This is a genomic window from Lysobacter sp. 05T417 (assembly GCF_056396405.1).
This window is the reverse complement of record NZ_JBFTLK010000001.1, coordinates 57,672-171,817: the sequence shown is the minus strand read 5'-3', so window position 1 is coordinate 171,817 and position 114,146 is coordinate 57,672. Positions and strand designations below refer to the sequence as shown.

The following is a 114,146-nucleotide window of genomic DNA, read 5'->3' as shown; positions in this document are numbered from 1 at the left end:
GGCAATCAGCGCACCGGCCTGGATGAAGCGGTTCTGGCTGCCGCTGAGCAGTTCGTAGCCGATGCGCGGATGGCGGCGCATCACCGCGGTCTCGTCTTCGGTCAGCGGGCCGGACTTCATCAGCACCGCATCGGGGATGGCGATCTTGCCGATGTCATGCAACGGCGCGGCCATTTCGATGACACGCACCTCGTCCTCGAACATGCCCAGCTGCTCGGCGATCAGGCCGGCGACATGCGACATGCGCTCAAGGAAGGCGCTGGTGCCGGCGTCGCGGTATTCGATCGCACGCGCCAGCCGCGACAGGGTCTCGCGTTCGCGCTCCTCGACCTCGTGCATGCTCGACAGCAGGCGCTGTTCCAGCGACAGCGCACGCTGCTTCACGTTCTCCGACTGCTGGCGCAATTGCAGCAGGTTGCGGCAACGTGCGCGCAGTTCGCGCGGACGGACCGGCTTGACCAGGAAGTCGATCACGCCCGCTTCCAGCGCAGCCTGGCGCACCGGCTCGTCGCCGACCACGGTTACCAGGATGATCGGGATGTCGCGATGCATCGGCAGGCGGCGGAACCGCCGCGCGAACTCGAGACCATCAAGGCCCGGCATGCGGTAGTCGAGCAGCAGCAGGTCGGGCTGGTTGCTCTCGCACCAGCCCAGCGCCGCTTCCGGGTCGCCGAAGTCCGAGACCCTCAGTTCAGAGGAAATGTCCTCAATGATGTGGCGCAGCATCGTGCGCGCGGAGGTTTGATCATCAACGATGACGACGTTCACACCGGACATCCATTAGAGCCGCCACCCCCTGTGGTGGCCTCGGTACCGAGGATACCCCGCGGCGCGATTGTCCGCAGGGTCCGCGGAGCGGACCCGGTAAGCCGGCGTTGTCGGTTCAGGCTCAGCCGCCGGTCTCGGGGCGCATGTACGGGAACAGCAGGACGTCGCGGATCGAGGTCGAGCCGGTCATCAGCATCACCAGCCGGTCGATGCCGATGCCCAGGCCGCCGGTGGGCGGCAGGCCGACCTCCAGTGCCCGGATGTAGTCGGCGTCAAAGTGCATGGCCTCGTCGTCGCCACCCTCCTTGGCCTCGACCTGGGCGCGGAAGCGCTCGGCCTGGTCCTCGGGGTCGTTGAGTTCGGAGAAGCCATTGGCCAGCTCCTTGCCGTTGATGAACAGCTCGAAGCGGTCGGTCAGCTCCGGGTCGCGGTCGCTCGCGCGGGCCAGCGGGCTGACCTCGACCGGGTGGTCGATGATGAAGGTCGGCTGCACCAGGGTGTGTTCGACGGTCTTCTCGAAGATGTCCAGCAGCAGCTTGCCCCAGCCGTTGCCCGGCTTGGCCGCGATGCCCAGGCGGGCGCAATGCGCACGCATCTTCGCCAGGTCGCGCAGGTCCTCGCGCTGGATCTCGGGATTGTGCTCAAGGACGGCGTCGGTCATCGACCAGCGGCGGAAGGCCGGGCCGACGTCGATGGCGTTGCCTTCCCAGTTGAGCGCGGTGGTGCCCAGCACGCTCTGGGCGACATCCCGGATCACGCCTTCGGTCAGGTCCATGATCTCGGTGTAGGTGGCATAGGCCTCGTACAGCTCGAGCATCGTGAACTCGGGGTTGTGCCGGGTCGACACGCCCTCGTTGCGGAAGTTGCGGTTGATCTCGTAGACGCGCTCCAGGCCGCCGACAACCAGGCGCTTGAGGTACAGCTCCGGCGCCACGCGCAGGTAGAGCTCCAGGTCGAGCGCGTTGTGGTGGGTCACGAAGGGCTTTGCCGCGGCGCCGCCGGGGATGTAATGCATCATCGGCGTCTCGACCTCCAGGAAGCGTCGGGCGTCGAGCCAGGCGCGCATGGCGCGGATGATCCTGGAGCGCTTGACGAAGACGTCGCGCGCCTCCGGCGTCACGATCAGGTCGACGTAGCGCTGGCGGTAGCGCTGCTCGACGTCGGCCATACCGTGGAACTTGTCCGGCAGCGGCCGCAGGGCCTTGGTCAGCAGGCGCAGGCTCTCGGCTTTGAGCGACAGCTCGCCGGTGCGGGTCCGGGTGAGTTCGCCTTCGGCCGACACGATGTCGCCCAGGTCCAGGTCCTTGAACACATCGAAGGCGTCGCCGAGCAGGTCCTTCTTCAGCCACAGCTGCAGGCGCCCCGACTCGTCCTGGATCTGGGCGAAGCCGGCCTTGCCCATGTCGCGCTTGAGCAGCACGCGGCCGGCAACGGCGACGCGGTGGTGCTTGCCCTCCAGCGCCTCGGCCGTCCACTGCTCTGCGTCGGCGTAGGCGTCCTGCAGGTCGCCCACGAAGTCGGCGCGACGGAAGTCGTTCGGGAACGCCACCCCCTGCCCGCGCAACGCCGTGAGTTTGGCGCGACGCTCGGCGATGAGCCGGTTCTCGTCCGGCACGATGCCGTCGGTGTGCGTCTGGGGGGCTGGGGTCTGGTCGGTCATGGTTTGGCGTTGATTGGGAACTGAGGGGTCAACCGTCATTCCCGCGTAGGCGGGAACCCAGTGTCTTTGTTCTCATGGGTGAAAGCAAAGTCGCTGGGTTCCCGCCTTCGCGGGAATGACGGCCAGCGATCCCGCGGTACGCGGGACGGATGGATCAAACTGCGTCGAGGCGTTTGGACCCCACTTCCAGGCCCGATTTCAGGCTCGCCTCGACGAACTCATCGAGATCGCCATCGAGGACCTTCTGCGTGTCGCTGCGCTCGATGCCGGTGCGAAGATCCTTGATGCGGCTCTGGTCGAGCACGTAGTTGCGGATCTGGCTGCCCCAGCCGATGTCGGACTTGGTCGCCTCGACCGCATCGCGCTCGGCGTTGCGCTTCTGGATTTCCAGCTCGTAGAGCTTGGCGGCCAGCATCTTCATCGCGTTGTCGCGGTTCTGGTGCTGGCTGCGGCCGGTCTGGCAGGCCACGACTATTCCGCTCGGGATGTGCGTGATGCGCACCGCCGACTCGGTCTTGTTGACGTGCTGGCCACCGGCGCCGGAGGAGCGGTAGACGTCGGTACGCAGGTCGGCCGGATTGATCTCGATGTCGATGTTGTCATCGACTTCGGGCGACACGAACACCGAGGTGAAGCTGGTGTGGCGGCGGTTGTCCGAATCGAACGGCGACTTGCGCACCAGGCGGTGCACGCCGGTTTCGGTCTTCAGCCAGCCGTAGGCGAAGTCGCCCTCCACGCGTAGCGTGGCCGACTTGATGCCGGCGACGTCGCCGCCGCTGACTTCCATCAGCTCGGTCTTCCAGCCACGCGACTCGCACCAGCGCAGGTACATGCGCAGCAGGATTTCGGCCCAGTCCTGGGCCTCGGTGCCGCCGGCGCCGGCCTGGATGTCGACGAAGGCGTTGGCCGCGTCCATCTTGCCGGAGAACATGCGGCGGAACTCGAGTTTCTCGACTTCCTTGGCGTAGCTCTCGACGTCCGTGACCACGGCCAGCGCGGTGGATTCGTCGTCCTCCATTTCGGCCAGCTCCAGCAGCTCGCCGGCGCCATTGAGGCCATCGGTGAGGTTGCGGATGCCGTCGACGACCTTTTCCAGCGAGGAGCGCTCACGGCCCAGGCCCTGGGCACGCTCGGAGTCGTTCCAGATGTCGGGGCTTTCGAGTTCGCGGTTTACTTCTTCGAGACGTTCGACTTTGCTGTCGTAGTCAAAGATACCCCCTGAGCGAATCCAGCCGACCGGTGAGGTCGGCGATTCGCTGGCGGACGGGATTGAGTTCGATCATGTCCGTGCGGTGCGGTCAAAGGAACCGCAAATTATAGCAGCCGCGAGCCGCCCGGGTCCTGCCTTGACCCTGCCAACCTTGCCCCAATACCTGCCCGGCGGACCCGATCAGCGGAACTTGAACGGTCCCGGGCGCCAGCTGTTGTCGGTGTAACGGCTCACCGGGCTGCCATAGCCGCTGCTGGAACCGTAGCCCTGGCCGAAGCCACGCCCGGTATCGCGGCCACGGCGACGATGCATGCGCTCCTGCAACTCGTCGCGGCGGGACTGCAGCCAGTCGGCGCGGCCCACGGTGTCCGGCGACAGGGAGCGGCGCTCGGCCTCGCGTTCGCGGTAGTCGCAGAAGTCGTCGTAGGCCTCGATCTCATGCGACAGCGCACGGGCGCACAGCTCGATCATGATGGCGTCGTCGAGGAAGCCGAACACCGGGATGTCGTCGGGAATGATGTCGACGGGCGCGGCCAGGTAATTCAGGGCGCCACGGACCCGCAGTGAATCCTCCTCGGACAGGCCCCAGGCCTCGTCACGCAGCATCGCGATCAGGGTGCCAAGTGCCGGCAGCCGTGCCTTCACGAACTGCGGCGGATTGCCCTGCTGCGCCTTCTCCAGCAACACCGTGGCAGCAGCCACGATCTCCTCGTTGCTCTTGCTTCCGGCGTCCTTGCGGGCCGCTTCGATCTGGCCGGTGAACCGCTCCAGGTCCTCGTCCGACAGGTCGATCGTGAGGGTCAGCGACATGGCTTGCTCCGTGGTCGGTGAAGTCGATCCACTCAGCGTAGGGACTTGTTTGTTGAATCCGCGTCAATGCCGGCCCTGCCGACGGCCGGTCGACACCGGCGCGGCGGGCACGTGGGGCCGCCGGGAAAGGCCCGCTACCCCGCCCTGTCACAGCACCGCGCGGGCAGGCGCCGGCCGGATCACCTGTAAGGCTGCTGGCGCACCCACTTGGTGGCGATCCACTTCTCCCCGCCCGCCACCGGCGCGCCGCCGTGCAGGCTGGAGGAATCCAGCCGTCCCAGTCCATCGCAGTAGGCGAAGTACAGCGCATTGCCGCGACGCGGAACGAACGCCGCGCCCGCCAGTGGAAACACGGTTTCACCACCGGCATCGGGATTGTTGAGGTACATGATCAGCGATGCCGTGCGTTGCCCCCCGCGCGCCAGGTGCGGAGCGCTGCCGGATTGCTCCGGCGGGAAGTAGTCGTAATGCGGCCTGTACTCGCCGCCCGCCCTGTAATGCAACACCTGCAGCCCCTCGCCGTGTTCGACTGGCACCCGCATCAGCTCGGCCAGCCGCGTTTCGATGGCGGCAATCGTGGCGTCATGGCCGCGAACGAACCAGGCGCCCTCGCTGCTGCGGGCTTCGATCATGGCCATCTCGCCGGTGTCGGGTGAGACCACCGTGGACGGACGCATCTGCTGCTTCGACAGCGCGATCAGGTATTGGCACTCCTGTGGCGACAGGACATTCTCCAGCAGCACGGCTGCGGGTCGTTCGATGCGGGCAATCACCCGCAGCGTACGGTCGCCGACGATAGCCCGATTCGCGCTGCGCAAAGCGAATCGGTCGGGCCAGCACGGCCCGGTCGAGGTCGGCGCGCCATCGACTGCGGCCAGCGCCTGCGTCACCGCCAGGGCCGCCTCCTTGCCGTCGATCCGCCGCGCGAGCATCACCTGCACAAGCGAATCGGGCGTGCAGCCGCGTTCCAGGTTTTCGCGCACCCATGAGTTCCAGTCGGCTGAAAGCATATGCGGGTCTCCCGGAACCGTTCGCTTCACCGGGTGTTGTCGATCACGACCTGGCCGTTGTATTCAACCTTGCCGCGGAAGTAGTAGTTCGTGCACAACGTGTAGTCGCCCGGATTGATCAGCGAGAACGGCATGGTGTAGTCGACGACCTTGCAGCCGATCGCCGGCTTGCCGTCGCGCCAGGACCAGTCCTTGTCGAGGTACGCCCGGACGGCGGCGGCGGAGCCGTCCGTGAAGCCGCGCATGTCTGCGCAGCCCAATGGTTCGTCGGCCGGAATTTCGACCTTCAGCTTGTGCGCGATCTCGCGGTAGGCGGCAATGCGGTTTGCCACCTGCGGCCGCTCCGGGCCGCCGCCCCCGCATTCGATGGCGCCGTTGATGATGTAGACCGTCGCGCCGAAGCCGGGCTTCATGTGGTTGGCCAGGTCCACCGCGTTGGGCTTCCACGTCCCGTCGACGACCCAGGTCATGGGCGGCTTCGGGGTCTGCGGCGTGACCGCGAACCAGACGGCGGAGGCGAAGTTGAGCCAGGTGTCCGCAACACGGGCGGGATCATCGAGAAGCACAGCCGGGTCGCCATAGAGCGCCTGCGAGAATGGGCCGTAGTTGTAGTTCCACGACAGTTGCTTGGCGCCGCGACCGTAGTAGTCGATGTATTGTCCGCGCTCGTTCTTCGCGCACGGATAGAAGACCCAGTTGGTCGCATGCGAGCCGGGCGCGCATTGCTGGTAGGCACCGACGGACGAACCTTCCTGGTAGCCCGATTCCCGCAGGAACCACAGCCCCTGCCGCCACGTGGCGATCGGCATTTCCTGTGGCATTGAAGCCAGCATGGGGTTGGCGTGCTCCGAATCGGTGGAGCGCGCCTGCGCCGGCGTCAGGCCTGGCCAGTTGGCGCCGGTCTCCTGGACGAAATGAGCGAACGAGGTCGCGAGCAACTTGCGGCAGATCGCATCGGCGTCACGGCCGTCGCTGTAGTCGCCGCAGTAGGCGGGGAACTTTGCGATGCCGCGCAGCAGGTTTTCATAGGAGTACTTGATGTGCCGCACCGGGAACAGTTCGTCGAACGACTGCTCCGGAACGATGGCCTCGACGCGGCGAACATTTGACGGGTTGTCGGCCCGGCCGGGCCTCACGGCTTCCACGTCGGCATCGGGGAGAACCCGCAGTGCAGCGCGGATGTGCTCCATCTGCCCCTGGGTCTGGCTGACCAGCGCCGCTTCGTGCTGCTGGAGGTCGGCGTCGCTCGGGTAATCCGCGGGTGCGGGGACGTAGATGATGTGCGGTCTGTAGGACGCTTCGGTCGGTGCTGGTGCTGGTGCTGGTGCGGGTGCTGGTGCGGGTGCGGGTGCGGGTGCGGGTGCGGGTACTGGAGTCGGAGTCGGAGTCGGAGTCGGGGTCGGGGTCGGGGTCGGGGTCGGGGTCGGGGTCGGGGTCGGGGTCGGGGTCGGGGTCGGGGTCGGGGTCGGRGTCGGGGTCGGAGTCGGAGTCGGAGTCGGAGTCGGGGTTGGGGTCGGTGCTGGTGTTGGCGCGGGCACTGGTGCGGGTGTTGGTACCGGTGATGGCGTCGGTGCGGGCACCGGCGCTGGAGCCGGCGCCGGAGTCGGAGCCGGAGCCGGAGTCGGTACAGGCGCGCCCGTCGAAGTGCTGGAACACGGACCCAGGTCCTGCCAGACACCCCACTCGCCTGAAACCTGCGGATTGTCGCCGCGGGTCCACCACTTGTTCTCGTAGTTGCGGCCGTTGTACGTCACCCGAGCCCCTGCTTCGGCATAGGTCGAACTGGCCGACCAGGGATCGTGACAAGTCCCCGTTGGGCCCGGCGCCGGACCCGGCGCTGGTGTTGGGGAGGGCGTCGCTGACGTCGGCGCGCCGGTGTCGCGCCACAAGGTCGGACTGGTCGAAGGCGTCCACCCCGCGCCGGGGTAAGCCGTATGGGTCTGTATCGCCTCGTAGGTGCGCCCCTCATGGGTCACCAGGGTTCCTTCGGTGTAAGTGGCGCCCTCACGCCATGCCTGCTGCGCCAGCGCGCCCCCCACACAAAGCAACAACGCAGCTGGCAGCACGCGCAGTCTGAATCGCCGTGGTTTCATGACATCTCTCCTGCTGGTTGCGTCTGCACACTCATCGCCTCATCCGTCCGCTGGAGGGGTAATGGGAAAACTTCCATTCCTGGTAGCTGGACTTCATCGCGAAGCTGGCGTCCTGCGGCGGAAAACCGTGCTGCTTGAGCGGGACGCCAGAGGCCGCGCTGTTGACACCGTAGATCTCGCCTTCTGCCCCCTTGATCAACAACCACTCGCCGCCGGTCATGGGATCGGGATAGAGCGCTCGCAGGTGATGGCGCGGGTACGGCACGCGCGGGTCCACCAGCAGGTCCTGCAGGCGGGTCGGAAAGCTGCCGCCGCCGTCGGCCGTTGCGTAGCTGCGGATCGCTTCGCGGATCGCATCGCCGTGGCGCAGCAGCTGCTCTTCCTTTGAGCGTTGCACTTCCAGGCTCCAGATCGTCCCCACCTCCATCAGGTAGATCGCGATCAACGCCACGCACAGCAACGCGGCGAGAATGCCGAAGCCGCTTTGCGACGCGCGCGCGCGCGCCCCACGCGCGCGTCGCCTACCAGGTCCTGTATTCGGTGCCATCTTTGGCCTTGCCCTGCGCGCCGCTGCGCACGTCGTAGATGCCTGCCCCGCCGTCCGTGGGCGCCACCAGCGTCCAGGTGGTGCGACTGCCGGTGATGGTGTCCATCGGGACTTCGCGCAGGTAGCGGCGTTGGACCAGCTCGTCCAGCGCCTGCGGGTAGCGCCCGCTGTCGCCATGGAAGCGGTCGATGGATGACCGCAGCACGGTCAGGTTCTCGCGCAACACCGTTTCCTTGGCGCGGTCGGCCTGCTCGAAGTAGCGCGGCACCACCAGCGTCAGCAGCGCGCCCATGATGGCCAGCACCACCAGCAGTTCGATCAGGGTGAACCCCCGGCGTTTCATGACGCGCCTACCATTTGCGATACGCCGTGCCATCCAGCGCGACCCCCTCCGACCGGGAATACACGTCGTAGACATCCAGGCCCTCGCTGGGCGATTCGGGAGGACTGGCGTAACTGCGAACTCCCCAGGTCTGACCGTCGCCGCGGCTGGGGCAATCGCAGGTCGGATCGCGCGGAATCCGCCTGAGGAAGTAGATCCGCGCGCCGCCGGCGCTGCCCTTGTCGACCGCGCCCTCCACCAGAACCTCAAGCGTGGGCGGGTAACCACTGTCGTCAACCGACTTGTCGACCCTGCCCTCGTCGGTCGCGGTCTTGTATGCGTCGATGGCATCGCGGATCTGCCACAGCGCACGCCGCAGTTCCTCTTCGCGCGCACGCTGGGCGGCGACCTGGGTCAGTGGCAACGCCACCATCGCCAGCGTGGCCATGATCGCGAGCGTTACCAGCAGCTCGATCAGGGTGAATCCGCGCGCCATCGCCGGGCTCATTTGCGCCGGCTCTGCGGTTGGGGTAGCGGAGGCGGCGGCGGCGTTGCAGGCGCTGCTGACGGCGGCGGCGTTGGCACGGCAGCGCTCTGCACGCTCAGCGGCGCGGCATTGCCACTCGCGGGCGCGGGCGCGGCAGCCGCACCGCCCTCGCCGTCACGCTGCGTGCTCAAACGGGTCTCCGTGCCGGAATAGAAGTCGGTGATGCTGTCGGCGGGAACGCCCTGGTTGCGGACGATGTGCGGCGTCAGAAGCAGGATCAGCTCGGTCCGGCGCTTGTCGCTGCCCCGGGTGCCGAAGATGCGGTCGAGGATGGGGATGCGGCTCAGGCCCGGCAGCCCGGTCCCGCCGGCCTGCTCGCTGCGTTGCAGGAGACCGGCCAGCGCCTGGGTCTGGTTGTTGCGCACGCTCATCACCGTCTCGGCCGTGCGCGTGCCGATCTGGTAGGCAACCAGTCCGGTGCTGGTGGTGATCGTGTCGGTGACGTTCGAGACCTCCAGGCGCAGCTTGACCTGCACCTCGTCGTTGCTGCTGATGATCGGCTCGGCCTCCAGGGCCAGGCCGACATCCTGGTAGTTGATGCTCTCGGTGCTGAAATTGTCCGACAGTGTCGTGGTCACCACCGGCAGCCGGTCACCGATCAGGACCTTGGCCTTCTCGCGATTGCGCACGCGGATGCGCGGATTGGCCAGCGTGTTGGTCCTGCCCTGGCGCTGCAGCATGTCCAGGGCCAGCGAAGGCGCCCCGAGCCGCACCAGGATGTCGCCGCTGTTGATGCTCTTGAGCTCCTCCAGGGTCAGCACCCCCGGTGTTCGCCGACCCTCGCTGTCGGTGCCTGTCGCCGGACTGGCAGTGAATTCGATCCGGTCCGGGTAGAGCAAACCGAACTGCAGCAGGTCGGTCGCCGACACTTCCAGTACCTCCGCCTCCAGCACCACTTCGGCCGGTGACACGTCCATGGCCGCGACCAGCCGCTCGGCCACGCCAATGGCTTCGGGCGAGTCGCGCATGATGATGGCGTTGGTGCGCTCGTCCAGGACGACGTCGCGGGTCTTGGTCATCTGCTTCAGCGCGGCGAGCACCTGCGGCGCTTGCGCGTTCTGCAGGTAGAACGTCCGCACCATCAGGTCGCGGTACTCGAGCTCCTTGTCCGGCCGGCGCGGATAGATCAGCAGGGAGTTGCCACTGACGACCTTGCTGGCCAGCTGGTTGGCCTGCAGCACCAGCGCCAGCACCTGTTTCACCGGCGTGTTGCTGGCATAGATCGTAGTGGGCGCGGTGGACGCAACCTCACGATCGAAGGTGAAGTTCAGCCCGGTGATGTTCGACATCAGCTCGAAGATGCTGATCAGAGGCTGGTCGCGGAACTGCACCGTGATCGGACGGCTGAGGTCGCGCGTCAGGGTCGGCCCCGACCCGGCGCCCTCGGCCGAAACGATGGCATCGCGCAGGCGCCCGGCGCGCAGGTTCCCCGGCTGTTTCGCCAGCACTTCGGTGACGATCGCCAGGGCTTCCTGCGGGCGTTGCGTCGCGACCGACTCGGCGTACTTCAACTTCGAGTCGATCTGCCCCTGGCGGTCGATCCACTCCGTCATCGCCCGCGGGGTCTGATCGTCCGGCGCGATCGCGGTGGCCTTGCCGGCCCAGTCCCTGGCCTGCGCCGGGTCGCCGGCTTCGTACGCGGCCACCGCCTTGCGCAGATAGTCGTTGAGCACTTCGCGCCGGACCTGCAGGTACCTGCTGCGCAACGCCAGGTCATCGGGGTGGGCGGCGGACTGCGTGGCAAGCCATTGCGCCGTCGCTTCCGGCGTCTGCTTGTCGAGCATTGAATCCATCTGGTAGTGGCGCATGTCGCTGGCGCAACTGATCAGCAATGCAAGCGAGGTGACGGTGGCGAGCGTCCCGATGGCGCGCATGTCAGCCTCCCAGCGACAGCTGCTGCCTGCGCTTCATCGGCAGGTAGAGGAATCGCACCTCATGACGGGTCAGCTTCTCGATCCGATAGGAACCGAGCACGACGTCGCCCTCCCGGTAAAAGCCCGACTGACGGCAGGCCGCGCACATGGGGAACTCCCTCCCCTGCGAGTTGAGCACCGCGTAGAACCCGCCGCTGCCGTCCAGCCACAGCGCGCCGATCGAGAACGGCAACGGTGGCGGTTGCGCGGGCGCAGGCGGTGCGTTCGAAGCCTGCGGCGGCGGCGGCGGCGGCGGTGGTGCCCAGTTCTGGCTGGGAAACAGATTGACAAAGGGCTCGACCGGCAACCGCGCCGCCGCACTGCGGTGCGCCGGCGCCTGCGGCTTCATCGGCGCTGGCCGCGTGCGATTCGACGATTGCGCCCGCACCGTGGCCGGGGTTGAAGCACCGGAGCGCGCGGTCTCGCTCCGCCCCCACCCGCTGACGATCCCCAGCGTGCACAGGAGCAGCGCGGCAAGCCCCAGCCAAGGGGCTGCGCGATCCACGGCTGACCACCTGCTGAGCGCGCGCGTCACGACGCAACCTCGACCAGGAACGAACACTGGATGCGGATCGCCAGCTGCGTCTGTCCGATGTCCTGGCGCGACAAGGTCAGGTGCTCGATACGCACCCCCGCCAGTTGCCGCAGGTCGGCAGTAAAGGCACGAAACCGGGGATAGTCGCTGGTAAAGGATGCCTCCACCAGATAGCGCCGCAAGCGGGTTTCATCGACCGGCACGGCCTGGTAGACGGCGCTGGGAATGACCAGGCCATGGCGGGCTGCGATGGCATGGAAGCTGTGCAGGAACACGGAAAAGTGCTGGTCCGCACTCGCCTTGTCGCGCGCTTCCTCCGGCGTCGGTGGCGGCGCTCCGGCTATCGCGGCGGCGCGCGCGTCGAGCTGCACCTGTCGCGCGGCCAGGTCACGCTGCAGCGGCCGGATCTCCACCCATGCAATCACCACCGCGATGACCAGCACGGCAACCGCGCAACGGCCGAGATTGCCCAGCCGCCACACGCCACGTCGCAGTTCCCATTCGATCCGTTTCATGGCTGCGGACGCCAGACCACCTGCAGGCGGGTTTCCACCGGCGCTTCCGGCGGTCCCACCTTTGCCGTCTGCCGCTTCAGCAGCACGCGCTCGGTGGCGGCCTGCCGCTCGAGCCAATCGACATAGGCCAGCGCTTCCTGGGCCGACCTCGACTCGAACACCATGTCGATCTGGCGCGTACCGGTGGCAAGGTCCAGCAGCACGATGGCGATGCCGGGATGCCAGCCGCGCTCCATCAGGTCGCGCGCCGGCTCCATCGCGTAGCGCTGCCGGACCATCAGCTCGCGGGCCTGCGGATCCGTGGCGCTGCGGTGGGCGTCGCCGATGGATCTGCGCGCGCCTTCGGCGCGAACGATCTCCGCTTCCCGGGCGTCAAGCACATGCCCACGATCGCGTAGCAGCTGAAGGTATTGCATGGCGGCAACCAGGACGACCACGGCGACCAGCAGGCTTGCCATTGGCAGCCCCTGGCCTGGCCGGTTGGCGAGGTACAGGTCCAGTCGCTGCGCCTTCATGGCGCGCCCTCAGCATCGGACGGCAACCAGACCGCGCCAGGCAGGCTGCTCATCACCGCCTGCATGTGCGCCGGCGCCATCACATAGGTGCGTTGCAATGGCGCCGCGGCGCACAGGAACGCCGCGTCCCGAAGCACGTGTTCGAGCGGGGCATAGGCCGGCAGCGCGACGTGGCCCGACCACTGCCTGTTGTCGCGGAAGCCGACATGGGCGACCGCACGCCGGCTGGCGTTCTCCTCGACTTCAACGATGGCGATCGATCCGTGGTCGTCGACACGTGCACCCTGGCGGGCAAGCGCATGGGTGAATGCCGGCTCGATCCGCACCAGCCGCAACGCCTTCGCTTTGCACAGCCGCGCGATCCCCGCGCACAATGCTTCCGGCGTGGCAGTGGCCAGACGTGCACGCCCCCAGGGGCCGTCCTCCACGCTGAAGCGCCACGATTCAGGCGCACCGAGGCCGTCAAGGACGAACCGGGCCCGCACCGACACGAGCCAGTCGGCGGGTCGTGGCAAAGGCGACCAGGGCAGGATGAAGTAACAGGCGAAAGCACCCGACACCACGACCTCGATGCGGTGCAGGCCACGTTTGCGGGGTCCCATCGATTCGAGCAGCGCCTCGACTGCCGCCAGCGCCGAGTTCACGTCGCCCACGCGGGCCAAAGTCGCCTTGGTCGGCGATTGGCCGCCCGCACCGCGCAATTGCACGCAGTCATCGTCAACGCGAAGCTCGTGGCGGCTCCACACGGCGTCGACGGACGGAACCATCGCCGCAAGCCGGCCGGCACACTCCGCCAGCGGTGCCCGAAACCTATTCCACCAGCGTGACACGGTTCACCTCCGCCAGCGTGGTGCGTCCGTCCGCCACCGCGCGCAGGGCAACCTGGCGGATGGGCGTGAAGCCGTTCTCGTGTGCGACCTGTCGCAACTCCAGCAATGGCCGGCGCTCGATGAAGCATTGGCGGATCAGGTCGTTGAAACGCAATACCTCGGCAATCGGTTGCCGACCCAGGTAGCCGGTCCTGCGGCACGCATCGCAACCGGCGCCTTTGCGGAACCGCCACCCGCCGACCTGCTCCGGCGTCAATGCCGAGGCCTGCAGCACGCCTTCATCCGGTGGCGCCTCGCACAGGCAATGCGGGCAGTTCAGGCGCATCAGTCGTTGCGCCACCACGCCCAGCATGGACGAGACGAAGCTGTGCATGTCCACGCCCATGTGCAGGAAGCGATCCAGCACCGCGAACACGCCGTTTGCGTGCACCGACGTCAACACCAGGTGACCGGTGAGCGCCGCCTGCACGGCGATGGCGGCCGTCTCGCCGTCGCGTATCTCGCCGACCAGGATCTTGTCCGGATCGTGGCGAAGGATCGAGCGCAGGCCGCGCGCGAAGGTCAGCCCCTTCTTGTCGTTGATCGGAATCTGAAGGACCCCGGGCAGTTCGTACTCCACCGGGTCCTCGATCGTGATGATCTTCTCTTCGCCGGTGTTGATCTCCGACAACGTCGCATACAGCGTCGTCGACTTGCCCGAGCCGGTCGGCCCCGTCACCAGGATCAGCCCGTACGGCTCATGGGCGACGGTGCGGATCGCGCTGACGATGTCGGCCTCGTGCCCGATCGCATCCAGGCGCAGGGGCGCGGCCTCTTTCTGCCCGCGCTGTTTGTCGAGCACGCGCAGGACCGCATCCTCGCCGTGGATGGACGGCATGATCGAGACGCGGAAGTCGATCTCGCGCTGGTTGATGATGGCGCGGAATCGTCCATCCTGCGGAATGCGGCGTTCGCCGATATCGAGATCGGCCATCACTTTCAGGCGCGACAGCACCTGCTCGGCGACATCGATGCCGGCAGCGGAGCCGGCCGCGAGCAGCACGCCGTCGATGCGGTACTTGACCACCAGGCCGGAGGCGGTGCTTTCAACATGGATGTCGGAGGCCCTGGCCTTGAGAGCGTCGTAGAGCGACGAATTGACCAGGCGGATCACCGGATGGACATCGGCGGCAAGCGTGGCCAGGGTGATCTTCACACCGTCGCTGCCGGTGGCCTGGGCATGGCCCATGTCGACCTGGCCCATCGCCTGGTGCTCGACCTCGTGCGTGGCCAGGTAGGCCAGCAACACGCCCGGCACGGCGAAGGCAAAGCGGAACGGCACGCGCACGCGCTGCATCGCCCACGAGCGCTGGTGTGGATCGAACGGATCGGCCAGCACCAGCAGCGCCAGCCCGTCGGCGTCGCGCGCGAGCAGGCAATTGCGCGGCATCGCTTCGGCGAACGGCAGCAGGTCGAAGCACGGCGTGAGCGCGTCCAGCTCGCCCGCGTCCAGGCCACGCAGGCCGGTGAGGCGACCCACCCGCTCCAGGTACTGATCCGGATCCTGCCCGGCCTCGTTCCACATGCGCACCTGCAGCGAGCCGTCGCCTCCCGAAGCAAACGTCCGTTCCGCGCCGCGTTCCTGCACTTCGCCCGGTCCGTTGGCCATCGCCCTACCCCACGCTTCCGGCGAGCTGGAAGATGGGCATGTACAGCAGGAACACGATGGTGCCGACGATGGCGCCGACGACCAGCATCAGCACCGGCTCCACCATCCGCATCAGCGTGTCGATGGCGCGGTCGAGCTCGTCATCGCAGAACTCGGCCGAACGCGTGACCATGGCCGCCACCTCGCCGCTCTGCTCGCCAACGCGGATCAGGCGCTCGGCAACAGGCGTGGTCAGATCGGCGGCAGGCAGCGCGGTCGACAGGGCCTTACCGGCACTGATGTCGCCCAGCGCCTGCATCAGCGACGGTTGCATACCTGCCGGCAGCAATTGCGCCGACAGCTCCAGCGATGCCACGACCGACATGCCGCCCGAGAGCAGCAAACCGAGGGTCCGGTAGAAGCGCGTGAGTGCGAAAAGGCGCTGGTACTGACCCATGCGCGGCAAGGCCCATATCAGCGCCATCAGCTTCTGGCGCGTGCTGCCACTGCGCAGGGCCAGCCCCATCAGCATCACGGCAACCACTATCGCGGCGAACAGCACCTTGCCGTGGGCATGCACCATCTCGCCCCACCACAGCATCAACCTCGCCGCTGCCGGCAGGTCCTTCATCGATGCGTACACCTGGCTGAACTTCGGGATCACGTAGAACGCCAGGAACAGGATGATCATCGCCCCGGTCGCGATCACGACCATCGGATACACCATCGCCGCCACCACCTTCTTGCGCACCACCGCCAGCCTGGCGTCGTAGTGGTGGTAGCGCTTGAGCGCCTCGGCCAGATGGCCGGTGCGTTCGGCCGAAGCAACGGTTGCCACGTACAGCCCGGGAAACGCATCGGGCTGGCGCTCGAGCGCCTTCGACAGCGGCAGTCCCTCGCACAGGGCATCGACGATGCCAGCCAGCACGGTCCGGTTGATACCCTCGCCACTCTTGTCGCGCAGCGTTTCCATCGTCTCGATCAGGCTAAGGCCTGCCTCCAGCAGCGCGATCAGTTCCTGCGTGAACAACGAGCGGTCGAAACGCGGCTTGCGCACCTGGAAGCGCATGCCATCGCCCCTACTTGGCGACGATGTCGGCGTCTTCGCCGGTTCCGCCAGGCTTGCCGTCGGCGCCCAGCGTCAGCAGGTCGTAGTCCTTGCCGCTTTCGCCGGGCACCCGGAACACATACGCCGCGCCCCAGGGATCCGGCGGGGTCTCCTTGCTCATGTACGGCCCGGCCCAGCCTTGCAGGTTGCCGGGGTTGACCGACAGCGCCGCCAAACCTTCCTCGCTGGAGGGGAACCGGCCCGTGTCCAGGCGGTAGCGATCGAGCGCGTCGGCTATCGACTTCATCTGCGACGCGGCGGTCTTGCTCCTGGCCTTGCCGATCTCGCCGAACAGCTTCGGCCCGACGTAGCCCGCCAGCAACGCGATGATCAGCAGGACCACCAGCAGCTCCAGCAGCGTGAACCCGCGACGCGAGCGGTGGGCCGAAGTTGCAGAGAAAGCAGGCATGGTCGACTCCGGTGGCTACTTGTTGATCTCGCCCATCACCTTGGTCAGTTCCGCGCCATCGGCGTCACCGTCGAGCTCCCAGCTGAAGACGCCGCGCAGATTGTTCTGGCGCACGTAGTCGAGTTTTTCGCGGACCGTGACCGGCGTGTCGTACGACCAGAAGGTCGTGCCGTCGTACTTCCAGGCCTGCTTCGTCACCGGATGCTCGTGCACGGTGCCCGGCGCGTTCTTGAGGATCTTGTAGTCCTCGATGCCCGCCTCGTAGCTGCCCGGCGCCTGCTTGCTGGCGGGCTGGTACAGCCCGTCGCCCTTCGGTCCGGCGCCCACTCCCGTCCAGCCACGGCCATAGAACGGAATACCGACCACGATCTTCGAGGGCGCAACGCCGCCCTGCAGCAGCGCCTTGATCGCGCTGTCGACATTGAATGTGGCGCCGTTGCCCTTGGCATTCGGGCTTGCCGGATCGATGTGGAGGTTGGACTGGAAGTCGGTCGGCCCGGTGGCTTCCCAGCCGCCATGGAAGTCGTAGGACATGACATTGATCCAGTCGAGCGACTTGCTGTATTCGCCAGGTTCGGTGTTGGCGATCTTGTCGCCTCCCGATCCGATCGCCACCGTCAGCAGGTAGTGCTTGCCGTTCTGCTGGCCGATCGCGTCGAGCTGCTTGCGGAACTCGGCGAGCAGCAACGTGTAGTTGCGCTTGTCGTTCGGATCGACCGCGTTGTAAGGCATTCCGCCGCCACCGGGGAACTCCCAGTCGATGTCGATCCCGTCGAACACCCCGGCCGCCACACCGTCACCCCCGGCGTTGCTGGCCTGGTCGAATGCCAGGTTGCCCTTGATGTAGACATCGATGCACGAGCTCGCCAGTTGCTTGCGCAGCGCATCGGTGGCCGCGGCTTTGGCAAACCATCGCGACCAGGTCCAGCCACCCAGCGAGATCATGACCTTCATGCCGGGGTACTTGGCCTTGAGCTTCTTGAACTGGTTGAAATTGCCCTTGAGCGGACCGGACTTGCCGTTGCGCGGATCGTCCCAGGCGAACCCCCACGAGTCGGCTGCGCCATCGACCGACTCGGCGGCGGTGAAGCCCTTCTGGTAGTCGGCCCAGCCATCGCCTCCGGTGCCGGCTTGCGGACTGTTGGAATCGGTCGGCTCGGCCTTGGTGATGATGTCGCACTCATAGCCGCCGTTCTTGGCGTAGAGGTTTCCGAAGGCGTAGTTGACGAAGGTCAGGTGCGCGGCCGCGCCGCTGCTGGCGATGTCCTTGACCTGGTAGTTGCGCCCATAGATGCCCCACTGCGCGAAGTAGCCGCCTACTTCTTTGCCTGACGACGGGCCCGGTGCGGGTGTTGGCGCAGGGGCTGGGGTCGGTGACGGAGCGGGAGCGGGCGTTGGAGCTGGAGCTGGAGTTGGTGCAGGCACCGGAGACGGTGTAGGCGTCGGTGTTGGAGTGGGTACAGGTGCGGGCGCAGGTGCAGGCGTTGGAGTGGGTGCCGGTGCCGGTGCGGGCACAGGTGTCGGTGTCGGTGTTGGAGTGGGCACCGGCGTTGGTGCCGGTGCCGGTGCCGGTGCCGGTGCCGGTGTTGGTACCGGTGCAGGCGTCGGTGCCGGTGTCGGTGTTGGTACCGGTGCAGGGGCCGGTGCAGGCGTCCCCGCGCCGCCCGGGCAAGCGCCCATGTCCTGCCACACACCCCATTGACCCGACTGGGCGGGGTTATCGCCCTGGGTCCACCACTTGTTCTGGTAGACGCGACCGCCACTGGTCACCCGGGTGCCGGCGTTGGCGTAGGTCGCGCTCGCAGACCAGGCTGCGCCGCAGCTTCCCGATGACGGGCCCGGCGCGGGTGCAGGTCCCGGAGAAGGCGCCGGTGCCGGTGTCGGCGATGGCGCGCCTGTGGCGGCCCCCATGTCGCGCCACAGCGTCGGGCTCGCCTTGGGCGTCCAGCCGGCACCGACGTAGGCCGTGTGCGCCTGCAGCGCCTGATACGTCCGCCCTTCGTACGTGACCGTTGCGCCGGCGCTGTATGTCGTTCCCTCGCGCCACTCGGCGGAGATCGCGGCGGAGGAATAGGCTGCCAGCAGCGCCACCGTCAGCAATGACGCGCGATACGTATGCATCTTCATGAGTGCCCACCGTGGCTGTCAGCGTGGATGCAGCGCCTGAACAAACATTCAGCTTCGGCGCAACGCTATAGGCCGGTATCTCGGCAGTCTTTAAGAATCGTCTGAAAGTCTTGGTAGGAAAAATCCAAACCCGCGCCAGGCAATTCGCCCCAGTTTCGATAGGTGCAGCCCTACACGGGCTCGCTGTGCACAACCACCAGCTGCACCGCGTCTCCGCCACGGTAGTCGTCGGGCTCCAGTCGATACGCGATGCGCAGGCGATCGGGCGGTGCACTGCCAAGCCAGCCTCCGAATTCGATCGCGTTCAGGCGCAGGCCGGAAATCCCAAGCACCAGTTTGAGGTGGCGTTCGCTGATGACGCGCCAGCTCACCACGTCGAACTCACCGTCGAACAGCGGCTCCGCAAAACCCTGCCCCCACGGACCACCGTCGCGCAGCACTTCTGCACTGGCGCGGTTGAAATCGGACACGCCCAGTTCGCCATCACTGAGCACGTCGGCCTGCAGCAACTCAGGCGTCAGCGCAGCCTGTGCGCACTGCTCGAACGCCTGGACGAATGCGGGATAGGCCTCGGCGCGCAATGACAGGCCCGCCGCCATCGCATGGCCGCCAAAGCGATCGATCAGCGTCGGATGGCGCGCGGCGACATCGGCCAGGGCATCGCGGATGTGGAAGCCGGGTATCGATCGCGCCGAACCACGCAAGCTATCGCTCCCCGGCTCCGCCGGTGCGAAGGCAATGGTCGGTCGATGCAGGCGCTCCTTCATCTTCGACGCGACCAGCCCGACCACGCCGGGATGCCACTGCGCGTCGAACAGGCAGACCGCACTGCGTGCGCCCTGCTCCAGCACGCTCACGCGCGCCAGCGCCTGCTCAGCCTCGTCGGTCATCTGCTGCTGCACGGCGCGACGTTCGTTGTTGATCTCGTTCAAGGTCGCGGCGATTTCGCGCGCCCGCGCCAGGTCGTCGGTCAGCAGGCATTCGATGCCGAGCGACATGTCCTCCAGGCGACCGGCTGCATTCAGACGCGGGGCCACCGCGTAGCCGATGTCGGACGCGGTCAGGCGACTGGGGTCGCGCTGCGCCACTTCGATCAGCGCACGCAGGCCGACGCTGCCCTGCCCGGCACGCAGGCGGCGCAGGCCAGCACCGACCAGGGCGCGGTTGTTGGCATCGAGCGGCACCAGGTCGGCGACGGTACCCACCGCGACCAGGTCGAGCAGCGTCGACAGATCCGGGCCCTGGTCGGCGAATGCGCCGTGCGCGCGCAGGTGCCTGCGCAGTGCCAGCAGGACGTAGAACATCACACCGACACCGGCCAGGACCTTGCTTGGAAACGCATCACCCTGCAGGTTCGGGTCGACAATCGCATCGGCGGGCGGCAGCTGCTCGCCCGGCAGGTGATGGTCGGTGACCAGCACCTTCCAGCCACGCGCCTTCGCCGCGGCAATGCCGGCATGGCAGGCGATGCCGTGATCGACCGTCACCAGCAACTCGGGCTGCAGCAGCGCCAGTTCCTCCACCAGCGCCGGCGACAGGCCGTAGCCGTGAACGATCCGGTTGGGCACCGCATGCGAAACGCGCCGCGCGCCGAGCATGCGCAGCCCACGCACGCCAACGGCGCAGGCCGTCGCACCGTCGCAATCGAAATCGCCGACAACGACTATATGGCGGTCCTCGGCCATGGCCGTCGACAGCAGCGCCACTGCGGCATCGAGACCGCCAAGGTCATCGGGCGCCAGCAGGTTGGCCAGGCGCGGCTGCGCCTGGTCGATGCTGGTTGCGCCGCGGGCCGCGTACAGTCGCTGCAGGAGCGGCGACAGGGTCTCGGGCCATTGCCCGGCGTCGGCGCACTCGCGCCGGCGCAACCTGGCTTGTGGCTTCATGCGGCGTTGCCGGCGGCGCCAGCGATGAAGGAACGCAGTGGCTTGCGCCAGAAGCGCCAGCGCTGGCCACGCGCAAGGTCGTAGCGGACACCATCGGCGAAATCGAACTGCAGGCGGTCCAGTTGTCCCTGGGCCAGCGCGGTCAGCAGCGGCGCGAACCAGTCCTGTTCGAGCAACGCCAGGTCGCGCGCGTCGCGCAGATCGAACAGAGCATCGTCGCCCTCGCCGGGCCACGCCGATGGACGCGCGCCTACCTGTCCGCCGGCGAGCGCGGCAAGCGCGGTCACCGTCTCGTCGTCGCTGGCAATGCGCGCAAACCGGCTGCGCACGTGATCGGGCAGCACGCCGGCGCCCCAGAACCACAGCGAGTTCACCGGCGCCAGGCCCGCGGCACTGCGCTGCGCGTTGAGCGGATGGTTATGCAGGACGACCTGCGCCTCGCTCAGCAATGCCCGCCAGCGTCGACCCTCGGGGCCTTCGGGCAACTGGTCGAACATGTCGGCGCCCAGGGCTTGCTCGGGCGAGGTGAACCCGGGGAGCTTCGCGCCGGGCGGAAGGCGCAGGTACCAGCGCGACGGCACCGGCGCGTCGATCGGGAAGCCGGCGTCGCCGAACAGGGGTTTCAACGGGCGCAGCAGTGCTGCCGCATCGTCCGCGCTCAGGCCCAGCGCCTGGCCGTACGACAACAGGCGCGCACCATTGATGTCCGGCTGCACGTACGCGGGGTCGGCACGCAGCCAGACCGCGTTGGCGGCATCGCCGGCATCGCGTTGGCGCGCGGCGGCCGCTACCGGAAAACCGCGGGGAATCACGTCCAGCACGCGCGCCAGCTGCGCGCGGCCTTCTTCGGAAGGATCTGCTGCCGCCTGGCTGCGATCGGCGCGCGCCAGGGCCTTGCCGGTGGCGGGCGACAGGCGCTGCCCGCCGAAGCGACTGCGTGCAGGCAGCAGCAGGGTAATCATCAGCCGGCGTAACTGACGCCGATGATCTCGTACTCGCGGATGCCACCGGGGGCTTCGATGGTCACGGTGTCGCCCTCGTGCTTGCCGATCAACGCACGCGCCACCGGCGAGGAAATGGCGATCAGGCCCTGCTTGATGTCCGCTTCCAGGTCGCCAACGATCTGGTAGCTGCGCTCCTCGTCGGTTTCGCTGTCCGCCAGCTCGACCTTGGCGCCGAACACGACGCGCGAACCGGCATTGAGCGAGGCCACGTCGATGATCTGCGCATGCGACAGCTCGGCCTCGAGTTGCTTGATGCGGCCTTCGATGAAGCCCTGCTGCTCGCGCGCGGCATGGTACTCGGCGTTCTCCTTGAGATCGCCGTGGGCGCGCGCCTCGGAGATGGCATTGATCACGGCCGGACGCTTGACCGACTTCAGCTCTTCAAGTTCGGCGCGCAGGCGCTGGGCGCCGTGCAGGGTAATGGGTGCTCGCATTGCTTGTTCCTTTGGATCCGGCCCAACGGCCGGCTACGGCTTCGATAGCCGATTCTGTATCAGATGGTGGCCCGGGCGAAAGTCTTGCCACCCCGTCATTCCCGCGAACGCGGGAACCCAGGGACTTTCGCCGTGCCCAAACCCAAGTCGCTGGGTCCCCGCCTTCGCGGGGATGACGGTGACGTGCGGCGCGGTTACGCCGCGCCGTCGATTTCCGCGTGCAACTCCTGCAGCGACCACACCGGGCCGGTGCCGCGATACTCCAGCGAGTTGACCAGCGCACGCGCGCCCGACACCGTGGTCGAGTAAGTCACGCGGTGCTGCAGCGCCTCGCGGCGGATCGAGAACGAGTCGTTGATCGCCTGGCGGCCTTCGGTCGTATTGACGATGTAGACCAGCTCGCCGTTCTTGATCAGATCGACCACGTGCGGGCGGCCTTCGGTGACCTTGTTGATGCGCTCGCAGGTGATGCCCTGCGCGGTCAGGAAGGCGTGCGTGCCTTCGGTCGCGACCAGGCTGTAGCCACGCTTGACCAGGTCCTGCGCCACCGGCAGCACGCGGGTCTTGTCCGGATCGCGCACCGACACGAACACCTTGCCGCCCGCCGGCAGGGCCTTGATGCCGCCGGCTTCCTGCGCGCGCGCCATCGCCGCGCCGAAGTTGCGGCCCACGCCCATCACCTCGCCGGTGGAGCGCATCTCCGGGCCGAGGATCGGGTCGACGCCCTGGAACTTGGCAAACGGGAAGATGGCTTCCTTGACCGAGTAGTACTCCGGAATGATTTCCTTGGTCGCGCCCTGCTCTGCCAGGGTCTGGCCGACCATGCAGCGCGCCGCGATCTTGGCCAGCGCCATGCCGGTCGCCTTGGAGACGAACGGCACCGTGCGCGACGCACGCGGATTGACTTCGATCAGGTAGATCGTCTCGTCACCCTTCTCGTCAAAGGTGATCGCGAACTGGGTGTTCATCAGGCCGACGACCTTGAGCGACTTGGCCAGCGCCCGCACCTGGTCGCGCAGCTTGTCCTGCACGGCCGGAGTCAGCGAGTACGGCGGCAGCGAGCACGAGGAATCGCCCGAGTGCACGCCGGCCTCTTCGATGTGCTCCATCACGCCGCCGATCAGGACGTTGCCATCCTTGTCGGCGATGACATCGACGTCGACTTCGACAGCGTTGTCGAGGAAGCGGTCGAGCAGCACCGGCGAATCGTTCGAGACCTTCACCGCGTCGCGGATGTAGCGCGTCAGGTCGGCGTCGCCGTAGACGATCTCCATCGCGCGGCCGCCGAGCACGTAGCTCGGGCGCACGACCAGCGGGTAGCCGATCTGCGAGGCCAGCAGCAGCGCCTCCTCGGGGTTGCGCGCGGTGCGGTTGATCGGCTGCGCCAGGCCCAGCTGCTGCACCAGCTTCTGGAAACGCTCGCGGTCTTCGGCCAGGTCGATGCTGTCCGGCGTCGTCCCGACGATCGGAACGCCGTTGGCTTCCAGTGCACGCGCCAGCTTCAGCGGGGTCTGCCCGCCGTACTGCACGATCACGCCCTTGGGCTTTTCGAGGTCGGCGATCTCGAGCACGTCCTCGAGGGTGAGCGGCTCGAAGTAGAGGCGGTCGGAGGTGTCGTAGTCGGTCGAAACCGTCTCCGGGTTGCAGTTGACCATGATGGTTTCATAGCCGTCCTCGCGCAGGGCGAGCGCGGCATGCACGCAGCAGTAGTCGAACTCGATGCCCTGGCCGATGCGGTTGGGGCCGCCACCGAGCACGATGATCTTGTCGCGGTTGCTCGGGTTGGCCTCGCACTCGTCCTCGTAGGTCGAGTACATGTAGGCGGTGGTGGTGGCGAACTCGGCCGCGCAGGAATCCACGCGCTTGTACACCGGGCGCACGCCGAAGGCGCGACGCAGGGTGCGCACGGCGGTCTCGTCGGTGCCGGTCAGCTGCGCCAGGCGCGCGTCGGAGAAGCCCATGCGCTTGAGCGCGCGCATGCGGTTCTTGTCGAGCGAGGACAGGCCGGCATCGCTGACCTGCTTCTCGGCGGCGATGAGCTCTTCGATCTGGTCGAGGAACCACGGGTCGACGAAGGACATTGCATGCACGTCCTCGACGCTCATGCCGGCGCGGAAGGCATCGCCGATGAAGAACATGCGCTCCGGGCCCGGCTCCTTGAGCTCGCGGCGCAGCGTCGCCAGGTCCTGCTCGCTGGAAAGATCCAGGCCGGTCGGGTCGAGACCCACCTTGCCGGTTTCCAGGCCACGCAGGGCCTTGTGCAGCGATTCCTGGAAGGTGCGGCCCATCGCCATCACCTCGCCGACCGACTTCATCTGCGTGGTCAGGCGGGCGTCGGCCTGCGGGAACTTCTCGAAGGCGAAGCGCGGAATCTTGGTGACGACGTAGTCGATCGTCGGCTCGAACGAGGCCGGGGTGGCGCCGCCGGTGATCTCGTTGCGCAGCTCATCGAGCGTGTAGCCGATGGCGAGCTTGGCGGCGATCTTGGCGATCGGGAAGCCGGTGGCCTTCGACGCCAGCGCCGAGGAACGCGACACGCGCGGGTTCATCTCGATGACGACGACGCGACCGTCCTTGGCGTTGATGCCGAACTGGACGTTCGAGCCGCCGGTGTCCACACCGATCTTGCGCAGCACCGCAATCGAGGCATCGCGCAGGCGCTGGTATTCCTTGTCGGTCAGGGTCTGCGCCGGGGCGACGGTGATCGAGTCGCCGGTGTGCACGCCCATCGCGTCGAAGTTCTCGATCGAGCAGACGATGATGCAGTTGTCCGCCCGGTCGCGGACCACTTCCATCTCGAATTCCTTCCAGCCCAGCACCGACTCCTCGACGAGGATCTCGTGCACCGGCGACAGTTCGAGACCGCGCTTGGCGATGTCCTCGAACTCTTCCTTGTTGTAGGCGATGCCGCCGCCGGTGCCGCCCAGGGTGAACGACGGACGGATGATGGTCGGGTAGCCGACGCGGGTCTGGATGTCGACGGCCTGCTCGAAGCTGCGCGCAACCTCGGCCTTCGGGCACTCCAGGCCGATCTCGGCCATGGCGACGCGGAACAGCTCGCGGTCTTCGGCCATGCGGATGGCGTCGCGCGAGGCGCCGATCAGTTCGACGTTGTACTTCTCCAGCACGCCGTTGTCGGCCAGGTCGAGCGCGCAGTTCAGCGCGGTCTGTCCGCCCATGGTCGGCAGCAGCGCGTCCGGGCGCTCCTTGGCGATGATCTTCTCGACCGTCTGCCAGTTGATCGGCTCGATGTACACGGCGTCGGCCATGTTCGGGTCGGTCATGATGGTCGCGGGGTTGGAATTGACCAGCACCACGCGGAAGCCCTCGTCACGCAGGGCCTTGCATGCCTGGGCGCCTGAATAATCGAATTCGCAGGCCTGGCCGATCACGATCGGGCCAGCGCCGATGATCAGGACGGTCTTGATGTCGGTGCGCTTGGGCATGGTGTCCTCAGTAAAGTCGTTCCTGCCACGCGTGGGGTGCGAGCCAGGTGATCTGCTCGGCGGATCGTGCACTCAAAAGATGTGCATCGATCGCGCCGCTCCTAATCGCAGCAAGCCGGCCTTGTGAGAGCGTGGCCTGCTGCATCGAATTCCAGCTGCCGGCGGTGGCGCCGATGCGCGCACCGATCCGGTTGTTGTGCGCATCCATCGCACGTGCGGTACTGGCGCCGGCCGCGCCCATCACGCCTTGGGCAACTCCACGCCGCACTGCGAATGAACCTTTGCCGCCAGAATCGACTGCTGCTCCTGCGGTAGATCCATTTCCGGAAACTCGCGCTTGAGCACCGCAGCCGCCGGACTGGCCAGGAACTTCGAGACTTCGTCAAACTGCTCGGGCGTCATGCCCCGCATGAAGGCTTCCGGTTCCGGGCGCGGTTGATTGCGCGCCGTTGCAACGACGCCGCTGCGCACGAACTCCATGAAACGCGCACCACCGGGCGTCTGCGCGAAGCGCTCCCAGTCCTCGACCACCGCGCCGTCACCGAACAGGTTGCGGAAGGCGTCATTGAGGGCACCAGCAAATGCCGGCCGGACCAGACCGCTGACGCAGGTGCGCTCGGTGCTGCTGTAGTGGGACAGCTCCGGCGCGCGCTCGAACTTCTCGTCCATGGTCAGCGCAAACGCTTCGTCGAACCCCAGCAACTGCTGGACCCGCGCCACCTGGCCATCGGTCGGCACCGCCGCCACTGCCACAACGGGCAACAGCACCAGTGCGACCGCAGCCACGCGGCGCAGCGCGTGGGTCACTTGGCCTGCTCCATCATCGCCACGAAGCGATCGAACAGCGGCGCGACGTCGTGCGGACCGGGGCTGGCCTCGGGGTGGCCCTGGAAACTGAAGGCCGGCGCATCGGTCAGGGCGATGCCCTGGTTGGTGCCGTCGAACAGCGAGCGATGGGTCACGCGCACGTTCGCCGGCAGCGTGGGCTCATCGACCGCAAAGCCGTGGTTCTGCGAGGTGATCATCACCCGGCCGCTGTCGAGGTCCTGGACCGGATGGTTGGCGCCGTGGTGGCCGGTGCCCATCTTCATGGTCTTCGCGCCGCTGGCCAACGCCAGCAGCTGGTGGCCCAGGCAGATGCCGAAGGTCGGGATCTTTACCTTGATGAACTCGCCGATCGCCTTGATCGCGTAGTCGCACGGCTCCGGATCGCCGGGGCCGTTGGACAGGAACACGCCGTCGGGCTTGAGCGCCAGCACTTCGGCGGCGTGCGTCTGCGCCGGCACCACGGTCAGGCGGCAGCCGCGCTCGGCAAGCATGCGCAGGATGTTGTGCTTGACGCCGTAGTCGTAGGCCACGACGTGGAAGCGCGGCGGCGCCTTGACGAACTCGTTGCGGTCCAGGTCGAGCTGGCCGTCGGTCCACTCGTAGCGCTTGGCCGTGGTCACTTCCTTGGCCAGGTCCATGCCCTTGAGGCCGGGGAACTTGCGCGCGGCTTCGAGTGCCTTCTCGGCGTTGATCTCCCCTGCCATCAGCGCGCCGTTCTGCGCACCCTTCTCGCGCAGGATGCGGGTCAGCTTGCGCGTGTCGATGTCGGCGATGGCGACGATGCCGCGCTTGGCCAGCCACTCCGGCAGCGACACCTGGCTGCGCCAGTTGCTCGGGCGGCGCGGCACATCGCGCACGATCAGGCCGGCAGCCCAGGCCTGCGCGGCCTCGTCGTCCTGGTCGGTGCAACCGGTGTTGCCGATGTGCGGATACGTCAGCGTCACCATCTGCCGTGCATACGACGGATCGGTGAGGATTTCCTGGTAGCCGGTGATGGCCGTGTTGAACACGACTTCGCCGACTGAAAGGCCGGGCGCGCCTACGGAAACGCCCTCGAAGATGGTGCCGTCTTCGAGTGCGAGGATTGCGGGTTGGGTCACGGGGATCGCCTTGGCTGCCGGGGGGTGCTGACACCCCCACCGCTGCGCAGATGCCGGCAGCCAGAGTTGGCAAACACCGGCCTGCAGCAAAGCGCGGACGCGGTGCGGGACCGGTCCGACGGAAGGGGTTCAGGCGAGCGGGAATTCTAGCGGCACGCGGCCCCGGGCGCCAGTCTTGAATGAATGGCGGCCAGGGATTCTTCAGGCCTGCGATGGTGGCGCGAGGCCACCAATCGGGGCTTCAGCCCGTCCGGCGGCCCCGGTCGGGCGTCAATGGCGGTTCAGAGCAAATCGCGCAGGCGGTACTGGCCAGGCGCCTTCGCGGCGAGCTTGGCGGCAGCGTGCAGTGCTCCGCGGGCGAAGATGTCGCGGTTGGTGGCCCGGTGCACCAGCTCGATGCGCTCGCCGGCGGTGGCGAATTGCACCAGGTGCTCACCCACGATGTCGCCGGCCCGCAGCGAGGCGTAGCGCGGCTGCGCCCCACCGTACTCGGCGCTGGCGCCCAGGGCCAAGGCAGTCCCGGACGGCGCATCCTTCTTGTGCACGTGGTGCGATTCCACGATGTCGCAGTCCCAGCCCGGCAGTGCCGCGGCAGCCCGTTCGACCAGTTCGCTCAGCACGGCCACGCCGAGGCTGAAGTTCGCCGCCCACAACAGCGCGATGCGTTGCGACGCCACGCCGAGCGCCTGGCGCTGACCCTCTTCGAGCCCGGTCGTGCCGGACACCAGCGCAGCTCCGCGATGGCTGCACAACTCGAGGATCGCGTCGAAGCCCTGCGGCAGGCTGAAATCGATCGCGACATCGAACGGCGGCACGCCCGACAGCTCGGTCGCGGCGAAGTGCGGCACGCCTTCGACGACGCGCTGGGAAGGCTGTGAGCGCGATACCGCGGCGACCACGGCGATGTCGTCGCGCTCGCCGGCCAGCCGCAGCAGGGCCTGGCCCATGCGGCCGCTCACTCCGTGGATCAGCACACGGACCGGTGGGATCGATTCATTCATGCGCGCAGGCTAAACGCGCATTCATCGCGCGACAAGGCCGCGCGATGGGCAAACACGATTGCTCAGGACGTCATCCGGTCCCAGAAGCCCTTCACCCCGTCCAGAAAGGTGGAGGCGCGCGGCGAATGTCGACGGGCTCCCTCCCCGACGAACGTCGCTTCGAACTTCTCCAGCAGCTCGCGCTGCTCAGGGGTCAGGTTGACCGGCGTCTCCACCACGATGCGGCAGTACAGGTCGCCCGGCGCGCGGCTGCGCACCGACTGCACGCCCTTGTCGCGCAGGCGGAACAGCTTGCCGGTCTGGCTCTCGGCCGGAATGCGCAGTTCGACTTCACCATCGAGCGTGGGCACGCGGATGGTGTCGCCGAGCGCCGCCTGCGAAATGCGCACCGGCACTTCGCAATGCAGGTCGTCGCCGTCGCGCTGGAAGATCTCGTGCTCGCGCACGCGCACGTCGACATACAGGTCGCCCGGGGGCGAGCCGGCCGGGCCGGCCTCGCCCTCGCCGTTGAGGCGGATGCGGTCGCCATTGTCGACGCCCGCCGGAATCTTGACCTGCAGGGTCTTGGTGCGCTCCAAGCGCCCCTGGCCGTTGCAGTCGCCACACGGGTTGGCGATGGTCTTTCCGCGGCCGCCGCAATGCGGGCAGGCCTGCTGCATCGAGAAGATGCCGCGCTGGAAACGCACCTGGCCGCGACCCTGGCAGGTCGAGCAGGTCTCCAGGTTGCCGTCGGCCGATCCGGTGCCGTCACAGGTGTCGCATTCGTCGAGCGTCGGGATCTCGATCTGCTTCTCGATGCCGCCGACCGCCTCTTCCAGCGACAGCTCCATCACGTAGCCGATGTCGGCGCCGCGACGCGGTCCGCGGGCAGCGCCGCCACCGAAAATGTTGCCGAAGATGTCGCCGAAGATATCGCCCATGTCGGCGTAGCCGGCCCCGCCGCCACCTCCGCCCATGCCGTGCTCGAACGCAGCGTGGCCATGCTGGTCGTAGGCGCGGCGGCGATTGCCGTCGGCCAGGACCTCATAGGCCTCCTTGCATTCCTTGAACGTCGCCTCGGCGGCAGCGTCGCCCGGATTGCGGTCCGGGTGGTGCTTCATCGCGCAGCGGCGGTAAGCCTTCTTCAGGTCTTCGTCGCTGGCGTCACGGGCCACGCCCAGGACTTCGTAGTAATCGCGCTTGCTCATTGCCGGGAATGACTCGGAAACTCAGTAAAAGGGGAAATCGTCAAAGCGAAGGACCGCGCGGCCCCTGGAATGCAGTGGGCGCGACACGAGAAAGGGGAACCGGTTGCGGAAGCACTGCCGTTGGCTGCGCTGTCCTCACTCCGGCTCCCCGTTCCAGTGACGAGTTCCGCCTTACTTCTTGTCGTCCTTGACTTCAGTGAACTCGGCGTCCACGACGTCATCGGACTTCGGCGCGCCACCACCGCCTTCCTGGCCCGGCTGCGACGATGCGGCAGCGGCGGCGAACAGCGATTGCGCCGCTTCCTCCAGCGCCTTCGACTTGGCCTCGATCTGGCCCTTGTCGTCGCCCTTCATCGCCGTCTCCAGCTCGGCAATCGCGCCTTCGGTGCGGCCGATCACGTCGCCGGCGACCTTGTCGCCATTGTCCTTGATCGCGCTGCGGGCGCTGTGGATCAGCGCGTCGGCGTGGTTGCGGGCCTGCACCAGCTCGTGGAACTTCTGGTCTTCCTCGCGGTTGGCTTCCGCGTCGGCGACCATCTTGGCGATCTCGTCCTCGGACAGGCCGGAGCCCGCCTTGATCTCGACCTTCTGTTCCTTGTTGGTCTTCTTGTCCTTGGCCGACACGTGCAGGATGCCGTTGGCGTCGATGTCGAACGACACCTCCACCTGCGGCATGCCGCGCGGCGCGGCTTCGATGCCGGTCAGGTCGAAGCGGGCCAGCGACTTGTTGTAGCGAGCCTGCTCGCGCTCACCCTGCAGCACGTGCACGGTCACCGCGGACTGGTTGTCCTCGGCGGTGCTGAAGGTCTGCGAGGCCTTGGTCGGGATGGTGGTGTTCTTCTCGATGATCTTGGTGAACACGCCGCCCAGGGTTTCGATGCCCAGCGACAGCGGGGTAACGTCGAGCAGCAGCACGTCCTTGACGTCGCCGGCCAGCACGCCGCCCTGGATCGCGGCGCCCACTGCCACGGCCTCGTCGGGGTTGACGTCCTTGCGCGGTTCCTTGCCGAAGAACTCGGCCACGGCCTGCTGCACCTTGGGCATGCGGGTCTGGCCGCCGACCAGGATCACTTCGCTGATCTCGCTGGCACGCAGGCCGGCGTCGTTCAGGGCGATGCGGCACGGCTCGATGGTGCGCTTGACCAGGTCTTCGACCAGAGCTTCGAGCTTGGCGCGGGTCAGCTTGATGTTGAGGTGCTTGGGGCCCGAGGCGTCAGCGGTGACGTACGGCAGGTTGACCTCGGTCTGCTGCGCGCTCGACAGCTCGATCTTGGCGCGCTCGGCCGCGTCCTTCAGGCGCTGCAGGGCCAGCGGGTCCTTGCGAAGGTCGATGCCCTGGTCCTTCTGGAACTCCTCCACGAGGTAGTCGATGACGCGCTTGTCGAAGTCCTCGCCACCCAGGAAGGTGTCGCCATTGGTGGCCAGCACCTCGACCTGCATCTCGCCGTCGACGGACGCGATCTCGATGATCGACACGTCGAAGGTGCCGCCGCCCAGGTCGTAGACCGCGATCTTGCGGTCGCCGCCCTTCTTGTCCATGCCATAGGCCAGCGCGGCCGCGGTCGGCTCGTTGATGATGCGCTTGACGTCGAGGCCGGCGATCTTGCCGGCGTCCTTGGTCGCCTGACGCTGGCTGTCGTTGAAGTAGGCCGGCACGGTGATCACCGCTTCGGTGACCGTCTCGCCCAGGTAGGCTTCGGCGGTCTTCTTCATCTTCGCCAGCACTTCAGCGGAGATCTGCTGCGGCGCCATCTTGTTGCCGTCGGCGGTGGACACCCACGCGTCGCCGTTCTCGTGCGCGACGATGGCGTACGGCACCAGGTCGAGGTCCTTCTGGACTTCGGCGTCGGTGAACTTGCGGCCGATCAGGCGCTTGACCGCGAAAAAGGTGTTCTTCGGGTTGGTGACGGCCTGGCGCTTGGCCGAGGCGCCGACCAGGACTTCGCCGTCCTTGGTGAAGGCCACGATCGAAGGCGTGGTGCGATCGCCTTCCGCGTTCTCGATGACCTTGGCCTTGCCGCCTTCCATGATCGCGACGCACGAATTGGTCGTGCCCAGATCGATACCGATGATCTTGCCCATGTGTGTAGCTCCCTCGCTAATGCTTGAAATTGAGTGGCGCCGAATCTGTAGTGGCGCCGATGTGCGTTATCTGGGGGCCGGCGGCGGGCTCTTCAAGCGACCAGTGGCCGCATGGCGCCTGCCTGCCCCGCTCGTTCAGTCGTGCTTGGCCACCACCACCAGCGCCGGGCGCAGCAGGCGCTCATTGAGCAGCCAGCCCTTCTGGTAGACCTGGACCACGTCGCCCGGTGCATGCCCGGCGCTCTCGACCATGCTCATCGCCTGGTGCTGCTCCGGGTTGAAGCTCTTGCCGGCCGGATCGATCGCGACCAGACCGTTGTCGGTGACGACCTTGAGCAGCTGGCGCAGGGTCAGCTCCATGCCTTCGCGCAGGTGCTGGGCGGTGTCGGCCTGGATGGTGAGGCCGGCTTCGAGGCTGTCGATCACCGGCAGCAGGTCGCCGAGCACGCGCTCGTTGGCGAACTTGCGCGCCATGTCGATGTCGCGGGCCATGCGCTTGCGCTGGTTGTCGAGTTCGGCGCGTTCGCGCAGCGACTCTTCGCGCACCTGCGCCAGTTCGGCACGGACGGCCTCAAGCTGGGCGGCCAGCGAGGCGCCGTCGGCGGTGCCGCCGGCCAGGTCCGGGGTGTCGTTGTCGGGGGTTTCAATCGGGTCGATGTGGGTCATGCGGTGCTCCATCCCTGCGCCAGGGGCGCCAAACATTCGGAAATCCGCGCTCATGCGCGACAGGGCAGCAATGGGGCCGCCCCGCGAGGTTTCAAGACGAACTGTTCCATTGGCAGCGGCCAGGCCGCGCCCGGGGGCGTCAGGGACGGTCCGGGGCCGGAGCCGTGGGCCCTGCCCTCACCGACCTGCCGGGGACGGGACCTCAGGACTCGGAATGGATCGCCGCGCCCAGTGCGTCGGCGGCGGCCTGCACCACCGGGATCACCCGGTCGTAGGCCATCCGGCTCGGCCCGATCACCCCGAGCACGCCCAGTACCTGGCCACTGCCACCGGCGGCAACGTAGGGAGCGGTCACCAGCGACATCCCCTCCAGCGGCGCCAGGCCGGTTTCTTCGCCGATGAAGATGCGCACGCCCGGCGCCTGCACGGTGCGCTCGAGCAGTTGCAGGATCTCGCGCTTGCGGGCGAAGGCATCAAACAGGTCGCGCAGGCGGTCGAGGTCGGCCAGCTCCTGCACGCCCATCAGGCGCGTCTGCCCGGACAGGACCATGTCGTCGCCACCCGGGGCCAGGGCCTGCTCGGCCAGCTCCACCGACTGCGTCAACAGCGTCTGCATCTCGGTCTGGGCGCTGCGCAGCTCGCGCACCAGGGTGGCGCGGATGTCGGCCACGGTGCGCCCGGCAAAATGGGCGTTCAGGTAGTTGGCGACGCGCTCGAGTTCGCCGGCGTCGAACGGGCGGCGGGTCTGGACGATGCGGTTCTGCACTTCGTTGTCGGCGAAAACCAGGATCGCCAGCACGCGGGCGCCGTCGAGCGGGACGAAGTCGATCCGGCGGAAGGCGAACTGCTCGCGCCGGGGCACGCTGACCACGCCGACGAAGTGGGTCATCGCCGACAACAGCTCCGAGGCACTGCCCAGCAGCGCCTGGGTGCCGGAACCGGCCGGCAGCTCGCCGCGAAGGCGGGCCAGGTCGCTGTCGGGCAGCGGCCGCACCTGCAGCAGCGAGTCGACGAACAGGCGGTAGCCCTGCGCGGTCGGGATGCGCCCGGCCGAGCTGTGCGGCGCGCTCAGCAGGCCGGCGTCTTCCAGGTCGGAAAGGATGTTGCGGATGGTCGCCGCGCTGACGTCCAGGCCGGCATGGCGGGCCAGGGTCTGCGAGCCGATCGGTTCGCCGCTGTGGATGTAGCGGCCAATCAGGGTGCGCAACAGCTGCCGTGCACGCGGGTCGAGGCTGGGATCGGCAGATTTGCGGTTCATGGCGTCGCTATTGATAGGGCGCAGCCCGGGCAGGTGCAAGGGTTTTCGCGACCGGCGCCGCCGATCTGAACCTGCGAGACGCCGCCCCGCTATCACGCCGCAACCGACACGAGGCACAATCGCGCTCCATGCTCGTCCATCTCTCCCTCAAGCAGTTCGCCGTGGTCAACGAAGCCGAGCTCGGCTTCGGCCCCGGCCTGACCGTCATCTCCGGCGAGACCGGCGCCGGCAAATCGTTGCTGGTCGATGCGCTGGGCCTGATCTCGGGCCTGCGCGCCGACAGCGGCGTGGTCCGCCATGGCGCCGATCGCGCCGAACTGGTCGCCGGCTTCAGCCTCGACGACGTCCCGCTGGCGCGCGCCTGGCTGCGCGACAACGAGCTCGACGAAGACGATGCCTCCCAGGACGCCCCCTGCCAGATCCGCCGCGTGATCCGCGCCGACGGCGGCTCGCGCGCCTGGGTCAATGGCCGCCCGGTCACCCTGGGCCAGCTCAGCGAGCTGTCCGCGCTGCTGGTCGAGATCCATGGCCAGCACGAACACCAGGCGCTGCTGTCGCGCCCCAGCCAGCTGGCGCTGCTCGACGCCTTCGGCCGCACCCAGGCCGAACTGGCGGCTGTCGGCACTGCCGCGGCGCGCTGGAGCGCATTGCTGACCGAGCGCGACGAACTGTCGGCCAAGGGCGACGTGTCCGACCGCATCGGCTGGCTGGAACACCAGCATGGCGAGCTCGACCGCGAGGACCTCGAGGCCGACGCCATCGCCCGCCTGCAGGACGACCACCGCCGCCAGTCCCACGCCGCCGACCTGATTTCGGCCTGCGAAGGCGCCTTCGCCCGCCTCGGCGGCGACGAAGGCCCATCGCTGTCGCGCAGCCTGCAGCAGGTGCGCAGCGACCTGCAGCGCGTGCTCGAACACGAGCCCCGGCTGGGCGATGTCGACGGCATGCTCGACGCCGCCGCGATCCAGGTCGACGAGGCCCTGGCCCTGCTCGACCGCATCCGCAGCGACCTCGACCTCGATCCCTCCGCCCTGGAAGCGATCGAACAGCGCCTGACCCGCATCCACGAACTGGCGCGCAAGCACCGGGTTCCGCCCGAGCAGCTGGCGACCCAGCGCGATGCGATCGCCGCCGAACTGGAATCCCTGCAAGGTGCCGGCGTGCGCCTGGCCCGCCTCGACAGCGAGATCGAGACCGCGCGTCGCGACTGGCGCCAGGCCGCCGACGCCCTTGGCCGGATGCGCCGCGAAGCGGCAGCGAACCTTTCTGCCAGCACCACCGCCCTGATTTCCGAACTGGGCATGGGCGGCGGCCGCTTCGACGTCCAGATCGAGCCGATCGAGACCGACCGCCCCGATCCGCAGGGCGGCGAGCGCGTCGAGTTCCTGGTCGCGGCCAACCCGGGGCAACCGGCGCGGGCCCTGCGCAAGGTCGCCTCCGGCGGCGAACTGTCGCGCATCTCGCTGGCCATCGAAGTCGCCGCGCTCGGACTGGATACGGTGCCGACGATGGTCTTCGACGAAGTCGACACCGGCATCGGCGGCGCCGTGGCCGAGATCGTCGGACAGAAGTTGCGCGCGCTGGGCGCCAGCCGTCAGGTGCTGTGCGTGACCCACCTGCCGCAGGTCGCGGCGCAGGGCCATGCCCATTACCGCGTGAGCAAGGCCGCCAGCGAGGGCGTCACCCAGAGCGCGGTGCAGCTGCTCAATGCCAAACAGCGTGAGGAAGAACTGGCGCGGATGCTCGGCGGCGTCGAACTCACGCGCGAAGCGCGCGCTGCAGCCAAGCGGCTGCTGGCCGACGTCTGACTCCGGATACTTCCTCCAGGCGCGAAGATGTTCGCGCCTGCAGCGATCCTATTCGAGAGGAATATTGCTCTCGGCCGCCTTCTTGCGCAGCGTCGTCTGCAGCACCGCCACCAGCAGTGCCACCGACCAGCCCGCGAGCAGCACGCCGACCAGGCTCTGCAGCGCGCCTACCACACGCCATTCCGGCGGCAGCAGGACGTCGCCATAGCCGAGCGTGGCGTAGCTGACGATCGAGAAATACAGCGACGTGTTCCAGTCCCAGTCGGCGTTCTTCCACTCGTAGAAAAACGCCCAGACTATGGTCTCGGCGCTGTGCAGCAGCATCAGCTCGATCACCACCCGGACCAGGAAGAAATGCAGGTAACGGCCTTCGCGCGGACGTTGCGCCTTGGCGAGCTGCCTGATCGTGATGGCGCTGTAACCGCTGTGCATGACCACGGTTATCGCGGTCAGCAGCAGCGCCCAGAGCAACTGGTTAAGCATGGCGTTCTTCCTTGTGGTTGGCCGCCCCTCCGCGATTGGAGGCGGCGGCAATGCTTGCTCTTCGGGCCTGCCCTGGCCCGGACCTCACACTTCAGCGCTTCTTGCGCACGTACAGCACCAGCGAATGCTCTTCGATCTCGTAGCCGTGCTTGGCGGCGATCTTGCGCTGCAGCTCCTCGATCTCCGCGCTCTCGAACTCGGTGATCTTGCCGGTGTCCACGTCCACCATGTGATCGTGGTGGTGGCCGCGGTCGAGCTCATAGACCGACTGGCCGGCCTCGAAATTGTGCTTGAGCACCAGGCCGGCCGCTTCGAACTGGGTCAGCACGCGATAGACCGTGGCCAGGCCGATGTCTTCACCGTGCTCGAGCAGGTGCCGATAGATGTCTTCGGCGGTCATGTGGCGCGGCTTGGACTGCTCGAGCAGTTCCAGGATCCGCAGGCGCGGGTGGGTGACCTTCAATCCGGCGTTGCGCAGGTCTTGCGATTCCATCAGGTTTCCTCGGGGTCAAGCTCTGCCGGACGGGCCTCCCCGGGCCCGGGGTACCGGGCGCCGGAACGCCCGATGAACGCGACCGGGGCGCCGCCGCCTGCGTCCGCGCTTGGTGGATGCGGGCTTCAGTGTATCATCGCCGCGTTATCCGCCTGTCGCAGACACCGATGCCGAAGCACACGATGCACAAGCTCCTGCTGGTCCTTTCCATCGCCATGATCACCGGTGGGTGCGGCATCCTCTACAAGCAGCCTATCTATCAGGGAAACCTGCTGGAAAAGGCCAATGTCGACCAGCTTCAGACCGGCATGAGCAAGCAACAGGTCACCCTGCTGCTGGGTTCGCCGTCGATCGAAGACCCGTTCCACCACAGCCGCTGGGACTACACCTCGACCCAGCGCACCGACCGGGTCGGCCATACCGAGATCAAGAACCTCACCCTGTGGTTCGAGGGCGACACCCTGGCCAAGTGGGAAGGCGACTACTTCCCCGAGCAGGACGAGGAACTGGCCAAGGCCGCGCCCAAGCAGTTCGGTCGCAACCTGCCCAAGGAAAAGGACAGCAAGCGCCGCGGGCGCTGAGTCCGGCCGCAGCGCGGGACCCGCGCTGCCCCCTGCCCCTGCGTTGGGGCAAATCCCCAGCCGTTACGTGCGTGGCGCCTGCCGCGCGCGTCGACGTCGCGACTCTTTCGGGTCGACCTGCAACGGCCTGAGCAACTCCAGGCGGTCGCCATCCTGCAGCCGGGTATCGGCACTGGCGCGGACGCCGAACACGGCGTAGCCAGTGGTTCCAGCGTCGCCTGCCAGTCCGGCCGCGGCCAGCGCATCGGCCACGCTTGCGCCTGCGGGCAACTCCAGATGGAGCGACTCGAAGCGTCGCGGCCAGGCGCGGATGACCTCGACCTTCATGCCCCGGCCGCCGCCTCTTCACCGCGATCGGCCACCTTGATGAAGTCGTCGACCATGCGGTCGGCCAGCCCCTGGAAACCGATCGCCATGGCCGGCCCGAGCAGCTTCACCTTCGGTTCGAAGCTCAGGGTCAGGGTGACCTTGCACGCCGACTCGTCCAGCGCATGGAACTCCCAGCGCCCGCCCAGGCTGCGGAACGGGCCATCCACCAGCTTGAGCTCGATGTGGTGAGGCGGCGACATCGTGTTTTCGGTCGTGAACCAGGTGCGCAACGCGCCAAACCCGATGTCGAGGCGGGCAACGATGCGGCCCTGCGCCTCCTCCAGGATCTGCGCCGCCTCGCACCAGTCGAACCGGCGCGGATAGGCGGCCACGTCGTTGACCAGCGCGAACATGCGCGCGGCGGAGTGTTCGACAAGGGCGGTGCGGCGGATGGTCTGCATGTCTGGGCTGGTTTCCGACGTGGTATCGCCCGGGCCCCGCTTCGGGGACAATGGAGCGATGTCCAAGAATTCCAACAATAAGACCGGCAAGGATAAGGGAAAGGGCGCCGCCGGCGGGACCATTGCGCTCAACAAGCGCGCCCGCCACGACTACCTCCTCGAGCAGAAGTTCGAGGCTGGCCTGTCCCTGCAGGGCTGGGAACTGAAGGCGATCCGCGCCGGCCGCGCCAACATCGTCGAAGGTTACGCCGTGGTCCGTAACGGCGAAATGTTCCTGCACGGCGTGCAGATCACCCCGCTGATCTCGGCCTCGACCCACGTGGTCCCCGAGGAGCGCCGCACCCGCAAGCTGCTGATGCACCGGCACGAGATCGACAACCTGATCGGCCGCATCCAGCGCGACGGCTACACCGTCGTGCCGACGGCGTTCTACTGGAAGGGCAACAAGGTCAAATGCGAGATCGCCCTGGCCAAGGGCAAGCAGGCGCACGACAAGCGCCAGGCGAGCAAGGAACAGGACTGGCAGCGCGAGAAGCAGCGCGTGATGCGCGGGCACAACAAGAACGCGTAGTTTCCGCGCGGGGTCTCAGTCGATCAGCTTTTCGCGCGGCAGCGTGAACCAGAACGTCGCCCCGTGCCCGACTTCACCTTCGGCACGGATCGTCCCGCCGTGGCGTTCGACGATGCGCTTGACCGAGGCCAGGCCAATACCGTGGCCGGCAAAGTCCTCGTTCTGATGCAGGCGCTGGAACGGCCGGAACAGCTTGTCCACGTACTCCTGCGCAAAGCCCGCGCCGTTGTCGCGGACGAAATATTCCGGGCCGGCCTCGCGCTGCACGGCGCCAAACTCGATCCGGGCGCCGACGCGATCACGGGTGAACTTCCAGGCATTGCCCAGCAGGTTGCCTAGCAGATTGCGCAGCAGCGTGGCGTCGCCAATAACGAACAGATCCGGTTCGACCAGGGTCTCGACCTGGCGCCTGCCGTCCCCCACCCTCAGTTCTTCCAGCACTTCGCTGGCGAGGCGACTGAGCTCGACGCGCTCCAGCTTCAGTTCGCCGCGGCTCAGGCGCGACATCTTCAGCAGCGCATCGATCAGCTCGCCCATGCGCGCGGCGGCGCGTCGCACGCGCACCAGATAGCCCTTGCCGGCATCGTCCAGGCCGATGGAATGGCGCTCGACCAGGATCCGGCTGAAACCGTCGATGGCGCGCAGCGGCGCGCGCAAGTCGTGCGAGATGCTGTAGGCGAAGGCCTCCAGTTCCTGGTTGGCCTGGCTGAGCTCGCGCGTGCGCAGGGCCACGCGCGCCTCCAGGGTGCGGTTGAGCGCGTGCACACGGGCTTCGGCGCGCAGGCGCTCGGTGACATCCTCCACCTGCACCAGGCCGGCAATGTCCTGGCCCACGTTGCCCGGCACCGGCGAGTAGGTCAGCTGCGCCTGGCGCGGCTCACCGCCCTCGCGGTGCAGGCGCCGGGTGGCGCGGTGCACGCCCTGCGCATCGGTGCTGCCGCTGGCATGGGCGATCATTTCCGGTTCGTCGCTTTCGAACAGCGCGTCGAAGCGCATGCCCACCAGCGCCTGCGGCGTCAGGCCCACGATGGTCGCCAGCGCCGGATTGGCTTCGACGATATGGCCCTCGCTGTCGAGCAACGCCTTGCCGATCGCCGAGTACAGCATGGCGCTGCGGAAGCGCTGCTCGCTGCGGCGGAAGTCCTCGGTCATGCGCACCGCGATCCGGTACGCCTGCGCCTCGGTGCGCGCCAGCATCCAGGCGATCGCGTACAGCAGCAACGACGAGAACAATCCCAGCGCGAGCAGGTTCTGCAGGCCCTGCAGGCGTGGCGCCGCTACCGCCAGCGGCGCCGAGTCGAAATCCACGCGCCAGCGTCGGCCGTACTGGTTGAAGCGCTCGCTGTGGTGGAACGCCGGCGCACGGCGGTCGCCGCCCTTGGGCGTGGCGAACAGGAGGCGCTCGTCGCCGCCTTCGTCGAAGACGCGGAAATTGGTGCTGCCATGCACGGCGCCCAGCGCATTGCTGACGAAACCTTCCATGCGCAATGGCACATAGGCCCAGCCCTGGATCTCGGACCGCCGCAGCCCGGTGGTCGCCGGCCGGCTACCGCCGCGGTAGACCGGCAGGTACAGCAGCAGCCCGGTGCCCTGCAGCGGGCCGTCCTGGATCAGGTGCACCGGACCGCTGAGGTAGGTGTTGCCTGTGTCCATGGCGGCGGTCATGGCCGCCCGGCGCACCGGTTCCGAATACATGTCGTAGCCGACCGCGGCGACGTTGGCTGGCGTCTTGGGTTCCAGATAGAGGATCGGGCCGTAGTCGGCGCGCTCGCCGCGCGGCCACACTTCGAGCATGCCGTAACCGGCATCGCGCCACAGCAGTTGCAGTTCCGGCAGGCGCGTGGCGGTCACGTACTCGCCGAAACCCAGCCCGACCATGCCCGGAAAGCGCTCCTGGATGTCCATTCCGTCGACGTAGGCCTTCCACTGCGCCGGCGTAGGCCGCTCCCGCGAGACCGAAGCGAACATCGACACACCGCCGCGCGCGACCAGTTCGTACTTGATCATGCCCTGGCGCAGCAGCTCGGTGACTTCCGCGCTCTTGCTGATGAACTCGGCCTCGGCGGCACGCAGCTCGCGCTCGCGCGCCGCCCGCCAGGCGGTGAACACCAGCACCAGTGAACCGACCAGCACGATCAGCGCCAGCAGGTAGCCCCGCCTTGGCGACAGCTCCGCGAGATCGGGGGTACGGGGGCCGGCGGCGTCGGTCATTGCGCCAAGCATACAAAGCCGGGGCGTCCGGCGGGGCATTGTCGCGGGGTTCGTCCGCTCCTGCCCTCGTCCGTTGGTTGAATGGCGGCCGCCCGGCGGAGCGTGATGGCGCTTGTATCGCCGCAGTGCGCCCCTATACTGGCTGAGTCAGCGAACAGCTGTCCCCGGGGGTGCACTGGCTTCGACGGGGGTTGCGAAATCGCCTGGCGCATGCCGAGGGGGTAGCTTTCCTCGTAAATCCAGCTGCAAACTTCTAGTTGCCAACGACGACAACTACGCTCTCGCCGCTTAAGGCGTAAGCCCCGAAAGTGCTTGTGTCCGTGTTCGCACCGTAGGGTCATCATCACGGAATCGCCGGGGACGGTTGCCTGTCAGTCTCTGGTCAACTCAAAACAGGCTGGTTCCCGGATGCGCTTTGCGCGCCGTGCTGTTCGGGGACGAGATCCAACGGAGCGCTAAGCATGTAGTGCCGGGGATGGAGTGCCTTCGGACGGGGGTTCAATTCCCCCCACCTCCACCATTCAAGCAAAAGCCCGCCTTGTGCGGGCTTTTTGCTTTCTGAACTCTTCACGCTCACTTCCGATGCGCACGCTTCAGCAGCCGCAGCGCCGCCTGCTCCCACTGCCGCGGCCCGCGCGCGCTGGTGGTGGCGCGGTGCAGGCGCCCATCCTCCCAGCAGGCGAAGACCACCGGGTCGATGTAGGACTTGCGGCAGATCGCCGGCGTGTTGCCAAGCACCTGCGCGACTTCCTTGATCACCGCGTTGCGGGTCGCCACCAGGCCCTGCGTGTCGGGCTGCCCGTCGTCCTTGCACGGGACTTCGCTGCCGGCCAGCAAGCGTACGGCCAGCAGGGTTCCGCCCCAGGTGCGGAAGTCCTTGGCGGTGAAGTCGCCACCCGTGGCGTCGCGCAGGTAATCGTTGACCAGGCCGGAATCGACCGGCTGTACCTCGTCGTCGTCGTCGCGGTACTGGAACAGCATCTGCCCGGGCAGTTGCTGGCACCGGTGCATCAGGCGGGTCAGGCGCGCGTCGTCGAGAACGACATCGTGCTCCAGGCCACTCTTGCCGCGGAAGCGGAACTTGGCCCGCCCGCCGCGCAGGAACTCGACGTGGCGGTTGCGCAGCGTGGTCAGGCCGTAGGAGCGGTTGCCACGCGCGTACTCGTCGTTGCCAATGCGCAGCAGAGTGTCGGCGAGCACGGCCACCACGATCGCCGATACCTTCTCGCGGCCGAGGCCACTGCGCGCCAGGTCGCTGCGCAGGCGTCGGCGCAGGCGCGGCAGCGCTGTGCCGAAGGCGATGATGCGATCGAACTTGTCGCTGTCGCGGACCTGGCTCCAGTCCGGGTGGTAGCGGTACTGCTTGCGGCCGCGGGCATCGCGACCGGTCGCCTGGATGTGACCATTGGCGCGGGTGCAGATCCATACGTCGCGATAGGCGGGCGGGATGGCGAGGGCGCGGATCCGCGCCAGCGTCGCGGCATCACGGATCCGCCGGCCGTTGGCATCGACGTATGAAAATCCCTTGCCTGCGCGGCGGCGGCGCAGGCCGGGATCGCCGTCGCTGACGTAGACCAGGCCGCCGGCCCTGGCCGATTGCACGGCCGAGTCGGACTTGCTGGCGGTCGTGGTGCGTTCGCGTGCGGCCATGTCCGCAGCATCCGGGCGGCTGCATCAAGGCCGCGTCACTGTTGCGGGTGTCCGTTCATGCACAGGCCGCGCACCCTTCCGGCGCGATCATCCGCTCCATGGCCTTCATCCGCACCGCCGACCCCGACAGCACCCGCGCCGTCAGCGAGGGGCCTAGCTATCTGTATGTTCTCCCGTGCGCGGGCGAAGACCTGCTCAAGCTCGGCTTCTCCCGCCATCCGCTCCGGCGAATGCAATCGCTGCACACCCGCTACTTCGACTTCTTCGACCTCGACCTGGCCTTCCTGGTCGAAACCGAAACCGTGCGCGATGCGCGCGATCTGGAACTCTCACTGGGCCATGCCATCGCCCTGCATTCGGCACCCGTCCCGCTGCTGGTCCGCGAGGAAGCCGGCGGTCACAGCGAGTGGTATCGCGGCGCCCTTGCGGTGCTGCAGGCCGACGCCGCCGCTCTCGCCGGCCGTGGATACACCGTCCACCGTCCGCTGCGTCCATGGCTGCGCCGCGAGTTGCTGCGCGGCCGCGACGATCTGTTCACTTGGGCGAGCAACCTGCTCATCGGCCTCGAGGGCGAACCGGACTGGCTCGACCAGCCGCAGATGGCGGCCCTGCGCCGGCACGTCCTCGACACACTGGACGCGTTTGCCGCGGTCGATATTCCGGTGGTCGAGGGGCTGCCCGATCTGCTGGGGCACTGGTACCGCAGTGCAGCAGGAAATCGATAGGCGTGCCAGGTTCCTGGTCAGCCAGCCGCAAGCGGCTGGCGCGCCCCTTCGACCATTGCGTGCTTGCTCAGCGCGCACGCCCACGGGTGAACAGGTTGACGATCGCCAGCAGCACGATCGCACCGAGCAGCGACAGCAGCAGGCCGCCGATGCTGAAGTTGCCATCGTTGATGTCGCCACCGCCGATGCCCAGCACGCCGCCCAGCCAGCCGCCGATGAACGCACCGACGATGCCGACGATGATGTTGAGAAGAATTCCCTGCTGACCGTCACGGCGCATGACGATGCTCGCGAGCCAGCCAATGACGCCACCCACAATCAACCAGATGATCATGCCCATGTCACACCCCTCCGTTTAGGTGGACCGATCCTAGGAAGGGCGATGTGACGCGCATGTGGCGGCATCCTGGCCCGATCGTGACGCCATCTATACATCCCCTGCCCGAGGGTGGATGTATGGACTGGACCTTGCAGCTCATCGTGCTCGGTGACACCGCCATCGCCATGGTGCTGGGCGGCGCGATCGGCTTCGAGCGCGAACTGAAGAACCGGCCGGCCGGCTTCCGCACGCATATGCTGGTGGCCGGCGCCGCCGCCCTGCTGGTTGGCCTGGGCCAACTGGTGATCACCGACCACCGCCTCGATGGCGAAGGCCTCACCCTCGATCCGCTGCGCCTGGTCGAAGCGGTTATTGCCGGCGTGTCGTTCATTGGCGCCGGTACGATCTTCGGCCATCGCGGATCGCAGGTCGTGGCTGGCATCACCACGGCCGCCTCGATCCTGATGGTCGCGGTGATCGGCGTGATGGCCGGGTTCCGCTACCACCTCTTGGCGCTGGCGGCGACGGTGCTGACCCTGCTGGTGCTGGCCGCGGTCGGCGCCATCGAGCGGCGCATGCTGGCGCGGGTGAAGGCCAGCGGAAGTGGTGACGGACACTCGAAGCTTTCGAAGAAGTAAGGCTGCTGCCGCGTTTCAGTGGAAGTCGCGCGAGCTGATGTCCAGTTCGCCCAGCAGCTCGCCATAGTTCACGAGCCGCTGCGCGATCACGTGCTGCACGCCATCGACGCGTTCCAGGCGCCCTTCCACCGCCAGCAGTTGCGACTCCAGCAGCACCCGCCGCTGGCGTTCGGCCAGGTGCTTCCAGACCACGACGTTGATCGTTCCCGACTCGTCTTCCAGCGTCACGAAGATCACGCCGCTGGCGGTCTGCGGTTGCTGTCGGCCGCGCACCAGCCCGGCCGTGCGCACGCTGCGGCCGTGCTCGACCTTGTCCAGCTCGGTGGAGCCCTTGCAGCGACGCGCGGCCAGCGCCTTGCGCAGGTACGACAGCGGATGGCGACCCAGCGTGGTGCCCGTCAGCGCGTAATCGGCGCGCAGGTCCTCGTCGGGCGTCGGCATCGGCAGGCGGATCTGCGTTTCCTTGCCGGAGACGGTCGCGCCCAGCAGTGGCAACTGTCGCTCGACGCCGGTGATCGCCCAGCGCGCGCGATGGCGATGGCCGGCCAGTGACTTCAGCGCGCCGGCGTCGGCGAGCAGGCCCTGCTGGCGGCGATCCAGCGCGGCGCGTTCGCACAGGTCGGCGACATCGTCGAAGGCACGCCGTGCGCGCGCCGCCTCGATGCGCTCGGCGGCAACACTGTCGAAGCCCTGGATCATGCGCAGCCCGAGTCGGATCGACAGCATCTTGTCGCGGAGCCCGGCCTGGTCGCGCAGGTGTTCGAGGCTGCAATCCCAGTCGCTGAAGCGCACATCGACCGGCAGCACGCCCACGCCATGGCGGCGCACGTCCTGCAGGATCTGGTCGGGCGTGTAGAACCCCATCGGCCAGCTGTTGATCAGGCTGCACGCGAACGCCGCCGGCTCGTGCCGCTTGAGCCAGCAGGTGACGTAGGTGATCAACGCAAAGCTGGCCGCGTGCGACTCGGGGAAACCGTAGCTGCCGAAGCCCTTGATCTGCTCGAAGATGCGCTGCGCGAACTCGAGCGTGTAGCCGTTGTCGAGCATGCGCGTGGTCAGCCGTTCGCGATGATGCTCCAGCCCGCCGTGGCGCTTCCATGCCGCCATCGAGCGGCGCAGCTCGTCGGCCTCGCCGGGCGTGTAGTCGGCGGCCTGGATCGCCAGCTGCATCACCTGCTCCTGGAACAGCGGCACGCCCAGCGTGCGCTCGAACACCTCGCGCAGGCGCGGCGGGTATTCGACCGGCTCCTGGCCGTTGCGACGGCGCAGGTAGGGATGAACCATGTCGCCCTGGATCGGCCCCGGTCGCACGATCGCGACCTCGATCACCAGGTCGTAGAAGTTCTTCGGCCGCAACCGCGGCAGCATCGCCATCTGCGCGCGCGACTCGATCTGGAACACGCCGACCGTGTCGGCGCGGCCGATCATCTCGTAGGTGTCGGGGTCGTCGGCCGGGATGTCGGCCATGGTCATCTCGCGCCGGCCGTGCAGGCGCAACTGGTCGAGGGTCTTGCGCACGGCGGTGAGCATGCCCAGGGCCAGGCAGTCGACCTTGGACACCTGCATGACGTCGAGATCGTCCTTGTCCCACTGGATCACGGTGCGGCCGTCCATCGCCGCGTTCTCCACCGGCACCAGGTGGTGCAGCGGCTGCTCGCTGATGACGAATCCGCCCGGGTGCTGCGACAGGTGGCGCGGGAACCCGATCAGCTCGGCGGTGAGCTGCATCACCCGGCGCAGGATCGGTGCCTCCGGGTCGAAGCCGCGCTCGCGCAGGTATTCGGGCATCGGCAGTTCGCCGGTCCAGCGTTCCATGGTCGCCGCCAGTTCGTTGACCTGGTCCGGCGGCAGCCCGAGCGCCTTGGCGACGTCGCGGATCGCGCTTTTGCCGCGGTAGCTGATCGCCACCGTCACCAGCGCGGCGCGCTCGCGGCCATAACGCTCGAACACGTACTGCAGCACTTCCTCGCGACGCTCGTGCTCGAAATCGATGTCGATGTCCGGCGGCTCGTTGCGCTCGCGCGAGAGGAAGCGTTCGAACAGCATGTTCATCGCGCCCGGGTCGAGTTCGGTCACGCCCAGCGCGTAGCACACCGCCGAGTTGGCGGCCGAGCCGCGGCCCTGGCACAGGATCGAGCGGCCGCGGGCGAAGCGGACGATGTCGTGCACGGTGAGGAAGTAGGACTCGTAGCGCAGCTCGGAGATCAGCGCCAGTTCGTGCTCGATCTGGTCGCGGGCCTTGTCGGGCGTGCCGGCCGGCCAGCGCCAGCGCGCGCCCTCTTCGGTGAGGTGGCGCAGCCAAGTCGCGGCGCTGTGGCCTTGCGGCACCAGTTCGCGCGGGTATTCGTAGCGCAGCTGGTCGAGGGTGAAACGGCAGCGGTCGGCAATGCGCAAGGTTTCGGCGAGCAGGTCGGCCGGGTAGATCGCCGACAGCGCGCGACGTGTGCGCAGGTGGCGCTCGCCGTTGGAGAACAGCAACGCCCCGGCCTCGACCACGGTGGTGCGGTGGCGGATCGCGGTCAGCGTGTCCTGCAGCAGCCGGCGCGAGCGCACGTGCATGTGTGCATCGCCGGCGGCGACCAGCGGCAGGCCGTGGCGATGGCCCAATTCGCGCAGGGCCTGCAGGCGTTCGTCGTCGTCCGGGCCGCGGTGCAGTTCGACGGCGATCCACAGGCGTTCGGGGAATATCGATTTCAGCCAGTCGATCTCGCCGTCATCGGCATCGACCGGCAGCCACAACGCCAGCAGGCCATCGGGCAACCCATCGAAATCCTCGCGCTGCAGCCGGTAGCGTCCCTTTTCTGCGCGACGCCGGGCGATGGTGATCATCCGGCACAGTGCGGCATAGCCGTCGCGGTCCTGCACCAGCAGCACCACGGCAGGCCCGCCCTCGATCCGCATCTCGCTGCCGACGATCAACGGCAGGCCGCTCTTCCGCGAGGCCTCCAGCGCGCGCACGATGCCGGCGAGCGAGCATTCGTCGGTGATCGCCAGGGCGCGGTAGCCCTGCTCTTTCGCGCGATCGAACAGCTCCTGCGCGACCGAGGCGCCACGCTGGAAACTGAAGGCCGACAGGCAATGCAGTTCGGCATAGTCGGGCAGCGTGCTCCCGGACAGCATGCTCATGCGAACCACCCGTGCAGCATGTACGGTCCGCGCTCGCCGGCGACACAGTAGGCCCAGGCGCGCTGGCCGCCGGAGGTCTCGATCAGGTAGTAGTCGCGGCGCACTTCGAAGCCGTCCCACCAGCCCGACTCGATGCGTTCGGGACCGGCGAGCACGGTCAGGGCGTGGTCGCGCAGCGGGATCGGTTGATGCAGCAGCCAGCCCGGGCGCGGCAGCGACGGCGGCGCGGCTTCGCGCTGTGCCGGCGCCTCCACACCCCAGGCGCGCTCGGGCCGGTGATCGCCGCGCACGGCCAGGCCATGCACCGCGTCGTCGCCCAGGCGCGCGCGCAGACGTTCGCGCAGTTGCGGCCACGGCATCGCCTGCTGCGAACGCGCATCGAACAGATCGCGACTGGCCGGCACGAACGGCGGCAGTTCCTGCGCGATCAGGCGCAGGCCGCGTACCGGTGCCGGCACCTGCGCCTGCTCGAGGCGGCCGCGGGTGAGTTCGAACAGCGTGGTCGCCGCGCGTTCGGGTGCGAGCAGGCCGACCGTGACTTCGCTGTCCTGGCAACGCTCGTGCTCGAGCACCAGCACGAAGCGCTGCACACCGCCGTCGCGTCCGGCCAGGAACGTGGCCAGGTCGGCGGTCAGCCGGCGCAGCGGGAACAGCAATGCCTGGCTGGATTCGATCTCGTGGTCGAACTCCATGCGTTCGTCGAACACATCCGGCGGCCGGTACAGGGTCAACGGCAGGGTCATCTCGCCGCGCAGCGCATCCAGGTACGGGAGCACCGTTTTCGGAAATCGCCGGGTGATGCTGTCGCGCGGCAGCTCGAAAACCTGGCGCAGGCGGCGCAGGCCCATGCGCGACAGCGACAGCGCGGTCTCGCGATCAAGCCCGGCACGCTCCACCGGAATCTGCCCCAGGCCGGTCAGCAGGCTGTCGTCGGTCAGGCCGATGCCATCGTGGACATTGGCCAGCACGCGCGCGGCATGCGGATTGGGCGCGGCCACCAGGCGATGGCGGAACCCCATCTCGCGCAACTCTTCGCGCAGCTGCGCTTCCAGCCGCGGCCACGGCCCGAACAGCTTCAGGCTGCGGCCGATCTCCAGCACGATCGCATGCGAGAACTGCGTGCTGACCTGCGAACTGAAACGGTAGGCCCAGGCCGCGACCAGGTCACGCCAGTGCGCCGCCTCTTTCGCGTCATGGGCGACGCTGGTGAAGCCGGCATTGATCGCCTGCGCCGCCGCCAGCGACTGCCCCGGCCGCAACCCGAGCGCACGCGCGGCCGGATTGACCGAATGCAGCACGCGCCGCTGCACCGGGCCGTCGATCAGCGCCAATGGCTGCTCGGGCACGGGCTGGCGGCGCAGGATACCGTCCAACGCCAGTTGCGGCAACAGCAGGCAGACCCAGCGCATGACGGTCCTGCCTCACTGCCAGTCGAAGGCAATGGGCCGCGTCGGCGCCAGGCCGCCGCGGCATTTGAGCACCCGCAGTTGCTGCGGGTCGGTGTCGATGGCGATGCGCAGCGCCGCCGGCGAAGGATTGCGCGCGGCCTTGGCCGGACGGATCGCGAAGCCCAGGCAACGCCCGGTTTCTGACGCCACCTGCAACCGCCGCAGCGCGCGATCGTCGGCGTGCAGCGGCCAGCACAGCACCGCCGCGCACGCGCCCGAGCGCAGGCACTGCTCTGCCGCCCACAGCGCATCGCGTGGCGGCGTGTCGATCACCTGCAACTGCGACAGGCGCACGCCGGCGCGTTGCCACGCCGGTGCGAATGGCACGTACGGCGGCGCGACCAGGACGATCGCGCCTCTATCGAGCGTGCCATCCTGCTGCGACAGCCGCGCCAGCGTCGGCCACAGCAGGCGCAACTCGCCGACGCCATCGGCGGGAATCAATAGTTCTGTCAGCGCACCGTCGGGCCAGCCGGCCGAGGGCAGCGCCGCATCGAGCATGGCGTGCCCGCTCGGCTGCGGACTGGCCGGCAGCACATGGCGCTGCTGACCTTTCCAGAGCCGGCGCTGGTCCAGCAGGCTGTCGATGGCGACGACCGCGCCCATGCCCTGCCCTCAGCCCTGCCGGATCAGACCGCAGAAGATGCCTTCAATGGCGAAGTCCTGTCCCGGCCCGACCACGATGGGCGAATGCGCCGGGTTGCGCGGCAACAGGCGGATGCCCTCGCCCTCGTGCTCCAGCCGCTTGATGGTGATCTCGCCATCGACCCGCGCCACCACCACCTGGCCATCGCGCGCCTCGCTGCTGCGATGCACCCCGACCAGATCCCCATCGAGGATGCCGTCGTCGATCATCGAATCGCCCTGCACCCTGAGCAGGTAATCGGGCGCACGCGAGAACAGCCGGCGATCGAGCCGCAACCGCGGCGCGTCCTCGACGATGTCGGCCCCGATCGGCACGCCGGCCGCGACCCGACCCAGCACCGGCAGGGTGACCAGCTCACCCGGCGCATCACGACCAAGCAGACGGATACCGCGCCGCTGGTTCGGCACCAGCTCGATCTGGCCAGCGTCGGCCAACGCCTGCACATGCTTTTTGGCCGCTGTGACCGAAGCGAACCCGAAAGCCTGTGCGATCTCGGCCAGGCTCGGCGGCTGCCCCTCCTCGATCCGATCACGGATGAAGGCCAGGACGGCGGTACGTTTCGGAGAAGGGCTGGCCATGGTGCATATATTTACACCTTGGCGTCAGGATTGAACAGATCCGCCTGTCGTCTTTGCGCGAGCGGTGATCATTGGCCCAATAGATTTCAACGCCTTACGAATGATTGCTGAAGCCCTGGCCGAAATGCCGGCCCGGGGATTGCGGAGCAGTGGGCCATGGATGGCCCACGCCCCGCGTAAAGACAGGATGTCGTCCGCGGGGCGTAGCGATCCACGGGTTGGCGGAATCAGGACTCGATCGGCACCAGCGTGATCTCGACGCGGCGGTTCTGCGCGCGACCCGACTCGGAATCATTGCTCGCCACCGGACGGGTCTCACCCGCGCCGACCACGATGAAACGATCGCGGTTGAGGCCATGACCGGTCAGATAGCCCGACACCGCATTGGCACGCTGCTCCGACAACTTCTGATTGTAGGCATCGCTACCAACGCTATCGGTATGACCGGCCACCTCGACGATGGTCTGGTTGTACTCCTGCAGCGTGCGCGCAACGTTGTCGAGCACCGGATAGAACTCCGGCTTCAGATTGGACTTATCGAAATCGAAGGTGATGCCGCTGGGCATGTTGAGCGTGATGTTGTTGCCGTCGCGGACGACATCGACACCAGTACCGGCCATCTGGTCGCGCAGCGCACGCTCCTGACGGTCCTGGTAGTTGCCGATCGCGGCACCGGCAAGGCCACCGACACCAGCGCCGACCAGCGCACGCTGGCGACGCTCGGTGGCATCGTCACCGCTGAGCAGGCCCGCGGCGACACCGGCCAGCGCACCGATCAACGCACCCTTGCCGGTCTTGCTCATGCCCTGCTGCTGCGCCGGCGGCGGCTGCTGACCCTGCTGCTGCGGCGGATACTGACCCTGCGGATACTGCTGGCCGTAATAGGGCTGGCTGGTGGCGCAACCGGCCAGCACGGCGGTCATCGCCAGCGCGGCGAATGCGATCTTGATCTGGTTCTTCATCGGGAAGGTCCTTCCTGGAAAGTCGGATGACTGAGAGTTGCGACAAGCTAATCACGTCCGCGTACAACGCGAGCGAGCAGCCATCACACCTATTCAGTTTCCGGCAGGGAACATGGCTTCTGCCGCAACGGCATCCAGCGTGTGCTCCCAACTTCCCATCAAGGACAGGTACAGCAGCTTCTCGAACTCGGCGCCGAAACGGCTGATCACCGCATCCGGATCCGGGATCAGGCGACCATCGGCGATCAGTCCGAAATGCACGCGTCCGTTGTAGCTCAGGATCGAAATGCCGATGCCGATCGAGCCGGTCTGAGGCACCCAGAACATCATCTCGCGCAGCATGCAGCCGGCCAGGTACAGCGGCTGCTGCGGCCCCGGCACGTTGGTCGCCACCGCCGTCGCCTTGCGGCTGAAAAGCTCCAGCGCCAATCCCTGCACCGCCGCCGGCGCCATGCCAAGCGCAGCCAACAAACCATACGCAACAATGGCTTGCCTGGAATTCTTCAGGTTACGCATGCATTCGGCCACGCGTTCCAGCCGACGAATCGGATTGCCCTCGCCGACCGGCAGATCGAGGAATACCAGGCCGAAGTGGTTGCCCAGCTTGCGTGCATGCTCCAGCGGCCGCAGGTTCACCGGCACCGTCGCCCGCAGCGTCATGCCATCGACGCGTTCGCCGCGCTCGATCATGTAGCTGCGCAAGGCGCCGGCGGCGGTCGCCATCAGCACATCGTTGACGGTGCAGTCGCAGGCGCGACCGACCGCCTTCACTTCCTCCAGGTCCAGCGGCTCGGCCCAGGCCACGCGCTTGCTCACGCCCAGGCGTCCGCGCAACAGCGACGGCGGATCGTCCGACAGCGCCAGCGCATGCAGCAGTTCGCGCGCGATCTCGCCGCCCTCCTTGGCCAGCACCGCGGCCAGGCCCGGGTCGCGATAGAAGTCCATGCCCTTCTCGACGACCTTGCTGCCGAGCTGCATGTAGCGGTCGACGGCGCCGACGCGTCGGGCAACCTCGGCGTGGTCCTGCTTGAGCCAGGCGCGCGGCAGTTCGCTGTCGCCGCTGGCGTCGGGCTGGGTGTCGGTCAGTGACAGCAGCACCTGCACCAGGGCGATGCCATCGGCGTAGCTGTGGTGGATGCGTGCAATCAGCGCCGAACCACCGTCGTAATGCTCGACCAGGTGGAACTGCCACAACGGCCGGTCGTGGCTCAGCGGCGACGACGCCAGCTGGCTGACGAAACGCTCCAGCGCGCGTTTGTCGCCACGCCCCGGCAACGCCGCCGGCTGCACGTGCCAGTCGAGGTTGAAGTTGGGGTCAGTGCGCCAGGACGCGCCGGCCGGCGTATCGACGGCCTTCTGGCGGAAACGGCGGTAGGACAGGAAGCGCTGCTTGATCACGCGCTTGAGCCGATCCAGCGACATCGGCTCGGCGAACATCAGCACGCCGGTGATCATCATCGGATTGGTCGGCCGCTCCATGCGCAACCAGGCCGTGTCCACGCGCGACATCGCCTCTCGGCGCGCGCGCTTGCGCGAAGTTGCCCGCTCTCCTGTCGTCGCCATGCGCCCTCCAAAGCCTTGCCGCGAGTGAATCACGCGGCCAAGAGCAGCGTCAACGCAACGGCTACGACACCCGCATCTGGCGATAGGCCTGCAAGGCGCCATCACGCCCTGCATACAGGTCGACCAGCGGCTGCACCGGATAGTCCGGCGCCAGCCGCTGCGAGGTCGCCGGGTCCTGCCAGGGCGCGAACCGCAACGGCAGCGGCAGCGCCGCCAGCTCCGGCAACCAGCGCGCGATGTAGTGGCCGTCGGGATCGAACTTCTGCGCCTGCGTGACCGGATTGAAGATGCGGAAGTACGGCGCGGCATCGGCGCCGGTGCCGGCCACCCACTGCCAGCCCAGCGTGTTGCTGGCCAGGTCGGCATCGACCAGCGTGTCCCAGAACCAGCGCGCGCCGTGTCGCCAGTGGTAGCGCAGGTGCTTGGTGAGATAGCTGGCGACGACCATGCGCACGCGGTTGTGCATCCAGCCGGTGCTCCACAGTTCACGCATGCCGGCATCGACGATCGGTACACCGGTGCGGCCCTGTTGCCAGGCCTGCAGGCGCGACGGCGACATCTGCGCCCAGTCGAACGCGTTGAACTTCGGGTCGAAGTTCTGCTGCGGCGTTTCGGGGAAGTGATGCAGCAGGTGATGCCCGAACTCGCGCCAGCCCAGTTCGCGCCGGGCCGCATCGATGTCGGCGTCGGCGGCCGAACCACGCAGGCGCTCCAGCGCCGCGACCACTCGCCACGGTGCGATCTCGCCGAAGTGCAGGTGCGGCGAAAGGCGCGAGGTACCGACGCGATCCGGGCGGTCGCGTTGTTCGGCGTAGCCGTGCAGTGCGCCGTCGGTGAATGCCTCCAGCGCCTGCAGCGCACCTTCCTCGCCGGGCGTCCAGGTCTCCCAGAAGCCGCGGTCCCAGTCGCGGGCAGGCGCCAGGTGCAACGCCGGCAATGGCACGCCCTCGGGTCCGTCACCGCTGTCGGGCAGGCGTGCCGGCGCGTCCTCGCAGACCTGCAGTCGCCAGTTCGCCAGCGCCGAACGCCAGAACGGTGTGAACACCCGGAACGGCTTGCCCTGCTGGGTCTTCAACGTCCACGGTTCGAACAACAGCGCGCTGTTGAAGCTTTCGGCATGGACACCCTGCCCGCGCAGCACCTGCTTGATGCGGGCATCGCGCTGTTCGTACGCAGGCTCGTAGCGGCGGTTCCAGAACACCGCCTCGGCGCCGGTGGTGGCGACCAGCGACTGCAGCGTCGCCAGGCTCGGGCCGAAGAAACGGCGCAGGTGCGAGCCACGCTGGCGCAGCTGCGCGTCCAGCGCGTCCAGCGAACGATGCCGCCAGGCATCGGAGGCCGCGCCCGGCCGCCAGTCGCCGGCTTCGTCGGGTGCATGGATGTAGACCGGCACCGGCACGTAGCCGCCGTCCAGGGCAGCCCGCAGCGCCGGGTTGTCGGCCAGTCGCAGGTCATTGCGGAACCAGACCAGCGCGATCGGACCTGCCTCGGTTGCGGACATCGCGCCTCCAGATGATCGACCGGCGAAGTATGCCGTCGTCGGGGGCGCTGGCGTCAGCCCCTGCCTGGGCGGCCAGGTCCGTTATGCGCAGCCGCGGTACTCGCGCGGAATGCGGTCGTTGAGGCCGACCAGGATCTCGTACGGAATCACCCCGGCCCGCTGCGCCAGCGCTTCGACAGTGATGGCGTTGTCGCCCTGGGCGCCGACCAGCACCACCTCGTCTTCGTTGAAGGCGCTGTCCTGGCCGATATCGACCATGAACTGATCCATGCAGATCCTTCCCACGATCGGGTAGCGCTGGCCGCGGATCAGCACTTCGCCGCGCGACGACAGCGCCCGCGGAAAGCCGTCGCCATAGCCGATCGGAACTGTCACCACGCGCGTGTCGTGCTGCGGCGCCCAGGTCGCGCCGTAGCTGACCGGATTGCCGGCCTTGACCACCTTGAAGTACACGACCCGCGAGGCCAGCGACATCACCGGCTTGAGCTCGACCGTGCGCTGCGACCCCGGATCGGGCTGGACGCCATAGAGCATGATCCCGGGGCGGACCATGTCGAGCCAGGTGCCGGGGAAATGCAGCACGCCGCCGGAGTTGGCCAGGTGCCGCAGCGGCATCGGCGCGCCGATCCGCTCGAAGTGCGCGCAGGCATCGAGGAACCGCTCCAGCTGCTGTGCGGTCATCGGCGAGAACGGGTCGTCCGAACAGGCCAGGTGCGAATAGATGCCCTTGAGCACGCACCATGGCGACGCCACCGCCGCCTCGATGAAGGCGCGCGAGGAATAGCTGTGCACCCCGATGCGCTCCATCCCGGTGTCGATCTTGAGATGGATGACCGCCTTGCGCCCCATCGCCTCGGCCGCTGCCTCGGCCAGCCGCAGCTTGTCCAGCGAGGAAACGGTGATCTCCAGGTCGTGGGCGATGAATTGCGTCACCTGGCGCCCGAAGATGCCGCCCAGCACCAGCACCGGCGCGGTCACGCCCGCCTGGCGCAGCGCGATCCCCTCTTCCAGGAACGCCACGCCCAGCTGCTCCGCGCCCTGCGCCTGCAGGTGCATGGCCACCGGCACCAGGCCATGGCCGTAGGCATTGGCCTTGACGATGGACATGACCGGCACGCCGACATGCGCGCGGATGCTGCGCAGATTGAAGGCCAGATGGTCGAGATCGACCGCGATTCGGGTGGGCCGTTCACTGACGGCCGGGGGCATGCCTGCTGACTGGTGCACTTGGTTCCCGGAGGGTGGTCACGCGCAAGCCATTGTAAGGGCCGCGCCCGCCACCGTCAGTCGCAGCGCCGCTCGGTCACCGTCTCGGTCTTGTTCTGGTTGTTTTCCTGGATCTTGCGACCGGCGTACGCGCCGCCAGCGGCACCGGCAACCGTCGCGATCGTCTTGCCACTGCCGCCACCGATCTGGTTGCCCAGCAGGCCACCGGCGACCGCACCGATCGCCGTGCCGGCGATCTTGTGCTCGTCCTTGACCTCTTTGGGCTTCTCGACCTGGACGTCGTAGCAGTGCGGGGTCTTGCCGGTCGACTTGCTCTTGCTCTGCGCCATCGCCAGCGGCGCGGCGACGACAAGCACGGCCGCCAGAAGAATCGATGAACTGCGCATGGCACACCTCCAGGGGATGCGACCACGCTGCACCGGCAGCCGTTATGGGCACGTCAAGCGTGCCACCGTCGTTTGGCCAGCGTTTATTCGAAACTGCCGACCGAGTCGTGCGACAGGTTGTCGAAGCGGGTGTACTCGCCGAAGAACTTGAGCTTCATCGACCCGGTCGGGCCGGAACGCTGCTTGCCGATGATGATTTCGGCCAGGCCCTTGTCCGGCGAGTTTTCCTTGTTGTAGTAATCGTCGCGGTAGATGAACACGATCATGTCCGCGTCCTGCTCGATGGCGCCGGACTCGCGAAGGTCGGCCATCACCGGGCGCTTGTCGGTACGCGTTTCCAGCGAGCGGTTGAGCTGCGACAGGGCGATGATGGGCACCTGCAGTTCCTTGGCCAGGCCCTTGAGCGAGCGCGAAATTTCCGAGATTTCGGTCGCGCGGTTCTCGCTGTTGCCGGGCACCGACATCAGCTGCAGGTAGTCGATGACGATCAGGCCCAGGCCGCCGTGCTCGCGCTTGAGGCGGCGCGCCTTGGCGGCGAGCTTGACCGGCGACAGGCCCGGCTCGTCGTCGATGAAGATCTTGACCTCGCGCAGCTGGCGGATCGCGCTGGTCACGCGGCTCCAGTCCTCGTCCTCGAGCTGACCGGTACGCAGACGCTGGGCGTTGACGCGGCCGACCGAGGAGATCAGGCGCATCGCCAGCTGCGAGGCCGACATTTCCATCGAGAACACCGCCACTGGCAGCTTGCTGCGGAAGGCGGCGTACTCGGCCATGTTGAGCGCAAGCGTCGTCTTGCCCATCGCCGGGCGCGCCGCGAGGATGATCAGGTCGGTCTTCTGCAGGCCGGCCGTCAACATGTCGAACTCGGTGTAGCCGGTGGCCAGGCCGGTGACGCCGCTGCCGTTGGTGTAACGGGTCTGCAGCAGGTCGAAGGCTTCCGACAGCGCCTTGGTCACCGCGGTGAAGTCGGTCTTGCCGGCGGTGTTGGCCTGGGCGATCGCCAGCACCTGGCGCTCGGCGTCTTCCAGGATCTCGCTGCTCTCGCGGCCGTCGGGCTGGAAGCCGTCGTTGACGATGCCGGTGCCGACGTCGATCAGCTGGCGCAGGATCGCCTTGTCGCGGACGATCTCGGCGTAGGCGGTGATGTTGGCGGCCGACGGCGTGGTGCTGGCCAGTTCGATCAGATAGGCGCCACCGGCGACCGTCTCGGCCAGGCCCATCGACTCGAACCATTCGCCCAGGGTCACCGCGTCGAACGGCCGGTTCTTCTGCGCCAGCTCGCGGATCGCGCGGTAGATCAGCTGGTGGTCGCGCCGGTAGAAGTCGCTGTCGCTGAGCTGGTCGGCGATCCGGTCGTAGGAATCGGGCACCAGCATGAGGCCGCCGAGCACCGCCTGTTCGGCTTCGATCGACTGCGGAGGCACACGCAGCTGGTCAAGTCGCTGCTCGGTGCGCGTCTCGAACCGCTTCTCGCCGCGAAACCCTGGACGTGCGCTCATGCCGTTCTGTTGCCCCTTCCGTGTGCCGTCTGATGCGGCGGTGATTGTGTAACGGGTCGGGCATCGTAGTCGCCGATGCCGTCGAGGGGTTGCAGATAACTCTGTGGATATCGCGTGGATAAGGCCAGCGTGGATAGATCACACGGCAGGGTCTCAACAGGTGAGACAGCAGCCGATGACCGTCCATCGCCGGACCGCGGGCAATCCCCGCCGGCAGTATCCCGTGTTTCGACGACTCAGGAGCGCCGCGGCGGCCAATGCCCGACGGTGTCCCTGTCCCCGATCACCCCGACGCCTCCAGGTGCAACCGGACCTGTCGCTGCAACGGCTCCGATACCAGGCTGAGTATCGCGTCCAGCGCTTCGGCCTTCCACCGCCGCGGGCGCACGTCCATCAGGGTTTCGGCCAGGTGCAGATCGATCGCCCGCGCCATCAGCCAGAACACCCGATCCGCATCCTGCGCGTCCTCGCACAGCGCCCGCAGGCTGTCGGCGACCAGGTCGACCACGTCCATGGACGTGAGCGGCATGCCCTCGTCGCATCTGCCCGGGCAGATAATGCCGGCCAGGTCGACCGCATGCATCGCATCGATGGCAGGGGAATTCTGGTGGTCCATGTCCACGGTGGCGATGTCCTAGGATAAGGAGCGCCATCCCACGGCGATGGCACTTGGAACTGTGTCATCTCATCCAGCGGAACCACATAGGAATTGTCTGAGTGCGCGCAGACCAAGTACGGGCCCCGGAAAAACGAAGGGCGCCCTGGGGCGCCCTTCGTCTGCAACCGGGTGGATCGTCGGATCAGGCGACTTCACCGACCACGATGATCTTGACCGTGGCTTCGATGTCGGCGTGCAGGTGCACGACGATCTCGTACTCGCCGGTGCGACGCAGCGGGCCTTCGCCCAGCACGACTTCCGACTTCTCGACCTTGTGGCCGGCCTTGGTCAGCGCTTCGGCGATGTCACGCGGGGTGACTGAGCCGTACAGCTTGCCTTCGGTCGATGCATTGGCCGACAGGGTGACTTCCACGCCGTCCAGCGCGGCCTTGCGGCCTTCGGCGCCGTCGAGGGCGGCCTTGGCCTTGGCTTCGTACTCGGCGCGACGCGCTTCGAACTCGGCCAGGTTGGTCGGGGTCGCCGGGGTGGCCTTGCCGTACGGGATCAGGTAGTTGCGGCCGAAGCCCGGCTTGACGTTGACCTTGTCGCCGAGCTTGCCGAGGTTCTGCACGTTCTGCAGGAGGATCAGTTGCATGGTGTTGCTCCTATTTCGTTAGCGAGGCAATGCCCCGCAGCGGTGTTTCGCTGTCCGAAACCCCAGCCCTCGCCGCGAACGGCTGAAGGCAAGGAGAGTCCGCCCCCTGGGGAGCGGACCAATTTCTTTAGGCGTTGTGGTTGTCGGTGTACGGGATCAGGGCCAGGAAACGGGCGCGCTTGACGGCCGTGGACAGCTGGCGCTGGTACTTCGACTTGGTGCCGGTCACGCGGCTCGGCACGATCTTGCCGGTCTCGGTGAGGTACTGGCGCAGGGTGTTGAGATCCTTGTAGTCGATCTCCTTCACACCTTCGGCAGTGAACTTGCAGAACTTGCGGCGACGGAAGAACTTGGACATGTTGGCGATTCCTTAGGCGGCTTCGTTATCGTCGGCGACGTCGGCGGTACCGACTGCGGTCTCGCTTTCTTCGTCACGGCGGCGGCGCTCGCCGCGCTCGGGCTTGTCGCCCTTCTCATCCTTGAACTTCATGATGAGGGACTGCTCGGTGTCGGCGTCGTCACGCTTGATGACGAGGTGACGCAGCACGGCATCGTTGAAACGGAAACCGTCGACCAGCTCGTTGAGCACGTTCTGGGTAACTTCGATGTTGAGCAGGACGTAGTGGGCCTTGACCAGGTTCTCGATCGGGTAGGCCAGCTGACGGCGGCCCCAATCCTCGAGACGGTGGATCTTGCCTTCGCCGCCTTCGATGAGCGACTTGTAGCGCTCGATCATGGCAGGCACCTGCTCGCTCTGGTCCGGATGGACCAGGAACACGACTTCGTAATGACGCATGGTGTGATTCCTTGTGGATGATGATCCGCATGACTTCCGTGCGGACCGGATCAGCCCCCCGGCCTCCCGGAATGGAGGCGGTGGAGCAAGGTCTCCCCGGGCCTGGGCCCGCGGAGCCGGAAATTATGGCTGATTCAAGGGCTTGGAGCAAATCCCGACGGCCTGGGGCCGGCAGCCCCCTCAACTTCGCTCGCCCGATAGTCTCCCTCCCCTTCAAGGGGAGGGCCGGGGTGGGGATGGGTCTCCCCGCAGCTGCCTCAACCCTTCTTGAGGGCTATCCAGGCATCAATCCGCGCCTCCAGCGCCTGCAACGGCACCGAGCCCGTCTCCAGCACCGCGTCATTGAACTCGCGCAGGTCGAACCGGTCGCCCAGCTGCTTCGACGCTTTCTCACGCAGCTCTGAGATCTTGAGCTGGCCGATCTTGTACGCCAGCGCCTGCCCCGGCCAGCCGATATAGCGGTCGATCTCGTTGACCACGTCCTGGCGGGTCTTGGGCGAGTTGTCCATGAAATAGGCGATCGCCTTGTCGCGGCTCCAGCCCTTGCTGTGCATGCCGGTGTCCACCACCAGCCGCACCGCCCGCCACATGTCGTAGGCCAGCTGCCCCATCCGGTCGTACGGATCGTCGTACAGGCCCATGTCGTAGCCAAGTCGCTCCGCATACAGACCCCAACCTTCGCCGTAGGCGACGAAGTAGGCGGTGCGGCGGAACATCGGCATGTCCGGCAGCTCCATGCCGCGGGCGAACTGGAAGTGGTGGCCCGGCACGGCTTCGTGCAACGACAGCGCCATCATTTCCCACTTCGGCCGGACCTCCGGCTTGTACAGGTTGACGTAGTAGTAGCCGGCGCGGGTGCCGTCGACGGCACCGGGCTGGTAGTAGGCCGTGGTGGTGTCGGGGGCGATGTTGTCGGGGATCGGGCGCACGCCGTACGGCAGGCGCGGAATCGTCTTGAACACCTTCACCAGGTTCGGGTCGATCCGCTTGGCGATGGCCTCATAGCCGGTGAACAGCTCCTGCGGCGTCTTGTAGAAGAACTTCGGGTCGCTGCGCAGGTACTGGAAGAAGTCGGCCATGCTGCCCTTGAAACCGACCTCGGCCTTCACCTTCTCCATCTCGGCGCGGATGCGCGCGACTTCCTTCAGGCCGATCTGGTGGATCTGGTCGGCGCTCAGGTCGGTGGTGGTGAAGTAGCCGGCTACGAAGTCGTAGTAGGCCTTGCCGTCGGGCAGATCGGTGGCTGCAATCGTGGTGCGTGTCCTGGGCAGGTACTCGTTGGCGAAGAACGTGGCGAAGCCGCGGTAGGCCGGGACGATGGTGTCGCCGATCACCTGCTTCGCTTCGGCCTGCAGGGCGGCGCGATCGGCCTCGGGGACGGTGTCGGCAAAGCGGCCGAACGGCTTGTAGAACGGGCTCCTGGTCGGATCGTCCACGATCTGCGCCTGGATCTGCCCGGTCACGCGCTCCATCAGCACGCGCGGCGGCGTGTTGCCGCTGGCGGCGCCTTCGCGCATCAGTGCCTCGTTCTGCTCGATCACTGCCGGCAATGCGCGCATGCGCGCCAGCCAGTCGCGGTAGTCCTTCGTCGTCGCGAACGGCAGCACCTCGGCGATGCCCTCGGCGGTCTGCACGCCGCCGCTGTGGCCGACCGGGCTGAGGTACTCGCGGTACTTCTGCCGTTCGACCGCCTTTTCCAGGTCCCAGGCGAAGGTGTCGTAGTTGAGCTGGTCGCTTGCCGACAGCGCCTTGCGATCGATCGCGCGCAGGCGCTGCAGGGCCTTGCGGTCGCCATCCATGCGCGACTGGATCGCGGCCATGCGCATGTCGGTCCAGCGGTCGTTGAATCGGTTGTCGCCGTTGTAGCTGGCCTCTTCCGGATTCTCGCGCAGCCCGCGCTCCCATTCCTCGTCGAACAGTGTGTAGAGGGCCTGGGTGGCGGCGTTGCGAGCGGGTGCGGGCGTTGCGGCGGCAGGTGCGGCGACCGCGTGTTGCAGGGCGTGGGCGCGCGGCGTCACGAGCGACGCCGACAGGCCGGCGGCAATGGCCGCGGCAAGCAATACAGGACGGAGCATGGCGATTCCCCTTCGATGCAGGGGACCGAGTCTATCTTGGCCGCGCGCATGCCGCGTCGCCGAGTGGGTCGGCTATGGCAGAAAGCCGAACAGGCGGGACGGTTGTCCGGTCATCGCGGCCGGCACCGTTACCTGATGGCACCAGCTCACGCGGCACCCTTGGCCCTCGGCTGAATGATCACCCCTCGTTCTGACTCCCTGCGAGCACCGCCATTCTGCTCGTGGCGCAGCGTGGGCATGGCGCTGGTGTTGGCGGGCGTGCTATTGCGCGCCGGACTGGCCGCCACCTATCCCCCGGTACCTGTCTCCGATTTCAAGCGGGTCGTGGATTTCGCCGCCGACATCGCGCAACACGGACCATTCGTCGACGTGTGGCACTGGACGCTGTTGAGCGCGGGCACATCGACTCTCCTGTCCCCCTTCATCGCTTTGCTTCCAGGCGACCGGGAATCCGTCGCGCTCGTAGTAACGATGCTGGCGATGTGTGCCGTGCCGCTGATCCCGTTGCTGATGTTGCGCGGGACCATCCCGGACGCGGCACTGGCGCTGGTGACATGCGTGATCGCGCTGCATCCGGCATTGATCTTGTTTTCGGGAGTGGTGGCCCAGGACAACTGGGTGCAGCTTCCTGCAGTGGCGCTTACTTGCCTGGCGATGCGAAATTGCCTGCGAAGCACGAAAGGGTCGCCAATCCTCGCTGCGATCCTCTGGGGGCTATGCATCTTCATCCGGCAGGAAATGCTGCTGGCCCTGCTTCCGCTTGCCGTTGCTTCGGCCATTCCTGCTTGCCGCTCGCGTTCCAGGCGCCTGGCGATCTTTGCGCTCGCCGCCGCATGCATGCTGGCACTCATCGGCGGCCAGCGGTACCTGGCTACGGGACGATTCGCCATTACCTCGGAGCACGCTGGTGCCTCGCTGCTGGGCTCCTACATTCCCGGATCCGGATTCGGTTGGATTCCCTTTGAGTCATACGTGGCAACGGTCGCCCCGGACCTTGCCGACAATCCTGACCGCCTCGCCCGGGAGGCTGGCAGGCTGGTGCGCGAGGAAGTCCGCAAGCGTCCCTGGTTCCACATCAAACGGCGCATCGGCGCACTGGTCCATGCGGCTACCGGCGCAGATGGAACCCTTGCCTACTGGTCTCTGTCCAGCCAGGCACAGCATGAAACACGATCGGCGGGAGCTGCGAGACTTGCGCGTTGGATGGGGCCATGGGTGCAGGCAGGGATGATCCTGACGCATGCCCTTTTCGCCGCGGCGATGCTGGTTGCCATGTGGTCGCGTAATCGGCCGCTGCTGATCCTGGGCTTGGCTATCGCGCTGAAGCTCGGGATACACCTTGTATTCCCGTCTCAGGCACGCTTCCTGCTCGCGATCATTCCCATGGAAGCCATCGCCGCGGGAATTGCCATCGCCGTGGCCTGGAGCAATACCCGGGCGATGTTTGCTGCTGGTCTGGCGGCCGCTGCGGCCGGGTGCGCCCTGACCCTGCTGGCATCCGCGTCGCGCGAATGGCAGGCAGAACTGGCGCGTAGCGACCCACCCGTACCAATGAGCCGCGCCACGCTTCGGAGCAATCACACCCTTACCCGATGCAGGCTCCTGAGCGGGCGGCTGGTCGACAGTTCCGCTTCCTCTGTGTCCATCATGGTGTCGCATCCCGATCCCGATCCTGGCGACACCGCGCGGATCTCATGCCGTGTAACTTCCCGAAGCCCGGGAATCCTGCGGCTGGAGGTAAACGATCCTTATGCGCCTGGCGGGTTTCCCGATCGCATGAGGCAGGTCGTGCGAATCGACGATGCAGTCGTCTACCAGCACGATATTGCCGACAAGGCGGGAAGCGGCTGGTGGGGCATCTCACTCCCCCCGGCTCGGGATTCAGGGTTCGAAGTTTCGGTCGAGGCGCTGCGTCCTGACCGCGGACCCGCCTGGGGCAGCGCAGCGATCACGCGAATCAGGCTGGTTGAACGCCAGGACTAGTTTCGAACGCCGACGCGGATCCTAACCAGCGGCATCCGCGGACGCCCGCGACTCGTCGGTCGTGAAGCTTTCGCCGCAACCACATTCGGCGGTGACGTTGGGATTGCGGAACAGGAACTGCTCGCCCAGGCGCTGCTTGACCAGATCGATCTGTGTGCCGTCGACCAGCGCCAGGCTCAGCGCGTCGACATAGATGCGCACGCCCTCCTGCTCGAACACGGTGTCGCCTTCGTGCGTCTCGCGGGCCAGGTCGGCCTTGTACTGCCAGCCCGAGCAGCCGGTCCGGGACACGCCAAAGCGCAAGCCGATCGCGTCGGGCGATTCGACCAGGTAGCGCTGCACGCGTTCGAGGGCGGCGGGGGCAAGGGTGACAGCCATGAGGCACTCCGGGGGTGGAACCAGCTTTCGGGCGAATTATAGCGACGTTGTGCGGACGCTTCGGTAAACTGCCGCATTCCCCATATCGGCCCGAACAGGCAAGGATTCAAGGCATGACGGTGGTCAGCGTCGAACACGCCCTCGCAGGCAGGATCCCGGCGGGCGGCGAAGTCACGGTCCGTGGCTGGGTCCGCACCCGCCGCGACTCCAAGGCCGGGCTGAGCTTCGTCAACGTCAGCGACGGTTCCTGCTTCGCGCCGATCCAGGTGGTCGCCCCGGCCGCCCTCGCCAACTACGAATCCGAGGTCAAGCGCCTCACCGCCGGCTGCTCGGTGATCGCCACCGGCACCCTGGTGGCCTCGCAGGGCCAGGGCCAGAGCTTCGAGATCCAGGCCACATCGCTGGAAGTGGTCGGCTGGGTTGAAGACCCGGAAACCTACCCGATCCAGCCCAAGGCGCATTCGCTGGAGTTCCTGCGCGAGGTCGCCCACCTGCGTCCGCGCACCAACCTGTTCGGCGCCGTCACGCGCATCCGCGACTGCCTGGCCAAGGCCGTGCACCGCTACTTCCACGAGAACGGGTTCTACTGGATCAGCACCCCGATCGTGACCACCTCCGACGCCGAGGGCGCCGGGCAGATGTTCCGCGTCTCCACGCTCGACGTGGCCAACCTGCCCCGCGACGACAAGGGGCAGGTCGACTTCAGCCGCGACTTCTTCGGCAAGGAAACCTTCCTCACCGTGTCGGGCCAGCTCAACGTCGAGGCCTATGCGCTGTCGCTGAGCAAGGTCTACACCTTCGGTCCTACCTTCCGCGCCGAGAACAGCAACACCACGCGCCACCTGGCCGAGTTCTGGATGGTCGAGCCGGAGATCGCCTTCGCCGACCTGGCCGAGAACGCGCGCGTCTCCGAGGAGTTCCTCAAGTACCTGTTCCGCGCCGTGCTCAACGAGCGTGGCGACGACCTGGCCTTCATCGCCGAGCGCGTCCAGCCCGATGCGATCACGCGCCTGGAAGCCTTCGTCAACGCGCCGTTCGAGCGCATCGAGTACACCGATGCGATCACGCTGTTGCAGAAGTCCGGCAGGAAGTTCGAGTTCCCGGTCGAATGGGGCCTGGACCTGCAGACCGAGCACGAGCGCTGGCTGACCGAGGAACACGTCGGCCGCCCGGTGGTGGTCACCAACTACCCCGAGCACATCAAGGCCTTCTACATGCGCCTCAACGACGACGGCAAGACCGTCGCGGCGATGGACGTGCTGGCCCCGGGCATCGGCGAGATCATCGGCGGCAGCCAGCGCGAGGAGCGCCTGGACATGCTCGACGCGCGCATGGCGCAGTTCGGCCTGGATGCTTCGCATTACGGCTGGTACCGCGACTTCCGCCGCTACGGCACGGTCCCGCATGCCGGCTTCGGCCTGGGCTTCGAGCGCCTGGTGGTCTACGTCTGCGGCCTGAGCAACATCCGCGACGCGATCCCCTACCCGCGCGCGCCGGGCCAGGCCGAGTACTGACGACCCTGCCCTTCTCCCGCATGCGGGAGAAGGTGGCCCGAAGGGCCGGATGAGGGCGCTCGTGCCCTCACCCCAACCCCTCTTCCGCCAGCGGGAGAAGGGCTCAGCAAACGGAATGACATGATCCTGTTCTTCGCCCTGCTCTTCGTCGCCATCGCCATCGCCGGTTTCTGCGCGTTCGTGATCTTCTGGCCGCTGTCGCTGGTGCATATCCGCGACCGCCACCCGCAGTTGCAGGCACAACTTGGTGAAGGCGCGTTCGCCCGTCCCTCGGCCTGGGGCTGGCTGTTGCGCCGCGGTTACCTGTCGGTGGCCGACGGCAACCTCAATGGCCTGGCCAATCCGGCGCGGATCTCGTTGCTCACGATCATCTCCGGCCTGGCCTGCGCCGCCCTCCTCTGGCTGCTTTCAGTGGTGATCGGATGAGCTACAACGACCAATGGTGGCTGGCGACGATCGGCCGCACCCTGATCTGGGCACGCCTTCGCGTCCTCGATGCCGGCACCGCCGAAGTGCTCGACAGCGATGGCGTCAGCCAGCCCTACGACAGCGAGGACACCGCCCGCGCCGCGCTGATGGACGCCGAGTTCGTCTCCCTCGACGGCCTCGATGAAGACGACGCACACACGCGCGGCTTCGCCCTCGACGAACTGGCGCCGCCCAGCGGCGACGACGACGAGATGCTGCGCGCGCAGATGGTGCGGCAGCTGCCCTCGCGGCGCTGATCGCAAGCGACCGGAGACCGCATGTACCTGCCACGTGCCTTCGCCGAAACCGACCTGCAGGCGCTCGACTGGCTGGCGCAACGCGATCGTTTCATCACGCTGGTCACGGTGAGCGACGGTGAGCCGACCGTCACCCACCTGCCGGTGCTGTATCGCCGCGACGGCGAGCGCGTCGAACTGATCGGTCACTGGGCCAGGCCCAATCCGCAGGCGCGGCACAGCGGTCCTGCGCTGGCGATACTCCACGGCCCGCACGCCTATGTCTCGCCGTCGTGGTATCCGGACAAGGAGGAAGAGGCGCGCGTTCCGACGTGGAACTACGCGGTCGCCCACCTTCGCGGCAACCTGACCACGTTCAACGACGAGGCCTCGCTGGCGATGGTCGTCGATGGCCTGAGCCGCGAGCACGAGGCCAGCGTCGGCCAGGATTGGCGCTTCGAGTTCGAACGCGACGATCACCGCAGCCAGTTGCGCGGGATCATCGGTTTCCGCTTCGTCGCCGGGCAGATCACGCTGAAGTTCAAGCTCAGCCAGAACCACCCGCTCGCCAATCGCGAGTCGGTCAGCCGGCACCTGTCCGCCAGCGAGCGCGAAGGTGGCCGCGAGATCGCCGCGCTGATGCGCGAACGCACGAACGAACACCTGCTCAAGAACAAGGGAGACTGAGACATGGATCTGGACCTGAAGGGCCGACATGCCCTCGTCTGCGGCGCCAGCCAGGGCATCGGGCTGTCGACCGCCAAGGCGCTGGCCGAACTGGGCGCCAATGTCACCCTGCTGGCGCGACGCGAAGAGCGCCTGCGCGATGCGGCCGAACAGTTGCCGACCGCGCCGGGGCAGTCGCACGGCTGGATCGCCGTCGACAGCGCCGATACCGATACCCTGCGCGCCAAGGTCGAAGCACTCGTGGCGGCCAGGCCCGTGCACATCCTGGTCAACAACAGCGGCGGCCCGCTGCCGGGTCCGGTGCACGGCGCCGACATCGCTGCGTTCGAGGCGGCCTACCGCCAGCACCTCATCGCCAACCACGTGCTCGCCGAGGCGGTGATCCCGGGCATGGAGCGCGACGGCTACGGCCGCATCGTCAACGTCATCTCCACTTCGGTGAAGGAGCCGCTGCAGGGCCTGGGCGTATCCAACACCACGCGCTGGGCGGTGGCGTCGTGGGCCAAGACGCTGGCGACCGAAGTCGCCGCCAAGGGCATCACCGTCAACAACGTCCTGCCCGGCTCGACCGAGACGCCGCGCATCGAGCAGATCATCGACAACACCGCCAGCAAGACCGGGCGCAGCCGCGAGGAAGTGTTCGAGAAGATGGTGTCGGAGATCCCGATGCGCCGCTTCGCGCGGCCACAGGAGACCGCGGCGGCGATCGCGTTCCTGTGCTCGCCGGCGGCGTCGTACATCACCGGGGTGAACCTGCCGGTGGATGGCGGGCGGACGCGGTCGCTGTAGCCCTGCCGGGAAGCTATCGCGCCCCTCTCCGTTCGTCCTGAGCGTAGCGCCCGCAGGCGCGAAGTCGAAGGACCGCCGCGCCCGCCATGCCAGGCCGCCCGATCATCCTTCGACTTCGCTGCGCTACGTTCAGGACGAACGGTGCAAGCGCGCCCCCGGTCCGCCGGGAGGCAGCGAACATACGCACAGGCACGGCCAAGCCGCACTGTTAAGCTAGCCCCATGCGCCTTTGCCACTTCATCGCCGGCCAATCCCGCGAACCCGCATCGGGCCGCTGGCTCGAAGTCATCGACCCCTCCAACGGCAAACCCTTCGCCGAAGTCGCCCAGGGCGACGCCACGGACGTCGACACGGCGATCGCCGCCGCCGAAGCCGCCTTCCCCGCCTGGTCGGCCCTTCCCAACAGCGAGCGCGCGCGCTGGCTGGAAAAGCTTGCCGATGCGCTGGAGGCAAGGCTCGACGATTTCGCCCACGCCGAGTCGCGCGATGGCGGCAAACCCATCCGGCTCGCACGCGAAGTCGAGATCCCGCGCGCGATCAGCAACCTGCGCTTCTTCGCCCACGCCGCGACCCAGTTCGCCAGCGAATCGCACCACGGCCAGGCCGGGCTGAACTACACGCTGCGCCAGCCGCTCGGCGTGGTCGCGACGATCTCTCCGTGGAACCTGCCGCTGTACCTGTTCACCTGGAAGATCGCGCCGGCCCTGGCCGCAGGGAACACGGTTGTCGCCAAGCCGTCGGAGGTCACACCGCTGACGGCGACGATGCTCGGCGAACTGGCCGCGCAGATCGCTTTCCCCAAGGGCGTGCTCAATATCGTCCATGGCCTGGGTCCCGAAGTCGGCGAGCCGCTGGTGGTCGACCCGCGCGTCAAGGCGGTGTCGTTCACCGGCAGCACCGCGATCGGCCGTCGCATCGCCGGCCTGGCCAGCCCATTACTGAAAAAGGTCTCGCTCGAACTGGGCGGCAAGAACCCCACCCTGGTGTTCGCCGACAGCGACTGGCGCGATCATCTCGACACGCTGGTGCGCTCGGCGTTCCAGAACTCCGGGCAGATCTGCCTGTGCGGCTCGCGCATCCTGGTCGAGCGCAGCATCTATCGCGAATTCCGCGACACCCTGGTCGAACGCGCCACCGGACTGCGCGTCGGCGATCCGATCGACGAGGACAACCAGCTCGGTCCGCTGGTGTCGCAGGCGCACTTCGACAAGGTCATGGCGGCGCTGCAGCGCGCCCGCGATGAAGGCGGCCAGGTGCTGTGCGGCGGCAACGCGCTCGACCGCCCCGGCTGGTTCGTGATGCCGACCGTGATCGACGGCCTCGGCCCGGATTGCGCCAGCAACCGCGAAGAGATCTTCGGCCCGGTCGTGACCCTGCAACCTTTCGACACCGATACCGAAGCACTGGCCCTGGCCAATGCCGGCGATTACGGTCTGGCCGCATCGGTCTGGACCCGCGACCTCAACCGCGCCCACCACTTCGCCGCGCAGCTGCGCGCCGGCATGGTCTGGGTCAACACCTGGCTGCAACGGGACCTGCGAACGCCGTTCGGCGGCAGCGGCGCGTCGGGCCTGGGCCGCGAGGGCGGGTTCGAGGCCATGCGCTTCTTCACCGACGCCAAGAACGTCGGTCTGAACCTGGGATGGAAGCAATGAGCACAAACCCCCTCGCCGACCTGCTGGAAAAGAATCGCGAATGGTCCGAGCGGATCAACCGCGAGGATCCGGACTTCTTCCGACGCCTGTCAAAGCAGCAGGCCCCCGAGTACCTGTGGATCGGCTGCTCCGACTCGCGCGTGCCGGCCAACCAGATCATCGACATGGCACCGGGCGAGGTCTTCGTCCATCGCAACATCGCCAATGTCGTGGTGCACACCGACCTCAACTGCCTGTCGGTGATCCAGTTCGCCGTCGACGTGCTCAAGGTCAAGCGGATCCTGGTCGTTGGCCACTACGGCTGCGGCGGCGTGCATTCGGCGCTGCACGGCCAGCGCGTCGGCCTGGCCGACAACTGGCTGCGCCACGTCAGCGACGTCGCCGACAAGCATGGCAACTGCCTCGCCCATGCCGCCGAGAGCGAGCGCCATGACCGGCTGTGCGAGCTCAACGTGATCGAGCAGGTGCAGAACGTCTGCCAGACCACCATCGTCCGCGACGCCTGGACGCGCGGTCAGGACCTGTCGGTGCACGGCTGGGTCTACAGCCTGCGCAACGGCCTGGTCCACGACATGGCCATGAACGTCGACGGCTTCGATGCGCTCGATGGCCTGTACAAGGCGGCGGTGGCGCGGGTGAACGCCTTCAAGGGAGACTCGCCGCGATGAGCGATGCCATCCGCGCCGGCGCGGCGCCACGACCGGTCGGCTCGTACCCGCATGCGCGACGCGTCGGCGAGCTGCTGTTCCTGTCCGGCATCGGTCCGCGCGATCCGGCCAGCAACGCCATCGTCGGCAACGTCCACGACGCCACTGGCAACCTGATCAGCTACGACATCGATGCGCAGACGCGCGCGGTGTTTGCCAACGTGCACACCGTGCTCGAAGCCAGTGGCGCGCGCTGGGAGGATCTGGTCGACGTCACCGTCTACCTGACTGACATGGCGCACGACTTCAAGGCCTACAACGCGGTCTGGGCCGAATACTTCCCCGATATCGAGCTCGCGCCGTGCCGCACCACGCTGGGCATCACCGCACTGCCGACGCCGATCGCGATCGAGCTCAAGTGCATCGCCGTCATGCCCGGCACGTCCGCGGGAGAGTAAGAGACCATGCTTCCCAACCCGATCAACCTCCAGGCCTGGATCGAAGAACACCGCCACCTGCTCAAGCCGCCGGTCGGCAACAAGGTCGTGTTCCTGGGCGACTTCATCGTGATGGTCGTCGGCGGCCCGAACCAGCGCACCGACTACCACTGGGACGAAGGCGCCGAGTGGTTCCACCAGCTCGAGGGCGAGATGGTGCTGCGCATCCAGGAAGACGACGCCGTGCGCGACATCCCGATCCGCGCCGGCGAAACCTTCCTGCTGCCGCCGCGCGTACCGCATTCGCCGCAGCGCATGCCCGACTCGGTCGGCCTGGTGATCGAGCGCCGTCGCCTGCCGCACGAGCTCGACGGCCTGATGTGGTTCTGCGAGCAGTGCAACCACAAGCTCTACGAAGAGTTCTTCCCGCTGAAGAACATCGAGACCGACTTCCCGCCGGTGTTCGACCATTTCTATTCGTCGCGCGAGCACCGTACCTGCAAGCAGTGCGGGCACCTCAACCCGGCTCCGGCCAAGTACGTCATGCCCGACACCTGAGCCAACCATGCTGAAGATCGACACCCACGCCCACTACCTGCCGCGCGACTGGCCCAACCTGGCGCGCAAGTACGGCGACGACCGCTTCCCGGTGATCCACCACACCGAGGACGGGCGTCATCGCATCTACAAGGACGGCAAGTTCTTCCGCGAGATCTGGTCCAAGACCTGGGACCCGCAGGAGCGCATCGACGACTACGCCCGCTTCGGCGTGCAGGTGCAGGTGATCAGCACCGTGCCGGTGATGTTCAGCTACTGGGCCAAGCCGCATCACGCGCTGGAGCTGCACCAGGCCCTCAACGAACACATGGCCCAGGCCTGCCGCGATTACCCGCGCCACTACGCCGGCATCGGCACGGTGCCGCTGCAGTCGCCGCGCCTGGCCATCCAGGAACTGGAACGCTGCATGGACCAGCTCGGCCTGCAGGGCGTGCAGATCGGCAGCCACATCAACGACTGGAACCTCGACGCGCCCGAGCTGTTCGATTTCTTCCAGGCCGCCGGTGAACTCGGTGCGGCGATCCTCGTGCACCCGTGGGACATGATGGGCGCGGCGACGATGCCGAAGTACTGGCTGCCATGGCTGGTCGGCATGCCGGCCGAGCAGTCGCGCGCGGCCTGCTGCCTGGTGTTCGGTGGCGTGCTCGAACGCATCCCCAACCTGAAGGTCTGCATGGCCCACGGTGGCGGCAGCTTCCCGTACACGATCGGCCGCATCGAGCATGGCTTCAACATGCGTCCGGACCTGGTGGCCACCGACAACCCGCGCAACCCGCGCGAGTACCTCAACCAGCTGTTCTTCGATTCGTGGGTCGCCGACCCGCGCGCGCTGCGCTACCTGCTCGACACCTGCGGGGTCGACCGGGTGATGCTCGGCACCGATTACCCGTTCCCGCTCGGCGAGCAGGAGCCCGGCGCCGGCATCGCCGCGCTGACGCTGTCGGAAGAAGAACAGGCCAGGCTCTACCACGGCACCGCGCTGGAATGGCTGGGGTTGTCGAAGGCGCGGTTCGTGTGAACGGCGTTACCACCGTAGCCATTGACCGTCATTCCCGCGAAGGCGGGAACCCAGCGTCTTGCTAGCCTCAAAGTCGCTGGCGCCCCGCCTTCACGGGGATGACGGCGATGACGGCGATGAAACATCTCAGGGTTCTTTAACGTGACTACTTCGCACGACCTCTACTCCGATTCCCACGCCCAGGCCCTCGACGCCGCCGACCCGCTGCGCGACATGCGCGCGCAGTTCCTGATCCCGCAGCACGACGGCGCCGACCAGGCCTACTTCGTCGGCAACTCACTTGGCTTGCAGCCGCGCGGCGCGCGCCGCCATGTCGAGGAAGTGCTCGACAAGTGGGCGGCCGAAGCCGTCGAAGGCCACTTCACCGGCGACGCGCAGTGGATGGCCTACCACCAGCTGGTGCGCGAATCGCTGGCCCGTCTGGTCGGTGCAAAACCGGTCGAAGTGGTCGCGATGAACACGCTGACCGTGAACCTGCACCTGATGATGGTCAGCTTCTACCGGCCCACGCGCGAGCGCCCGGCGATCCTGATCGAAGCCGGCGCGTTTCCGTCCGACCGCCATGCGGTTGCCTCGCAGATCGGCTTCCACGGTTTCGATCCGGCGACCGATCTGATCGAACTGGAAGCAGACGAAGCAGACGGCACCATTTCGATGGCCGCCATCGAGCGCGCCATCGCCGAACATGGCCCGCGCCTGGCGCTCGTGTTGTGGCCGGGCGTGCAATACCGGACCGGCCAGGCCTTCGACCTGGCAGCGATCGCGCGCCTGGCGCACGCACAGGGCGCCGTGTGCGGTTTCGACCTCGCCCATGGCGTCGGCAACCTCGAACTGGCGCTGCACGACAGCGGCGTCGACTTCGCGGTCTGGTGCCACTACAAGTACCTCAACAGTGGCCCAGGCGCGGTCGCCGGCTGCTTCGTCCATGAGCGTCATGCCACCAGCGATCGTCCGCGCTTCGCAGGCTGGTGGGGCCACGAAGCCGACACCCGCTTCCGCATGGGCCCGCAGTTCGTGCCGACACCGGGCGCCGAAGGCTGGCAGCTGAGCAATCCGCCGATCCTCGGCCTGGCGCCGCTGCGTGCGTCGCTGGAGCTGTACGACCAGGCCGGCATGGCGGCGTTGCGCGCCAAGTCTTTGAAGATCACCGGCTACCTCGAAGCACTCATCAAGTTGCGCCTGGCCGACACTCTGCAGGTCGTCACGCCCTCGCAACCGGAGCGCCGTGGCTGCCAGCTATCGCTGCGCGTGGTCGGCGGGCGCGAGCGTGGACGCGACCTGTTCGAGTACCTGGCCCGCAACGGCGTGCTTGGCGACTGGCGCGAGCCCGACGTGATCCGCATCTCGCCCGCCCCGCTCTACAACCGCTATGCCGATGTGCTGCGATTCGTCCGCACCGCGGAAGCCTGGCGCGACGCCCACTGATGTCCCGTCGAACTCCTCTCCCGATGGGCGGGGAAATCTGCAGCACTGTCTGAGGTGACCTGTTTGAGCAACGACACTTCCAAGCACATCACCCTGATCGGCGCCGGCCTTGCCGGCGCCGTGCTCGCCACGCTGCTGGTGCAGCGCGGCTGGAGCGTGGACGTGTTCGAAAAGCGTGGCGATCCGCGCCTGAAGGGTTACCAGGGCGGGCGTTCGATCAACCTCGCGCTCGCCGAACGCGGCCGCCATGCGCTGCGCCTGGCCGGCGCCGACGAGGCGGTGATGCAGCACGCGGTGATGATGCGCGGACGCATGGTCCATTTCCTCGACGGCCGTACCGACCTGCAGCGCTACGGTCGCGACGACAGCGAAGTGATCTGGTCGGTGCATCGCGGCGAGCTCAACGTGATCCTGCTCGACATCGCCGAACGCGCCGGCGCGCGGCTGCACTTCAACCGTGGCCTGTCGCAGGTCGACTTCGACGCGCGCATCGCCCGCTTCGCCGACCCGCGCGATGGCAGCTCGCACGAGGCCGCATTCGTCTCGCTGGTCGGCGCCGACGGCGCCGGCTCCGCGCTGCGCGCCGCCATGGGCCCGCAGGCCGATCTGGGCGAGCGCACCGAGTTCCTGGGCCATTCCTACAAGGAACTGGAAATCCCTCCGGCCGCGGACGGTGGCTTCAGCATCGAACCCAACGCCCTGCACATCTGGCCGCGTGGCCGCTACATGTGCATTGCATTGCCCAACGACGAGCGCACGTTCACGGTGACGCTGTTCCTGCCGAACGAGGGCGACCCCAGCTTCGCCACCGTGCGCGACGGCGCCGATGCACGCGCCCTGTTCGAGCGCGACTTCGCCGACGCACTGGCGCTGATCCCCAACCTTGAGCAGGACTTCGAACGCAACCCGGCCGGCTTGCTGGCCACGCTCTATCTCGACCGCTGGCACCTCGACGACCGCGCCGTCCTGATCGGCGACGCCGCCCATGCGATGGTCCCGTTCCATGGCCAGGGCATGAACTGCGCGTTCGAGGACTGCGTCGCCCTGGCCGAGCACCTGGACGCCAACAGCGACCGCGCCGCCGCATTCGCCGCCTTCCAGGCCGAGCGCCTGCCCAACGCCCGCGCGATCCAGGCGATGGCACTGGAGAACTACCTGGAAATGCGCGACCGCGTCGACGACGACGACTACCTGCTGCAGCGCGCCCTCGAACGTACCCTGGCCGAGCGCCACCCGGACCGTTTCATGCCGCGCTATTCGATGGTCACCTTCCAGCGCATGCCCTACGCAACCGCGTTCGAGCGCGGCCGGGTGCAGCGCGAGCTGCTGGTGGAGTTGACGCGCGGCCACCGTTCGCTCGCCTCGCTCGACTGGGAAATTGTCGATGCGACGGTGCGCGAACGGCTCGACGTTCTGCCGCGCGCCTGAGTCCCTGCCCCATGCCCGCCAGCTTCCTCTTCTACGACCTCGAAACCTTCGGTGCCGACCCGCGCACCTCGCGCATCGCCCAGTTCGCGGCGATCCGCACCGATGCCGACCTCAACCAGGTCGAAGAGCCGATCAGCTTCTTCGTCAAACCTGCCGACGACCTGTTGCCCTCGCCTGGCGCGACCCTGGTCACCGGCATCACGCCGCAGCACGCCATGCGCGAAGGCGTGAACGAGGCCGAGGCGTTCGCGCGCATATTCGAGGAAATGGCGCGACCGGAGACCTGCAGCCTCGGCTACAACTCGCTGCGTTTCGACGACGAGTTCGTCCGCTATGGCTTCTTCCGCAATTTCTACGACGCCTACGAGCGCGAATGGCGCAGCGGCAACTCGCGCTGGGACCTGCTCGACGTGCTGCGACTGGCGCATGCGCTGCGCCCGGAGGGCCTGGTCTGGCCCAAGCGCGAGGACGGCGCCACTTCTTTCCGCCTCGACCACCTGGCCCAGGCCAATGGCGTGCGCGAGGGCGATGCCCACGAGGCGCTCTCCGATGTGCGCGCGCTGATCGGCCTGGCGCGCAAGCTCAAGACGGCCCAGCCCCGCTTCTGGGACTACGCCCTGCGCCTGCGCGACAAGCGCTATGCCGCCAGCCTGATGGACGTCGTGGCGATGACGCCGTTGCTGCATGTGTCCCAACGCTTCCCGGCCAGCCGGCTGTGCGCGGCCGCGGTGCTGCCGGTCGCGCGCCATCCGCACATCGACAGCCGCGTGATCGTGTTCGATCTCGACCAGGACCCGGAACCGCTGCTGCAACTCGATGCCGAGTCGATCGCGGCGCGCCTGTACGTGCGTTCGGCCGACCTGGCCGAAGGCGAGGAACGCATCGCCCTGAAGGAAGTGCACAGCAACCGCAGCCCGGCCCTGGTCGCCTGGGACCACCTGCGCGCGCCGGACTTCGAACGCCTGCACATCGACCCGGCCCAGGTGCAGCAGCGTGCGGCGCGGATCCGCGACGCCGGTCCGGCGCTGGTGGAAAAAGTCCGCCAGGTGTTCGCCCGCGAGCGCGAACGCTCGACGCCCGACCTCGATGCGGCGCTGTACGACGGCTTCATCGGCGACGGCGACAAGCGCCTGTTCGCGCAGGTGCGTACGACTCCGCCGGAAGCCCTGGGCCAGCGCGAGTTCGGCTTCCGCGACGCGCGCCTGCCCGGCATCCTGTTTCGCTACCGTGCGCGCAACTGGCTGCAGACGTTGTCCGCCGACGAGCGCGCCAGCTGGGACGACTATCGCCGCCAACGCCTCTACACCGAAACGGGCCTGGCCGAGTACGGCTTCGACCGCTTCGGTACCGAGATCGCCGAACTGCGCGCGGCCCACCCCACCTCCCCCGACAAGCTGGCCCTGCTCGAACGACTCGAAGCCTGGGGCGGCGAGATCGCGGCCAGCCTGACCTGAGTCCGGACATCCCCCATGAGCCAGTACTTCAGCGACGCCAGCTTCAAGTTCCTGCGCGGCCTTGCCCGCAACAACGACCGCGAATGGTTCCATGCGCACAAGGGCGACTACGACAGCCACGTGCGCGAGCCGTTCCAGCGCCTGCTGACCGATCTGCAACCGGTCCTCGCCGGTGTCAGCAGCCACTACCGGTCCGAGCCCAAGGGCGTTGGCAGCTCGCTGTTCCGCATTCATCGCGACACGCGTTTCGCCAACGACAAGACGCCTTACAAGAACTGGCAGGGCGCGCGCCTGTTCCACGAGCGCGGTCGCCAGGTCGAGGCGCCGTCGTTCTACCTGCACCTGCAGCCGGGCAACTGCTTCATCGCCTCCGGCATATGGCACCCCCAGCCCGACAGCCTGCGTCGCGTGCGCCATTTCATTCTCGACAATCCGGGCAGCTGGAAGGCGGCGGCGCATGCGGGCAAGTTCCGCCGGCGCTTCGATCTCGACGACAGCGAAGTGCTCACGCGCATGCCGCGCGGCTTCCCCGACGACTTCGAATTCGCCGAGGACCTCAAGCGCAAGAACTTCGTTGCGTTGCGCGCGATCGAGGATGCGACGATGACCGGTCCACGCCTGCTCAAGACGCTCGAGAACGACCTGCAGGGCCTGTCGCCGTTCACCGACTATCTGTGTGCGGCACTCGACCTGGAGTTCTGAGTGTCGCCTGCCGACTTCCGCCGTTATGCGCTGTTCTACCTCGGGTACTACGGTGCGCTGGGCGCCTACACCCCCTACATCGGTCGTTGGGTGGTGGCCAACGGCCATGGCGGCTACGCCGTCGGCGCGATGCTGGCGCTGTGGTACGGCGGCCGCATCGTCGCGCCGCCCACCTGGGCGCGCCTGAGTACGCGCAGCCCCCACCCGGGCCACTGGCTGGTTGCCGGTTGCCTGCTCTCCCTGCTCGGCTTCTGCGCCTTCACTGGCTTCAACACCGGCGCGATGCTGTTCGTCACCATGGCCTGGTTCGGCGTCTTCTTCAACGCGGTGATGCCGCAGTTCGAAGCGATGACGCTGTCGGCGCTGGGCGATCGCAACCATGACTACGGCCGCATCCGCATGTGGGGGTCGATCGGCTTCCTGATCGTCGCCGGCAGCTACGGCTGGCTGCTCGATCGCCTCGGCAACGACGCCTTCGTCTGGCTGACCCTGCCCTGGCTGGCGCTGACCGTCGTCGCCTCGTGGCTGCACCGTGGCGACCGGCCCATTCCCGCCGCGCCCGCCGCCCATGCCGGTGCTCCGGCACTGGCCCTGTGGCGCCGTATCGGCGTGCGTCGCCTGTTGCTCGTTGCGATGCTGATGCAACTGGGCTTCGGCCCGTTCTATGTGTTCTTCACCCTGCACCTGCAGGCCAACGGACACGACGGATTTGCCGTCGGCGTGCTCTGGGCGATCGGCGTGCTGTGCGAGATCCTGATGTTCTGGCAGGCGCCTCGCCTGGTGCAGCGTTTCGGTGCCCCGCGGCTGATGACGGCGTGCCTGGTCGCCACCGCGCTGCGCTGGGCCATGGTCGCCCTGCTCGGCAGCTCGTTCGCATGGATGGCGCTGGCGCAGACCGGCCATGCCCTCAGCTTCGCCGCGTTCCATGCCGGCTGCATGCGGCGCATGGCCGAGCTGTTCCCGCAGCGGCGCGACATGGCCGCCGCACAGGGAATGCTCTACGGCTTCAGCGGCGGTATCGGCGGCGTCGCCGGCGCGGGCATCGCCGCGGTTGCCTGGCAGACGGGAGGCGGCCAACGCGCGTTCCTGCTCGGCGCCGTGATCGCGGTGCTCGCGTTGGTGGTGCATCTGGTGCCCGTCCGCTTACTGCGCGCGCAACCGGCCACTTGAAGCATGCCTCGCGGCTACGCTAGCCGCCCAGTGCGATCGCCAGGGCCACCAGCCCCGCGCCACCGATCAGGAAACACAGGCCAACCAGCCAGGGTCTGCCCAGCGTGTAGCGCGACCAGGCGCAGCCGGTGCCGAACAGCAGCAACAGCAGCACGGCGTTGGACGCGCGCAGCGCCAGCCAGGCATCGTCGATCAGCAGGAAGGGCACCGCCGCCGGCACGCTGCTCAGCACCACCAGCCAGAAACTGGTGAACGCACCCAGGTAATCGTCCTTGTGCAGCGACACAGCCGCTTCCGTCCGGGTGCGCAGGTGGCTGGCGATGCGCGCGTACAACGACTGCCGATCGCTGGCGGGCATCACGTCGCCCAGCAGCTCGTCCAGCTCACCGGCGACCACGATATGGGCGGAACGCTCGTCCGCCGCTGCGCGCACGGCCTGCGCCAGGCGGCGCTTGCGGCCGCGGTCGAACAGCACGCCCACCAGGTACATCGCGGCATCGATGATGCCCCAGGCGATATTGCAGCCGATCAACGCGATCAGCAGCTCGCGTGCGCCTTCGCGGCCCTCGTCCTGGATGATGATGCCGGCACCGAGGGTGAAGGTCAGCGTCATGATCAGGCCGAACAGTACCTCTGCCAGGCTCGTGGCCGGGTCGAGGTATCGGTTCATCAGTGACGAGCGACGTTCGATGCCCATGGCAGCCATCCACGGCAGTGGTCGTTCTACAGCGGCATGAAGGAACAGCGACGCGATTGATCAGCCGGGCTGTAGCCAGCTGCACGCCCTTATACCAGTTTCGATACCCGCGCAGCGTCGCCACTCCGCCGCAGTTCCGCTATCCGATCCCGGTCACTCGCCCACCGGCGTGGCACCTGCGGCAGCCTGCGCCTGGACACCAAAATCGCCGCCGAGCGCAAGATGCAGCGTGGCGCGCTGCGCACGACGTTCGGTCGCCACGCGCATCAGGGCAATGCTGGCTGCATCCACGGCCAGCTCGCGATCGAGCAGGTCGTAGCGATCGATCTTGCCGACCCGAAACTGGGCATTGGCCGCATCCAGCGCCTGCTGCAGCGCCCCGACCTGGCCGGACAGGGACAATTCCCGCTGATGCAGCAGGGCATCTGCCGCCAGTGCACCTTCCACTTCGCCGAATGCCGCCAGAATCGCCCGTGCATAGTCGGCCGCCGCTTCGTGCTGCTGCTCGTCGCGGATCAGCACCTGGGTCTTCAGCCGGCCCGCATCGAACAGCGGCCACAACAACGTGCCCCCCACCGGAAAGACGGTCGAGCTCAATCGGTCCTTGAACCTGACGTAGTCGGAGGTCAGCTGCCCTGCACCAGCATTGAGTGCGAGCCGCGGCAGGCGCGCCGCCTTGGCCTCCTCGTGATTGAAGAAGGCCTGCTCGTAGCGCTTGCGTGCTGCCTGCAGGTCCGGACGCCGCTCGACCAGATCCGACGGCACACCGGCGGGAATCGGGTCGAGCCCTCCGGGAAGCGCGGTCGGCAGCGCGATGGAGGCCGACGGATAGCGCCCGACCAGCAGCTCCAGCGTGCGCAGCGCCTGCTGACGGGCCTGTTCGGCCTGGAACGCCGCTTCCTCGAAGGTCCGCGTCTGTGCGCGGGCGACGGCCACGTCCTGGCCGGAGACCTTGCCGACCTGCTCGCGCCGGGCCACGAGGTCCGCCTGGGCAAGCGCGATATCGCGGACCCGGGCGGACAGTTCGGCCTGGCGCGACGCCTCGATGCCAAGCAGCCAGGCACGCGCAGTCATCGCCGCCAGTGACTGGCGGGCATAGACGTAGTCGGCCTGGGCAGATCGAAAGGCGGCTTCGCCAGCTTTCTTTCCGGCGCGCGCCCTGCCCCATAGATCCAGCTCCCAGTTGAGGACGGCGCCATAGCCGTTGATGTCGAGTCCGTTGGCCGGCTGCAGCGAGTTGGAATACTTGCCGCCCAGGCCAATGGTGGGCAGCAGGTCTGCGCCGGCCAGTTGCATCTGGCCACGCGCCTGCTCGAGCCGGCTGCCGGCCGCGCGCAGGTCGGGGTTGTGCGCGATGGCCTCGTCGATCAACTGCCTGAGCTGTCCATCGTCGCTGAAGCCCAGCCATTCCGGGCGGAAGGGATTGGCCTGCGCCGCGGCGGTCCACTGCGCGGGTACCACCAGCGAACCGACCGCCTCCTGGTAGATCTCGCCATCGGACGGTGCGGTGAGGTTGGCGCAACCGGCGATCGCGACAGCGAGGCCCGCAACGGCGCCCGCCAGGAGAACGCGGCTGCGGCGTGCGCGATCGGGGGTCATGACTTGTGCCCTGCCCATGCCAACCTCAATGCAACTTCAGGATCAGATAGTTGGTCACCGAATCGACGCGGATCAGCACCTTCCTGATCAGGTGAATCGGCCGCACATGCGGCGTGTAGATCGCCCCGGTGCCGCGCGCGCCCATGGCAAGGAAGTTGCGCTCGGGATCGATGATCCGCACCTTGACCGCATACTTCTGCGCCGTCTGCGGCAGCTCGGACTGACCCGGCAGGTTGGGCAGCACACCGGAGGCCTGGAGCTGCCCCTGCCCGGTTGCCCACACGATCGAATCGACCTCGCCCTTGATGATTTTCCCCGGCAAGGTCGGCAGCGCGATCTCCACTTCGTCGCCCGGCCTGACCTTGGTCAGCTCGTTCTGGTTGTAGAACGCGACTACCTGCTGGTCGACTTCGACGAACGTCATCACCGGGCGGAACGGCAACGCCGCCGCGTAGGAGCCCACGCGCACCTGCAGGTTGATCGCGTAACCATCCGCCGGTGCCAGCACGACGGTCTGCGACAGCTCCCACTGCGCCTGCTCCAGTTGCGCACGCGTGGCGGCGACCGCGGACTGCTCACCGCCGACCAGTGCGTCGAGCTCGGTCTGCACTTTCGCTTCGGCCGCCATCGCGGCGTGGTAGGCCGGTTCCAGCCGCTTGACGTCTGCCTCGTACGATTCGACGTCGTAATGGGCGCCGGCACCCTCCGACGAAAGCTGCTGCGACTGCTTAAGTCGCGTCCGCGCCAGGTCGAGCTGCGCCAGCGCCGACTGCGTGTTGCTGCGCGCGGCACGCAGATCCTGATTGAGCTGGGCGGCGGACGACTCGGCACCCACCAGCGTGGCCTCGAGTTCCTTCACCTTCAGCTTGAACGGTTCCGGATCGATCCTCAGGATCGGCGTTCCCTTGCGATACAGGCGATTGCCTTCGATCGGCACCTCGATCACGCGTCCGGTCACGCGCGGAACCACTTCAACCGCGTAGTTCAGCACGCGCACGTCGTTGGACGAGGGCGCGACCACGTTGAGCACCAGGATCGTGGCGGCCATTCCCGCCAGCGCGATCACCACCACTGCGACTTGGGAGTAGATGTTCCAGGGCAGCAGCTTGAACTTGATGAAGACCAGCCAGACGAGGAGGCTGTAAATCGCGAGTATCAGGACTTCCAAGGTGCCCCCACTTCGTTGCGGATGGATGGTGTAGGCATGTCGCGGGGCAAGGTGCGCACGATGGGCGGCAGGGTTCAGCCGTGCAACGACGTGTTGCGTGCCGTCAGCGCATCCAGACGCCCTTGCAGCACGGCGACCCGCTGGCGCAGCAGCACGAGTTCCTCGTCGATACGGTCGTCGTCTGCGGCGTCATCGAAATGCGGGTCCGGCACGATTGCTGCGCATTTCCCGGGCAAGGGCTTGTCGAATGCCGCCGACCTGCCTTCATGCTCGTTCTCGACGGATGGCTCCAGGCGGAAACGCAGCGGCTTCATGTAGGCCCACAGCATTGCCAGCGGCCACAACAGGCCGCCGAACACCAGCGACAATAGACACAGCGCCTGGATGGCCTCCTTCTGCGGGTGGTTGCGCGCCTCGGCGACCCGTTCGGGCCAGACGTGCACGACCCAGAAGACGCTCAGGGCCAGGACCGGCGTCACCACGATGACGACCCAGACCATGACGTCGGCAATCGCATCCTCCAATCCGCCAGAAGCGAACGCCTGTCCGGAATGCAGCACCAGCGTCGCCATCAGCATTTGCAGTGGAACTGGCAAACGCCGTTTCGGCAATGCACGCGCAGACGCCAGGGGTCGTGTTGCTCTCACGCAGATCCTCCGTGGGATGGTCGCAGGCCGGCTGTGCCATCGCGCTGCCGCCGCTGCGGCACTGCGAACCCGAAGGGCCGCTTCAAATGGGGGGTGAAAAATGGCAGCTGCGGCCAGACGGAACAATGAGAAACGTCTGATTCATTGAGTGCGCCGCGCTGACGCGTTCGACCGGCCTTCACCGTCGCGGCTGAATGCGCCGCTATGCTGGTGCGCCTGCAATATGGAGCGCCCGATGAAGAAATGGATCGCGTTGTCGCTGTTCGTCGCGCTGGCCCTGATGGCCTGGATCGCGGCGGGCCCGTTCATGACCATCCGCACCATTCGCGAGGCGATCCAGAGCCAGAGCAGCGCGGCGCTGTCGGAGCAGGTCGACTTCCCGTTGCTTCGGCAGAGCCTGCGGGCGCAGGTCGAGGACACGCTGGCGCGGCGTGCGGGCGCGCAGGTGCAGGAGAACCCGCTCGGCGCCATCGCGCTCGGGCTGGCCAACCAGGCCGCCGGCGGCATGGTCGATGCGATCGCCACGCCAGCCGGAATCGGCGCAATCCTGGAGGGTCGCGGGCTGGTGCACCGCCTCAGCGGCGGCGGCATCCGCAGCGACGACAGCTACGCGCACCAGCCACCGCCCGATCCGCTGCGCGACGCCAGTTACCGCTTCGAGTCGCCCTCGCGTTTCACCGCCACGGTACGCACCGCGGACGGCTCACCCGTCGTGTTCGTCCTGCTGCGACAAGGGATGACCTGGAAACTTGCCGACATCCGCCTGCCACTGGATGGTCCTGCGCTCTCCGATTGACGCACCTTCGCCGGCGCGTACCCGTCTTCAGCGATTGGCGATGCCGTGGGGCACGTGCCCCGCGGCGACGTGATCGCGCGCGGACACGATGTTGTGTTCGGAGTCGTCGAAGAAGATGTCGGCCCCGAATGCTTCCAGGAACGGCCCCTTGGCGCGGCCGCCGAGGAACAATGCCTCGTCCAGGCGGATGCCCCACTCGCGCAGCGTTCGGATGACGCGTTCGTGCGCAGGCACCGAGCGTGCGGTGACCAGGGCCGTGCGGATCGGCGCGTTCTGGCCGGTCGGGAACGCCTCCTGCAACCGGTGCAGCGCATCGAGGAAGCCGCGGAACGGCCCGCCGGACAGCGGTTCGCCAGCGTGGCTGCGCTCGTGTTCGGCAAACGCGGCCAGGCCGCCTTCGCGCGAGACGCGCTCGCCCTCGTCATCGAAGATCACCGCGTCGCCGTCGAAGGCGATGCGCAACTGGTCGTGACGCTGCTGCGGCACGTGCGAGGGCAGCAGCGTCGCGGCCGCGATCCCGGCGGCGAGCGCATTGCGCACGTCTTCGGCGTTGGCCGACAGGAACAGATCGGCGCCGAACGGGCGGATATAGGGGAACGGTGGCGCGCCATTGCTGAATGCCGCGCGCTTGATCGCCAGGCCATGGTGGGCGATCGAGTTGAAGATGCGCAGGCCGCTGTCGGCCGAATTGCGCGAGATCAGGATCACTTCGACCCGCGGGGCTTCCTGCGGCGCGCCTTCATTCAGGGCGAGCAGTTTGCGCACCAGCGGAAACGCCACGCCCGGCGACAACAGATCGTCTTCGTGGGCGCGCTGGAATTCGGCATAGGCATCGATGCCCTCGCGTTCGAACAACGCGTGGCTGTCTTCCATGTCGAACAGGGTGCGCGATGAAATCGCGACTATCAGCGGATCGGCGTCACGGTCGGGCATGGGCGCATTATGCAGCAGTCCTGTCTCGCCCAATGCGACACGACCGGCCTGCACGCCGGGGACCGGGCCCCATCCGGGCGGTGCGGGCCGGGCTCAACCGCTGGTGAACTGTTCGGCCAGCATCCGCTCTTCGAGGTTGTGTTCCGGGTCGAACAGCAGCGTGACGGTGCGGTCATGCGATTCGCGGATGGTGACCTCGACCACGTCGCGGACTTCATGGGAATCGGCAGTGGCGCTGACCGGCCGCTTGTAGGGGTCCAGGACCTGGAACCGCACTTCGGTGTCGGCCTTGAGCACGGCGCCGCGCCAGCGACGGGGGCGGAAGGCCGCGATCGGCGTCAGCGCGATGACATTCGCTCCCAATGGCAGGATAGGTCCGAGCGCGGAAAAGTTGTAGGCCGTGCTGCCCGCGGTGGTCGCCACCAGCACGCCGTCGCAGATCAGTTCGTCCAGGCGTGTCTCGCCGTTGAGATCGATGCGCAGGTGCGCGGCCTGGCGGGTCTGGCGCAACAACGAGACCTCGTTGTAGGCCAGCGAGCCGACGGTGGCGCCGGATTCGGTCTGCGCGACCATTTCCAGCGGCCGCAGCACCGCCGGTTCGGCTGCGTGCAGGCGCCCGAGCAGGCCGTCCCCGCCATGGTGGTTCATCAGGAAGCCGACCGTGCCCAGCTTCATGCCGTAGACGGGGCGGCCGAGGCTGCCGTGGCGGTGCAGCGTCGACAGCATGAAGCCATCGCCGCCGAGCGCGACGATGACGTCCGCGTCCGCGGGTTCGTGCTGGCCGTGTCGTGCAACCAGTTCCGCCAGTGCGCGTTGCGCCTCATCGGCGGTACTGGCGAGGAAGGCGATGCGTGGCGTCGCGGTCATCGGCGGCTCCGGGTGGATGCGATCAGCATAACCCGGAGCGGATTCAGGCGTGGCCTGGAAAGAAAAAGCCCCGGACATGCCGGGGCTCGTTCTCGACCTTCGACCGGGCTTACGCGCCGGAAGCGGCCACCTGTGCCAGGCGCCGCACGGCCACCGACAACGTCGGGTAGTCGAGCGACTTCTGGTTGAGCAGGTCGGCAAACATCGTCAGGGTGAAGCGCAGTGCCGCGTCGTCGCGCTTGAGCCAGGCCTCGACCTTGGCCTCGGCCGGCTTCTTGCCGCCGTCGGCGAGGATCTGCGACACCAGCGTGCGTGCCTGCGTCGCCAGCTCATCGCGCAGCGCGCCGCGGGCCAGTGCCTGCCAACGGCCATCGACAGGCAGCTGCTCGACCTGCTCGTACAGCCACGGCAGGTTGAGCGCGGCGCCCAGCGAGAAGTACGCGCGGGCAACCTCGACCGCCGGCATCTTGCGCGCCAGCGAGATCTCGACGATGTCGCAGCCGAACTCCAGCAGCGGCAGCACGGCAAGCTGCTCGGCCAGCGCAGCCGGCAGGCCCTTGCCCTTCCACTCGGCCACGCGCGCGGCGTAGGTGTCGCGGCGGGCATCGGACAGCACGCCCGGCACAGCACCGCGCACGGCGTTGATGCCGTCGCTGTAGCGGGTCATGGCCGCGGCGATCTCCGGCATCTTGCCCGGACGCGACAACAGCCAGCGCGACATCGACCGCAGCAGGTGCCAGATCACCTGCAAGGCATCGACCTGCACGCTCTCGGGCACCTTGCCGTCGAGTGCGTCGATCTGCGCCCACAGGCCACGTGCATCGACCGCTTCGCGGGAGATGGTGTAGGCCTCGGCCACTTCGGCCGGGCTGCGGCCGGTGTCCTCGGTCATGCGCAGGGTGAACGTCGCGCCCATGCGGTTGACCATCGAGTTGGTCACCGCGGTGGCGATGATCTCGCGCTTCAGGCGATGATTTTCCATCGCCTTGGCGTACTTGGCCTGCAACGGCTGCGGGAAGTAGCGGACCAGTTCCTTGGACAGGTACGGGTCTTCCGGCACGTCCGAGTCGAGCAGCTGCTGGAACAGCACGATCTTCGAGTACGACAACAGCACCGCCAGCTCCGGACGGGTCAGGCCCTGGCCACGCGACTTGCGCTCGGCGATCTCGGCATCGGAAGGCAGGTATTCGATCTGGCGATCGAGCAGGCCCTGCGATTCCAGCGTCTGGATGAAGTGCTGCTTGGAGCCCAGGCGGTGCACGCTCATCCGCTCCATCAGGCTCAGCGCCTGGTTCTGGCGGTAGTTGTCGTTGAGCACCAGCAGGCCGACCTCGTCGGTCATCTGCGCCAGCAGCTTGTTGCGATCGGGCACCGTGAGCTTCTTCTTCTGCACTTCGCCGTTGAGCAGGATCTTGATGTTCACCTCATGGTCGGAGGTGTCCACACCGGCGGAGTTGTCGATGAAGTCGGTGTTGAGCAGCACGCCGTGCAGCGCGGCCTCTATGCGGCCGAGCTGGGTCATGCCCAGGTTGCCGCCCTCGCCCACCACCTTGCAGCGCAGGTCGCGGCCATTCACGCGCAGGGCGTTGTTGGCGCGGTCGCCGACGTCGGAGTTGCTCTCGTTGCTGGACTTGACGTAGGTGCCGATGCCGCCGTTCCACAGCAGGTCGACAGGTGCCTTCAATATCGCGCTGAGCAGTTCCACCGGGCTCATGGCGGTCACGCCGTTGTCGATGCCGAGCGCGGCCTTGATCTCCGGCGACAGCGGGATGGACTTGGCCGAGCGCGGGAACACGCCGCCGCCCTTGCTGATCAGCGACTTGTCGTAGTCGTCCCAGCTCGAACGCGGCAGCTTGAACATGCGCTGGCGCTCCTTGAACGTCGCCGCCGCATCCGGGTTCGGGTCGAGGAAGATGTGGCGGTGGTCGAACGCGGCCAGCAGGCGGATCTGCTTGCTCAGCAGCATGCCGTTGCCGAACACGTCGCCGGACATGTCGCCGACGCCGACCACGGTGAAGGGGTCCTTCTGGCTGTCGCGGCCCATGGCGCGGAAGTGGCGCTTGACCGACTCCCAGGCGCCGCGTGCGGTGATGCCCATGCCCTTGTGGTCGTAGCCGACCGAGCCGCCCGACGCGAACGCGTCGTCGAGCCAGTAGCCGTGCGCGCGGGCGATGGCGTTGGCGATGTCGGAGAAGGTCGCGGTGCCCTTGTCGGCGGCCACGACCAGGTACGGATCGTCGCCGTCGTGGCGCACCACGTTCGACGGCGGCACGACCTTGCCGTCGACCAGGTTGTCGGTGATGTCGAGCAGGCCGTTGATGAAGCGCTGGTAGCAGGCCACGCCCTCGTTGAACCAGGCGTCGCGGTCAACCGCCGGGTCCGGCAGCTGCTTGGCGAAGAAACCGCCCTTGGAGCCGACCGGCACGATCACGGTGTTCTTCACCATCTGCGCCTTGACCAGGCCCAGCACCTCGGTGCGGAAGTCCTCGCGGCGATCCGACCAGCGCAGGCCGCCACGGGCAACCGGACCGAAGCGCAGGTGCACGCCTTCCACGCGCGGGCCGTAGACGAAGATCTCGCGGTACGGACGCGGCTTGGGCAGGTCCGGCACCTTGCTGGAGTCGAACTTGAAGCTGATGTAGTCGGTCGGGCCGCCGTCGGCGCGCAGGCCGTTCTTGTAGTTGATGTAGTAGCTGGTGCGCAGGGTGGCGTCGATCACGCCGATGAAGCTGCGCAGGATGCGGTCCTCATCGAGGCTGGCAACGCGGTCGAGCAGGCCCTTGATCGCCTCGCGGGTGGCTCCGACCTGCGCGTCACGCTTGCCGGCGCGGGCGTCGATGGCCGGCTTGAGCACGGCCAGCGCGGCTTCGTCGCCGTTGGCGAGCGTCTTGAGCTGGGCGGCGAACTGCTCCATGCCGGCCTTGATCTGGGCCTTGCTCTCGTTGCCGGTGCACGGGTCGAACTTGGCCTCGAACAGCTCCACCAGCAGGCGCGCCAGCAGCGGGTAGCGGTTGAGCGTGGCTTCCACGTACGGCTGCGAGAACGGCACGCCGACCTGCATCAGGTACTTGGTGTAGCCGCGCAGCATCGACACCTGGCGCCAGGACAGGTTGGCGGTGAGGATCAGGCGGTTGAAGCCGTCGTTCTCGGCATTGCCGCGCCAGATCTGCGCGAAGGCTTCCTCGAAGTTGGCATCGAGGCTGGAGATGTCGAGGTTGGTATCGGCGATCTCGACCTCGAAGTCCTGGATGAACATCGTCTTGGAGCCGGTGGTCCCGTCGCCGGTCGCCTTGTCGCCGGCCACCAGGCGGTAGGGGTGCTCGGAAATCACCCGCAGGCCCATGTTCTCCATCATCGGCAGCGCATCCGACAGCGGGATGTCGTCGTGCTCGCGATAGAACTTGAAGCGCAGGCCACCCACGCCACGATGGGCGCGATACAGGCTCAGGCGCAGGTCGTCCGGACCGGTCAGCGCGGCCAGGTGGTCGACGTCGTCGGCGGCGACGCCGGCGCTGACTTCCTCGATGTAGCCGGTCGGCAACGCGCGGCCGTAGATGTTGGTCAGCGCCAGGCCGCGTTCCTCGCCATGGCGTGCGATCAGCTGTTCACGCAGGTCGTCCTGCCAGTTGCGCACGATCTTCGACAGCTCGGCTTCGATATGCACGGTTTCCGCGGCGGTGATGTCCTCGCGCGCGGCTTCGCCACTCCTGGGCCGGACGATCAGGTGCACCTGCGCCAGCGGCGACTCGCCGCCGAGGGTGACCGAGGAATCGACGTGCTCGCCGCGCAACTCGCGCTTGAGCATCGCCTCGATGCGCAGGCGCATGTCGGTGTTGAAGCGATCGCGCGGGATGTAGACCAGCACCGAGAAATAGCGACCGTAGCGGTCGCGGCGCAGGAACAGCTTGCTGCGCACGCGCTCCTGCAGGCCCAGGATGCCGGTGGCCGTGCGCAGCAGTTCCTGTTCACTGGACTGGAACAGCTCGTCGCGCGGCAGGCTCTCAAGGATGTGGCGCAGCGCCTTGCCGCTGTGGCTGTCCGGCGCCAGGCCGGACTTGGCCATCACGTACTCATGGCGCTGGCGCACCAGCGGGATGTCCCACGGGCGACGGTTGTAGGCGCTGGAGGTGTACAGGCCCAGGAAGCGCTCCTCGCGCACCGGCTGGCCCTTGGCGTCGAAGCTGAGGATGCCGATGTAATCCATGTAGCCGGGGCGATGGACGGTGGCGCGGGCGTTGGTCTTGGTCAGGATCAGTGCATCGACCGAACCGGACTGCGGCATGTAATGCGCCGCCAGCGAGGTCAGCAGACGCGGCTTGCCGACGTCCTGGCCGCGCAACAGGCCCATGCCGCTGGCCTTGTCGGCAGCAAGCACCTGCTGGCCGCCCTTTTCGACCACGTCGTACTCGCGGAAGCCGAGGAAGGTGAAGTGGTTGTCGGCGGCCCAGCGCAGGAACTCCTGCGCCTCGTGCTTGCCGGCGTCGCCGACCGGCAGCTTGCGCGAGCCCAGGTCCTCGGCAATGGCGAGCATCTTCGCCTTCATCTGCGGCCAGTCGCGCACCGAGGCGCGGACATCGGCCAGCACCGCTTCCAGCGCCTGCTTGATCTTCGGCATCGCTTCCAGCGGCTGGCGGTCGATCTCCAGGTGCATCAGCGATTCCGACACGCCCTCGCCGACCGCGACCAGCTTGCCGGCCTTGTCGCGCTTGAAGGTCACCACCGGGTGTCCCAGCACGTGCACGCCGATGCCCTGCTCGGCCAGCGCCATGGTCACCGAATCGACCAGGAACGGCATGTCGTCGTTGGCGATCTGGACGACGGTGTGGGTCGATTCCCAGCCTTCGTTCTTGATCGTCGGGTTGAACAGCTGCACCAGCGCCGAGCCCGGCTTGCGCGCACGGGCGTAATCGAGGAAATCGGTGGCCAGCTCGGCCCAGCCTTCGGCGCTGTGCTGGGGCAGCTCATCGCTGCTCATGCGCTTGTAGAAAGCGTTGATGAAGGCCTCGGCCTCGGCATGGCGCGCCTTGGGCAGGCGCTTGCGCATGGCGGCGAGGATCGGTTCGAGCGAGACGGTGTCGTTCTTCACGGTTGCCGGCGATGACTTGGCGGGCGCCTTGGCCGGAGCCTTGGTCTTTTCCGCGGAGGCCTTGGCGGCGGGCTTGGCAGCAACGTTGCGTTTGATGCTCATGGGAACTGAAGGTCCAATGGAAAGAGGCCCACGCTATTCGCGCGGGCCAGGGGGATACGGTTCAGTACGGGCAGCTCGCGGGCGCGACTTGGCGCGGTGCGATCAGCGGACGCTTTACGCCCGGGTCGGCGTCGGGTGCGCCGGCCTCGGGTTTGCGGAGGCGAGCCGGGAGCAGGCCGCCACCGCGGTCGACGGGACAGGCCGTGGGGCGTGACGATCCAAAACGTTTCATGACGTGGCTCGCTACTGCGTGGATCTCTACAGCGGGAGTGCTACTTCATCGCTCGGCTGCAGCGGGTCTGGCTGCAGCCGTGTCACGGGCGCCGGGCGCCGGCACCCGCTCGGTACGCCGGCCTCTCAGCGCAGGCCGGTCTCGTTGCGGGCGATCACCAGGCGCTGGATCTCGCTGGTGCCCTCGTAGATCTCGGTGATCTTGGCGTCGCGGAAGTACCGCTCCAGCGGCATCTCCTTGGAGTAACCCATGCCGCCATGGATCTGCACGGCCTGGTGGGTGATCCACATCGCCGCTTCGGAAGCGGTGAGCTTGGCGATTGCCGCCTCGTTGCTGAAGCGGGCGCCGCCCTGCTCGAACCGGCCCTTCTGCCACGCCGCGCGCAGCGTCAGCAGCGTGGCTGCGTCGAGCTTGCACTTCATGTCGGCGATCTTGGCCTGGGTCATCTGGAAAGTGCCGATCGCGGCGCCGAACGCCTTGCGCTCGCGCACGTACTCCAGGGTCCTCTCGTAGGCGGCGCGGGCGATGCCGATGGCCTGGCTGGCGATGCCGATGCGGCCGGCGTCGAGCACGCTCATGGCGATCTTGAAGCCGTGGCCTTCGTCGCCGAGCACGTCCTCGGGCTGCGCGACGTAGTCCTCGAACTCGATCTCGCAGGTGGCCGAGGCGCGGATGCCGAGCTTGGGCTCGGTCTTGCCGCGCAGGAAGCCCGGCTTGGCGGTGTCGATCATGAAAGCGGTGATGCCGCGCGCGCCCTTGTCCGGCTCGGTCATCGCGAACAGCACGATGTACTTGGCAACCGGGCCGGAGGTGATCCAGCTCTTCTTGCCGTTGATGACGAACGTGCCGTCGGCCTGCTTGGTGGCCTTGCAGCGCATCGCGGTGGCGTCGGAACCCGACTGCGGCTCGGTCAGCGCGAAGGCGCCGATCTCGCGGCCTTCGGCAATCGCGCGCACGTACAGCTGCTTCTGTTCTTCGGTACCGAACTTGAGGATGCCGTTGCAGAACAGCGAATTGTTGACCGAAACGATGGTCGAGTGGGCAGCGTCGCCGGCGGCGATCTCGATCATGGCCAGCACGTAGCTGATGGGGTCCATGCCGGCTCCGCCGTACTCGGCCGGCACCTCGATGCCCATCAGGCCGTTCTCGCCCAGGGTGCGGATGTTCGCCAGCGGAAACTCGCCGGTCTGGTCGTGGTGCTCTGCGCTGGGAGCAATTTTTTCCTGGGCGATGCGGCGGGCCACATCCTGGATCATCAACTGCTCTTCAGTGAAGCCAAAATCCACGTCGGTTACCTCGGGCTTTAGTAATTCGGGTGCTTACGGATGTTATTTCGGTACCGCAGACGCGAATTGTAGCCGTCTCGTGCAGGAAAGGCAGGCCCTGAGGTCGCGCTTGACCCTTGAGGCCTTGCGGCCCAAACTTATCGCTATATCGCGATAGGTTGATAAATCATGGATCTCGAAGGCTGGTCGCTGCGACTGAAGGTGTTCGCCGACGCCACCCGCGTGCGCCTGCTGGCACTGCTGGAGCGCGAGGAGCTCACGGTCGCCGAGTTGTCGGCCATCACCCGCCTCGCCCAACCGCGCGTTTCGACGCATCTGGCAAAGCTCAAGGAGGCCGGGCTGGTCCGCGACCGCCGTTCCGGCGTCTCGGCGTATTACCGGTTCGACGACGCCTCGCTCGATTCGGCGCAGCGGGCACTGTGGCAAACGCTGCGTGAAGGCAGCGACGACCCCCTGCTGCGCCAGGATGCCGAGCGCGTCGGCAACGTGCTCGCGGCGCGCGCCTCCGAACAGAACTGGGCCGATTCAGTGGCCGGCGACATGGAGCGTCACTACTCTCCGGGTCGCACCTGGGAGGCGCTTGCACGCTCGGCATTGCCACTGCTGGAGCCGGGCGACGTGCTCGACATCGCATCGGGCGACGGCGTCCTGGCCGAGCTGCTCGCGCCGCATTCGCACCGCTACGTCTGTCTGGACTCCAGCACCAAGGTCGTACTTGCCGCCTCCGAGCGCCTGCGCAAGCTGCGCAACGTCGAGGTCCGCGAAGGCGACATGCACGCGCTGCCCTTCGACGACGCGCACTTCGACCTGGTGGTGCTAATGCATGCGCTGACCTACGCCGACCATCCGGCGCAGGCAGTGGCCGAGGCCGCACGCGTACTGCGACCGGGCGGACGGCTGCTCCTGACCAGCCTGGCCAAGCACGAGCATCGTGGCGTGGTGGAGGCCTATGGCCACGTCAACCTGGGCTTCAGCGAAAAGGACCTGTCGAAGTTCGTCGGCAAGGCCGGGTTCGAGATCAGCAGCTGCGAAACCGTCACCCGCGAACGCCGCCCGCCCCATTTCGAAGTCATCGCCCTGATCGCGCGCAAGCCGGTCGATGCCGTCACCGCCGACTCCAGATCCGCAGCACGCAAAACCAGCAGGAAAGCCTGACATGAGCACCCTCCCCTGGCTCAATCCCGATCGTGCGCAGTCGCTGCAGCAGCTTCTGCGCGAGCGCATCCTCATCATCGACGGCGCCATGGGCACGATGATCCAGCGCCACGAACTCGATGAGGCCGCCTATCGCGGCGAGCGCTTCGCCCATGGCTACGACCGTGCCTACGCCGCTTCCGGGCACGTGCACGGCGAAGGCTGCGGCTGCGCGCGCGACCAGCGTGGCAACAACGACCTGCTCACCCTGACCCAGCCGGACATCATCGGCGGCATCCACGCCCAGTACCTGGACGCCGGCGCCGACCTGATCGAAACCAACACCTTCAATTCGACCACGGTGTCGCTGTCCGACTACGGCCTGGAGCACCTCGCGCGCGAGCTCAACGAATCCGGCGCGCGCCTTGCCCGTGCCGCATGCGATGCCGCCGAAGCGACGACCCCGGGCCGTCCGCGCTTCGTCATCGGCGTGCTCGGGCCGACCAGCCGCACCGCCTCGCTCAGCCCCGACGTGAACCGCCCGGGCTTCCGCGCGATCACCTTCGACGAGTTGCGCGTGGCCTACCGCGAAGCCGCCGACGGCCTGATCGACGGCGGCGCCGACGTGCTGATGGTCGAGACCGTGTTCGACACGCTCAACGCCAAGGCCGCGCTGTTCGCGATCGAGGAAGCATTCGATGGCCGCGGCGCGCGGCTGCCGGTGATGATCTCCGGCACCATCACCGACGCCTCCGGCCGCACGCTATCAGGCCAGACCGCCGAGGCGTTCTGGTACTCGCTGCGGCATTCGCAGCCGCTGGCCATCGGCCTCAACTGCGCACTGGGCGCCAAGGATCTGCGTGCGCACGTCGACGTCCTTGCCCAGGTCGCCGATGCCAACGTCAGCACCCATCCCAACGCCGGCCTGCCCAATGCGTTCGGTGGCTATGACGAAACACCGGAAGACATGGCCGCGGTGCTGGGCGAGTTTGCCCAGGCCGGCCTGCTGAATCTGGTCGGCGGCTGCTGCGGCACCACGCCGGCGCACATCGCCGCGATCGCCGAAGCGGTTGCGCCATATCCACCGCGCGTGTTGCCGTCGCTCGAGAACGCAGCCAAGGACGAGGCCGCATGAGCGCACTGCCGCGCCAGACCCGGCTCAGCGGCCTGGAGCCGCTGCAGATCACTCCGGAAAGCAACTTCATCAATGTCGGCGAGCGCACCAATGTCACCGGCTCGGCGCAGTTCAAGAAGCTGATCCTGGATGGCCGCCTCGATGAGGCGGTCGTGGTCGCGCGCCAGCAGGTCGAGAACGGCGCCCAGGTCATCGACGTCAACATGGACGAAGGCATGCTCGACTCCGAGCGGGCCATGGTCGAGTTCCTCAACCTGATGGCCGCCGAGCCCGACATCGCGCGCGTGCCGGTGATGGTCGACAGTTCGAAATTCAGCGTGATCGAGGCCGGGCTCAAGTGCCTGCAGGGCAAGGGCATCGTCAACTCGATCTCGATGAAGGAAGGCGAGGCCGAATTCCTGCGCCAGGCACGGCTGGTGCGCCGCTATGGCGCCGCGGTGGTGGTGATGGCCTTCGACGAGGTCGGCCAGGCCGACACGATCGAGCGCAAGGTCGATATCTGCACGCGCGCCTATGGACTGCTGACGCAGGAGATCGGCTTCCCGCCGGAAGACATCATCTTCGACCCGAACGTGTTCGCCATCGCCACCGGCATCGACGAGCATAACGACTACGCGGTGGCCTTCATCGAGGCCGCGCGCGAACTCAAGCGCCGGTTCCCGTACAGCCACATCTCCGGTGGCGTCTCCAACGTCAGCTTCTCGTTCCGCGGCAACGAACCGGTGCGCCAGGCGATCCACGTCGTGTTCCTGTACCACGCGATCCGCGCCGGCATGGACATGGGCATCGTCAACGCCGGCGCCCTGCCCCTCTACGACGACCTGGACGCCGACCTGCGCGAGCGCGTCGAGGACGTCGTGCTCAATCGCCGCAGCGACGGCACCGAGCGCCTGCTCGAGATCGCCGACCGCTACAAGGGCAAGAAAGGCGAAAAGCGCGTCGAGGACCTGGCCTGGCGCGAGCGCCCGGTGCGCGAGCGACTGAGTCACTCGCTGGTGCACGGCATCGACCAGTACATAGAGACCGACACCGAAGAAGCACGCGCGCAGACCAGCCGCCCGCTCGACGTGATCGAAGGCGCACTGATGGACGGCATGAACGTCGTCGGCGACCTGTTCGGCGCCGGCAAGATGTTCCTGCCGCAGGTGGTGAAGTCCGCGCGCGTGATGAAGAAGGCCGTGGCCTACCTGCTGCCCTATATCGAAGCCGAGAAGCTGCGCACCGGCGACGTCGGCAAGTCCAACGGCAAGATCGTGATGGCGACGGTCAAGGGCGACGTCCACGACATCGGCAAGAACATCGTCGGCGTGGTGCTGGCCTGCAACAACTTCGACGTGGTCGACCTGGGCGTGATGGTGCCGGCACAGACCATCCTCGACCGCGCCCGCGCAGAGAATGCCGACCTGATCGGCCTGTCGGGCCTGATCACGCCATCGCTGGAGGAGATGAGCCACGTCGCGCGCGAGATGCAGCGCCAGGGCTTCCACGTGCCGCTGCTGATCGGCGGCGCAACCACTTCTCGCGCGCACACCGCGCTCAAGATCGATCCGCACTACAAGTCGCCCACGGTGTGGGTCAAGGACGCCTCGCGCGCCGTCGGCGTGGCGCAGTCGCTGATCAGCCCGGACCTGCGCGGCAGTTTCGTCGCCGCCAACGATGCCGATTACGCCGAGATCCGCGAGCGTCACAAGCACCGCGGCGACGGCAAGCGCCTGGTCCCGCTGGCAAAGGCGCGCGGGCAACGCTTCGACGGCCGATGGCAGGACTACACGCCGCCGACGCCGAAGCAACCGGGCCTGCAGGTGTTCGACGACTACCCGCTGGCCGAACTGGTCGACTACATCGACTGGACGCCGTTCTTCAACACCTGGGAACTGGCCGGCAAGTACCCGGCGATCCTCGACGACGAGATCGTCGGGCCACAGGCCCGCGAGCTGTATCGAGATGCCCGGCAGATGCTCAAGCGCATCGTCGACGAGAAGTGGCTCAAGGCCAAGGCAGTGTTCGCGTTGTGGCCGGCCAACAGCGTCGGCGACGATGTCGTCGTCGACACCGGCGCAACGCCCACCAACCTGCACTTCCTGCGCCAGCAGGTCGACAAGCCGGTCGAGCGCCCGGACTTCTGCCTGGCCGATTTCATCGCGCCCAAGGACTCCGGCAAGCAGGACTGGATCGGCGGTTTCGCCGTCACCGCGGGGTTGGGTATCGAAGCGCATGTCGCCCGATTCGAGGCCGATCACGACGACTACAACGCGATCCTGCTCAAGGCGCTGGCCGACCGCTTCGCAGAGGCGCTGGCCGAGCGCCTGCACCAGCGGGTGCGCAAGGAATTCTGGGGCTTTGCCAACGACGAGACACTGGACAACGACGCGCTGATCCACGAGGCCTACCGCGGCATTCGCCCGGCGCCTGGTTATCCGGCCTGTCCGGAACACAGCGAGAAGGCAACGCTGTTCCGCCTGCTCGATGCCGAAAACAACGCCGGCCTGCAGCTGACCGAGAGTTTCGCGATGTATCCGGCGGCGGCGGTTTCGGGCTACTACTTCAGCCATCCCGACAGCCAGTACTTCGTGGTCGGCCGGGTGTCGAAGGAACAGGTAGAGGATTACGCGCGCCGCAAGGGCGCCAGCGTCGCGCAGGCAGAGCGCTGGCTGGCTTCGAACCTGGATTACGACCCGGAGTGATCCACGGGTTGTCGAGAAGCAATGTCATCCCGGCTTTCGCCGGGACGACAGGCAAATCTCACCAGACCAGGTCGTCAGGTACCTGGTATTGCGGGTCGGCGTACGGATCCTCGCCGGCCGGCGCATTCGGATCGACCTTCAACGCGATCGCCGCGGCGAAGATCGTCTCGGCCTGGGCCAGCATTTCCGCGCTGACCAGCACGTAGCGGCCGTCCATCTGCAGCACGCCGAGCTCGCCGGCGTTGAGCGCCTTGAGCTGGACCTCGTTGACATAGATGCGCTTGATCTTGCCGCCGTACGGGAAATGGCGGGCGATCTCGGCGGCCGGATCGTTGAGCGTCTTGTCCTTGACCAGCTCGGTCAGCTTCGCGCGCGCTTCGCGCCGCAGGCGTGCTTCTTCCTGCTTGGCCGCCTCGGCGGCAATGCGCTCGTCCTTCTCGCGCTGGGCGCGGATCGCATAGGCCTTGGCCAGGTCGATGTCCTCGCGCGACTGCGGCTTGCCGCCCGGGCGCGGGGCGCCTGGCTTGCCGGGCGCGCCTCTGCGCTGGTCGCCCCTGCGCGGGTCGCCCCGGTGCTGATCGTTCCTGCGCTGCTCGCCCTTGCGCTGCTCACTGCCAGGAGCGCCAGCCGCTTGCGCGCCAGGCTTGCCACCCGGCGGCTTGCCAGGGCCACGCCCACCTGGCCTGCCATCGGGCTTGCCCTGCGCCGGACGTTCGGGTTTCGGCGCCGGCGTGAAGCCCAGCCCCATCAGTTGATCGCGAAGACTATTGCTCATTGCGTCGTGTCAGTAATGCGGCGGGGGCGGTTCTTGCGAAGCGTCGCCGGTGATCGGGTTGGTCGACATCGCCATGCGCATCTGCTTGAGCTCTTCAAGCACGCGATGCAACAGCAAGGCGTTGCGACCTTCTTCCTCACGCGCGCCGGCCAGCGCGTCGCTGAGTTCGGTCAGCGCCTGCTCCTGGAATGCCACGCGCATTTCCAGATCGACCAGGCGCTGCTCGAGTTCGCCCTGGCTGCTCACGGCGCTTCAATCACGATCGAGCGGCCACGGCCGATGCCGTAATAGGCCAGCCCGGCCGCCTCGACCTCATCGGGATGGTAGAGATTGCGTCCGTCGAAGATCACCCGATCGCCCAGCGATTGGTTCAAACGCTGGAAATCCGGGCTGCGGAACTGCTTCCACTCTGTCACCACGACCAGTGCGTCGGCGTCTGCCAGCGCGGCGCGCGCCGAATCGCACAGCACCAGGTCGTCGCGGTCACCGAAGATGCGGTGTGCTTCCTCGCTCGCCTCCGGGTCGTAGGCGCGCACTTTCGCACCGGCGTCCCACAGCAGTTGCAGCAGGCGTCGGCTCGATGCCTCGCGCATGTCGTCGGTGTTGGGCTTGAAGGCCAGGCCCCACACCGCGAACGTCTTGCCGGTGATCGAACCGTCGTAGTGGCGACCAATCAGTTCGAACAGGTGTTCCTTCTGGCGGTCGTTGACCGACTCCACCGCGTCCAGCAGCTGCGCCTGGTAGCCATGCTGCTGCGCCGTCTTCGCCAGCGCCTGCACGTCCTTGGGGAAGCACGAGCCGCCATAGCCGGCACCCGGATAGATGAAGTGCCAGCCGATGCGCGGGTCCGAACCGATGCCCTGGCGCACCATCTCCACGTCGGCGCCGACCTTCTCGGCGATGTTGGCGATCTCGTTCATGAAACTGATCTTGGTCGCCAGCATCGCGTTGGCGGCGTACTTGGTCAGTTCGGCCGACCGCACGTCCATCACCACGATCCGCTCGTGATTGCGGTTGAACGGCGAATACAGGCGCTTGAGCTTGTCGACCGCCGCCGTGCTGCTGGCGCCGATCACGATCCGGTCAGGACGCATGCAGTCGTTGACCGCGTCGCCCTCCTTGAGGAACTCGGGGTTGGAGGCAACCTCGAATCCGAACTCTGCGCCGCGCGCCGCAAGCTCGGCGGCAATCGTCGCGCGCACCTTGTCGGCGGTACCGACCGGCACCGTCGACTTGTTGACCACCACCACCGGCCGCTCGAGATAGCGACCGATCGTGCGCGCCACCGCCAGCACGTACTTGAGGTCGGCGCTGCCGTCCTCGTCCGGTGGCGTGCCCACGGCAATGAACACCACGTCGCCGTGACCCACCGCGGCTTCGGCGTCGGTGGTGAAGCGCAGTCGGCCGGCGGCGTGGTTGGCCTTGACCATCGGCTCCAGGCCAGGCTCGTAGATCGGGATCACGCCCTGGTTGAGGCCGTCGACCTTGGCCTGGTCGATGTCGACGCAGATCACGTCGTGGCCGACATCGGCAAGGCAGGTGCCGGTGACCAGGCCTACGTATCCGGTGCCGAAAATGGTGACGCGCATAGGTACTCCAACGAAGGAACGAGTCTTCTGGCGCAGCGGACGGGTGGCGTCCGCTGCGCCCGGGGGGTGTTACTCGTTACTTACTTTTTCGCGTTGCCGCCCGGCTTGACGATGTCGAGCAGTTCGACCTCGAACACCAGGGTCTGGTTCGGGCCGATCGGGCCCGCGCCCTGCTCGCCATAGGCCAGCTTGCTCGGGATCCAGAAGCGGTACTTGCTCCCCACCGGCATCAGCGCGATGCCTTCCTGCCAGCCCGGGACCAGCTGGCCGAGGACGAATGTGGCCGGCTCGCCGCGGTCATAGGAGCTGTCGAAGGTCTTGCCGTCGAGCAGTGCGCCCTTGTAGTGCGCGCTGACGGCATCGGTGACGGAGGGCTTGGCGCCCTTGCCTTCGGTCAGCACCTGGTACTGCAGGCCCGAAGCGGTGGTGACGACGCCCGGCTTCTTGCCGTTCTCGGCGAGGAACTTCTCGCCGTCGACGAGGTTCTTCTTGGCTTCGGCCATCATCTTGGCGATGCGTTGCGCCTGCACCTTCTGCGCGAATGCCTCACGGATCTCGCCGGACTGCTTCTCATCGAGCAGCAGCTTCTCGCCGGCCAGCGAGCTCTTGAGCGCCTTGTGCAGGGTGTCCAGGTCGATTTCGTCCTTGACCGGCTCCAGCGAGCGCGCCATGTCCATGCCGATCATGTAGCTGACCTGCTCCTTCTCGGTCGCAAGCCCCGGGATCGCCTTGGCGTCGCCAGTCTTGCCGGCTTCGGCGGCGGTGTCAGCCTTGGCCGCATCGGCAGCCTTGTCGGCCGGCTTGTTGCAGGCGGCGGTCACCACCGCGAGCGAGGCGACGGCCAGGGCGAGAGCGGTGTGGCGCGGGGAAAACTTCATCGGTTGGGGGCTCCAGGAATTGGGGGCGGCAGCGTGTGACTTGGGCATCACGCTGCCATTGCGGCCAGACAAACTGCCAGCACCGAACTGAACGGAAGACGACCCTTCGCGTTCAGTGCCGGGCTCGAGTTCAGAGGATGGACATCAGTTCAACGTCGAACACCAGCGTTGCATTCGGACCGATCGGGCCACCCGGCGTGCCCTTGGGGCCATAGGCCAGTTCGCCCGGGATCCAGAAACGGAACTTGCTGCCGACCGGCATCATCGACACGCCTTCGGTCCAACCGGCGATGACCTGGTTCAGTGCGAACTCGGCCGGCTGGTTGCGCTCGTAAGTGCTGTCGAACACGGTGCCGTCAAGCAGCGTGCCGTGGTAGTTGACGCGGACATGGTCGGTGGCCTTCGGACGCGGGCCCGAACCCTGGCGCAGGATCATGTACTGCAGGCCCGAACCGGTGGTGAAGACACCCTTGACCGCCTTGTTCTTGGCGAGGAACGCGGCGCCATCGGCCTGGTTCTTGCCGCCCAGGGCAGAAGCCTGCGCCTGCATCTTGGCCTGGACCTTCTGCTGGAAGGCCTGGCGCACCGCTGCCTGCTCTTCTTCGCTCAGCAGCGGCTTGCCCTTGTTGAAGGCCGTGCTGATCGCCTGCACCACCACCGGCAGCTCGAGCTCGTCCTTGATCGGAGCGAGCGAGCGGCCGACGTCGGCGCCGACGAGGTAGGCAACCTTGTCCTTGGGCACTTCCGGCACCTTGGCGCCGGCCGGGGCCTGGCCGGCGCGCGAGGCGATGCGCTGCATCAGCGCCGGGCCGACGGCCTGGGCTTCGTCTTCGGTGATCAGCGGCTTGCCGCCGTCGAAGGCATTCTTGATGGCGCGCTCGAAGGCGGCCAGGTCGATGTCCGGCGCCACCGGGGCGATGGACTGGGCGATGTCGCTGCCGACCATGTAGCTGGCCTTGTCGCGTTCGGTAGTAAGCACGGTCTTGTCCTGGGCAGAGGCTGCCGCGCCGATCAGCGTGGCCGCAGTGGTGATCAACACGGCTGCGCCGCGCACAAAAGCCTTCATCGGGTACCTACCTACTCCATAAGGGAAAGTCGTCGGCCTGGCTGGCCGGATCGCACATCGACGGCGCCGGGTACCGGCACCGCCACGCAAGCGATGCATTGTCGCGGCACAGGATCGCATGGGCAATGACCGTGCGCGCAGTACCGTCGGACCGTTTTGATGTCCGTTTGTTCCTTCGTCGATCGGCTGCGGCGCACTCAGCATCGGGCGCCTGCCCGATGGCGACCGTTCCAATACCTCTGGTCAGTCCGCGCGGACTCCGGTCCCGGCCCGGCCATCGCGCCTGTGCAAGCACGTTCCGGGCCATCCGGCGCGAGAGCGGGCTTGCCCCATTCAGCCTTCTATGCCATCAGTTGGGTAGGCAGTACTTGACCGGAACCTTTTAGGTGTTATAGTTGCCTACAACACCGGTTGACCAACGAGCAGGACGCCCACATGAACCGCAGGCTCCACAACTCCTACTTCGCCCTGCTCGCCTCGGCTTCGACCCTGGCGCTGTGCCTGGCCCTGGCGCTCCCCGCCCAGCAGCAGACGCAGCAGCAGGCCAAGGCCCGCCCGATCGCCCTGAACGTGGGACCGGTCGAATTCACTTTCACTCCGTCCGATCCCAATGCCAACCACGGCGCCCAGATCGAGGCCCTCACCCGCAGCATCGAGCGTCGCGCAGACAAGGTCGAAAGCCTGGCCGACGCCGCCGCCCTGACTGCGGAGATCGCCACCGCGGCCGCCCTGGCCGAGGCGGTAAAGAGTTCCAGGTCCTTCCAGAGCGCCACCATCGACACCGAACAGAAACAGGCAAGGACTGCCGCCCGGCATCGCCGGCAAACCCTAGTCATGCCTTATTTCTCATTCGCACCGCGGGGCTGAACCCATGACCGCAATTCAATGGAGCGACGGCGCTCCGATCTATCGCCAGCTGAAGGAGCGCGTCATCGCGATGATGCTCGACGGGGTGCTCAAGCCCGGAGACGCTCTTCCCTCCGTGCGCCAGGTGGCCGCCGAATACCAGCTCAATCCAATCACCGTCTCGCGCGCCTATCAGGAATTGGCGGACGAGGCTCTCGTCGAAAAACGCAGGGGTCTGGGCATGTACGTGACCGAAGAGGCCGCAAAGAAACTGCTGTTCAACGAACGCGAACGCTTCCTGCGCGAGGAATGGCCGCTGGTGCTCGAACGCATCATGCGCCTGGGCCTCACCCCGCAGGAACTGCTGGCCACCGACGTCAAGGCAGGCACGCAATGAACGCCCCCGCCACCACTTCCGCATCCGTGGTCAGCGCCCACGGCCTGCGCAAGGCCTACAAGAACAAGATGGCGCTGGACGACACCGCCTTCGAGATCCCGGCCGGCCGCATCGTCGGCCTGATCGGCCCCAACGGCGCCGGCAAGACCACCGCGCTCAAGGCCATCCTCGGGCTGATCCCGTTCGAAGGCACGCTGCAGGTGCTGGGCCGCGATCCGCGCAGCCAACGCGACGAGCTGATGCGCGATGTCTGCTTCATCGCCGACGTGGCGGTGCTGCCGCGCTGGATCCGGGTCAAGGAGGCGATCGAATTCGTCGCCGGCGTGCATCCGCGCTTCGACCGCGCCAAGTGCGAACGCTTCCTCGCCCACACCAAGCTCACCGCGAACATGCGGGTGCGCGAAATGTCCAAGGGCATGATCGTGCAGCTGCACCTGGCGCTGGTGATGGCGATCGACGCCAAGCTGCTGGTCCTCGACGAGCCGACCCTGGGCCTGGACATCCTCTACCGCAAGCAGTTCTACCAGCGCCTGCTGGAGGACTACTTCGACGAGGAGAAAACCATCCTGGTCACCACCCACCAGGTCGAGGAGATCGAGCACATCCTCACCGACGTCATGTTCATCCGCGACGGCAAGATCGTGCTCGACAACGACATGGAATCGCTCGGCGAGCGCTTCATCGAAGTGCTGGTCAACGGCGACAAGACCGAGCAGGCGCGTGCGCTGCAGCCGATCGACGAACGTGCCCTGCCCTTCGGCAAGACCGTGATGCTGTTCGATTCGGTCCCGCACGAGCGCCTGGCGGGCCTGGGTGAAACCCGTACGCCGGGCCTGGCCGACCTGTTCGTGGCCACCATGAAGGGGACCTACGCATGAACGCAATCCAAGAGTCCCACGGCGCAAGCCGGGCCACCGCGATGGCTGCGCCGCACCCGACCCACACCTACAAGATGCTGCTCAAGCGCGAGTTCTGGGAGCACAAGGGCGGCTTCTTCTGGGCGCCGCTGGTCGCTGGCGGCATCCTCCTGCTGCTGACGCTGATGGGTGTCGGCGCCGGCGAAGTGCTGCTGCGCAAGGTCCCCGAGCACGCCACCATCAATGTCGAAGGCGGCAGCTTCCAGGTCAACGGACTCGACCTGGCGCGACTGACCGAGAAGATCAGCCCGAACGAGCTGCGTGAGTTCGGCGGCGCGATCGACGCCAGCCTCTACATGGCGGCGACGTGGCCGTTCGTTGTCCTCGCCTTCGTCGTGTTCTTCTACTGCCTGGGCAGCCTGTACGACGACCGCAAGGACCGTAGCGTGCTGTTCTGGAAGTCGTTGCCGATCTCCGACCGCGACACAGTGTTGTCCAAGGTGCTCAGCGCCACCGTGATGGCGCCGACCATCGCCGCGATCGCCGCGATCCTGACCGTGTTCGGCTCGATGCTGCTCTACAGCCTGGTCGTGCTGCTGCACGGCGGCAACCCGTACACCCTGCTTTGGGTGCCGGCCAGCCCGCTGACGGTCTGCGCACACCTGCTCGCCTCGATCCCGGTGTATGCGCTGTGGGCGCTGCCGACCGTCGGCTGGCTGATGCTGTGCTCCTCATGGGCCAAGAGCAAGCCGTTCCTGTGGGCGCTGATCATCCCGGTCTTCGCCGGCATCCTGGTCGGCTGGTTCGGCCTGATGAACATCTTCGACCTGGATACGGCTTGGTTCTGGAAGAACATCGTTGCCCGCAGCCTGACCAGCATCGTGCCGGGCGCCTGGTTCGACGCGGCCAACATCGGCGACATCAGCGTCGACGGCCCGACGGCGATCCACTCGGTCATCAACCTGCGCACGATGTACTCGGTCCTGCTCTCGACCAAACTGTGGATCGGCGCGATTGCAGGTGCAGCGATGCTCTACGGCGCGATCCGCATGCGCCGCTGGCGCGACGACGGCTGATCGCCATCGCAGGGTCTGCGGGACCGCGGCATGCAACCTTCGGCCACGGTCCCGCATCCCAGCTGCACTGACCCACGGAGCCCCAAAATGAAGATCCGCACGCCTGTCGTTGCCGCCGCCCTCTCGCTCAGCTTCTCGCTCCTGCCGGTCGCCCATGCCGGCACCCCGCAGTGCCTGCACACCGAGGCACGCAACCTGCAGCTCGACCTGGCCGGGGTGAAGACGGTCGTGTTCGACATCGGCCCGCATGATCTGATCGTCACGGCCACGCCCAATGCCCGCGGCGCCGTCGATGGCAAGGCATGCGCCTCCGATGCCGACCGCCTCAAGGACCTCACCCTCACCCAGCAGCGCGTCGGCGACAAGCTGATGGTGACGGCCGATCGCAGCGATGGCATCACGTTCAACTGGAGCGGCAATCACTACGCCTACCTCGACCTGAAGGCCTCGGTGCCGGACAACGTGATGGTGCAGCTGAAGGTCGGTTCCGGCGATGCCCAGGTCAAGGGCGCGTCGGCGCTGAGCATCGACCTGGGTTCGGGTGACGTGGAGGCACGCGACATCCGCGGCCTGGTCACCGCCGATCTCAACTCGGGCGACATCAAGCTCGACTCGATTGGTTCGCTGCAGGTGCTCAGCGTCGGCTCCGGCGACTTCACCGCGCGCCGCATTGGCCGCGGCGCCACCGTGGGCAGCATCGGCTCGGGCGATGTCGAACTGGTCGATGTCGACGGCGACGTCAGCGTCGACCGGATCGGCTCGGGCGACCTCGACGTGCGCAACGTGCGCGGCAACCTCACCGTGCATCGCGTCGGCAGCGGCTCGGTCGACCACAGTGGCGTGTCGGGTCGAACCGACGTGCCGCAGGACAACTGATCAGCAACCGCGCTCCCGACCAAAACCACCATGGGCGCGTCCGCGCGCCCTCCTCTGCCGCCAGGAGCTTCACATGATTGCCGCAAGCCGTACCGTTCTACTGGCCGCCACGCTCACCGGCATGTCGCTGCTGGCCGCCTGCGGCGCCAACCCCGCCCCGGACAATGCATCGACGGCGAAGGCGCAGGAATCCGGCAGCGAGGCCACCGCCAAGCGCGACAGCACGTTCATCTCATCGACGATCCACAAAGCCATCACCCAGGCGCACAAGGAGATCACCGAAGGCAACATCACGGTCTCCAAGAACGAACACGGTGGCGGCAAGAAGGCCGAGATCACCCCCAAGGGCGACCTGCTGATCGATGGCCAGCCGGTGGCAGAGACGCCGGCGCAGCGTGCGCTGGTGCTCGACTACCGCAGCCACGTCGTCGGCATCGCCACGGCCGGCATGAACATCGGCATGGAAGGCGCGGACCTGGCCACCAAGGCCGTGGCCGAATCGCTCAAGGGCGTGTTCACTGGCAACACCGACGACGTCGAAAAGCGCGTGGATGCCCAGGCCGACAAGATCCGCAACGCCGCCCAGCAACTGTGCACGCAATTGCCGGCGATGCTGGCTTCACAGCAGAAGCTGGCCGAGGCGCTGCCGGAGTTCAGGCCGTACGCGAGCATGGACGCGTCCGACATCGATGATTGCTGGAAGGAATCACGCGACCACGACACGGCGAGCACGGCGGCGGCCGAAGCGGCCAAGCGCTGATCTTCGAACGGGGCCCGCGGCGGCGCTATCCGGCGGCGTTGTCCGGCGGCGTTGTCCGGCGGCGCTATCCGCCGCCGCCAGCGCCCTCGTGGATCCCGCCGCGCGTCAGCGCCGCGGGGTCCAGCAGTTGGCGCAGATCCTGCGCCGGCAGACCGCTGACTTCGACTGCGACCTCCAGCACCGGTCGCCCTTCCTTGTAGGCCTGCTTGGCGATCGCCGCGGCCCTTTCATAACCGATGATCGGGTTGAGCGCCGTCACCAGGATGGGATTGCGGTCGAGCGCTTCGCGGATCCGTTCCGGTCGCGCCTTGAGCCCTTCGATCGCGTCGTCAGCAAGCAGCCGCATCACGTTGCCGAGCAGTCGGATCGAGTCGAGCAGGTCGCAGGCGATCAACGGCAGCATCACATTGAGCTGGAAGTTGCCGCTCTGGCCGGCCACTGTGATCGCGGCGTGATGGCCGATGACCTGCGCGCAGACCATGCAGGTCGCTTCGGGAATCACCGGGTTGACCTTGCCCGGCATGATCGAGCTGCCAGGCTGCAGCGCCGGCAGTTCGATTTCGCCCAGGCCGGCCAGGGGACCTGAATTCATCCAGCGCAGGTCGTTGGCGATCTTCATCAGCGCCACCGCCAGCGTGCTGAGCTGGCCGGACAACTCGACGGCGTCGTCCTGCGAGGCGATGCCCTCGAACTTGTCCTGCGCCGACTCGAAGCGGCTGCCGGCCAGGGTCGACAGCGCCTTGGCCATCGCCCGTCCGAAGCGCGGATCGGCGTTGATGCCGGTGCCGATCGCGGTGCCGCCGATCGGCAGGCGACGCAGGCGCTTGAGCGCGTCGTCGATGCGCGCCTGCGCCGAGGCCAGCTGCGACGCCCAGGCGCCGAACTCCTGGGCGAACGTCAACGGCATCGCGTCCATCAGGTGGGTGCGGCCGGTCTTGGTCACCCTGGCCAGCGCCTTGCCGCGGCGCTCGATGGTGCGGCGCAGGTGCTTGAGGGCCGGCAGCAGGTGCTCGACGGTGGCAATCTGCGCCGAGACCCGGATCGCGGTCGGGATCACGTCGTTGGAGCTCTGGCCCAGGTTGACGTGGTCGTTGGGGTGGACCTTGTGGCGGCTACCAGAGGTGGCCAGCGTGGCGATGACCTCGTTGGCGTTCATGTTGCTGGAGGTGCCCGAGCCGGTCTGGTAGACGTCAATCGGGAACTGCGCGTCGTACTCACCCTTGGCCACACTCAGTGCGGCCGCCTGGATCGCCTGCGCCGCCCCCTTGCCGAGCAGGCCATAGCTGCCATTTACCTGGGCCGCGGCTGCCTTGATCAGGCCCAGCGCACGGATGAACTCGCGCGGCATCGGCTGGCCGGAAATCGGGAAGTTCTGCACGGCGCGCTGCGTCTGCGCACCCCAGAGCGCATCGGCGGGCACCTGCAGTTCGCCCATGCTGTCTCGTTCGGTACGGAACTGCGCGCTGCTGCGTCGCTGCCTGGCCATTGCCGACTCTCCGGGGGGATCGATGGGATCAGCTTAACCCCACCGGCGCGCCCCCATCGGATGCCCCATCCGCGTGCAGGGCACGGTTTGGCAGGAGTAGTAGAATCGCGGTTTTCTCGCCCCCAGCCCGCCATGTCCGTCGAATCCCAATTGCTTGCCCTGTCCCCGCTCGATGGCCGCTACGCCGGCAAGGTCGATGCGCTGCGCCCGATCTTCTCCGAGTACGGCCTGATCAAGGCGCGCGTGAAGGTCGAGGTGGAATGGCTGCTGGCACTGGGTGCGGAACCGGGCATCGCCGAACTGGCGCCGTTCTCCGATGCCGCCGCCGCGCGCCTGCGTGCCCTCGCCGACAACCTGTCGCCGGCCGATGCCGCCCGGGTCAAGGAGATCGAGCGCACCACCAACCACGACGTCAAGGCCGTGGAGTACCTGATCAAGGAGCGTCTCAAGGACGATACCGAGCTCGGCCCGGCGCTGGAGTTCGTGCACTTCGCCTGCACCTCCGAGGACATCAACAACCTCAGCTATGCGCTGATGCTCAACCAGGCGCGCCAGTTCGTGCTGCTGCCCAAGCTCGACGAGCTGATCCAGACCCTGCGCACGATGGCGCACGAGCATGCCGCGCTGCCGATGCTGTCGCGCACGCACGGCCAGACCGCCTCGCCGACCACCGTCGGCAAGGAACTGGCCAACGTCGTCGCGCGCCTGCAGCGCCAGGGCGAGACGCTCGCCGCGGCACGCATGCCGGGCAAGATCAACGGTGCAGTCGGCAACTACAACGCCCACGTCGCCTCCTATCCGGATGTCGACTGGCCGGCGTTCTCCGAGCACTTCGTCCACTCGCTCGGCCTGAACTGGCAGCCCTACACCACCCAGATCGAACCGCACGACGGCATCGCCGAGGTCTGCGACGCGCAGCGCCGCATCGACACCATTGCGATCGACTTGTGCCGCGACGTCTGGGGCTATATCTCGCTGGGCTACTTCAAGCAGGCCGTCAAGGCCGGCGAAGTCGGCAGTTCGACGATGCCGCACAAGGTCAACCCGATCGACTTCGAGAATGCCGAAGGCAATTTCGGCATCGCCAACGCGCTGTTCGAGCATTTCGCCGCCAAGCTGCCGATCAGCCGCTGGCAGCGCGACCTCACCGACTCGACCGTGCTGCGCGCGCTGGGCACGGCGTTCGGCCATGCACTGATTGGTTTCGATGCGCTGCAGCGTGGCCTGGGCAAGCTCAGCGTCAACCCCGAACGCCTGGCGGCCGACCTGGACGCCTCGTGGGAAGTGCTGGCCGAGGCCGTGCAGACGGTGATGCGCCGCCATGGCCTGCCCAGCCCGTACGAACAGCTCAAGGCGCTGACCCGCGGCCAGGGCATCAATGAAGCGTCCATGCGCGAGTTCATCGCCTCGCTGGAACTGCCGGCGGCGGACAAGAAGCGCCTGCTCGAGATGACGCCGGGCAGCTACACCGGTCTGGCAGAGAAGCTGGCGCGCGAGATCTGAGTGAAGCTGCTGCTGAACATCGACGTCGACGAGCTGTCCTCGGCCGAGGCGTTCTACGTCGCCGCGTTCGGCCTGCAGCCGGCGCGCCGCTTTGGCGAAGCCGTAGTCGAGATGCTCGGCGCCGAAGCGCCGATCTACCTGCTGCTCAAGGCCGCCGGCAGCACCGGCGCCGGCGCCAAACCACGCAATTACGACCGACACTGGACGCCGCTGCACTGCGACGTGGTGGTCGACGACCTGGACGCCGCACTGGCCCGGGCCGTCGCCGCCGGTGCTGTGCAGGAAGGCGCCATCCGCGAAGCCGACTGGGGCCGCATTGTCACCATCGCCGACCCGTTCGGGCATGGCTGGTGCCTGCTGCAGTTCCGCGGCCGCGGCTACGACGAGATCACGACATGAGCAGGAAAACCGTGGCGGCGAAGAAGCCGGCCTCGAAGGAAGTCCCCATCGAGATCAACGCAAGTGAAATCGACGCAAGCGCGCTGCCGCCGCTGGGCATGACGCCCGAGCGATTCCTGAGCGAGTACTGGCAGAAGAAGCCGCTGCTGATCCGCAATGCCTTTCCCGGCTTCGAATCGCCGCTGCAGCCCGAGGACCTCGCCGGCCTGGCCTGTGAGGAAGCGGCGCTGTCGCGGATCGTCACGCACGACCGAGCCAACGACCGCTGGACGCTGCGCCACGGCCCGTTCGACGAGGCCGAGTTCCCCGACATGCCGCACCAGGACTGGACCCTGCTGGTGCAGGACATGGACAAGTGGGACAGCGATGTTGCCGCGCTGCTGCCGGCGTTCTCGTTCCTGCCGCGCTGGCGCATCGACGACATCATGGTGTCGTTTGCCGCGCCGGGCGGTTCGGTTGGCGCCCATGTCGACCAGTACGACGTGTTCCTGCTGCAGGCGCAGGGCCACCGGCGCTGGGAAATCGACGCTTCGGCCAATCCGCCGCTGGGATTCCGCAACGACGTCGAGCTCAAGCTGCTGAGCGAGTTCAACGCGACCCACGAATGGGTGCTGGGCCCGGGCGACATGCTGTATCTGCCGCCGGGCGTGCCGCACAACGGCGTCGCCGAGGATGCCTGCCTCACCTTCTCGGTCGGCATGCGCGCGCCATCGGCGGCCGAGTTGCTTGGCGATTTTGTCGACACCCTCGCTGCCGATGCCGATGAGGCGCTGCGCTACGCCGACCCGGATCTGGCGCCCGCGGCAGACCCGGCCGAGATAGACGCTGCCGCGATGAATCGCGCCGTCGAGGCGCTGAACCTGCTGCGCATGAACGACCCGGACCGCCTTGGCGACTGGTTCGGCCGCTTCATGACGGTCTATCGCGCCGCTGGCGAGGTCCAGCCCGGCAGCGATACCCGCTCGCGCATCGAGATCGAATGGGACCTGCAGCACGAGGCCGCCCTGCACCGCCATCCCTGGTCGCGCATGGCCTGGCGCAGGGCCCACGGCAAGGGCGAGCCGTCGCGCTTGTTCGTCAGCGGCCACTCGTACGACCTGCCTGCCGACGACGCTTCCGCCATCGCCAACGCCGCGCTCCTCGACGGTGCGACCTACGCCGGGTTGTCCGAGGCCGGCCGTGACTGCGTGTACGCCCTGTTCCAGGCCGGCCATTACCAGCTGGCCCTGGCGGACGAAGAAGAATGAACGACTTGAGCCATACCGGCCGCACCTTCCGCGTGGAGGCCATCGCCTTCCAGGACGGCGTGGCCGAGCTGCGCGTGGTGCGCGATGCGGTGTTCGTGCAGGAACAGGGCGTGCCGGTCGAGATCGAGCGCGACGCCCTGGACCCGCTGTGCGTCCACGTCATCGCCCGCGACGACCTGGGCCAGCCGATCGGCACCGGCCGCCTCACCCCCGACCACCGCATCGGCCGGATGGCGGTGTTGCCCTCATGGCGCGGCCAGGGCGTCGGCGAGGCACTGCTGCTGGCCCTGCTCGCGCAGGCCCGGCAACTGGGCTGGCCGGTCGTGAGCCTGCACGCGCAGGTGCCCGCCATCGTGTTCTATGCCCGCCAGGGATTCCTGCCTTATGGCGAGCGCTTCGTCGAAGCCGGCCTGGACCACCAGTCGATGCATCTGGCGCTGGGCAAGGTCAACGTGGTGGAACGTCGCGACGCCGCGATCGCCGCCGTGCTGGGCGTGATCGCCAATGCCCGCCGGCGCCTGCTGGTCTATAGCCGCGAGCTGGACCCGGGCGTGTTGGACCAGCCCGATGTGCTGGCGCAGCTGCGCACCTTCGCCGTCGCCGGTGGCGAGGTGCGGGTCCTGCTGCACGACCCGGCCGCACCGCAGCGCGCCATTGCGCCAGTGCTCGGCCTGGCCCAGCGCCTGAACAGCGCCTTTGCCATGCGCGCGATCGAGGAGCCGGTGGACCGCGACTACGCCAGCGCCTACGTGGTCAACGACGACGGGGGCTGGTACTTCCGCCCGCTCGGCCACCGCTTCGACGGCGAGACCCGACTCGACGATCCGGCCCGCGGCCGCCAGCTGCGCGCCCACTTCGAGCCCGTCTGGGAACGTGCCCGGCCTTGCAGCGAGTACCGCGCACTGGGCCTGTGATGGCCTGATGCACCGGCGTTTCACCCTTGAAGCGGCCCGTGGCGACCCAACGCTATGTGACCAAGGGCTTGGCTGCAGTGGCTGATTCGACATAAGTGTTAGCCGTTTACCACCAGCCAAGGGCTATAATTCCGAATCTTGGCGCCTGAATAGCCGTACAAGCGTGCAATCCAGGCCTCCTCCGCCTTCTCCCACCGAGTTTCCCGATCACCATCGTGGACAGTCTCCTGAAGCAGTTCTCCCAGTCCTCCCAGCTCGGCGCCAATGCCGCTTTCGTCGAGGACCTGTACGAGCAGTACCTGGTTTCCCCCGACAGTGTCGACCCGAAATGGAAGGCGTATTTCGACGGCTTCAAGGGCCGCGAAGCCGGTGACGTGCCGCATTCGGCCGTCATCGACACCATCGCCCAGGCCGGTCGCATGGCTGCCCGCGGGGTCGTTTCCGTGGCCGCCGGTGCAGGCGACGAGCGCGAGCGCGAAGTCGGCCGCCTGATCACGGCGTACCGGTCGCGTGGCCACCTGGGTGCCGACATCGACCCGCTTGGCCTGTTGCAGAAGCCCGAAGCGCCGGACCTCGAGTTGGGTTTCCACCACCTGACCAACAACGACCTCAAGGCCGAGTTCAGCACCGGCGGCGTCGGTGGCAACGAGCGCATGAAGCTGGGCGACCTGCTCGCGCTGCTCAAGGCCACCTACACCGGCCCGATCGGCGCCGAGTTCATGCACATCTCCGACTCCGAACAGCGGCGTTGGTTGTATGAGCGCCTGGAAAAGGCCGGCGGCAAGTTCGGCCGCAGCAGCGATGACAAGAAGCGCATCCTCGAGCGCCTCACCGCCGCCGATGGCCTGGAACGCTACCTGGGCACCAAGTACGTCGGGCAGAAGCGCTTCTCGCTGGAAGGCGGCGATGCGCTGATCCCGTTGATGGACTCCACCGTGCGCCGCGCCGGCGAACAGGGTGCCAAGGACGTGGTCATCGGCATGGCCCACCGCGGCCGTCTCAACGTGCTGATCAACACCCTGGGCAAGCCGCCGCGTCACCTGTTCGACGAGTTCGAAGGCAAGTTCGAGCACGTCCACAGCGACCTGGCGCACCAGGGCGACGTGAAGTACCACATGGGCTTCTCGGCCGACGTCGCCACTCCGGGCGGCCCGGTCCACCTGGCGCTGGCGTTCAACCCGTCGCACCTGGAGATCGTCGATCCGGTCGTGGTTGGCAGCGTTCGTTCGCGCCAGACCCGCCGCGGCGACAAGGGCCACCAGCAGGTGCTGCCGATCCTGATCCACGGCGACGCCGCGTTTGCCGGCCAGGGCGTGGTGATGGAGCTGTTCCAGATGTCGCAGGCACGCGGTTTCCGCGTTGGCGGCACGGTCCACATCGTCATCAACAACCAGGTCGGCTTCACCACCAGCGCCGTCCAGGACGCGCGCTCGACCCTGTACTGCACCGACGTGGCCAAGATGGTCGACGCACCGGTGCTGCACGTGAACGGTGACGACCCGGAAGCGGTGGTGTTCTGCGCCGAGCTGGCGCTGGACTTCCGCAACAGGTTCGGCAAGGACGTGGTCATCGACCTGGTCTGCTACCGCCGCCACGGCCACAACGAGGCCGACGAGCCGGCGGCGACGCAGCCGGTGATGTACCAGATCATCCGCAAGCACAAGACGCCGCGCGAGCTGTACGCGACGAAGCTGGTTGCCGAAGGCACGCTGAGCGCCGACGAGGCGCAGGCGCTGGTCGACGGCTACCGCCAGAAGCTCGACGACGGCGCGGTCACCACCGAAGTGGTCGAGGTCAAGCCGGACGAGTTCACCATCGACTGGTCGAACTACCTCTCGGGCAAGCTCAGCGACAAGGTCGACACCACCTTCGACCGCAAGAAGCTCGACAAGCTGGCCGTCACCATCAACGACGTCCCGGCCGACCTCAAGCTGCACCCGCGCGTGGCCAAGATCTACGACGACCGCCGCAAGATGATCGCCGGCGAGCTCGGCGGCGACTGGGGCTTCGCCGAGAACCTGGCCTACGCCACCCTCGTCGACGAAGGCTACAAGCTGCGCCTGGTCGGCCAGGACTGCGGTCGCGGCACGTTCTTCCACCGCCACGCGATCCTGCACGAGCAGACCAACGACGAGTACGTCCTGCCGCTGCGCCGCCTGGTCAAGAACCCGTCGGATGTCACCATCATCGACTCGCTGCTCAGCGAGGAAGCGGTGATGGCGTTCGAGTACGGCTACGCCACCGCCGATCCCATGACGCTCGACATCTGGGAAGCGCAGTTCGGCGATTTCGCCAACGGCGCGCAGGTCGTGATCGACCAGTTCCTGTCCTCGGGCGAGGCCAAGTGGGGTCGTCTGTGCGGGCTGGCGCTGTTCCTGCCGCACGGCTACGAAGGCCAGGGCCCGGAGCACAGCTCCGCACGCCTGGAGCGCTTCCTGCAGCTGTGCGCGCTGGAGAACATGATCGTCTGCACGCCGACCACGCCGGCACAGGCCTACCACATGATCCGCCGGCAGATGCGCATGACCACGCGCAAGCCGCTGGTGGTGATGACGCCCAAGTCGCTGCTGCGCCACAAGCTGGCGGTGTCGACGATGGACGAGCTGGCCAAGGGCGAGTTCCAGCAGCTGATCCCGGATGCCAGCGCCGACGCCAAGAAGGTCAAGCGCGTGGTCTTCTGCGGCGGCAAGGTCTACTACGACCTGCTCGAGGAACAGCAGAAGCAGGGCCTGACCGACGTCGCCATCGTCCGCGTCGAACAGCTGTATCCGTTCCCGCGTCCGCAGCTGGTGGCCGAACTCAAGCGTTTCACCAAGGCCACCGACGTGGTCTGGTGCCAGGAAGAGCCGCAGAACCAGGGCGCGTGGTACCAGATCCGCCACCACCTGGCGGCCTGCCTGCAGTCCGGGCAGACGCTGCACTACGCAGGTCGCGCGCGTTCGCCGTCGCCGGCTGCCGGCCACCTCGCCGACCATGTCGCCGAGCAGGCCGCGCTGGTCGCCGACGCGCTGCGCAACCCGCTGCGCGGCGAAGTCACCGCAGAGTAACCATCGTGTCGCCCCGGGCAGCGCCGTCGCCGCCCGGGCATCAAGATTCCTCATTACGTTCGGAATGACATTAGGACGCACCCCATGAGCACCGAAATCAAAGTTCCCGTTCTGCCCGAATCCGTCTCCGACGCCACCATCGCGACCTGGCACAAGAAAGTCGGCGACGCGGTCAAGCGCGACGAGAACCTGGTTGACCTGGAAACCGACAAGGTCGTCCTGGAAGTCCCCTCGCCCGTCGACGGCGTGCTCAAGGAAATCAAGTTCGCCGAAGGAACCACGGTCGTCAGCGAGCAGCTGATCGCCGTGGTCGAAGCCGGCGCGGTTGCCGCCGCGGCTCCGGCCGCCGCGACCAAGGCCGAGGCCATCGACGCCAAGAACGTTGCCGCCACGACGGCCGAAGCGCAGCCGGTGCAGCCCAAGGCCGAGGCCGCCAAGGCCGCTCCGGCCGCTGCCGCCACCGAAAGCCTGCCGCCGGGCGCGCGTTTCACCGCCGTCACCCAGGGCATCGACCCGGCACAGGTCGACGGCACGGGCCGTCGCGGCGCGGTGACCAAGGAAGACCTGGTCAACTACGCCTCGGGCAAGGGCGTCGGCGCCTCCGGCGGCGCGCGTCCGGAAGAGCGCGTGCCGATGACCCGAATCCGCGCCCGCATCGCCGAGCGCCTGATGCAGTCGAAGAATTCGATCGCCATGCTGACCTCGTTCAACGAGGTCAACCTGGGCAAGGTCATGGCCATGCGCAAGGAGCTGGGCGAGCAGTTCGAG

Annotated in this window: 103 protein-coding genes, 1 other RNA gene and 3 pseudogenes (2 of these 107 cut by a window edge); 38 read left to right on the top strand and 69 right to left on the bottom strand. The window is 67.3% G+C overall.

Going from position 1 to position 114,146, the window contains the following annotated elements:
* The 32 genes and pseudogenes from rpfG to hrcA form a co-directional block, all read right to left on the bottom strand.
* On the bottom strand, positions 1-777 hold the 5' portion of the coding sequence (gene rpfG / locus AC1DER_RS00735) for a cyclic di-GMP phosphodiesterase response regulator RpfG (RefSeq protein WP_441814544.1). 291 nt of this gene lie to the left of the window's left edge; the window shows 777 of its 1,068 coding nt (coding positions 1-777); it begins with the start codon at positions 775-777; the stop codon falls past the left edge of the window.
* A 112-nt stretch (positions 778-889) separates the two neighbouring features.
* Positions 890-2,428, bottom strand: a complete 1,539-nt coding sequence (lysS, locus tag AC1DER_RS00730) for a lysine--tRNA ligase (RefSeq protein WP_477244323.1) — start codon at positions 2,426-2,428, stop codon at positions 890-892.
* A 154-nt stretch (positions 2,429-2,582) separates the two neighbouring features.
* Positions 2,583-3,711, bottom strand: a protein-coding gene (prfB, locus tag AC1DER_RS00725; protein WP_441814546.1) for a peptide chain release factor 2 whose coding sequence is annotated in 2 segments (ribosomal slippage) — positions 2,583-3,635 and positions 3,637-3,711 — 1,128 coding nt in all. Because the reading frame shifts where the segments join, the coding sequence is not laid out codon by codon here.
* A 107-nt stretch (positions 3,712-3,818) separates the two neighbouring features.
* Positions 3,819-4,448 (bottom strand): YkvA family protein, encoded by a 630-nt coding sequence (locus AC1DER_RS00720; RefSeq protein WP_441814547.1) that lies wholly within the window; start codon positions 4,446-4,448, stop codon positions 3,819-3,821.
* Positions 4,449-4,627: 179 nt separating this feature from the next.
* Complete coding sequence (locus AC1DER_RS00715; RefSeq protein WP_477244321.1) at positions 4,628-5,458, bottom strand: 2OG-Fe(II) oxygenase; 831 nt, start codon at positions 5,456-5,458, stop codon at positions 4,628-4,630.
* A 26-nt stretch (positions 5,459-5,484) separates the two neighbouring features.
* On the bottom strand, positions 5,485-6,648 hold the full coding sequence (locus AC1DER_RS00710) for a chitinase (protein ID WP_477244406.1): 1,164 nt from the start codon (positions 6,646-6,648) through the stop codon (positions 5,485-5,487).
* A gap of 492 nt (positions 6,649-7,140) precedes the next feature.
* A pseudogene (locus AC1DER_RS00705) lies at positions 7,141-7,551 on the bottom strand (carbohydrate-binding protein); the annotation flags it as partial.
* 31 nt (positions 7,552-7,582) lie between these two features.
* Positions 7,583-8,002, bottom strand: coding sequence for a hypothetical protein (locus tag AC1DER_RS00700; protein ID WP_477244319.1), 420 nt, complete (start codon positions 8,000-8,002; stop codon positions 7,583-7,585).
* Positions 8,003-8,072: 70 nt separating this feature from the next.
* Positions 8,073-8,441: a type II secretion system protein gene (locus AC1DER_RS00695; RefSeq protein ID WP_477244317.1), complete on the bottom strand. Its 369-nt coding sequence runs from the start codon at positions 8,439-8,441 to the stop codon at positions 8,073-8,075.
* A 7-nt stretch (positions 8,442-8,448) separates the two neighbouring features.
* On the bottom strand, positions 8,449-8,916 hold the full coding sequence (locus AC1DER_RS00690) for a type II secretion system protein (RefSeq protein WP_477244315.1): 468 nt from the start codon (positions 8,914-8,916) through the stop codon (positions 8,449-8,451).
* A gap of 8 nt (positions 8,917-8,924) precedes the next feature.
* Positions 8,925-10,841, bottom strand: a complete 1,917-nt coding sequence (locus AC1DER_RS00685; protein ID WP_477244313.1) for a type II secretion system protein GspD — start codon at positions 10,839-10,841, stop codon at positions 8,925-8,927.
* A 1-nt stretch (position 10,842) separates the two neighbouring features.
* On the bottom strand, positions 10,843-11,385 hold the full coding sequence (locus AC1DER_RS00680) for a hypothetical protein (RefSeq protein ID WP_477244311.1): 543 nt from the start codon (positions 11,383-11,385) through the stop codon (positions 10,843-10,845).
* Positions 11,386-11,411: 26 nt separating this feature from the next.
* The gene (locus AC1DER_RS00675) at positions 11,412-11,930 is read right to left on the bottom strand and encodes a hypothetical protein (protein ID WP_477244309.1); all 519 of its coding nucleotides are present in this window, start codon (positions 11,928-11,930) and stop codon (positions 11,412-11,414) included.
* Entirely contained in the window at positions 11,927-12,445 is a 519-nt protein-coding gene (locus AC1DER_RS00670; protein WP_477244307.1) for a hypothetical protein, read from the bottom strand. Before AC1DER_RS00670 ends, AC1DER_RS00675 begins: the two co-directional genes overlap by 4 nt.
* Positions 12,442-13,212 carry a hypothetical protein gene (locus AC1DER_RS00665; RefSeq protein WP_477244305.1) on the bottom strand — a complete coding sequence of 257 codons (771 nt, stop codon included), beginning with the start codon at positions 13,210-13,212 and terminating at the stop codon, positions 12,442-12,444. Before AC1DER_RS00665 ends, AC1DER_RS00670 begins: the two co-directional genes overlap by 4 nt.
* Positions 13,213-13,255: 43 nt before the next feature.
* Positions 13,256-14,923: a GspE/PulE family protein gene (locus AC1DER_RS00660; RefSeq protein WP_477244303.1), complete on the bottom strand. Its 1,668-nt coding sequence runs from the start codon at positions 14,921-14,923 to the stop codon at positions 13,256-13,258.
* Positions 14,924-14,927: 4 nt separating this feature from the next.
* Positions 14,928-15,971, bottom strand: a complete 1,044-nt coding sequence (locus AC1DER_RS00655) for a type II secretion system F family protein (protein WP_477244301.1) — start codon at positions 15,969-15,971, stop codon at positions 14,928-14,930.
* 10 nt (positions 15,972-15,981) lie between these two features.
* Positions 15,982-16,419 carry a type II secretion system major pseudopilin GspG gene (gene gspG, locus AC1DER_RS00650; protein WP_477244299.1) on the bottom strand — a complete coding sequence of 146 codons (438 nt, stop codon included), beginning with the start codon at positions 16,417-16,419 and terminating at the stop codon, positions 15,982-15,984.
* A 15-nt stretch (positions 16,420-16,434) separates the two neighbouring features.
* Complete coding sequence (locus AC1DER_RS00645) at positions 16,435-17,844, bottom strand: glycoside hydrolase family 18 protein (protein WP_477244404.1); 1,410 nt, start codon at positions 17,842-17,844, stop codon at positions 16,435-16,437.
* Between the two features lie 504 nt (positions 17,845-18,348).
* Positions 18,349-18,540: pseudogene (locus AC1DER_RS00640) on the bottom strand (carbohydrate-binding protein); the annotation flags it as partial.
* A 176-nt stretch (positions 18,541-18,716) separates the two neighbouring features.
* On the bottom strand, positions 18,717-20,432 hold the full coding sequence (gene recJ / locus AC1DER_RS00635; RefSeq protein WP_477244297.1) for a single-stranded-DNA-specific exonuclease RecJ: 1,716 nt from the start codon (positions 20,430-20,432) through the stop codon (positions 18,717-18,719).
* A complete protein-coding gene (locus tag AC1DER_RS00630; RefSeq protein ID WP_477244295.1) occupies positions 20,429-21,394 on the bottom strand; it encodes a phosphoglycerate mutase in 966 nt (321 codons plus the stop codon). The genes recJ and AC1DER_RS00630 overlap by 4 nt, the downstream gene beginning before the upstream one ends.
* On the bottom strand, positions 21,394-21,870 hold the full coding sequence (gene greA / locus AC1DER_RS00625; RefSeq protein WP_441814564.1) for a transcription elongation factor GreA: 477 nt from the start codon (positions 21,868-21,870) through the stop codon (positions 21,394-21,396). Before greA ends, AC1DER_RS00630 begins: the two co-directional genes overlap by 1 nt.
* 194 nt (positions 21,871-22,064) lie before the next feature.
* Positions 22,065-25,316: a carbamoyl-phosphate synthase large subunit gene (gene carB, locus AC1DER_RS00620; protein WP_477357559.1), complete on the bottom strand. Its 3,252-nt coding sequence runs from the start codon at positions 25,314-25,316 to the stop codon at positions 22,065-22,067.
* Between the two features lie 7 nt (positions 25,317-25,323).
* Positions 25,324-25,560 (bottom strand): annotated as a pseudogene (locus tag AC1DER_RS00615) (hypothetical protein); the annotation flags it as partial.
* Positions 25,557-26,123, bottom strand: coding sequence for a hypothetical protein (locus AC1DER_RS00610; protein ID WP_441814567.1), 567 nt, complete (start codon positions 26,121-26,123; stop codon positions 25,557-25,559). The pseudogene AC1DER_RS00615 and the gene AC1DER_RS00610, both read right to left, overlap by 4 nt.
* On the bottom strand, positions 26,120-27,244 hold the full coding sequence (gene carA / locus AC1DER_RS00605; protein ID WP_477244289.1) for a glutamine-hydrolyzing carbamoyl-phosphate synthase small subunit: 1,125 nt from the start codon (positions 27,242-27,244) through the stop codon (positions 26,120-26,122). Before carA ends, AC1DER_RS00610 begins: the two co-directional genes overlap by 4 nt.
* 281 nt (positions 27,245-27,525) lie before the next feature.
* Positions 27,526-28,245 (bottom strand): 4-hydroxy-tetrahydrodipicolinate reductase, encoded by a 720-nt coding sequence (dapB, locus tag AC1DER_RS00600; protein ID WP_477244287.1) that lies wholly within the window; start codon positions 28,243-28,245, stop codon positions 27,526-27,528.
* Between the two features lie 62 nt (positions 28,246-28,307).
* Positions 28,308-29,432 carry a molecular chaperone DnaJ gene (gene dnaJ / locus AC1DER_RS00595; RefSeq protein ID WP_477244285.1) on the bottom strand — a complete coding sequence of 375 codons (1,125 nt, stop codon included), beginning with the start codon at positions 29,430-29,432 and terminating at the stop codon, positions 28,308-28,310.
* Positions 29,433-29,603: 171 nt separating this feature from the next.
* On the bottom strand, positions 29,604-31,514 hold the full coding sequence (gene dnaK, locus AC1DER_RS00590) for a molecular chaperone DnaK (RefSeq protein ID WP_477357556.1): 1,911 nt from the start codon (positions 31,512-31,514) through the stop codon (positions 29,604-29,606).
* 135 nt (positions 31,515-31,649) lie between these two features.
* Positions 31,650-32,180, bottom strand: a complete 531-nt coding sequence (gene grpE / locus AC1DER_RS00585; RefSeq protein WP_441814572.1) for a nucleotide exchange factor GrpE — start codon at positions 32,178-32,180, stop codon at positions 31,650-31,652.
* 202 nt (positions 32,181-32,382) lie between these two features.
* Entirely contained in the window at positions 32,383-33,438 is a 1,056-nt protein-coding gene (gene hrcA, locus AC1DER_RS00580; protein WP_477244281.1) for a heat-inducible transcriptional repressor HrcA, read from the bottom strand.
* Positions 33,439-33,566: 128 nt separating this feature from the next.
* Between hrcA and recN the strand changes: the two genes are divergently transcribed.
* Positions 33,567-35,246 carry a DNA repair protein RecN gene (gene recN / locus AC1DER_RS00575; protein ID WP_477244279.1) on the top strand — a complete coding sequence of 560 codons (1,680 nt, stop codon included), beginning with the start codon at positions 33,567-33,569 and terminating at the stop codon, positions 35,244-35,246.
* Positions 35,247-35,294: 48 nt separating this feature from the next.
* Here recN and AC1DER_RS00570 read toward each other — a convergent pair whose 3' ends face one another.
* Both AC1DER_RS00570 and fur read right to left on the bottom strand, forming a co-directional pair.
* Positions 35,295-35,729 (bottom strand): potassium channel family protein, encoded by a 435-nt coding sequence (locus AC1DER_RS00570; protein WP_477244277.1) that lies wholly within the window; start codon positions 35,727-35,729, stop codon positions 35,295-35,297.
* 91 nt (positions 35,730-35,820) lie between these two features.
* Complete coding sequence (gene fur, locus AC1DER_RS00565; protein WP_158730850.1) at positions 35,821-36,222, bottom strand: ferric iron uptake transcriptional regulator; 402 nt, start codon at positions 36,220-36,222, stop codon at positions 35,821-35,823.
* 182 nt (positions 36,223-36,404) lie between these two features.
* On the opposite strand from fur, the gene AC1DER_RS00560 reads away from it, so the two are divergent.
* Positions 36,405-36,803 carry an outer membrane protein assembly factor BamE gene (locus tag AC1DER_RS00560; protein WP_441814576.1) on the top strand — a complete coding sequence of 133 codons (399 nt, stop codon included), beginning with the start codon at positions 36,405-36,407 and terminating at the stop codon, positions 36,801-36,803.
* A gap of 63 nt (positions 36,804-36,866) precedes the next feature.
* Here the strand turns inward: AC1DER_RS00560 and AC1DER_RS00555 are convergent, their stop codons facing one another.
* Positions 36,867-37,130, bottom strand: coding sequence for an RnfH family protein (locus AC1DER_RS00555; protein WP_477244274.1), 264 nt, complete (start codon positions 37,128-37,130; stop codon positions 36,867-36,869).
* Positions 37,127-37,573, bottom strand: a complete 447-nt coding sequence (locus AC1DER_RS00550) for a type II toxin-antitoxin system RatA family toxin (protein WP_441814578.1) — start codon at positions 37,571-37,573, stop codon at positions 37,127-37,129. The genes AC1DER_RS00555 and AC1DER_RS00550 overlap by 4 nt, the downstream gene beginning before the upstream one ends.
* Positions 37,574-37,631: 58 nt before the next feature.
* Here AC1DER_RS00550 and smpB point away from each other — a divergent pair, with 58 nt between their 5' ends.
* Positions 37,632-38,144 carry an SsrA-binding protein SmpB gene (smpB, locus tag AC1DER_RS00545; RefSeq protein WP_477357553.1) on the top strand — a complete coding sequence of 171 codons (513 nt, stop codon included), beginning with the start codon at positions 37,632-37,634 and terminating at the stop codon, positions 38,142-38,144.
* A 15-nt stretch (positions 38,145-38,159) separates the two neighbouring features.
* Here smpB and AC1DER_RS00540 read toward each other — a convergent pair whose 3' ends face one another.
* Positions 38,160-40,355 (bottom strand): CHASE domain-containing protein, encoded by a 2,196-nt coding sequence (locus AC1DER_RS00540; RefSeq protein WP_477244269.1) that lies wholly within the window; start codon positions 40,353-40,355, stop codon positions 38,160-38,162.
* 166 nt (positions 40,356-40,521) lie between these two features.
* On the opposite strand from AC1DER_RS00540, the gene ssrA reads away from it, so the two are divergent.
* Positions 40,522-40,875, top strand: a transfer-messenger RNA (tmRNA) gene (ssrA, locus tag AC1DER_RS00535).
* Between the two features lie 53 nt (positions 40,876-40,928).
* Here the strand turns inward: ssrA and AC1DER_RS00530 are convergent.
* Positions 40,929-42,005: a DNA topoisomerase IB gene (locus tag AC1DER_RS00530; RefSeq protein ID WP_477244267.1), complete on the bottom strand. Its 1,077-nt coding sequence runs from the start codon at positions 42,003-42,005 to the stop codon at positions 40,929-40,931.
* Positions 42,006-42,103: 98 nt separating this feature from the next.
* Between AC1DER_RS00530 and AC1DER_RS00525 the strand changes: the two genes are divergently transcribed.
* The gene (locus AC1DER_RS00525; protein WP_477357550.1) at positions 42,104-42,730 is read left to right on the top strand and encodes a GIY-YIG nuclease family protein; all 627 of its coding nucleotides are present in this window, start codon (positions 42,104-42,106) and stop codon (positions 42,728-42,730) included.
* 67 nt (positions 42,731-42,797) lie between these two features.
* Here the strand turns inward: AC1DER_RS00525 and AC1DER_RS00520 are convergent, their stop codons facing one another.
* Positions 42,798-43,070 carry a GlsB/YeaQ/YmgE family stress response membrane protein gene (locus AC1DER_RS00520; protein ID WP_441814583.1) on the bottom strand — a complete coding sequence of 91 codons (273 nt, stop codon included), beginning with the start codon at positions 43,068-43,070 and terminating at the stop codon, positions 42,798-42,800.
* Positions 43,071-43,186: 116 nt separating this feature from the next.
* Here AC1DER_RS00520 and AC1DER_RS00515 point away from each other — a divergent pair, with 116 nt between their 5' ends.
* The gene (locus AC1DER_RS00515) at positions 43,187-43,687 is read left to right on the top strand and encodes an MgtC/SapB family protein (protein WP_477244263.1); all 501 of its coding nucleotides are present in this window, start codon (positions 43,187-43,189) and stop codon (positions 43,685-43,687) included.
* Positions 43,688-43,702: 15 nt separating this feature from the next.
* Here AC1DER_RS00515 and AC1DER_RS00510 read toward each other — a convergent pair whose 3' ends face one another.
* From AC1DER_RS00510 to AC1DER_RS00440, 15 genes are all read right to left on the bottom strand, one after another.
* A complete protein-coding gene (locus tag AC1DER_RS00510) occupies positions 43,703-46,813 on the bottom strand; it encodes an error-prone DNA polymerase (RefSeq protein ID WP_477244261.1) in 3,111 nt (1,036 codons plus the stop codon).
* The gene (locus tag AC1DER_RS00505) at positions 46,810-48,222 is read right to left on the bottom strand and encodes a Y-family DNA polymerase (RefSeq protein ID WP_477244259.1); all 1,413 of its coding nucleotides are present in this window, start codon (positions 48,220-48,222) and stop codon (positions 46,810-46,812) included. The genes AC1DER_RS00510 and AC1DER_RS00505 overlap by 4 nt, the downstream gene beginning before the upstream one ends.
* A 12-nt stretch (positions 48,223-48,234) precedes the next feature.
* Entirely contained in the window at positions 48,235-48,867 is a 633-nt protein-coding gene (imuA, locus tag AC1DER_RS00500) for a translesion DNA synthesis-associated protein ImuA (protein ID WP_477244257.1), read from the bottom strand.
* A 9-nt stretch (positions 48,868-48,876) separates the two neighbouring features.
* On the bottom strand, positions 48,877-49,485 hold the full coding sequence (lexA, locus tag AC1DER_RS00495) for a transcriptional repressor LexA (RefSeq protein WP_477244255.1): 609 nt from the start codon (positions 49,483-49,485) through the stop codon (positions 48,877-48,879).
* A 227-nt stretch (positions 49,486-49,712) separates the two neighbouring features.
* Entirely contained in the window at positions 49,713-50,447 is a 735-nt protein-coding gene (locus AC1DER_RS00490; protein ID WP_441814589.1) for a YiaD family glycine zipper/OmpA-like lipoprotein, read from the bottom strand.
* 93 nt (positions 50,448-50,540) lie between these two features.
* Complete coding sequence (locus AC1DER_RS00485) at positions 50,541-52,010, bottom strand: WS/DGAT/MGAT family O-acyltransferase (RefSeq protein ID WP_477244253.1); 1,470 nt, start codon at positions 52,008-52,010, stop codon at positions 50,541-50,543.
* A gap of 61 nt (positions 52,011-52,071) precedes the next feature.
* Positions 52,072-53,511, bottom strand: a complete 1,440-nt coding sequence (locus AC1DER_RS00480) for a cryptochrome/photolyase family protein (protein WP_477244251.1) — start codon at positions 53,509-53,511, stop codon at positions 52,072-52,074.
* An 81-nt stretch (positions 53,512-53,592) separates the two neighbouring features.
* Positions 53,593-54,720 carry an alanine racemase gene (gene alr / locus AC1DER_RS00475; protein ID WP_477244249.1) on the bottom strand — a complete coding sequence of 376 codons (1,128 nt, stop codon included), beginning with the start codon at positions 54,718-54,720 and terminating at the stop codon, positions 53,593-53,595.
* A 74-nt stretch (positions 54,721-54,794) separates the two neighbouring features.
* On the bottom strand, positions 54,795-55,124 hold the full coding sequence (locus tag AC1DER_RS00470; protein ID WP_441814593.1) for a glycine zipper 2TM domain-containing protein: 330 nt from the start codon (positions 55,122-55,124) through the stop codon (positions 54,795-54,797).
* Between the two features lie 83 nt (positions 55,125-55,207).
* Complete coding sequence (locus AC1DER_RS00465) at positions 55,208-56,623, bottom strand: replicative DNA helicase (protein ID WP_441814594.1); 1,416 nt, start codon at positions 56,621-56,623, stop codon at positions 55,208-55,210.
* 283 nt (positions 56,624-56,906) lie between these two features.
* A complete protein-coding gene (locus tag AC1DER_RS00460; RefSeq protein ID WP_477244246.1) occupies positions 56,907-57,239 on the bottom strand; it encodes a hypothetical protein in 333 nt (110 codons plus the stop codon).
* 184 nt (positions 57,240-57,423) lie between these two features.
* The gene (gene rplI, locus AC1DER_RS00455) at positions 57,424-57,876 is read right to left on the bottom strand and encodes a 50S ribosomal protein L9 (RefSeq protein WP_441814596.1); all 453 of its coding nucleotides are present in this window, start codon (positions 57,874-57,876) and stop codon (positions 57,424-57,426) included.
* A gap of 127 nt (positions 57,877-58,003) precedes the next feature.
* A complete protein-coding gene (gene rpsR / locus AC1DER_RS00450) occupies positions 58,004-58,234 on the bottom strand; it encodes a 30S ribosomal protein S18 (protein ID WP_055899483.1) in 231 nt (76 codons plus the stop codon).
* Positions 58,235-58,246: 12 nt separating this feature from the next.
* Positions 58,247-58,672: a 30S ribosomal protein S6 gene (rpsF, locus tag AC1DER_RS00445; protein ID WP_441814597.1), complete on the bottom strand. Its 426-nt coding sequence runs from the start codon at positions 58,670-58,672 to the stop codon at positions 58,247-58,249.
* 257 nt (positions 58,673-58,929) lie between these two features.
* Positions 58,930-60,747, bottom strand: a complete 1,818-nt coding sequence (locus AC1DER_RS00440) for a DUF885 domain-containing protein (protein WP_477357547.1) — start codon at positions 60,745-60,747, stop codon at positions 58,930-58,932.
* Positions 60,748-60,984: 237 nt separating this feature from the next.
* Between AC1DER_RS00440 and AC1DER_RS00435 the strand changes: the two genes are divergently transcribed.
* A complete protein-coding gene (locus AC1DER_RS00435; RefSeq protein WP_477244241.1) occupies positions 60,985-62,730 on the top strand; it encodes a hypothetical protein in 1,746 nt (581 codons plus the stop codon).
* A 21-nt stretch (positions 62,731-62,751) separates the two neighbouring features.
* Here AC1DER_RS00435 and AC1DER_RS00430 read toward each other — a convergent pair whose 3' ends face one another.
* Positions 62,752-63,108, bottom strand: a complete 357-nt coding sequence (locus tag AC1DER_RS00430; RefSeq protein ID WP_477244239.1) for a HesB/IscA family protein — start codon at positions 63,106-63,108, stop codon at positions 62,752-62,754.
* A gap of 113 nt (positions 63,109-63,221) precedes the next feature.
* Here AC1DER_RS00430 and asnS point away from each other — a divergent pair, with 113 nt between their 5' ends.
* From asnS to AC1DER_RS00355, 15 genes are all read left to right on the top strand, one after another.
* Complete coding sequence (asnS, locus tag AC1DER_RS00425; protein WP_477244237.1) at positions 63,222-64,622, top strand: asparagine--tRNA ligase; 1,401 nt, start codon at positions 63,222-63,224, stop codon at positions 64,620-64,622.
* Positions 64,623-64,742: 120 nt separating this feature from the next.
* A complete protein-coding gene (locus AC1DER_RS00420) occupies positions 64,743-65,048 on the top strand; it encodes a hypothetical protein (protein WP_441814600.1) in 306 nt (101 codons plus the stop codon).
* Positions 65,045-65,347, top strand: coding sequence for a hypothetical protein (locus tag AC1DER_RS00415; protein ID WP_441814601.1), 303 nt, complete (start codon positions 65,045-65,047; stop codon positions 65,345-65,347). The genes AC1DER_RS00420 and AC1DER_RS00415 overlap by 4 nt, the downstream gene beginning before the upstream one ends.
* Before the next feature lie 21 nt (positions 65,348-65,368).
* A complete protein-coding gene (locus AC1DER_RS00410; RefSeq protein WP_477244234.1) occupies positions 65,369-66,013 on the top strand; it encodes an FMN-binding negative transcriptional regulator in 645 nt (214 codons plus the stop codon).
* A gap of 3 nt (positions 66,014-66,016) precedes the next feature.
* Entirely contained in the window at positions 66,017-66,802 is a 786-nt protein-coding gene (locus AC1DER_RS00405) for an SDR family oxidoreductase (RefSeq protein ID WP_477244232.1), read from the top strand.
* A 221-nt stretch (positions 66,803-67,023) separates the two neighbouring features.
* Positions 67,024-68,457 carry an aldehyde dehydrogenase gene (locus tag AC1DER_RS00400; RefSeq protein WP_477244230.1) on the top strand — a complete coding sequence of 478 codons (1,434 nt, stop codon included), beginning with the start codon at positions 67,024-67,026 and terminating at the stop codon, positions 68,455-68,457.
* Positions 68,454-69,125 carry a carbonate dehydratase gene (gene can / locus AC1DER_RS00395; RefSeq protein ID WP_477244228.1) on the top strand — a complete coding sequence of 224 codons (672 nt, stop codon included), beginning with the start codon at positions 68,454-68,456 and terminating at the stop codon, positions 69,123-69,125. The genes AC1DER_RS00400 and can overlap by 4 nt, the downstream gene beginning before the upstream one ends.
* A complete protein-coding gene (locus AC1DER_RS00390; protein WP_477244226.1) occupies positions 69,122-69,562 on the top strand; it encodes a RidA family protein in 441 nt (146 codons plus the stop codon). Before can ends, AC1DER_RS00390 begins: the two co-directional genes overlap by 4 nt.
* 6 nt (positions 69,563-69,568) lie before the next feature.
* Positions 69,569-70,099, top strand: coding sequence for a 3-hydroxyanthranilate 3,4-dioxygenase (locus AC1DER_RS00385; protein WP_477244224.1), 531 nt, complete (start codon positions 69,569-69,571; stop codon positions 70,097-70,099).
* Between the two features lie 7 nt (positions 70,100-70,106).
* Complete coding sequence (locus tag AC1DER_RS00380) at positions 70,107-71,117, top strand: amidohydrolase family protein (protein ID WP_441814608.1); 1,011 nt, start codon at positions 70,107-70,109, stop codon at positions 71,115-71,117.
* A gap of 141 nt (positions 71,118-71,258) precedes the next feature.
* Entirely contained in the window at positions 71,259-72,542 is a 1,284-nt protein-coding gene (gene kynU / locus AC1DER_RS00375; protein WP_477357544.1) for a kynureninase, read from the top strand.
* A 63-nt stretch (positions 72,543-72,605) separates the two neighbouring features.
* Complete coding sequence (locus AC1DER_RS00370; RefSeq protein WP_477357541.1) at positions 72,606-73,970, top strand: FAD-dependent oxidoreductase; 1,365 nt, start codon at positions 72,606-72,608, stop codon at positions 73,968-73,970.
* Between the two features lie 11 nt (positions 73,971-73,981).
* On the top strand, positions 73,982-75,424 hold the full coding sequence (gene sbcB, locus AC1DER_RS00365; protein ID WP_477245142.1) for an exodeoxyribonuclease I: 1,443 nt from the start codon (positions 73,982-73,984) through the stop codon (positions 75,422-75,424).
* A gap of 15 nt (positions 75,425-75,439) precedes the next feature.
* A complete protein-coding gene (locus AC1DER_RS00360) occupies positions 75,440-76,126 on the top strand; it encodes a DUF2461 domain-containing protein (RefSeq protein WP_477245140.1) in 687 nt (228 codons plus the stop codon).
* Entirely contained in the window at positions 76,127-77,296 is a 1,170-nt protein-coding gene (locus AC1DER_RS00355) for an MFS transporter (protein WP_477245138.1), read from the top strand. It begins immediately after the preceding gene.
* 19 nt (positions 77,297-77,315) lie between these two features.
* Here the strand turns inward: AC1DER_RS00355 and AC1DER_RS00350 are convergent, their stop codons facing one another.
* The 4 genes from AC1DER_RS00350 to AC1DER_RS00335 form a co-directional block, all read right to left on the bottom strand.
* Positions 77,316-77,993, bottom strand: a complete 678-nt coding sequence (locus AC1DER_RS00350) for a hypothetical protein (RefSeq protein WP_477357538.1) — start codon at positions 77,991-77,993, stop codon at positions 77,316-77,318.
* Between the two features lie 153 nt (positions 77,994-78,146).
* On the bottom strand, positions 78,147-79,592 hold the full coding sequence (locus AC1DER_RS00345) for a TolC family protein (RefSeq protein WP_477245134.1): 1,446 nt from the start codon (positions 79,590-79,592) through the stop codon (positions 78,147-78,149).
* A 25-nt stretch (positions 79,593-79,617) separates the two neighbouring features.
* Positions 79,618-80,760, bottom strand: coding sequence for an HlyD family secretion protein (locus AC1DER_RS00340; RefSeq protein WP_477245132.1), 1,143 nt, complete (start codon positions 80,758-80,760; stop codon positions 79,618-79,620).
* Positions 80,761-80,834: 74 nt separating this feature from the next.
* Positions 80,835-81,332 carry a DUF3302 domain-containing protein gene (locus AC1DER_RS00335; RefSeq protein ID WP_477245130.1) on the bottom strand — a complete coding sequence of 166 codons (498 nt, stop codon included), beginning with the start codon at positions 81,330-81,332 and terminating at the stop codon, positions 80,835-80,837.
* 310 nt (positions 81,333-81,642) lie between these two features.
* Here AC1DER_RS00335 and AC1DER_RS00330 point away from each other — a divergent pair, with 310 nt between their 5' ends.
* Positions 81,643-82,203, top strand: a complete 561-nt coding sequence (locus tag AC1DER_RS00330) for a DUF2939 domain-containing protein (RefSeq protein WP_477245129.1) — start codon at positions 81,643-81,645, stop codon at positions 82,201-82,203.
* A 27-nt stretch (positions 82,204-82,230) separates the two neighbouring features.
* Here the strand turns inward: AC1DER_RS00330 and AC1DER_RS00325 are convergent, their stop codons facing one another.
* The 4 genes from AC1DER_RS00325 to AC1DER_RS00310 all read right to left on the bottom strand — a co-directional run bounded on the left by AC1DER_RS00325 (position 82,231) and on the right by AC1DER_RS00310 (position 90,709).
* On the bottom strand, positions 82,231-83,136 hold the full coding sequence (locus AC1DER_RS00325; protein WP_441814619.1) for a 5'-nucleotidase: 906 nt from the start codon (positions 83,134-83,136) through the stop codon (positions 82,231-82,233).
* A gap of 93 nt (positions 83,137-83,229) precedes the next feature.
* Positions 83,230-84,003 (bottom strand): NAD kinase, encoded by a 774-nt coding sequence (locus tag AC1DER_RS00320; protein ID WP_441814620.1) that lies wholly within the window; start codon positions 84,001-84,003, stop codon positions 83,230-83,232.
* A gap of 109 nt (positions 84,004-84,112) precedes the next feature.
* Complete coding sequence (locus AC1DER_RS00315) at positions 84,113-89,191, bottom strand: NAD-glutamate dehydrogenase (protein ID WP_477357535.1); 5,079 nt, start codon at positions 89,189-89,191, stop codon at positions 84,113-84,115.
* Between the two features lie 357 nt (positions 89,192-89,548).
* Positions 89,549-90,709: an acyl-CoA dehydrogenase family protein gene (locus tag AC1DER_RS00310; RefSeq protein ID WP_441814622.1), complete on the bottom strand. Its 1,161-nt coding sequence runs from the start codon at positions 90,707-90,709 to the stop codon at positions 89,549-89,551.
* Positions 90,710-90,877: 168 nt separating this feature from the next.
* Here AC1DER_RS00310 and AC1DER_RS00305 point away from each other — a divergent pair, with 168 nt between their 5' ends.
* From AC1DER_RS00305 to metH, 3 genes are read left to right on the top strand one after another with little or no spacing between them, the layout of a single operon-like run.
* Entirely contained in the window at positions 90,878-91,864 is a 987-nt protein-coding gene (locus AC1DER_RS00305) for an ArsR/SmtB family transcription factor (protein WP_477245123.1), read from the top strand.
* A gap of 1 nt (position 91,865) precedes the next feature.
* Positions 91,866-92,978 (top strand): homocysteine S-methyltransferase family protein, encoded by a 1,113-nt coding sequence (locus AC1DER_RS00300; RefSeq protein ID WP_477357532.1) that lies wholly within the window; start codon positions 91,866-91,868, stop codon positions 92,976-92,978.
* On the top strand, positions 92,975-95,662 hold the full coding sequence (gene metH, locus AC1DER_RS00295; RefSeq protein ID WP_477245119.1) for a methionine synthase: 2,688 nt from the start codon (positions 92,975-92,977) through the stop codon (positions 95,660-95,662). The genes AC1DER_RS00300 and metH overlap by 4 nt, the downstream gene beginning before the upstream one ends.
* Before the next feature lie 58 nt (positions 95,663-95,720).
* Here metH and AC1DER_RS00290 read toward each other — a convergent pair whose 3' ends face one another.
* The 5 genes from AC1DER_RS00290 to AC1DER_RS00270 form a co-directional block, all read right to left on the bottom strand.
* On the bottom strand, positions 95,721-96,437 hold the full coding sequence (locus AC1DER_RS00290) for a DUF2058 domain-containing protein (RefSeq protein WP_477245117.1): 717 nt from the start codon (positions 96,435-96,437) through the stop codon (positions 95,721-95,723).
* A gap of 9 nt (positions 96,438-96,446) precedes the next feature.
* Positions 96,447-96,683 carry a SlyX family protein gene (locus tag AC1DER_RS00285; protein WP_477245115.1) on the bottom strand — a complete coding sequence of 79 codons (237 nt, stop codon included), beginning with the start codon at positions 96,681-96,683 and terminating at the stop codon, positions 96,447-96,449.
* The gene (locus AC1DER_RS00280) at positions 96,680-98,026 is read right to left on the bottom strand and encodes a UDP-glucose dehydrogenase family protein (protein ID WP_477357529.1); all 1,347 of its coding nucleotides are present in this window, start codon (positions 98,024-98,026) and stop codon (positions 96,680-96,682) included. Before AC1DER_RS00280 ends, AC1DER_RS00285 begins: the two co-directional genes overlap by 4 nt.
* 80 nt (positions 98,027-98,106) lie before the next feature.
* Positions 98,107-98,904 carry an FKBP-type peptidyl-prolyl cis-trans isomerase gene (locus tag AC1DER_RS00275; protein WP_477245111.1) on the bottom strand — a complete coding sequence of 266 codons (798 nt, stop codon included), beginning with the start codon at positions 98,902-98,904 and terminating at the stop codon, positions 98,107-98,109.
* 130 nt (positions 98,905-99,034) lie between these two features.
* The gene (locus AC1DER_RS00270; RefSeq protein WP_477245109.1) at positions 99,035-99,970 is read right to left on the bottom strand and encodes an FKBP-type peptidyl-prolyl cis-trans isomerase N-terminal domain-containing protein; all 936 of its coding nucleotides are present in this window, start codon (positions 99,968-99,970) and stop codon (positions 99,035-99,037) included.
* Between the two features lie 435 nt (positions 99,971-100,405).
* Here AC1DER_RS00270 and AC1DER_RS00265 point away from each other — a divergent pair, with 435 nt between their 5' ends.
* The 6 genes from AC1DER_RS00265 (at position 100,406) to AC1DER_RS00240 (ending at position 104,782) form a co-directional block, all read left to right on the top strand.
* Complete coding sequence (locus tag AC1DER_RS00265) at positions 100,406-100,837, top strand: hypothetical protein (protein ID WP_477357526.1); 432 nt, start codon at positions 100,406-100,408, stop codon at positions 100,835-100,837.
* 4 nt (positions 100,838-100,841) lie between these two features.
* On the top strand, positions 100,842-101,213 hold the full coding sequence (locus AC1DER_RS00260; protein ID WP_441814631.1) for a GntR family transcriptional regulator: 372 nt from the start codon (positions 100,842-100,844) through the stop codon (positions 101,211-101,213).
* Positions 101,210-102,091, top strand: coding sequence for an ABC transporter ATP-binding protein (locus AC1DER_RS00255; RefSeq protein WP_477245106.1), 882 nt, complete (start codon positions 101,210-101,212; stop codon positions 102,089-102,091). Before AC1DER_RS00260 ends, AC1DER_RS00255 begins: the two co-directional genes overlap by 4 nt.
* Entirely contained in the window at positions 102,088-103,146 is a 1,059-nt protein-coding gene (locus AC1DER_RS00250) for a hypothetical protein (RefSeq protein WP_441814633.1), read from the top strand. The genes AC1DER_RS00255 and AC1DER_RS00250 overlap by 4 nt, the downstream gene beginning before the upstream one ends.
* 87 nt (positions 103,147-103,233) lie before the next feature.
* On the top strand, positions 103,234-104,022 hold the full coding sequence (locus AC1DER_RS00245) for a DUF4097 family beta strand repeat-containing protein (protein ID WP_477245103.1): 789 nt from the start codon (positions 103,234-103,236) through the stop codon (positions 104,020-104,022).
* A gap of 73 nt (positions 104,023-104,095) precedes the next feature.
* A complete protein-coding gene (locus AC1DER_RS00240; protein ID WP_477245101.1) occupies positions 104,096-104,782 on the top strand; it encodes a hypothetical protein in 687 nt (228 codons plus the stop codon).
* 64 nt (positions 104,783-104,846) lie between these two features.
* Here AC1DER_RS00240 and AC1DER_RS00235 read toward each other — a convergent pair whose 3' ends face one another.
* Positions 104,847-106,268, bottom strand: coding sequence for a class II fumarate hydratase (locus AC1DER_RS00235; protein WP_477245099.1), 1,422 nt, complete (start codon positions 106,266-106,268; stop codon positions 104,847-104,849).
* Positions 106,269-106,400: 132 nt separating this feature from the next.
* Between AC1DER_RS00235 and purB the strand changes: the two genes are divergently transcribed.
* From purB to sucB, 6 genes are all read left to right on the top strand, one after another.
* The gene (gene purB / locus AC1DER_RS00230) at positions 106,401-107,771 is read left to right on the top strand and encodes an adenylosuccinate lyase (protein WP_477245097.1); all 1,371 of its coding nucleotides are present in this window, start codon (positions 106,401-106,403) and stop codon (positions 107,769-107,771) included.
* Positions 107,772-108,170, top strand: coding sequence for a VOC family protein (locus tag AC1DER_RS00225; protein ID WP_441814638.1), 399 nt, complete (start codon positions 107,772-107,774; stop codon positions 108,168-108,170).
* Entirely contained in the window at positions 108,167-109,417 is a 1,251-nt protein-coding gene (locus AC1DER_RS00220; RefSeq protein WP_477245095.1) for a JmjC domain-containing protein, read from the top strand. The genes AC1DER_RS00225 and AC1DER_RS00220 overlap by 4 nt, the downstream gene beginning before the upstream one ends.
* Complete coding sequence (locus AC1DER_RS00215; protein ID WP_477245093.1) at positions 109,414-110,331, top strand: GNAT family N-acetyltransferase; 918 nt, start codon at positions 109,414-109,416, stop codon at positions 110,329-110,331. Before AC1DER_RS00220 ends, AC1DER_RS00215 begins: the two co-directional genes overlap by 4 nt.
* 215 nt (positions 110,332-110,546) lie before the next feature.
* Positions 110,547-113,378, top strand: a complete 2,832-nt coding sequence (locus tag AC1DER_RS00210) for a 2-oxoglutarate dehydrogenase E1 component (protein WP_441814641.1) — start codon at positions 110,547-110,549, stop codon at positions 113,376-113,378.
* A gap of 84 nt (positions 113,379-113,462) precedes the next feature.
* Positions 113,463-114,146 carry the 5' portion of a dihydrolipoyllysine-residue succinyltransferase gene (sucB, locus tag AC1DER_RS00205; protein ID WP_477245091.1) on the top strand. Its footprint extends 543 nt past the window's final position, so only the first 684 of its 1,227 coding nucleotides appear in the window; the start codon lies at positions 113,463-113,465; its stop codon lies beyond the right edge, outside the window.

Excerpts from the sequence above, each read along its gene's own strand:
- smpB (WP_477357553.1), top strand. The coding sequence starts at position 37,632 with ATGTCCAAGAATTCCAACAATAAGACCGGCAAGGATAAGGGAAAGGGC.
- AC1DER_RS00665 (WP_477244305.1), bottom strand. The coding sequence starts at position 13,212 with ATGGTTCCGTCCGTCGACGCCGTGTGGAGCCGCCACGAGCTTCGCGTT.
- AC1DER_RS00655 (WP_477244301.1), bottom strand. The coding sequence starts at position 15,971 with ATGCGCTTCCAGGTGCGCAAGCCGCGTTTCGACCGCTCGTTGTTCACG.
- recJ (WP_477244297.1), bottom strand. The coding sequence starts at position 20,432 with ATGAAGCCACAAGCCAGGTTGCGCCGGCGCGAGTGCGCCGACGCCGGG.
- AC1DER_RS00320 (WP_441814620.1), bottom strand. The coding sequence starts at position 84,003 with ATGACCGCGACGCCACGCATCGCCTTCCTCGCCAGTACCGCCGATGAG.
- AC1DER_RS00350 (WP_477357538.1), bottom strand. The coding sequence starts at position 77,993 with ATGGGCATCGAACGTCGCTCGTCACTGATGAACCGATACCTCGACCCG.
- AC1DER_RS00710 (WP_477244406.1), bottom strand. The coding sequence starts at position 6,648 with ATGGAGCACATCCGCGCTGCACTGCGGGTTCTCCCCGATGCCGACGTG.
- greA (WP_441814564.1), bottom strand. The coding sequence starts at position 21,870 with ATGCGAGCACCCATTACCCTGCACGGCGCCCAGCGCCTGCGCGCCGAA.
- AC1DER_RS00435 (WP_477244241.1), top strand. The coding sequence starts at position 60,985 with ATGGCGCTGGTGTTGGCGGGCGTGCTATTGCGCGCCGGACTGGCCGCC.
- AC1DER_RS00485 (WP_477244253.1), bottom strand. The coding sequence starts at position 52,010 with ATGGCGACGACAGGAGAGCGGGCAACTTCGCGCAAGCGCGCGCGCCGA.
- sbcB (WP_477245142.1), top strand. The coding sequence starts at position 73,982 with ATGCCCGCCAGCTTCCTCTTCTACGACCTCGAAACCTTCGGTGCCGAC.
- AC1DER_RS00550 (WP_441814578.1), bottom strand. The coding sequence starts at position 37,573 with ATGCAGACCATCCGCCGCACCGCCCTTGTCGAACACTCCGCCGCGCGC.
- AC1DER_RS00470 (WP_441814593.1), bottom strand. The coding sequence starts at position 55,124 with ATGCGCAGTTCATCGATTCTTCTGGCGGCCGTGCTTGTCGTCGCCGCG.
- fur (WP_158730850.1), bottom strand. The coding sequence starts at position 36,222 with ATGGAATCGCAAGACCTGCGCAACGCCGGATTGAAGGTCACCCACCCG.
- dnaJ (WP_477244285.1), bottom strand. The coding sequence starts at position 29,432 with ATGAGCAAGCGCGATTACTACGAAGTCCTGGGCGTGGCCCGTGACGCC.
- imuA (WP_477244257.1), bottom strand. The coding sequence starts at position 48,867 with ATGGGCGCGGTCGTCGCCATCGACAGCCTGCTGGACCAGCGCCGGCTC.
- AC1DER_RS00505 (WP_477244259.1), bottom strand. The coding sequence starts at position 48,222 with ATGCGCTGGGTCTGCCTGCTGTTGCCGCAACTGGCGTTGGACGGTATC.
- AC1DER_RS00530 (WP_477244267.1), bottom strand. The coding sequence starts at position 42,005 with ATGGCCGCACGCGAACGCACCACGACCGCCAGCAAGTCCGACTCGGCC.
- AC1DER_RS00515 (WP_477244263.1), top strand. The coding sequence starts at position 43,187 with ATGGACTGGACCTTGCAGCTCATCGTGCTCGGTGACACCGCCATCGCC.
- grpE (WP_441814572.1), bottom strand. The coding sequence starts at position 32,180 with ATGACCCACATCGACCCGATTGAAACCCCCGACAACGACACCCCGGAC.
- AC1DER_RS00290 (WP_477245117.1), bottom strand. The coding sequence starts at position 96,437 with ATGAGCAATAGTCTTCGCGATCAACTGATGGGGCTGGGCTTCACGCCG.
- alr (WP_477244249.1), bottom strand. The coding sequence starts at position 54,720 with ATGCCCCCGGCCGTCAGTGAACGGCCCACCCGAATCGCGGTCGATCTC.
- AC1DER_RS00520 (WP_441814583.1), bottom strand. The coding sequence starts at position 43,070 with ATGGGCATGATCATCTGGTTGATTGTGGGTGGCGTCATTGGCTGGCTC.
- AC1DER_RS00660 (WP_477244303.1), bottom strand. The coding sequence starts at position 14,923 with ATGGCCAACGGACCGGGCGAAGTGCAGGAACGCGGCGCGGAACGGACG.
- AC1DER_RS00220 (WP_477245095.1), top strand. The coding sequence starts at position 108,167 with ATGAGCAGGAAAACCGTGGCGGCGAAGAAGCCGGCCTCGAAGGAAGTC.
- AC1DER_RS00300 (WP_477357532.1), top strand. The coding sequence starts at position 91,866 with ATGAGCACCCTCCCCTGGCTCAATCCCGATCGTGCGCAGTCGCTGCAG.
- AC1DER_RS00385 (WP_477244224.1), top strand. The coding sequence starts at position 69,569 with ATGCTTCCCAACCCGATCAACCTCCAGGCCTGGATCGAAGAACACCGC.
- AC1DER_RS00245 (WP_477245103.1), top strand. The coding sequence starts at position 103,234 with ATGAAGATCCGCACGCCTGTCGTTGCCGCCGCCCTCTCGCTCAGCTTC.
- purB (WP_477245097.1), top strand. The coding sequence starts at position 106,401 with ATGTCCGTCGAATCCCAATTGCTTGCCCTGTCCCCGCTCGATGGCCGC.
- AC1DER_RS00510 (WP_477244261.1), bottom strand. The coding sequence starts at position 46,813 with ATGAGCATGCTGTCCGGGAGCACGCTGCCCGACTATGCCGAACTGCAT.
- AC1DER_RS00630 (WP_477244295.1), bottom strand. The coding sequence starts at position 21,394 with ATGATTACCCTGCTGCTGCCTGCACGCAGTCGCTTCGGCGGGCAGCGC.
- AC1DER_RS00270 (WP_477245109.1), bottom strand. The coding sequence starts at position 99,970 with ATGAAGGCTTTTGTGCGCGGCGCAGCCGTGTTGATCACCACTGCGGCC.
- AC1DER_RS00215 (WP_477245093.1), top strand. The coding sequence starts at position 109,414 with ATGAACGACTTGAGCCATACCGGCCGCACCTTCCGCGTGGAGGCCATC.
- AC1DER_RS00250 (WP_441814633.1), top strand. The coding sequence starts at position 102,088 with ATGAACGCAATCCAAGAGTCCCACGGCGCAAGCCGGGCCACCGCGATG.
- AC1DER_RS00240 (WP_477245101.1), top strand. The coding sequence starts at position 104,096 with ATGATTGCCGCAAGCCGTACCGTTCTACTGGCCGCCACGCTCACCGGC.
- AC1DER_RS00420 (WP_441814600.1), top strand. The coding sequence starts at position 64,743 with ATGATCCTGTTCTTCGCCCTGCTCTTCGTCGCCATCGCCATCGCCGGT.
- rpsF (WP_441814597.1), bottom strand. The coding sequence starts at position 58,672 with ATGCGTCATTACGAAGTCGTGTTCCTGGTCCATCCGGACCAGAGCGAG.
- AC1DER_RS00465 (WP_441814594.1), bottom strand. The coding sequence starts at position 56,623 with ATGAGCGCACGTCCAGGGTTTCGCGGCGAGAAGCGGTTCGAGACGCGC.
- rpsR (WP_055899483.1), bottom strand. The coding sequence starts at position 58,234 with ATGTCCAAGTTCTTCCGTCGCCGCAAGTTCTGCAAGTTCACTGCCGAA.
- AC1DER_RS00345 (WP_477245134.1), bottom strand. The coding sequence starts at position 79,592 with ATGACCCCCGATCGCGCACGCCGCAGCCGCGTTCTCCTGGCGGGCGCC.
- asnS (WP_477244237.1), top strand. The coding sequence starts at position 63,222 with ATGACGGTGGTCAGCGTCGAACACGCCCTCGCAGGCAGGATCCCGGCG.
- AC1DER_RS00360 (WP_477245140.1), top strand. The coding sequence starts at position 75,440 with ATGAGCCAGTACTTCAGCGACGCCAGCTTCAAGTTCCTGCGCGGCCTT.
- AC1DER_RS00390 (WP_477244226.1), top strand. The coding sequence starts at position 69,122 with ATGAGCGATGCCATCCGCGCCGGCGCGGCGCCACGACCGGTCGGCTCG.
- AC1DER_RS00715 (WP_477244321.1), bottom strand. The coding sequence starts at position 5,458 with ATGCTTTCAGCCGACTGGAACTCATGGGTGCGCGAAAACCTGGAACGC.
- AC1DER_RS00260 (WP_441814631.1), top strand. The coding sequence starts at position 100,842 with ATGACCGCAATTCAATGGAGCGACGGCGCTCCGATCTATCGCCAGCTG.
- AC1DER_RS00330 (WP_477245129.1), top strand. The coding sequence starts at position 81,643 with ATGAAGAAATGGATCGCGTTGTCGCTGTTCGTCGCGCTGGCCCTGATG.
- AC1DER_RS00405 (WP_477244232.1), top strand. The coding sequence starts at position 66,017 with ATGGATCTGGACCTGAAGGGCCGACATGCCCTCGTCTGCGGCGCCAGC.
- AC1DER_RS00335 (WP_477245130.1), bottom strand. The coding sequence starts at position 81,332 with ATGGCGACGCTGGTGCTGCATTCCGGACAGGCGTTCGCTTCTGGCGGA.
- AC1DER_RS00695 (WP_477244317.1), bottom strand. The coding sequence starts at position 8,441 with ATGAAACGCCGGGGGTTCACCCTGATCGAACTGCTGGTGGTGCTGGCC.
- AC1DER_RS00540 (WP_477244269.1), bottom strand. The coding sequence starts at position 40,355 with ATGACCGACGCCGCCGGCCCCCGTACCCCCGATCTCGCGGAGCTGTCG.
- AC1DER_RS00265 (WP_477357526.1), top strand. The coding sequence starts at position 100,406 with ATGAACCGCAGGCTCCACAACTCCTACTTCGCCCTGCTCGCCTCGGCT.
- AC1DER_RS00235 (WP_477245099.1), bottom strand. The coding sequence starts at position 106,268 with ATGGCCAGGCAGCGACGCAGCAGCGCGCAGTTCCGTACCGAACGAGAC.
- AC1DER_RS00555 (WP_477244274.1), bottom strand. The coding sequence starts at position 37,130 with ATGAAGGTCGAGGTCATCCGCGCCTGGCCGCGACGCTTCGAGTCGCTC.
- AC1DER_RS00685 (WP_477244313.1), bottom strand. The coding sequence starts at position 10,841 with ATGCGCGCCATCGGGACGCTCGCCACCGTCACCTCGCTTGCATTGCTG.
- AC1DER_RS00525 (WP_477357550.1), top strand. The coding sequence starts at position 42,104 with ATGGCCTTCATCCGCACCGCCGACCCCGACAGCACCCGCGCCGTCAGC.
- dnaK (WP_477357556.1), bottom strand. The coding sequence starts at position 31,514 with ATGGGCAAGATCATCGGTATCGATCTGGGCACGACCAATTCGTGCGTC.
- AC1DER_RS00280 (WP_477357529.1), bottom strand. The coding sequence starts at position 98,026 with ATGCGCGTCACCATTTTCGGCACCGGATACGTAGGCCTGGTCACCGGC.
- AC1DER_RS00380 (WP_441814608.1), top strand. The coding sequence starts at position 70,107 with ATGCTGAAGATCGACACCCACGCCCACTACCTGCCGCGCGACTGGCCC.
- can (WP_477244228.1), top strand. The coding sequence starts at position 68,454 with ATGAGCACAAACCCCCTCGCCGACCTGCTGGAAAAGAATCGCGAATGG.
- AC1DER_RS00480 (WP_477244251.1), bottom strand. The coding sequence starts at position 53,511 with ATGTCCGCAACCGAGGCAGGTCCGATCGCGCTGGTCTGGTTCCGCAAT.
- AC1DER_RS00305 (WP_477245123.1), top strand. The coding sequence starts at position 90,878 with ATGGATCTCGAAGGCTGGTCGCTGCGACTGAAGGTGTTCGCCGACGCC.
- AC1DER_RS00570 (WP_477244277.1), bottom strand. The coding sequence starts at position 35,729 with ATGCTTAACCAGTTGCTCTGGGCGCTGCTGCTGACCGCGATAACCGTG.
- lysS (WP_477244323.1), bottom strand. The coding sequence starts at position 2,428 with ATGACCGACCAGACCCCAGCCCCCCAGACGCACACCGACGGCATCGTG.
- AC1DER_RS00255 (WP_477245106.1), top strand. The coding sequence starts at position 101,210 with ATGAACGCCCCCGCCACCACTTCCGCATCCGTGGTCAGCGCCCACGGC.
- AC1DER_RS00325 (WP_441814619.1), bottom strand. The coding sequence starts at position 83,136 with ATGCCCGACCGTGACGCCGATCCGCTGATAGTCGCGATTTCATCGCGC.
- AC1DER_RS00275 (WP_477245111.1), bottom strand. The coding sequence starts at position 98,904 with ATGAAGTTTTCCCCGCGCCACACCGCTCTCGCCCTGGCCGTCGCCTCG.
- AC1DER_RS00415 (WP_441814601.1), top strand. The coding sequence starts at position 65,045 with ATGAGCTACAACGACCAATGGTGGCTGGCGACGATCGGCCGCACCCTG.
- AC1DER_RS00410 (WP_477244234.1), top strand. The coding sequence starts at position 65,369 with ATGTACCTGCCACGTGCCTTCGCCGAAACCGACCTGCAGGCGCTCGAC.
- AC1DER_RS00315 (WP_477357535.1), bottom strand. The coding sequence starts at position 89,191 with ATGAGCATCAAACGCAACGTTGCTGCCAAGCCCGCCGCCAAGGCCTCC.
- AC1DER_RS00490 (WP_441814589.1), bottom strand. The coding sequence starts at position 50,447 with ATGAAGAACCAGATCAAGATCGCATTCGCCGCGCTGGCGATGACCGCC.
- lexA (WP_477244255.1), bottom strand. The coding sequence starts at position 49,485 with ATGGCCAGCCCTTCTCCGAAACGTACCGCCGTCCTGGCCTTCATCCGT.
- AC1DER_RS00460 (WP_477244246.1), bottom strand. The coding sequence starts at position 57,239 with ATGGACCACCAGAATTCCCCTGCCATCGATGCGATGCATGCGGTCGAC.
- dapB (WP_477244287.1), bottom strand. The coding sequence starts at position 28,245 with ATGAATGAATCGATCCCACCGGTCCGTGTGCTGATCCACGGAGTGAGC.
- rplI (WP_441814596.1), bottom strand. The coding sequence starts at position 57,876 with ATGCAACTGATCCTCCTGCAGAACGTGCAGAACCTCGGCAAGCTCGGC.
- AC1DER_RS00400 (WP_477244230.1), top strand. The coding sequence starts at position 67,024 with ATGCGCCTTTGCCACTTCATCGCCGGCCAATCCCGCGAACCCGCATCG.
- recN (WP_477244279.1), top strand. The coding sequence starts at position 33,567 with ATGCTCGTCCATCTCTCCCTCAAGCAGTTCGCCGTGGTCAACGAAGCC.
- AC1DER_RS00440 (WP_477357547.1), bottom strand. The coding sequence starts at position 60,747 with ATGCTCCGTCCTGTATTGCTTGCCGCGGCCATTGCCGCCGGCCTGTCG.
- AC1DER_RS00720 (WP_441814547.1), bottom strand. The coding sequence starts at position 4,448 with ATGTCGCTGACCCTCACGATCGACCTGTCGGACGAGGACCTGGAGCGG.
- metH (WP_477245119.1), top strand. The coding sequence starts at position 92,975 with ATGAGCGCACTGCCGCGCCAGACCCGGCTCAGCGGCCTGGAGCCGCTG.
- hrcA (WP_477244281.1), bottom strand. The coding sequence starts at position 33,438 with ATGAACCGCAAATCTGCCGATCCCAGCCTCGACCCGCGTGCACGGCAG.
- AC1DER_RS00560 (WP_441814576.1), top strand. The coding sequence starts at position 36,405 with ATGCACAAGCTCCTGCTGGTCCTTTCCATCGCCATGATCACCGGTGGG.
- AC1DER_RS00675 (WP_477244309.1), bottom strand. The coding sequence starts at position 11,930 with ATGAAACGGATCGAATGGGAACTGCGACGTGGCGTGTGGCGGCTGGGC.
- AC1DER_RS00690 (WP_477244315.1), bottom strand. The coding sequence starts at position 8,916 with ATGGCGCGCGGATTCACCCTGATCGAGCTGCTGGTAACGCTCGCGATC.
- AC1DER_RS00670 (WP_477244307.1), bottom strand. The coding sequence starts at position 12,445 with ATGAAGGCGCAGCGACTGGACCTGTACCTCGCCAACCGGCCAGGCCAG.
- gspG (WP_477244299.1), bottom strand. The coding sequence starts at position 16,419 with ATGCCTGCTTTCTCTGCAACTTCGGCCCACCGCTCGCGTCGCGGGTTC.
- AC1DER_RS00430 (WP_477244239.1), bottom strand. The coding sequence starts at position 63,108 with ATGGCTGTCACCCTTGCCCCCGCCGCCCTCGAACGCGTGCAGCGCTAC.
- carB (WP_477357559.1), bottom strand. The coding sequence starts at position 25,316 with ATGCCCAAGCGCACCGACATCAAGACCGTCCTGATCATCGGCGCTGGC.